Origin of the sequence: Anaerosacchariphilus hominis (genome assembly GCF_014290175.1) — a bacterium.
GTDB lineage: Bacteria > Bacillota > Clostridia > Lachnospirales > Lachnospiraceae > Laedolimicola > Laedolimicola hominis.
Genome location: NZ_JACOOR010000001.1, coordinates 288,357 through 403,699, shown reverse-complemented (window position 1 = coordinate 403,699; position 115,343 = coordinate 288,357). Strand labels below are relative to the sequence as shown.

General features: G+C 51.0%; 104 protein-coding genes and 2 pseudogenes (2 of these 106 cut by a window edge). 83 read left to right on the top strand and 23 right to left on the bottom strand.

The window, feature by feature from the left end; all coding sequences use genetic code 11:
• Nucleotides 1-503: the 3' portion of an aldo/keto reductase gene (locus tag H8S44_RS01910; RefSeq protein WP_243167444.1), read on the top strand. Its footprint begins 460 nt before the window's first position; 503 of the gene's 963 nt are visible here — the last part of the coding sequence; the start codon falls outside the window, past its left edge; the stop codon is at nt 501-503.
• Nucleotides 504-740: 237 nt separating this feature from the next.
• Here H8S44_RS01910 and H8S44_RS01905 read toward each other — a convergent pair whose 3' ends face one another.
• Entirely contained in the window at nt 741-2,495 is a 1,755-nt protein-coding gene (locus H8S44_RS01905; protein WP_186872754.1) for an IS1634 family transposase, read from the bottom strand.
• Nucleotides 2,496-2,887: 392 nt separating this feature from the next.
• On the opposite strand from H8S44_RS01905, the gene H8S44_RS01900 reads away from it, so the two are divergent.
• The 21 genes from H8S44_RS01900 to H8S44_RS01800 all read left to right on the top strand — a co-directional run bounded on the left by H8S44_RS01900 (nt 2,888) and on the right by H8S44_RS01800 (nt 22,494).
• A complete protein-coding gene (locus H8S44_RS01900) occupies nt 2,888-3,241 on the top strand; it encodes an AEC family transporter (protein ID WP_186872755.1) in 354 nt (117 codons plus the stop codon).
• Nucleotides 3,242-3,282: 41 nt separating this feature from the next.
• On the top strand, nt 3,283-3,810 hold the full coding sequence (locus H8S44_RS01895; protein WP_186872756.1) for an AEC family transporter: 528 nt from the start codon (nt 3,283-3,285) through the stop codon (nt 3,808-3,810).
• Between the two features lie 477 nt (nt 3,811-4,287).
• Nucleotides 4,288-4,692, top strand: coding sequence for a PTS sugar transporter subunit IIA (locus H8S44_RS01890; RefSeq protein ID WP_186872757.1), 405 nt, complete (start codon nt 4,288-4,290; stop codon nt 4,690-4,692).
• Between the two features lie 13 nt (nt 4,693-4,705).
• Nucleotides 4,706-5,164: a PTS sugar transporter subunit IIB gene (locus tag H8S44_RS01885; protein ID WP_178039652.1), complete on the top strand. Its 459-nt coding sequence runs from the start codon at nt 4,706-4,708 to the stop codon at nt 5,162-5,164.
• 22 nt (nt 5,165-5,186) lie between these two features.
• Complete coding sequence (locus H8S44_RS01880; protein WP_186872758.1) at nt 5,187-5,957, top strand: PTS mannose/fructose/sorbose/N-acetylgalactosamine transporter subunit IIC; 771 nt, start codon at nt 5,187-5,189, stop codon at nt 5,955-5,957.
• Nucleotides 5,944-6,780: a PTS system mannose/fructose/sorbose family transporter subunit IID gene (locus H8S44_RS01875; protein ID WP_186872759.1), complete on the top strand. Its 837-nt coding sequence runs from the start codon at nt 5,944-5,946 to the stop codon at nt 6,778-6,780. The genes H8S44_RS01880 and H8S44_RS01875 overlap by 14 nt, the downstream gene beginning before the upstream one ends.
• 16 nt (nt 6,781-6,796) lie before the next feature.
• Nucleotides 6,797-7,348, top strand: a complete 552-nt coding sequence (locus tag H8S44_RS01870; RefSeq protein WP_186872760.1) for an SIS domain-containing protein — start codon at nt 6,797-6,799, stop codon at nt 7,346-7,348.
• Between the two features lie 15 nt (nt 7,349-7,363).
• A complete protein-coding gene (locus H8S44_RS01865; RefSeq protein ID WP_178039648.1) occupies nt 7,364-7,708 on the top strand; it encodes a hypothetical protein in 345 nt (114 codons plus the stop codon).
• A complete protein-coding gene (locus H8S44_RS01860) occupies nt 7,705-8,523 on the top strand; it encodes an HAD family hydrolase (protein ID WP_178039647.1) in 819 nt (272 codons plus the stop codon). Before H8S44_RS01865 ends, H8S44_RS01860 begins: the two co-directional genes overlap by 4 nt.
• 19 nt (nt 8,524-8,542) lie before the next feature.
• Nucleotides 8,543-9,544 (top strand): Gfo/Idh/MocA family protein, encoded by a 1,002-nt coding sequence (locus H8S44_RS01855; RefSeq protein WP_186872761.1) that lies wholly within the window; start codon nt 8,543-8,545, stop codon nt 9,542-9,544.
• Between the two features lie 83 nt (nt 9,545-9,627).
• The gene (locus H8S44_RS01850; RefSeq protein WP_186872762.1) at nt 9,628-12,360 is read left to right on the top strand and encodes a sigma 54-interacting transcriptional regulator; all 2,733 of its coding nucleotides are present in this window, start codon (nt 9,628-9,630) and stop codon (nt 12,358-12,360) included.
• A gap of 323 nt (nt 12,361-12,683) precedes the next feature.
• Nucleotides 12,684-13,925: an IS256 family transposase gene (locus H8S44_RS01845; protein ID WP_186872763.1), complete on the top strand. Its 1,242-nt coding sequence runs from the start codon at nt 12,684-12,686 to the stop codon at nt 13,923-13,925.
• A 343-nt stretch (nt 13,926-14,268) separates the two neighbouring features.
• Nucleotides 14,269-16,311 (top strand): BglG family transcription antiterminator, encoded by a 2,043-nt coding sequence (locus H8S44_RS01840; protein ID WP_186872764.1) that lies wholly within the window; start codon nt 14,269-14,271, stop codon nt 16,309-16,311.
• A gap of 178 nt (nt 16,312-16,489) precedes the next feature.
• Nucleotides 16,490-17,821: a PTS transporter subunit IIC gene (locus H8S44_RS01835; protein WP_186872765.1), complete on the top strand. Its 1,332-nt coding sequence runs from the start codon at nt 16,490-16,492 to the stop codon at nt 17,819-17,821.
• 15 nt (nt 17,822-17,836) lie between these two features.
• A complete protein-coding gene (locus H8S44_RS01830; protein WP_186872766.1) occupies nt 17,837-18,193 on the top strand; it encodes a hypothetical protein in 357 nt (118 codons plus the stop codon).
• 67 nt (nt 18,194-18,260) lie between these two features.
• Nucleotides 18,261-18,716, top strand: a complete 456-nt coding sequence (locus tag H8S44_RS01825) for a PTS sugar transporter subunit IIA (RefSeq protein ID WP_186872767.1) — start codon at nt 18,261-18,263, stop codon at nt 18,714-18,716.
• Between the two features lie 130 nt (nt 18,717-18,846).
• A complete protein-coding gene (locus H8S44_RS01820) occupies nt 18,847-19,458 on the top strand; it encodes a hypothetical protein (protein ID WP_186872768.1) in 612 nt (203 codons plus the stop codon).
• Nucleotides 19,459-19,483: 25 nt separating this feature from the next.
• The gene (locus H8S44_RS01815; RefSeq protein WP_186872769.1) at nt 19,484-19,756 is read left to right on the top strand and encodes an HPr family phosphocarrier protein; all 273 of its coding nucleotides are present in this window, start codon (nt 19,484-19,486) and stop codon (nt 19,754-19,756) included.
• A gap of 21 nt (nt 19,757-19,777) precedes the next feature.
• Nucleotides 19,778-20,770 (top strand): DUF7916 family protein, encoded by a 993-nt coding sequence (locus tag H8S44_RS01810; protein ID WP_186872770.1) that lies wholly within the window; start codon nt 19,778-19,780, stop codon nt 20,768-20,770.
• 14 nt (nt 20,771-20,784) lie between these two features.
• Complete coding sequence (locus H8S44_RS01805; protein ID WP_186872771.1) at nt 20,785-21,780, top strand: DUF7916 family protein; 996 nt, start codon at nt 20,785-20,787, stop codon at nt 21,778-21,780.
• Nucleotides 21,781-21,825: 45 nt separating this feature from the next.
• Entirely contained in the window at nt 21,826-22,494 is a 669-nt protein-coding gene (locus H8S44_RS01800; protein ID WP_330601878.1) for an alpha/beta fold hydrolase, read from the top strand.
• A 59-nt stretch (nt 22,495-22,553) separates the two neighbouring features.
• Here the strand turns inward: H8S44_RS01800 and H8S44_RS01795 are convergent.
• Together H8S44_RS01795 and pfkB are read right to left on the bottom strand one after the other, a co-directional pair.
• A pseudogene (locus H8S44_RS01795) lies at nt 22,554-23,982 on the bottom strand (ISLre2 family transposase).
• Nucleotides 23,983-24,325: 343 nt separating this feature from the next.
• Complete coding sequence (gene pfkB / locus H8S44_RS01790; RefSeq protein ID WP_186872772.1) at nt 24,326-25,258, bottom strand: 1-phosphofructokinase; 933 nt, start codon at nt 25,256-25,258, stop codon at nt 24,326-24,328.
• A 184-nt stretch (nt 25,259-25,442) separates the two neighbouring features.
• Between pfkB and H8S44_RS01785 the strand changes: the two genes are divergently transcribed.
• Genes H8S44_RS01785 through glgB form a run of 3 tightly spaced genes read left to right on the top strand, consistent with a single transcriptional unit; the run spans nt 25,443 to nt 29,423 of the window.
• Nucleotides 25,443-26,021 (top strand): TetR/AcrR family transcriptional regulator, encoded by a 579-nt coding sequence (locus tag H8S44_RS01785; protein WP_186872773.1) that lies wholly within the window; start codon nt 25,443-25,445, stop codon nt 26,019-26,021.
• A 47-nt stretch (nt 26,022-26,068) separates the two neighbouring features.
• A complete protein-coding gene (locus H8S44_RS01780) occupies nt 26,069-27,427 on the top strand; it encodes an alpha-amylase family glycosyl hydrolase (RefSeq protein WP_186872774.1) in 1,359 nt (452 codons plus the stop codon).
• 4 nt (nt 27,428-27,431) lie between these two features.
• Complete coding sequence (gene glgB, locus H8S44_RS01775) at nt 27,432-29,423, top strand: 1,4-alpha-glucan branching protein GlgB (RefSeq protein WP_186872775.1); 1,992 nt, start codon at nt 27,432-27,434, stop codon at nt 29,421-29,423.
• 35 nt (nt 29,424-29,458) lie between these two features.
• Here the strand turns inward: glgB and H8S44_RS01770 are convergent, their stop codons facing one another.
• Nucleotides 29,459-29,953, bottom strand: a complete 495-nt coding sequence (locus tag H8S44_RS01770) for an FMN-binding protein (protein WP_186872776.1) — start codon at nt 29,951-29,953, stop codon at nt 29,459-29,461.
• Nucleotides 29,954-30,017: 64 nt separating this feature from the next.
• The gene (locus H8S44_RS01765) at nt 30,018-30,893 is read right to left on the bottom strand and encodes a YitT family protein (RefSeq protein WP_186872777.1); all 876 of its coding nucleotides are present in this window, start codon (nt 30,891-30,893) and stop codon (nt 30,018-30,020) included.
• Nucleotides 30,894-31,239: 346 nt separating this feature from the next.
• On the opposite strand from H8S44_RS01765, the gene H8S44_RS01760 reads away from it, so the two are divergent.
• The 9 genes from H8S44_RS01760 to eno all read left to right on the top strand — a co-directional run bounded on the left by H8S44_RS01760 (nt 31,240) and on the right by eno (nt 40,062).
• Nucleotides 31,240-32,328: a PucR family transcriptional regulator gene (locus tag H8S44_RS01760; RefSeq protein ID WP_186872778.1), complete on the top strand. Its 1,089-nt coding sequence runs from the start codon at nt 31,240-31,242 to the stop codon at nt 32,326-32,328.
• Between the two features lie 23 nt (nt 32,329-32,351).
• Nucleotides 32,352-33,041, top strand: coding sequence for a cell division ATP-binding protein FtsE (ftsE, locus tag H8S44_RS01755; RefSeq protein WP_186872779.1), 690 nt, complete (start codon nt 32,352-32,354; stop codon nt 33,039-33,041).
• Nucleotides 33,031-33,939, top strand: a complete 909-nt coding sequence (gene ftsX, locus H8S44_RS01750; protein WP_186873011.1) for a permease-like cell division protein FtsX — start codon at nt 33,031-33,033, stop codon at nt 33,937-33,939. Before ftsE ends, ftsX begins: the two co-directional genes overlap by 11 nt.
• Nucleotides 33,940-33,998: 59 nt before the next feature.
• Nucleotides 33,999-35,207: a murein hydrolase activator EnvC family protein gene (locus tag H8S44_RS01745; protein WP_186872780.1), complete on the top strand. Its 1,209-nt coding sequence runs from the start codon at nt 33,999-34,001 to the stop codon at nt 35,205-35,207.
• 49 nt (nt 35,208-35,256) lie between these two features.
• Nucleotides 35,257-36,471, top strand: a complete 1,215-nt coding sequence (locus H8S44_RS01740; protein ID WP_186872781.1) for a S41 family peptidase — start codon at nt 35,257-35,259, stop codon at nt 36,469-36,471.
• Between the two features lie 31 nt (nt 36,472-36,502).
• Complete coding sequence (locus tag H8S44_RS01735) at nt 36,503-36,958, top strand: PTS sugar transporter subunit IIA (protein WP_186872782.1); 456 nt, start codon at nt 36,503-36,505, stop codon at nt 36,956-36,958.
• Between the two features lie 99 nt (nt 36,959-37,057).
• On the top strand, nt 37,058-37,351 hold the full coding sequence (locus H8S44_RS01730; RefSeq protein WP_279288104.1) for a PTS sugar transporter subunit IIB: 294 nt from the start codon (nt 37,058-37,060) through the stop codon (nt 37,349-37,351).
• Nucleotides 37,352-37,444: 93 nt separating this feature from the next.
• Nucleotides 37,445-38,494 carry a hypothetical protein gene (locus H8S44_RS01725; RefSeq protein ID WP_186872783.1) on the top strand — a complete coding sequence of 350 codons (1,050 nt, stop codon included), beginning with the start codon at nt 37,445-37,447 and terminating at the stop codon, nt 38,492-38,494.
• A 269-nt stretch (nt 38,495-38,763) separates the two neighbouring features.
• On the top strand, nt 38,764-40,062 hold the full coding sequence (gene eno / locus H8S44_RS01720) for a phosphopyruvate hydratase (RefSeq protein WP_186872784.1): 1,299 nt from the start codon (nt 38,764-38,766) through the stop codon (nt 40,060-40,062).
• A gap of 8 nt (nt 40,063-40,070) precedes the next feature.
• Here eno and H8S44_RS01715 read toward each other — a convergent pair whose 3' ends face one another.
• The 3 genes from H8S44_RS01715 to H8S44_RS01705 are packed head-to-tail and all read right to left on the bottom strand — an operon-like array spanning nt 40,071 to nt 41,779.
• Nucleotides 40,071-40,835, bottom strand: coding sequence for a lamin tail domain-containing protein (locus tag H8S44_RS01715; RefSeq protein ID WP_186872785.1), 765 nt, complete (start codon nt 40,833-40,835; stop codon nt 40,071-40,073).
• Nucleotides 40,750-41,451 carry a YigZ family protein gene (locus H8S44_RS01710; protein WP_186872786.1) on the bottom strand — a complete coding sequence of 234 codons (702 nt, stop codon included), beginning with the start codon at nt 41,449-41,451 and terminating at the stop codon, nt 40,750-40,752. The genes H8S44_RS01715 and H8S44_RS01710 overlap by 86 nt, the downstream gene beginning before the upstream one ends.
• A 16-nt stretch (nt 41,452-41,467) precedes the next feature.
• The gene (locus tag H8S44_RS01705) at nt 41,468-41,779 is read right to left on the bottom strand and encodes a DUF6514 family protein (protein ID WP_186872787.1); all 312 of its coding nucleotides are present in this window, start codon (nt 41,777-41,779) and stop codon (nt 41,468-41,470) included.
• Between the two features lie 218 nt (nt 41,780-41,997).
• Here H8S44_RS01705 and H8S44_RS01700 point away from each other — a divergent pair, with 218 nt between their 5' ends.
• The 19 genes and pseudogenes from H8S44_RS01700 (at nt 41,998) to H8S44_RS01610 (ending at nt 68,861) form a co-directional block, all read left to right on the top strand.
• Complete coding sequence (locus H8S44_RS01700) at nt 41,998-44,613, top strand: transglycosylase domain-containing protein (protein ID WP_186872788.1); 2,616 nt, start codon at nt 41,998-42,000, stop codon at nt 44,611-44,613.
• A gap of 45 nt (nt 44,614-44,658) precedes the next feature.
• On the top strand, nt 44,659-45,315 hold the full coding sequence (locus H8S44_RS01695; RefSeq protein ID WP_186872789.1) for an HAD family hydrolase: 657 nt from the start codon (nt 44,659-44,661) through the stop codon (nt 45,313-45,315).
• A 23-nt stretch (nt 45,316-45,338) separates the two neighbouring features.
• Complete coding sequence (locus H8S44_RS01690) at nt 45,339-46,538, top strand: M20 metallopeptidase family protein (RefSeq protein WP_186872790.1); 1,200 nt, start codon at nt 45,339-45,341, stop codon at nt 46,536-46,538.
• Between the two features lie 186 nt (nt 46,539-46,724).
• Nucleotides 46,725-47,750, top strand: coding sequence for a helix-turn-helix domain-containing protein (locus H8S44_RS01685; protein ID WP_186872791.1), 1,026 nt, complete (start codon nt 46,725-46,727; stop codon nt 47,748-47,750).
• Between the two features lie 72 nt (nt 47,751-47,822).
• The gene (locus H8S44_RS01680) at nt 47,823-49,559 is read left to right on the top strand and encodes an RNA polymerase sigma factor (RefSeq protein WP_186872792.1); all 1,737 of its coding nucleotides are present in this window, start codon (nt 47,823-47,825) and stop codon (nt 49,557-49,559) included.
• A gap of 33 nt (nt 49,560-49,592) precedes the next feature.
• Nucleotides 49,593-49,784: a hypothetical protein gene (locus H8S44_RS01675; protein ID WP_186872793.1), complete on the top strand. Its 192-nt coding sequence runs from the start codon at nt 49,593-49,595 to the stop codon at nt 49,782-49,784.
• Between the two features lie 154 nt (nt 49,785-49,938).
• The gene (gene uvrB / locus H8S44_RS01670; RefSeq protein ID WP_186872794.1) at nt 49,939-51,984 is read left to right on the top strand and encodes an excinuclease ABC subunit UvrB; all 2,046 of its coding nucleotides are present in this window, start codon (nt 49,939-49,941) and stop codon (nt 51,982-51,984) included.
• 28 nt (nt 51,985-52,012) lie between these two features.
• On the top strand, nt 52,013-54,835 hold the full coding sequence (gene uvrA / locus H8S44_RS01665; protein ID WP_330593517.1) for an excinuclease ABC subunit UvrA: 2,823 nt from the start codon (nt 52,013-52,015) through the stop codon (nt 54,833-54,835).
• Nucleotides 54,836-54,965: 130 nt separating this feature from the next.
• A complete protein-coding gene (murB, locus tag H8S44_RS01660; RefSeq protein ID WP_186872796.1) occupies nt 54,966-55,883 on the top strand; it encodes a UDP-N-acetylmuramate dehydrogenase in 918 nt (305 codons plus the stop codon).
• A 17-nt stretch (nt 55,884-55,900) separates the two neighbouring features.
• On the top strand, nt 55,901-56,779 hold the full coding sequence (gene rapZ / locus H8S44_RS01655; protein WP_186872797.1) for an RNase adapter RapZ: 879 nt from the start codon (nt 55,901-55,903) through the stop codon (nt 56,777-56,779).
• A gap of 17 nt (nt 56,780-56,796) precedes the next feature.
• Nucleotides 56,797-57,753, top strand: coding sequence for a DNA-binding protein WhiA (gene whiA, locus H8S44_RS01650; RefSeq protein ID WP_186872798.1), 957 nt, complete (start codon nt 56,797-56,799; stop codon nt 57,751-57,753).
• Nucleotides 57,710-57,964: an HPr family phosphocarrier protein gene (locus H8S44_RS01645; protein ID WP_186872799.1), complete on the top strand. Its 255-nt coding sequence runs from the start codon at nt 57,710-57,712 to the stop codon at nt 57,962-57,964. The genes whiA and H8S44_RS01645 overlap by 44 nt, the downstream gene beginning before the upstream one ends.
• A gap of 131 nt (nt 57,965-58,095) precedes the next feature.
• A pseudogene (locus tag H8S44_RS16795) lies at nt 58,096-58,842 on the top strand (class I SAM-dependent DNA methyltransferase).
• A gap of 37 nt (nt 58,843-58,879) precedes the next feature.
• Nucleotides 58,880-59,761 carry an Hsp33 family molecular chaperone HslO gene (gene hslO, locus H8S44_RS01635; protein WP_186872800.1) on the top strand — a complete coding sequence of 294 codons (882 nt, stop codon included), beginning with the start codon at nt 58,880-58,882 and terminating at the stop codon, nt 59,759-59,761.
• 16 nt (nt 59,762-59,777) lie between these two features.
• On the top strand, nt 59,778-61,706 hold the full coding sequence (locus tag H8S44_RS01630; RefSeq protein WP_186872801.1) for an NAD(+) synthase: 1,929 nt from the start codon (nt 59,778-59,780) through the stop codon (nt 61,704-61,706).
• Nucleotides 61,707-61,782: 76 nt separating this feature from the next.
• Nucleotides 61,783-62,667 (top strand): DegV family protein, encoded by an 885-nt coding sequence (locus tag H8S44_RS01625; RefSeq protein ID WP_186872802.1) that lies wholly within the window; start codon nt 61,783-61,785, stop codon nt 62,665-62,667.
• Nucleotides 62,668-63,011: 344 nt separating this feature from the next.
• Nucleotides 63,012-63,716, top strand: coding sequence for a response regulator transcription factor (locus H8S44_RS01620; RefSeq protein WP_186872803.1), 705 nt, complete (start codon nt 63,012-63,014; stop codon nt 63,714-63,716).
• On the top strand, nt 63,717-66,344 hold the full coding sequence (locus tag H8S44_RS01615) for a sensor histidine kinase (protein ID WP_186997523.1): 2,628 nt from the start codon (nt 63,717-63,719) through the stop codon (nt 66,342-66,344).
• Nucleotides 66,345-66,575: 231 nt separating this feature from the next.
• Nucleotides 66,576-68,861, top strand: a complete 2,286-nt coding sequence (locus tag H8S44_RS01610; protein WP_186997522.1) for a hydratase — start codon at nt 66,576-66,578, stop codon at nt 68,859-68,861.
• Between the two features lie 75 nt (nt 68,862-68,936).
• On the opposite strand, the gene H8S44_RS01605 is transcribed toward H8S44_RS01610, so the two are convergent.
• Genes H8S44_RS01605 through H8S44_RS01595 form a run of 3 tightly spaced genes read right to left on the bottom strand, consistent with a single transcriptional unit; the run spans nt 68,937 to nt 73,467 of the window.
• A complete protein-coding gene (locus H8S44_RS01605) occupies nt 68,937-70,367 on the bottom strand; it encodes a HAMP domain-containing sensor histidine kinase (RefSeq protein ID WP_186872805.1) in 1,431 nt (476 codons plus the stop codon).
• A gap of 6 nt (nt 70,368-70,373) precedes the next feature.
• A complete protein-coding gene (locus H8S44_RS01600) occupies nt 70,374-71,075 on the bottom strand; it encodes a response regulator transcription factor (protein WP_186872806.1) in 702 nt (233 codons plus the stop codon).
• Nucleotides 71,076-71,082: 7 nt separating this feature from the next.
• A complete protein-coding gene (locus H8S44_RS01595; RefSeq protein ID WP_186872807.1) occupies nt 71,083-73,467 on the bottom strand; it encodes an endonuclease MutS2 in 2,385 nt (794 codons plus the stop codon).
• 120 nt (nt 73,468-73,587) lie between these two features.
• Between H8S44_RS01595 and H8S44_RS01590 the strand changes: the two genes are divergently transcribed.
• Genes H8S44_RS01590 through H8S44_RS01570 form a run of 5 tightly spaced genes read left to right on the top strand, consistent with a single transcriptional unit; the run spans nt 73,588 to nt 78,414 of the window.
• Entirely contained in the window at nt 73,588-74,868 is a 1,281-nt protein-coding gene (locus H8S44_RS01590; RefSeq protein WP_186872808.1) for a S1C family serine protease, read from the top strand.
• A 60-nt stretch (nt 74,869-74,928) separates the two neighbouring features.
• Entirely contained in the window at nt 74,929-75,873 is a 945-nt protein-coding gene (locus H8S44_RS01585; protein ID WP_186872809.1) for a 3'-5' exoribonuclease YhaM family protein, read from the top strand.
• Between the two features lies 1 nt (nt 75,874).
• Nucleotides 75,875-77,233 carry a 23S rRNA (uracil(1939)-C(5))-methyltransferase RlmD gene (gene rlmD, locus H8S44_RS01580; protein WP_243167441.1) on the top strand — a complete coding sequence of 453 codons (1,359 nt, stop codon included), beginning with the start codon at nt 75,875-75,877 and terminating at the stop codon, nt 77,231-77,233.
• A gap of 10 nt (nt 77,234-77,243) precedes the next feature.
• The gene (locus H8S44_RS01575; protein ID WP_186872810.1) at nt 77,244-77,639 is read left to right on the top strand and encodes a DUF3783 domain-containing protein; all 396 of its coding nucleotides are present in this window, start codon (nt 77,244-77,246) and stop codon (nt 77,637-77,639) included.
• A gap of 4 nt (nt 77,640-77,643) precedes the next feature.
• Entirely contained in the window at nt 77,644-78,414 is a 771-nt protein-coding gene (locus H8S44_RS01570; RefSeq protein ID WP_186872811.1) for a sigma-70 domain-containing protein, read from the top strand.
• 98 nt (nt 78,415-78,512) lie between these two features.
• On the opposite strand, the gene H8S44_RS01565 is transcribed toward H8S44_RS01570, so the two are convergent.
• Both H8S44_RS01565 and H8S44_RS01560 read right to left on the bottom strand, forming a co-directional pair.
• Nucleotides 78,513-78,719 (bottom strand): cold-shock protein, encoded by a 207-nt coding sequence (locus tag H8S44_RS01565; RefSeq protein WP_178039330.1) that lies wholly within the window; start codon nt 78,717-78,719, stop codon nt 78,513-78,515.
• Between the two features lie 204 nt (nt 78,720-78,923).
• Entirely contained in the window at nt 78,924-81,263 is a 2,340-nt protein-coding gene (locus H8S44_RS01560) for a transcriptional regulator (RefSeq protein WP_186872812.1), read from the bottom strand.
• Between the two features lie 283 nt (nt 81,264-81,546).
• Between H8S44_RS01560 and H8S44_RS01555 the strand changes: the two genes are divergently transcribed.
• The 10 genes from H8S44_RS01555 (at nt 81,547) to H8S44_RS01510 (ending at nt 88,924) form a co-directional block, all read left to right on the top strand.
• Nucleotides 81,547-82,467, top strand: coding sequence for a phosphoglycerate dehydrogenase (locus H8S44_RS01555; RefSeq protein ID WP_186872813.1), 921 nt, complete (start codon nt 81,547-81,549; stop codon nt 82,465-82,467).
• 59 nt (nt 82,468-82,526) lie between these two features.
• Nucleotides 82,527-83,186: a bifunctional 4-hydroxy-2-oxoglutarate aldolase/2-dehydro-3-deoxy-phosphogluconate aldolase gene (locus H8S44_RS01550; RefSeq protein WP_207724125.1), complete on the top strand. Its 660-nt coding sequence runs from the start codon at nt 82,527-82,529 to the stop codon at nt 83,184-83,186.
• 40 nt (nt 83,187-83,226) lie between these two features.
• Nucleotides 83,227-83,712, top strand: coding sequence for a PTS sugar transporter subunit IIB (locus tag H8S44_RS01545; RefSeq protein ID WP_186872814.1), 486 nt, complete (start codon nt 83,227-83,229; stop codon nt 83,710-83,712).
• An 84-nt stretch (nt 83,713-83,796) separates the two neighbouring features.
• Nucleotides 83,797-84,546 carry a PTS mannose/fructose/sorbose/N-acetylgalactosamine transporter subunit IIC gene (locus tag H8S44_RS01540; protein WP_186872815.1) on the top strand — a complete coding sequence of 250 codons (750 nt, stop codon included), beginning with the start codon at nt 83,797-83,799 and terminating at the stop codon, nt 84,544-84,546.
• Between the two features lie 2 nt (nt 84,547-84,548).
• Nucleotides 84,549-85,373, top strand: coding sequence for a PTS system mannose/fructose/sorbose family transporter subunit IID (locus H8S44_RS01535; RefSeq protein WP_186872816.1), 825 nt, complete (start codon nt 84,549-84,551; stop codon nt 85,371-85,373).
• Nucleotides 85,374-85,479: 106 nt separating this feature from the next.
• Nucleotides 85,480-85,893 (top strand): PTS sugar transporter subunit IIA, encoded by a 414-nt coding sequence (locus tag H8S44_RS01530; RefSeq protein WP_186872817.1) that lies wholly within the window; start codon nt 85,480-85,482, stop codon nt 85,891-85,893.
• A gap of 13 nt (nt 85,894-85,906) precedes the next feature.
• Nucleotides 85,907-86,404 carry a hypothetical protein gene (locus H8S44_RS01525; RefSeq protein ID WP_186872818.1) on the top strand — a complete coding sequence of 166 codons (498 nt, stop codon included), beginning with the start codon at nt 85,907-85,909 and terminating at the stop codon, nt 86,402-86,404.
• 100 nt (nt 86,405-86,504) lie between these two features.
• Nucleotides 86,505-87,140, top strand: coding sequence for a beta/alpha barrel domain-containing protein (locus H8S44_RS01520; protein WP_186872819.1), 636 nt, complete (start codon nt 86,505-86,507; stop codon nt 87,138-87,140).
• A gap of 3 nt (nt 87,141-87,143) precedes the next feature.
• The gene (locus H8S44_RS01515) at nt 87,144-88,091 is read left to right on the top strand and encodes a phosphoglycerate dehydrogenase (RefSeq protein ID WP_186872820.1); all 948 of its coding nucleotides are present in this window, start codon (nt 87,144-87,146) and stop codon (nt 88,089-88,091) included.
• An 89-nt stretch (nt 88,092-88,180) separates the two neighbouring features.
• A complete protein-coding gene (locus tag H8S44_RS01510; RefSeq protein ID WP_186872821.1) occupies nt 88,181-88,924 on the top strand; it encodes a hypothetical protein in 744 nt (247 codons plus the stop codon).
• A gap of 29 nt (nt 88,925-88,953) precedes the next feature.
• On the opposite strand, the gene H8S44_RS01505 is transcribed toward H8S44_RS01510, so the two are convergent.
• Genes H8S44_RS01505 through malQ form a run of 4 tightly spaced genes read right to left on the bottom strand, consistent with a single transcriptional unit; the run spans nt 88,954 to nt 93,689 of the window.
• Nucleotides 88,954-90,330, bottom strand: a complete 1,377-nt coding sequence (locus tag H8S44_RS01505; protein WP_186872822.1) for a UDP-N-acetylmuramoyl-tripeptide--D-alanyl-D-alanine ligase — start codon at nt 90,328-90,330, stop codon at nt 88,954-88,956.
• 3 nt (nt 90,331-90,333) lie between these two features.
• Complete coding sequence (locus H8S44_RS01500) at nt 90,334-91,380, bottom strand: D-alanine--D-alanine ligase family protein (protein ID WP_186872823.1); 1,047 nt, start codon at nt 91,378-91,380, stop codon at nt 90,334-90,336.
• Between the two features lie 44 nt (nt 91,381-91,424).
• Nucleotides 91,425-92,156: a lysophospholipid acyltransferase family protein gene (locus tag H8S44_RS01495; RefSeq protein WP_186872824.1), complete on the bottom strand. Its 732-nt coding sequence runs from the start codon at nt 92,154-92,156 to the stop codon at nt 91,425-91,427.
• Between the two features lie 9 nt (nt 92,157-92,165).
• Nucleotides 92,166-93,689, bottom strand: coding sequence for a 4-alpha-glucanotransferase (gene malQ / locus H8S44_RS01490; RefSeq protein ID WP_186872825.1), 1,524 nt, complete (start codon nt 93,687-93,689; stop codon nt 92,166-92,168).
• Between the two features lie 108 nt (nt 93,690-93,797).
• Between malQ and H8S44_RS01485 the strand changes: the two genes are divergently transcribed.
• The 7 genes from H8S44_RS01485 (at nt 93,798) to H8S44_RS01455 (ending at nt 99,115) form a co-directional block, all read left to right on the top strand.
• On the top strand, nt 93,798-94,211 hold the full coding sequence (locus H8S44_RS01485) for a protease complex subunit PrcB family protein (RefSeq protein WP_330593520.1): 414 nt from the start codon (nt 93,798-93,800) through the stop codon (nt 94,209-94,211).
• Nucleotides 94,212-94,257: 46 nt separating this feature from the next.
• Complete coding sequence (locus tag H8S44_RS01480) at nt 94,258-95,820, top strand: DUF3794 and LysM peptidoglycan-binding domain-containing protein (protein ID WP_186872826.1); 1,563 nt, start codon at nt 94,258-94,260, stop codon at nt 95,818-95,820.
• Between the two features lie 77 nt (nt 95,821-95,897).
• On the top strand, nt 95,898-96,791 hold the full coding sequence (gene ispE, locus H8S44_RS01475) for a 4-(cytidine 5'-diphospho)-2-C-methyl-D-erythritol kinase (RefSeq protein ID WP_186872827.1): 894 nt from the start codon (nt 95,898-95,900) through the stop codon (nt 96,789-96,791).
• Nucleotides 96,791-97,480, top strand: a complete 690-nt coding sequence (locus tag H8S44_RS01470; protein ID WP_186872828.1) for a GntR family transcriptional regulator — start codon at nt 96,791-96,793, stop codon at nt 97,478-97,480. The genes ispE and H8S44_RS01470 overlap by 1 nt, the downstream gene beginning before the upstream one ends.
• Nucleotides 97,481-97,545: 65 nt before the next feature.
• Nucleotides 97,546-97,809: a hypothetical protein gene (locus tag H8S44_RS01465; RefSeq protein ID WP_186872829.1), complete on the top strand. Its 264-nt coding sequence runs from the start codon at nt 97,546-97,548 to the stop codon at nt 97,807-97,809.
• Nucleotides 97,810-97,837: 28 nt separating this feature from the next.
• Nucleotides 97,838-98,662, top strand: coding sequence for a glutamate racemase (murI, locus tag H8S44_RS01460; protein WP_186872830.1), 825 nt, complete (start codon nt 97,838-97,840; stop codon nt 98,660-98,662).
• A 3-nt stretch (nt 98,663-98,665) separates the two neighbouring features.
• Nucleotides 98,666-99,115, top strand: a complete 450-nt coding sequence (locus H8S44_RS01455; RefSeq protein ID WP_186872831.1) for a DUF1934 domain-containing protein — start codon at nt 98,666-98,668, stop codon at nt 99,113-99,115.
• A 113-nt stretch (nt 99,116-99,228) separates the two neighbouring features.
• Here the strand turns inward: H8S44_RS01455 and H8S44_RS01450 are convergent, their stop codons facing one another.
• The gene (locus tag H8S44_RS01450) at nt 99,229-99,669 is read right to left on the bottom strand and encodes a hypothetical protein (RefSeq protein WP_186872832.1); all 441 of its coding nucleotides are present in this window, start codon (nt 99,667-99,669) and stop codon (nt 99,229-99,231) included.
• Nucleotides 99,670-99,855: 186 nt separating this feature from the next.
• On the opposite strand from H8S44_RS01450, the gene tig reads away from it, so the two are divergent.
• From tig to feoB, 3 genes are all read left to right on the top strand, one after another.
• Nucleotides 99,856-100,914 (top strand): trigger factor, encoded by a 1,059-nt coding sequence (gene tig, locus H8S44_RS01445; protein ID WP_186872833.1) that lies wholly within the window; start codon nt 99,856-99,858, stop codon nt 100,912-100,914.
• Nucleotides 100,915-101,601 (top strand): YjjG family noncanonical pyrimidine nucleotidase, encoded by a 687-nt coding sequence (locus H8S44_RS01440; RefSeq protein WP_186872834.1) that lies wholly within the window; start codon nt 100,915-100,917, stop codon nt 101,599-101,601.
• Between the two features lie 214 nt (nt 101,602-101,815).
• Nucleotides 101,816-104,155: a ferrous iron transport protein B gene (gene feoB / locus H8S44_RS01435; protein ID WP_186872835.1), complete on the top strand. Its 2,340-nt coding sequence runs from the start codon at nt 101,816-101,818 to the stop codon at nt 104,153-104,155.
• A gap of 34 nt (nt 104,156-104,189) precedes the next feature.
• Here feoB and H8S44_RS01430 read toward each other — a convergent pair whose 3' ends face one another.
• The gene (locus H8S44_RS01430; RefSeq protein WP_186872836.1) at nt 104,190-104,828 is read right to left on the bottom strand and encodes a DNA-3-methyladenine glycosylase family protein; all 639 of its coding nucleotides are present in this window, start codon (nt 104,826-104,828) and stop codon (nt 104,190-104,192) included.
• Nucleotides 104,829-105,080: 252 nt separating this feature from the next.
• On the opposite strand from H8S44_RS01430, the gene spoIIID reads away from it, so the two are divergent.
• Both spoIIID and H8S44_RS01420 read left to right on the top strand, forming a co-directional pair.
• Nucleotides 105,081-105,341: a sporulation transcriptional regulator SpoIIID gene (gene spoIIID, locus H8S44_RS01425; RefSeq protein ID WP_186872837.1), complete on the top strand. Its 261-nt coding sequence runs from the start codon at nt 105,081-105,083 to the stop codon at nt 105,339-105,341.
• Between the two features lie 92 nt (nt 105,342-105,433).
• Nucleotides 105,434-107,125 (top strand): phospho-sugar mutase, encoded by a 1,692-nt coding sequence (locus tag H8S44_RS01420; RefSeq protein WP_186872838.1) that lies wholly within the window; start codon nt 105,434-105,436, stop codon nt 107,123-107,125.
• Between the two features lie 28 nt (nt 107,126-107,153).
• Here H8S44_RS01420 and H8S44_RS01415 read toward each other — a convergent pair whose 3' ends face one another.
• Nucleotides 107,154-108,365 (bottom strand): metallophosphoesterase, encoded by a 1,212-nt coding sequence (locus H8S44_RS01415; protein ID WP_186872839.1) that lies wholly within the window; start codon nt 108,363-108,365, stop codon nt 107,154-107,156.
• A 23-nt stretch (nt 108,366-108,388) separates the two neighbouring features.
• Complete coding sequence (locus H8S44_RS01410; protein WP_186872840.1) at nt 108,389-110,092, bottom strand: ABC-ATPase domain-containing protein; 1,704 nt, start codon at nt 110,090-110,092, stop codon at nt 108,389-108,391.
• A gap of 173 nt (nt 110,093-110,265) precedes the next feature.
• Between H8S44_RS01410 and H8S44_RS01405 the strand changes: the two genes are divergently transcribed.
• Nucleotides 110,266-111,075 (top strand): C39 family peptidase, encoded by an 810-nt coding sequence (locus tag H8S44_RS01405; protein WP_243167440.1) that lies wholly within the window; start codon nt 110,266-110,268, stop codon nt 111,073-111,075.
• Nucleotides 111,076-111,091: 16 nt separating this feature from the next.
• Nucleotides 111,092-112,264 (top strand): hypothetical protein, encoded by a 1,173-nt coding sequence (locus H8S44_RS01400; RefSeq protein ID WP_186872841.1) that lies wholly within the window; start codon nt 111,092-111,094, stop codon nt 112,262-112,264.
• A 143-nt stretch (nt 112,265-112,407) separates the two neighbouring features.
• Here H8S44_RS01400 and H8S44_RS01395 read toward each other — a convergent pair whose 3' ends face one another.
• Both H8S44_RS01395 and nagA read right to left on the bottom strand, forming a co-directional pair.
• Nucleotides 112,408-113,703, bottom strand: a complete 1,296-nt coding sequence (locus H8S44_RS01395) for a class II D-tagatose-bisphosphate aldolase, non-catalytic subunit (protein WP_186872842.1) — start codon at nt 113,701-113,703, stop codon at nt 112,408-112,410.
• 54 nt (nt 113,704-113,757) lie between these two features.
• Nucleotides 113,758-114,897 carry an N-acetylglucosamine-6-phosphate deacetylase gene (gene nagA / locus H8S44_RS01390; RefSeq protein WP_186872843.1) on the bottom strand — a complete coding sequence of 380 codons (1,140 nt, stop codon included), beginning with the start codon at nt 114,895-114,897 and terminating at the stop codon, nt 113,758-113,760.
• Nucleotides 114,898-115,116: 219 nt separating this feature from the next.
• Here nagA and H8S44_RS01385 point away from each other — a divergent pair, with 219 nt between their 5' ends.
• A protein-coding gene (locus H8S44_RS01385) for an SIS domain-containing protein (RefSeq protein WP_186872844.1) crosses the window boundary here: on the top strand, nt 115,117-115,343 show its beginning. 952 nt of this gene lie beyond the right edge of the window; 227 of the gene's 1,179 nt are visible here — the first part of the coding sequence; the start codon lies at nt 115,117-115,119; the stop codon falls past the right edge of the window.

Genomic DNA, 115,343 nt, shown 5'->3' with positions numbered 1-115,343 from the left:
CCCCGAATCAATATGATTGCTGGGAAGCATTGAACAGAGAAACCTGGGAAGCACTGACAGATCTGTATAAATCAGGGAAGATAAAGGCAATTGGAGTGTCTAATTTCCGAAGACGCCATCTGATTCCACTTTTGGAGGAAGAAGTGATTCCTATGGTAAACCAGTTGGAACTTCACCCGGGAATGGTTCAGGCAGATATCGTTTCCCTGTGCTCGGAGTATCAAATATTACCGGAGGCCTACAGTCCTCTTGGAAATGGAAAATTATTGAAATCAAAGGAACTATCTGAGATGGCAGAACGCTATGGAAAAACGTCGGCGCAAATCTGTATTAAATGGAATCTGCAGCATGGTTTTTTGCCGCTGTCAAAATCAGTAAATGAAGATAGAATGCGAACAAATCTGGAAGTTCATGATTTTAAAATTACAGAAGAAGATATGAGGACGCTTGATGGATTAGAAGGTTTTGCTGATGGGAACGATCCGGATCAGGTTCTGTTTTAAAAGAAGTGTTGAAAAAGTGTCGAAAAAGAGAAAGTAAAGCGATGTATTTGCAGATTAGTGTGCAAAGGCCTGAACAGTGACGAAACGTGCGGAAAGGGATTTACAGAGACGGAAAAATAAATTATAGTATGGCTACAGAGAAAAAATCTCGTCTTTGACACTTTGAAGAAGAATAAACAGCCATAAAGCCTGTATTTTTAGGCTTTATGGCTGTTTTGGTATTTGCACCGATATGTACTATATTTTCTCTTTGGAGTGGGTTGCCTTTTTTGTGTTTGATATGATGCTTCGCATGGAACTTTTGGTTATGAATTCAAAGTCTATTCTAAATTTAAATGTATTGTGAAGAGCATCTGTCAGTTTTGTCCGTTTATAAGCCGGGATATACCCGCTATCCTTGCTCAACAGTGTCACATTCATTTTACGTAGAGTTTCCAGGATCTGATTGCAGGTAAATTCCTCTCCAAGCTTCTTCTCCAGTAATCTATATACTAAAAGGCTGATGTAGCAGGTTAGAAAATGTGCTTTGATACGATCATCTCTCTGCACATAAACAGGTCTGGCTTCAAAATCTGATTTCATGATCCGAAAATTCTCTTCAATCTCCCAGCGTCGTTTGTTGATTTTGATGATCTCAGAAGGATCATCTTCCAGGTTGGTTACGACAGCATAGAACCCGTCATACATGGCTTCTTCCCGGATGCGTTCTTCATCCAGGGCATACAACGCTTGATCGGCAATCTCGCCATCGGGTGTGACAGAAGTTTTATGGATGAATCGTGCCGGATCGTTCTGGTTCTTCCCACGTCTGCATTTTCCGGGTCCCTGTATCATCTTCATTGCGCGCTCTACCTGGCGTCCCCGAATCTTCTGCTGATAGGCCTTGTATTTCGGTGAATATGTTACGATGATCGTCTCATTCATACTTCCGGTCACAAGAGGGACTTCCTTGTAATAGATGGTATGAAATACTTCAGGGTCTGTTTCATCCAGTGTCCTGAGATCGATCATCTTGTTGGAACCGGGGAGCCTGAATTGAGTAGGGTTCAGAGCAATCTCACGATCTTCCTGTTTCATTTTCTTCAGGGAGTACGTGATCACATAAGAACGGTTGCCAAAGCTGTTAAGAAAACGATTCTTTACACTGCCCAAACCGGCATCAGAGCAGAAGATGAATTCGCTGCAATCGAAATCCTTTATTACCTTTGTTTCTAATAGCTTCAGTGTGAGTTGTTCATTCTGATTGCCGGGGAAGATATCAAAAGCAAGAGGAATACCGTCGGCATCCATAAAAAGCCCCATAGTGACGATGGAATTGGGCCGGTGTTCTTTGTTTTTACCATACTTTTTATCTCCGCTTTCTTCCTCAATCTCGAAATAATAATTCGTACAGTCGTAATACAAGATTTTTGTGTTACGGTGATGCACAAAGTTAGAATTCCGATAAAGTTCTTCCTGAATGTAATCTGACTCTTCTGCCATAACAGAAAGAGCGCGGTAAACATTCTGCAATGAATACTTAGGTGGCTCCAAAAGAGAATGACAGAATGAATAACTGCTCATCTTGCTGGAAGGGGCAAGTATTCGTGCATAGATCAGATCGGTGAGGATTGCATGAATGTCATACGTGAACCTATGACGGTTGCGAATGTTTCTGCAGATGTTGTCAAAACGCAGTTCAGAGCACAGCTGCTGCAAAAAAAGATATCCGACATTAAATAAGCGTTCCTCCTCCAAAGGGATACGGGCTACTTGAGAGAACGTAACCGATATCTGTTCTTTTTGCTGGTTGTAGAGAGTGGTTTCCTTTGCAGCTTCAGTTCTTGCCCACTCCATCATTTTTTCTTCATTGCCGGAGAACTTTTGTAAAAGTTCATTATATTTCCCCAGTTTCTTATAGATACGGGAAGAGGGTTTGCCGTTTGCCTTCCTGAAAGATTGGTAAATATAAACATCTTTATTGTTTTTACTACCGGTGATGTTTACGTACATAATGCATGCCTCCTTCTCCTTATTATAACACACGATTACGGACAAGTACAGATAGAATCATAAGATTTGACAAAAAAATAAGCCACAAATGGCTTAAACAAAGGGTTTTTTAAAGATGAATAAAAAAACAAGTGTCAAAGACCCGTTTTTTGAGGGAATTACGCTCGCCAAGCTGGCGGGGAAGGAGGGATGGAAGAAAAGCCAGAAGAAAAGCAGGGAACTTTTACGGTAAGGAGGAGGTACCGCATCATGGATCAAAAATGGGGTAGCAGCCGAATCGTTTGACTTTTCAGCGGCACAATGTTATACATAGAGTATACGTAAAATATGCAAATGCAGATGTGCGAATAGATGCGGCGCGCTGAGGGAAAGATTGAGCGGGGGAGAGCGGAATGGATTCTTTTCTTATTATTTCGGAACAGTTGATTTCCTTTTTTCTTATGATGCTTGCGGGTTATCTGGCGGCCCGTCTTGGGATCGTGTCCAAAGAAGTTTTGGCTGGCCTGGCTTCCCTTGTGGTGAAACTTTTGCTCCCAGTCATGCTCTTTGCGAACATGATGAGAGGGACGAGCCGCGAGCAGTTTATATCCGATTTTCCGGTATTTCTTCTGGCTCTGCTGATGTATCTGCTGCTGATACTGGTGTTTGCACTCCTTGCCGGACTGATGCGTCTGCCTAAAGAAAGGGGACAGATTTTTCAGGCGGTGTTTATCTGCGGAAATGTGGCTTTATCGGAACCCCGTTGATTTTGGCTCTGAGTCCTGAACATGGGGTGATTTATCTTGCCTTGACGAACATTGTGGATCAGGCGGTGCTCTGGACTTACGGCCTGTATCTGACTACTCCCACAGGAGGCGGACGTTCCTTCTCCGCAAAGAATTTTGTGAATCCCGGACTTGCTTCAATCCTGCTGGCCGTTCTTCTGATTGTTCTGGGGCTCAGACTTCCAAACAGCATTGAGAACGGGCTGTTAACGCTGGGCAATTCAGCGACCTCCGTTTCATTAATTTACATCGGAGGGCTTTTGTATTTCAGCAAATGGAAGGGAGCCCTGCGTCAAAAGGAACTGTATGTGGGTATTGTGATGAAGATGCTCCTTCTCCCTGTCGTGTACTATGCGCTGGCCTCTCAGCTGGTTCAGAACAGGGATATGGCGCAGGTAATGTCTGTTGTGACAGGCCTGCCTCCGGCGACTTCTATCGCGATGTTCGCTCAGTCGCATCACAAAGAGGGGGAGTACGCTTTGGGGATGATTCTGGTGGCTACGGTTGCCAGTCTTCTGACCTTAAGTCTGACAGCCTTTTTCATCTTCTGAGAATTCTCCGCTGCTGATGAAAGGACGATGAGCTGGAGAGCTTTGCTGTACCTGAAATTTTAGCGTCCAACTTGGTGCCTTCGGTAGCCTGCCCTTCGTCTCTGAGAGTCTGGTGAATATTACGGAAAGCATACCTATAATTGACAAGGGTATATTCGTCTCCAGCGGCCTGATTTCGATCTTTTCCGCGTCATCGTCAATCGGCGTACCGGTTTGATACGGTGATGACGGAGAATGCGTAAGTAAAATAAAAAAGATTTTGCCTTTGGACAGAATCTTTTTTTGTGCAAAGAATTGTGAATATTGTCGCTGGAATGTCGACAGATGCTATATCTAATCCTTAAAAAACATTTCCAATGTCTTAATTGAATTGACAGTGGCGAATTGTTTAAAAGGCTATTTTAAAACGAAAAAAAATAGGTATACTTGGATTCATAAAACACCAGATGAAAGGAGGGGAGTAAAATTAAGCAGTTTTTGTTAGCATCGCACGGGAAATTTGCAGAAGGAATTTTAGGTTCATTTCAAATGATTTTGGGGGACGCTCCTAATATTACTGTCTTATGTGCATATACAAAAGAAAACGAAGAGACCCTGGAGCATACAGTTAAAAAAATTATTTGCGAGCGGAACAGGAAAGAGGATTTGATCGTTGTCACAGATGTATTCGGCGGAAGTGTAAATAATGAATTTATGAAATATTTGAATGAACCGGGAGTTTATCTGGTGACCGGAATGAATTTACCGCTGCTTCTGGAGCTTTATTCTAATCAGAATATGGAAAGCAGAGATATGATTCGTCTGGCAATAGCGTCCGCGCAGAATAATTTGAAGTTTTGTACGGATTTATTACAGGTAAAGGGAGAAGAGGAAGAATTTTAAAGAGGTGTAGCAGATGATTAAATTATTTCGAGTGGATTTCAGGCTTCTTCATGGACAGATTGCATTTGGCTGGGCCAATATGGTGGGAGCAGATTGTATTCTGCTGGCCAGCGATTCTCTGATTCGGGATGAGGTGAGAAAGAGCGTTGTAAAGTTAAGCAAACCCACAGGAGTAAAACTTGTTATTAAGAGTTTAAATGATTCTGTCGAGGCTTTAAACAGCGGCGTTACAGATAAGTACAAACTTATGGTAATTGTGGAAACCGTAAAAGATGCGGCTTATCTTGCAGAAAAGTGTGAATGTTTTAAAAGCTTGAATATCGGAAATACTCCGCCGATTCCAAATTCGGAAACAATAGGGTATGCAGTTCGCTTAACAAAAGACGATAAGCTTCTAATTGAAAATATGAAGAAAAAGGGATTAGAAGTTGAGGTTAGACACAATTCAAGTGATAAAAAAATTGTGTTATAAAAAATAAAGGGAGGTAGTAAAAATGACAGCGCTATTATTAGCAATCGCAACTTTTTTTTCTGATGTAACACATATGTTTACATCATATCTGGATCGTCCCATTATTATGGGGCCGATAGTGGGGCTTATTATGGGGGATTTGCAGACCGGGTGTATCATTGGTGCGTCCCTGGAACTGTTTTATGCAGGCTCTGTTCCTGTTGGAGCATACTGTCCTCCGGATTCGCTGGTTGGCGGCGTGCTGGGAACAGCATTTGCAATTAGTCTTGCATCTACAAGTGAAATGGCCCTTACTTTTTCGCTTCCCATTGCTCTGTTTTCTCAGATGGTTGTCAATGCCTTGCTTTCAGCTGTAAGCTTAGTAGTTCGGTTGGCTGATAAATTTGCATTGGAGGGAAATGGAAGAGGAGTATCCTCAGTTCTGTTTATCTGCGGCGGGCTGCGAAGTCTTTTAAAGGCTGTCATTGTATATTTTGCATTTGCCTTGGGAAGCGATAGGGCTATGCTGCTGTTGGACAAGATTCCAGAGGTTATAACTCAGGGAATGACAGTTGCCGGCGGTCTTCTTCCTGCACTTGGTATTGCAATGCTGATTAAAATTATGATGAATGAAAAGGTTGTTCCCTATTATTTTCTTGGGTATTTACTGGCGGCATATTTGGGAGTGCCCGTTTTAGGTATTGCACTCTTAGGAATTATTCTTATTATTACAAAATTTGATTTTAAAACTCTTTTCTCAGAAAAAGGAACAACACAGTTTGCGGTAGAGGAGGTAGCAGATGATGACTTCTAAAGAAGAAAATAAAACAAAGGGTATGTTGACAAAAAAGGATTTGGACCGCATGGCTTGGAGATCCATGACCTATGATTACTGTTGGCATTACGAGCGCGCCGGTAATATGGGATACAGCACAATGATAGGAGGCGTCCTGAAAAAAATATACAAGGGACAACCGGAAAAATATAAGGAAGCGCTGAAAAGAAATCTGGAATTTTTCAATATTACGGCTATGTTCGCACCTTTTGTAGGCGGCGTTGCAGCCTCTATGGAAGAGCAGAATGCAAAAACGGAAGGTTTTGATACAGGAGCAATCAGTGCAATTAAAACAGCCTTAATGGGACCATTATCAGGAATTGGCGATTCTATTTTTCTGGGAACGCTCCGTGTTATTGCAATCGGAATCGGTGTCAGTCTGCTTTCCCAGGGAAATGTTGTAGGAGCGTTTCTATATGCCCTGATTTTTAATATTCCGAATGTATTAAGCCGTTTTTTATCAGCAAGACTGGGATACCGTCTGGGCGTGGACTTTTTAACCAAGATTCAGAGCTCTGGAATCATGGAAATCGTCATGACGGCAACAGGAATTTTAGGAATGATGGCAATCGGAGGAATGAATTATTCTATGGTTTATACATCGCTGATTCTTCCGATTGGAACAGGTGAGAGCGCAACAACCTTACAGGCTATTACAGACGGAATTATGCCGGGCTTAGCCCCGTTAGGATTTACATGGCTCTGTTATTGGCTGATGAAAAAGGGGATTAATATTGTCGTTTTATTGGTTCTTATTATTTTGTTATGTATTGCATGTGTGGCGCTTGGGATTATGGGTTAAAAAGGAGGAAGTAAAAATGAATAGCAGAGAACTTAGGACAGCAGCGCTTCAGGCAGCTGTCCGCGGGGCGGAAAGTATTGATGAGACGCAAATTCAAAAGGCGATTGATGCAATCATAGCGTCAAAACGGGTATTTGTAGCAGGAGCTGGCAGGACATTGTTGTTTTTAAAGGCGCTTGGTATGAATCTGATGCAGATTGGAAAGCTGTCTTATGCTGTAGGTGAAATTGCTACACCAAGTATCCGGAAGGGCGATGTTTTGATTTGCGCATCCTGGAGCGGGACTACACGAGTTACCAATATTTTTGTGCAGCAGGCGAAAAAAGAAGACGCTACCATTATAGCCTTTACTGCTCATAAGGACTCTCCGCTGGGTGAAGCTGCGGATATTTTGATTGAAATTACTGCAGAAATGGATCCGGAGGTTGTTAAAGAGCATGAAATGTATAATGGCTATACATTTGATCATATTGTAGTGCCTCTATATGATTGCCTGGTGGCATCTATCCGCCAGCAGGCCGGAATTCCAGGAGATATCATGCACTATAATCATGCAAATATGGAGTAAGCGGGGAGAAGAAAAATGCCATTGATTACAATTCATACAGCACAGAGGCTGACAAATGCTCAGAAGGAAAATCTGAAATGCGGGCTGGGGAGGATTATTACAATAATTCCGGAGAAAGAAGAACGAATGCTAATGGTGGATATCGGGGATCAGCATGATATTTATTTCAGAGGGAAAAAATGTGAATCTGCAGCTTTTGTTGAGGTGCGTGTAAAGGGACGGATTGATTTACAGATAAAGTCTGAGGTTACAGAAGCAGTCTTTGAACTTTTAAAACAACAGGCCGGAATTGAAAACGATGAAGCATACCTTTGCTTCCTGGAATTTGAAAACTGGGGATCCAGAGGAATATTAAAGTGATACGTTTAATTGCAGCAGATTTGGACGGGACCCTATTGTTTCCTGATTCCAGCCTGTACAGCGGGATATTTTCAATGATTCGGGACTGCCGCAGGAGAAACATAGCATTTGTTATAGCCAGCGGCAGAGACCCGAAAGATTTATGCAGAATTTTTTCTGAAGTACTGGAAGAAATTTTTTTTGTGGCACAGAATGGAACCTGTTATTTTATGAATGGCTGCTGGAATCAGGTGTCTTCGGTGCCGGAGGCCATCAGCTTGGAAACCCTGGAATTACTGAAAGAATGTCAGAAGGTATATCCTGTTGTAGATACCTTGGACTGCAGCTATGTAGATGCAAGGGGAATAGAATTTTTTGACTGGCCTCCTGCAAGCCTTTACGTGCATATAGAGGATGATTTGAGCGAGGTTGTGAAAAGGGAGCAGATACTCAGGTTCCGAATATACGGGAAAGAGCATACATATCCTTTTGAAATCGAGCAGATAAAAAAGCATATAAAGGGTCGTGCAGCTGCAATTAAACCCTCGCCAGACTGTATGGATATTCTGAAAACGGGAACAAGCAAAGGAGCCGGGCTTTCTAAAATCCAAAGCTTATGCGGTATTACCGCAGAAGAAACAATGGTATTTGGAGATTATTATAATGACATTGAAATGATGAGAGCTGCAGAATACAGCTTTGCGATGAAAAACGGTGTGGAAGAAGTGAAAAGAGTATCTCATTATTTGGCGGGAAGCAACGCGGAAAATTCCGTTTATCATATTATACAAAGCTTTTTACAGGGTGATAAACTGGAACGCTGGTTAAAGAAATGAGGAAAAGGAGAATTTATAAATGGTAAAATTTGCGACGGTAGGCGCAGGTTGGATTGTAGACAATTTTATTGAAGCAGCCAGGGCCTGGATGCCGGATTTGGCGCATGAGGCAGTATATTCCTTTCGGAAGGAGGAAGCTGAAAGCTTTGCCGCAAAGCATCAGGTGAAAAAAATTTATACAGATTTGGACGAACTGGGAAGGTCGGATGTGGATTTTGTATATATTGCAAATCCCAATGCTCTGCATTATCCTACTTCGAAAAAGCTCTTGGAATATGGGAAGCATGTCTTATGTGAAAAAACCTCAGTTGTTACTTCGGAACAGCTTGAAAGACTTTATCAAATTGCAGATGAGAACCATGTTGTTTTTCTGGAAGCAATGAAGACGTTATATATGCCGCAAATGCAGCAGATTTGCGATGCAATAAAAAAGCTTGGAAACATTCATATGGCGAAATTTGATTTCTGCAGGTTCTCTTCAAAGTATCCGGCATTCTTACAGGGAGAAAAGCCTAACATTTTTAATCCTGCACTGGCAGCCGGGGGCTTGATGGATATGGGAATCTATAGTGTATATCCTGCTATATATTTATTCGGCGTTCCGCAAAAGATTGATGCGCAGGCAGCGTTTATGTCAACAGGTGCAGATTTGGCTGGAACAGCGTTATTTGATTATAAAGATTGCCATATAAATATTTGCTGGTCTAAGGGAAGTACTTCTGGTCATGACACCACGATTCACGGAAGTGAAGGCGTACTGCATATCGAAAATATGGAGCATATAGGAAACGTATATATTCTTTATTCAGACGGACGCCGGGAGGATATTGTATGCTGGGATGATTCAGAGCTTGCTATGAAGTATGAGGCAAAGAAAATGTTGGATTTAATTACAGATTTTGATTCAGGGAAAGAGTTTTATCAAAGCTTTCGAGAGTGTACCAGAAAAGTGATTGCGGTCATGGAACAAATACGTGAAAAAGCAGGCATTTGTTTCCCTGAGGAATGTTACCAGATATAAATGGGGAGATAGCATCAAAGCGGAAAAGGATTTCTTATTTTCTGCTTTGATGCTATACTGTGTTTTAAGAAGAGGGATGTGGCATGTATGTTCAAACGAAAAAAGAATTGTTAGATTATATCGAGCAGTGCACTATGGACTTTCAGACGGAGGCGCTTCATAGATATTCGGCCAATTATATCAGCAGGGAGAAAAATATAAGCCGTAATTTAGTGAGTCAATATTTGAATGAACTGGTAAAGGAAGGGATCTTGATTAAAATTAATTCAAGACCTGTCTATTTTATGCACAGAAAAAGCCTGGAGCGTTTATATGATGTTAAAGTTACAAAAAGTCTCTTTTATTCTATAGATGAATTAATGGAGATGCTGCTGCGTTCAGATTACTGTCAGAAGGATTTTGGCAAAGCAATAGGAAATCAGCTGAGTTTAAGCTATAGTGTGGAACAATGTAAAGCGGCTGTAAGGTATCCGCCCTTTGGACTTCCAATTCTGATTGTTGGTTCTACAGGGACAGGAAAGTCTTATTTCGCACGGCTGACCTATGAATATGCTGTGAACAACAAGTTGATTGATGCAGCTAGTAATTTTTATGTAATAAACTGTTCGGAATTTAAGAATGATTCAGATAAGCTTGGCAGGCTCGTATTCGGAGAAAACCAAGACGGCGAGGAAAGAAAAGGAATGCTTGAGATGGCAGACGGCAGTATTCTTTTTTTTGATGAAGTGCATAATCTGGCTCCTGATTTTCAGGAACGTCTGTTTATCTACATGGATAATGGAAGATTTCAGCGTATTGGCGAGAAGGATCGGTGGAGAGCTTCTTCTGCCAGGCTGATTTTTGCAACCACCAAAAAGCCAGAGGAAGCGCTTTTAAAGACCTTGCTGCGCAGAATTCCATTCGTAACTCAGATGCCGGATTTGGAGGAACGCTCTTTAAATGAAAAAGAAGAACTGATCATTTTTTTCCTGAAAAAAGAAGCAAAACGAATAGGAAGAGAAGTTTATTTCAGCAGGCAGGTGCTGAATATTCTTTTAAATTACGTTTATAAGGAAAATGTTGGCGAATTGGAAAATGTTATCCGTATGTCCTGTGCGGCAGCATATCTGAACAGCACAGACGACGTAAAGCTTCAGATCATGTCCTATCACCTGCCGGCTACTCTTTTGTCTGATATAAAAGCAAGCGTGGAAGTGGAGGATGGCAAGGAACCTTTGATTTACCTGGCGGATTTTCAAAGAGATGTATCTATGGATCGAATGACTTCTTTATTTGATGATCTGCTTAATACATTTTTGAAATATGCAGAAAACGAAATCAGTTTTGAGAAGTTTTTGGAAGCAGGTATGGAACATATTTATGCCTACTATGACTATATTGTTTTTGAGCGGTGTTACAGTGATGTGAAAGTCAAAGCAATTATAAAAGTACTGTCTTCTGTTTTTGAGGAAATAACGGACAAATATGCAGTGGTGATACCTGCAAACTGCGGTTTTGTTCTTTCCAGAAGCATCTATACGATTACACAGTTTTACGCGTCTCTTGAACTGTGGGAAAAAAGACGGCTTGAGGATTTAAATCACTGTCTGGAATGGCTGCACAGTAAATTGCCTCAGGAGACAGCAGTGGCTGCTGAAGTTTCGAGTGCAATAAAAGGAAATCTTGATTTACAGTTAAATCAAATCAGCGAAATTTTTTTAATTCTGAATATTAAAGCATATAATCGCAAGCTGGAGCTGAATGATACTCTGGGAATTATTATCAGTCACGGATATTCTACGGCCGGCAGCATTGCAGATACATGTAATCAGCTGCTTCACTTTAATATATTTAATGCAATTGATATGCCTTTAGATACAAAGGTGTCGGAAATTGCTTTGAAATTAAAGAAGTATATTTTAGGACATGCAGGATACAGAAATATTTTACTTTTGGTAGATATGGGTTCGCTGGAAGAAATCGGGAAAGAACTGGAGGATATTCCTAACATTAAAATAGGAATTATCAATCATATTTCCACGCAGCTTGTTCTTGAGGTGGGAAGTAGAATTTTGCAGCGCCAGCCTATGGATAAATATTTGGAGGAGGTTTGCAAAGAAGTACATTCTTCTTGTAAAATTATCAGCACCGAGAGAAAGATTCCTACTATTTTATTTACAAGCGAGCTGGGAAATGAAGCTGCAGAACGTATTATGAAGCTGTTTCAGCATGGCTTTTCCGAAAAACGGCATATAAATTTAGTCTTGTATGATTACTATGAACTGTTGAAAAATCAGGAAATCGCTCAGGTGTTTTCTAAATATCATATAGTGTGTGTGGTTGGTACGCTGGATCCAGGCTTTAAAGATGTTCCATTTATATCCCTGGACGATCTGGTTACTAATAAAGGGACGGCTTATCTGGAAAAAATATTTGTCCCTTATTTAACAAAGAAAGAAATTGATTTTTTGGAAGAAAAAATTGTAGAGAATTTTTCGCTTCAAAATGTTGTAGAAAGTCTTACTATTTTAAATGCAGACACACTCCTGAGTTTTGTCGTTAATGCAGTAAAAAGATTGCAGGCATTGCTGAAATGTGATCTGAACAATAAAACCATCATAGGCCTATATGTGCATATTTGCTGTCTGGTAGAACGTTTAGTGACCAAGGCAGTTATTGAAGCCCGGCCAGGTGAAAAGGAATTTATACGAAAAGAAAAACAGTTTGTGTCTTATGTAAACAGTGCTTTTCGTGAAATTCAGCAGCATTATAAAATTCAATTGCCTGATGGAGAAATTGTATTTTTGTATGAATACATAAGTCATAATGAAGAATAGGTTTGTTGACAGCCCTTATTTCAGGAGTATCTCAAAGTTTATGTAAACGTTCAAACTGATGTATTTTAAACTTATCAGTGCGGAAGGAGATTTGGACATGGTTCTCTCATATAGTTTAACCCTTCAAGATTGATAGGCAGAGAAGCTGAATAGGTAAAGTCTGTTTTTTTGTGGTAAAATTACACAAAAAACAGTCGATTTTGTGTGGATTTGAAGGCAAAATTAGTCAAAACATAAAAAGAGCCTGTGAGATTTTTTCTGTAAAATAACCATCACAAGGTCCTTCTATGATAAAATAAATATCATTAGGAGGGCCTTTTATTATGGCAAGACAAAAGAAACCTGTACACAGAGTACAAATGACCGATGGAAAAAGAAATATCATTCGTCAGCTTCTCGAAGAATACGATATTGAGACTGCTGAAGATATCCAGGATGCTCTTAAAGATCTCCTTGGTGGCACCATCAAGGAAATGATGGAGGCAGAAATGGATGACCATCTCGGATATGAGAAATCCGAGCGTTCTGACAACGACGATTATCGAAACGGCTATAAACGCAAGCAGGTAAACAGTCGGTATGGTTCTATGGAAATCGAAGTACCACAAGATCGAAAGTCCACCTTTGAACCACAGGTTGTCAAAAAGCGTCAGAAGGATATTTCTGACATTGACCAGAAGATTATCTCCATGTATGCCAAAGGAATGACTACACGCCAAATTTCGGAAACGATTGAAGATATCTATGGCTTTGAAACATCTGAGAGTTTTATTTCTGATGTAACAGATAAGATACTTCCGCAGATTGAAGACTGGCAGAATCGACCACTAGACGACGTGTATCCGATTCTTTACATTGATGCTATCCACTATTCTGTGCGGGACAATGGAGTGATTCGTAAACTTGCAGCCTATGTAATTCTGGGCATTAACACAGAGGGCAAAAAGGAAGTATTGACCATTACGATTGGTGACAATGAAAGTGCGAAATACTGGCTTTCTGTCTTAAATGAACTAAAAAATCGAGGGGTTAAAGATATCCTGATTATCTGTGCAGACGGCCTTACAGGCATTAAGGAAGCGATTTCGGCGGCATTTCCAAAGACAGAATATCAGAGGTGTATTGTTCATCAGGTAAGAAATACGCTGAAATACGTGCCGGATAAAGACAGGAAGGCTTTCGCTACGGATTTAAAAACCATCTATCAGGCTGCTGATGAGCAGAAGGCTCTGGCTACTTTAGACCGTGTGACAGAAAAATGGAGTCCGAAATACCCGAATTCCATGAAACGCTGGAAGGACAACTGGGATGCTGTTTCCCCAATTTTTAAGTTTTCAACCACTGTCCGAAAGGTCATTTATACAACAAATGCGATAGAGTCACTGAACTCCACATACCGGAAACTGAATCGCCAGAGAAGCGTATTTCCAAGTGATACAGCGCTGTTAAAAGCCTTATATCTGGCCACTTTCGAGGCTACTAAGAAATGGACAACTACCATCCGGGACTGGGGCCAGGTCTACGGGGAGTTGAGTATCATGTACGAAGGACGACTTCCAGAATAAGTAAAAACATAGTCTAAGACAGGCGGCCAGCCGCCTGCTCTTGACATGCCTGACAGTAACTGTTATATATAAAACAAGGGTGAAAAGCCTGATTTGTAAGCTTCTCACCCTTTATTATCATAGAAGAATCTAATTTACAGAGATTTTCTCATAGTCTCCGGAAAGAAAGTTGCCAACGATTACTTGACAGTAACATCACTTCTGCTGACGATTACTTCCATTCCATTTTCCTCTCAAGTGTAATTTTTCCAATTAGATCATGAAATAATAGTACTGTAAAAACTTTGCCCGGCAAATCAGGAGTTTATATAATTAATTTAAAGAATTCTGCGAGGTGAGCTTATTGAAGATAAAGGATTTGGATTCCCGCTGCAATGCTATCCTGACACTGCTGTATAACAGCTCCGAGTATATTCAGATCGACTATATCGCTGTCTATATCAATATGTCCGGCCGCAGCGTATACACACATTTAAAGTATATCAACAGTTGGCTCAAAGCCAACGGCATCCCTCCGCTCTGTCTGAAAAGAGGCCATGGAATTATGCTGTCCGGCGCCCAGAAATCTTTCCTGGAGCAGTTCAGCAGGCAGGAAGATTTTGTGTCCTATTTCTTCTCCTCACAGGAACGGCTTTCTGTGATCATCTGTGTTCTTCTCTATCCCCGAAAGCAGATATATATCGAACAACTGGAGGAATACCTCCAGGTCAGCCGTAACACCATCTTTTCTGATCTGAAAAAGGTGAAAACAGAATTAGGCATATATAAGTGTTCCCTGAGCTATACATCTGCTGAAGGATACCAGATCCTGGGGAACGAACTGAAAAAGAGGACTCTGTTTATTTACTACTATCAGAAGATCCTGACTCTGCTTGAGAGCAATAAAATAGATCTCAAAAAAGACTATCCGTTTCTGCCCGGCAGGGACAGCGACCTGGCAAAGATAAAATTGAAGGCTGTCGCGGATAAAACGCAGATCCCTCTTCCTGAAAATATGTTGAAGACCCTGTCCGTCCAGATGTGCCTGACCGCGTCTGCCCCCGCGCCCCTGCAGTTTGATTTTAAAACCGGGCTGAATGTAAAAGACACTTCTGTTTACCGACTTTTCAAGACCGGATTCCCGGATATGAACGAAGAAGAAATTTTGTACTACTGTTTTCATTTTATAAGTTACCATCATGAACTGGTCGATATGACTTATGACCATGACGACTTAATGCTCATCAATAAAACAGCCAAAGAAATGGTCGACTGTTTTCTCGCGCTGAGCGCTGTTAAGATCGAAGAACGGGAACAACTGATCAGCAGGCTCGCCAGCCATTTAAAAGTCTCGCTTTACCGGTACCAGATCGGCATTGATATTGGAAATCCCCTGATCGAAGAAATCCGAAAGCAGTACGGAGATATCTATGAAATCACCGAACAGGTCTGCGACATCCTCAAACAAAACGCCCATGTGCCTGTAAATGAAAATGAGATTGGATATATTACGCTGTATTTTGCCTGTTATACAAGGAAAAACCGGTTTGTGGACAACCGGATCAACCTTATTGTCGTCTGTCCCAGCGGCCTTGCCACTGCGTCCATGCTGAAAACAGAGCTGGAAAACCTGAGTTCCCGGATCTGTGTCACCGGCATCCTGTCAGCCCAGGACCTCCAGTTCTGCGCCCGTGACTATGACTATATCATAAGCACTGTCGACCTTCCGGGCGACATGCCTTATATCCGTGTAAGCCCCATCATTACAGAACAGGACAAAAAAAATATTAAAAATATTATATTAAAGAAGCAGGATGAGAGTTCGCGCCTCTCTGTCACCCGGATCATGGATATCATCACTCCCTATATTTCCCCGAATAACTATGCAAATGTGGAAAAGGAGCTGAACGCCATTATAAACCGGAACCGCGGCGGTGACTCCGGCTGCGGTCCGGAGATCGCCCAGCTGTTGGATTTCTTTTCCCCGGGATCTATCCGGATCGCCCCCTGTGTCTCAGGCTGGGAAGAGGCAATAAGGGCTGCTTCTGCGCCTCTTGTCGAACAGGGTTATATCCTCGAGACATATGTGGACGCCATGCTCTCTCTGGTGAGCAAATATGGCCCTTACATTGTAGTCAATGACCATATTGCCCTGGCTCATGCCCATCCGGAAAACGGAGTCCTGCAGATCGGCCTTTCCCTTCTGATCCTGAAAAAGCCTGTCGATATCATAGACAAAAAAGTAGATCTTATTTTTGTGATCGCTCCCGTTGATAATCAGAAACATCTCTTCATAATAAATCTTTTAATGAAGCTCATCAGCAACCCCGGCGCGTGCGCGTCTCTCCTCCAGGCAGAGGATCCTGCTCTCGTATTTGAGACCATCCGGAATCTGACAGAAAAATAAATACAATTTTGCAAATTTATGCATGAAAACTTTGTCCTTCATTTTGAATGTCAAATACTATACACTTGATTCAAGGTCGATGTCAGAAAATTTATATCCGGGAGGAGGAGATGCCTATGCGCCTGTAAAGACCCGTCATACAGCAGGTTATCGATAAAAACGGGAGGTTAGAGAGAAAATGGAAATTATACAAAACATATTCAACTGGATCATCAACAATCTGCTCCAGCAGACTGCCGTTATCATAGGCGGCATGGTCATCCTGGGTAAAATCGCAGACAGAAAAAGATTTACAGAAATCCTGCAGGGCTTTATAAAAGCCGTGATCGGCTACACGATCTTCTCACTGGGAATAAATTCCTTTATCGGGGTAATGGGCGATCTGGGGACTATGATCTCCAATGTCCTCAATGTGCCGGACATGAAATTATCTGCCACCTACCTGACAGACTATGGAATGTACTATGGCCCGATCATCGGCTTTGGGTTCCTGCTCCATCTGCTCATTGAACGTTTTCTTATTCCCAGGAAATACCGCTTTGTGTACATGGGCGGCGGTCATTTCCTCCTCCGTGAAGCAGTCGCGACCTCTGCTATCGCGATCTGCATCTACGGAGTGACCAATATATGGGCCATCATAATCTTCGGCAGCGTAATGTCCGCTATCTGGTACAGCCTGCAGCCCATCTATGTACACAAGTTTGTCAGCGCCCTGCGTGGAGACAACCTGTGCGGATACGGACATCAGTCGTCGATCGCCGTATTTATAACTTGTCACCTGTGTAATCTCTTAAAGCTTAAAAAGAGAGAAGAGGACAGCACAGAAAACATCATCTTTCCCAAGGGCATCGCTTTCATGCGTGATATGGGATGCGCCATTACGATCATAGTCGGGCTCCTTCTTCTCGGTTTCGGCATCGCCTGCGGCGGATCCACCGTCCAGGAAATCGCGGGCATCACGACGGATCCCTGGGTATGGATCATCCTTCAGGCCTGTACTTTTGCCGGAGGTTTCCTTACATTTACCTTTGGTCTTCGTACTATGATGGCAGAACTGATCCCGTCGTTCAACGGTATCTCTGAAAAGATCATCCCCGGCGCGCGTCCGGCCCTGGATGTCCCCACTGTATTTCCGTTCGGCACCAATGCCGTATTTATCGGATCTACAGTATCTATCGCAGTATTTTTAGTCCTGATGGTCATTTCCTCAGTCGCCGGATGGGGATTCTTGTTCCCGGCCGTTCAATGCCTGTTTATGTCAGGCGCCGGCGTTGCCGTATTCGGTAATAAGTTCGGAGGAAAGAAAGGCGCGGTCCTTGGCGGAGTCGTGACCGCAGTGCTGATGGCAGGCGGCCTTCTGCTGCTCCAGTTCCTGTTGGGACAGGACGTATACAATCTGGCAAACTATGCGACCATAATGGGAGAAGTGGACGATCTTTGGATCTGTATCCCGATCTACCTGCTTGCAGGAAGGATCTTCGGGGAACGGATCGTTCCCTTCGGCGCATGATAAGGAGACGGTATTATGGATAAAAAATATATTGTGGATCCTCCGTTTTCCAGGAGGCCTGTCACGATCAATACGCTGTGCGTAGTAGGCGTATGTACCTGCATTTTAATAAAAATAGCAGTAGAAAAGACTTTTAAAGCTCTGGGATTCACAGACATCGACGTAGCTCCGTCCGTTGAGGACAATCCCAGGGGCAGCAGATCGACGGATCCGGATATCTGCTTCCTCGAAGGCCTTCGCCTGGAAGAGATCCAGGGCCGGATGCCCAATACGCTTCTGGTCGAAATAAAAGACCTGGGAAATCACGAATCGATCATGGAAGAGACCATAAAAGTCCTGTCCGAGGCCGGATGGCTGAAAGAAGTGGACTAGATGCCGGTTTCCCGCTTATTCCGGATTCAGCCCGGAAAGAATTAAAAACAGACACAGGAGGTGCAATATGAGCGATATATTGCCGATGGACGCAATCGAACTCGGAGCTGAGGCAGACAGCTGGAGCATGGCTGTTGCCCGCGCGGGCGAACTTCTGGTAAAAGCCGGAATCGCCGAGGAGCGCTACATATCCGCCATGATAGATATGATAAACAAACATGGGTCTTATATGGTAGTGGCGCCCGGAGTCGCAATGCCCCATTCCCATTCCGATAAAGGAGTCATAAGAAGCGGTGTCAGCTTCCTTCGGCTGACAAAGCCTGTATACTTTCCCGGAAAGGAAGACCAGCCCATTTATCTTCTGATCGCCGTCGCGGCCAGGGATAACACGGCTCATCTGGATCTGATGGGAAATGTGGCCGCCATGATATCCGACGACAGCTCGCTGGCAAAAGTCATGTCCTGCAGCAGTGTTGAGGAAATATACACTATGATGAATAAAGCGGAGGATACGGATGGATGAGTTTTACCGTCATGACTCTATGTTCAGGAAGAGTTATGCAAAATATAAAACAGCGGCTGTTTTGATCCCCCCTCTTATTGCACTTTTATGTTTCGGACTGAGCAGAAGAACCGAGGTCAGCAGTATTGTTTTGAATCTGATCTGCCTGCTTGCCGCGTCAGGCCTTGCGGCAGAGCTGCTGACCCGGTCCATACCCGCGGACATTGCCTTTACGGACGGCGGGATAATGGTCAAGTCAGGAGCCCGTCCCGGGCAGAAGATCCCCTACAGTGAACTGGAGGATATCAACTGTTTTTATATGACTGAAAAACTGTGGGGGATCCTCCCGGTCTGGAAAGACTGGGTCCTCCTGATAGACAGAGGAAAGAAACACTCAAAAAAATGGTTTGTACGGAGCAGCTGCGCCGAAAATTTCGACTATCTGCTGGAACGTCTGGAAAAAGAATACCTGGCATACTGTAAAAACACATACGGTTCTTTCGATCCGTACAATGACAAAATGTACTTTGGAAACCGGCTCACGATCCAGAATGGGAAGCTGAGCCTTGGTATCTCTTATTCCGTGCCGCTCAGGATCCTGCGGGCATTCTGCACAGAAGATACGGGAGAAACGCAGATCAACTGCCGCATGGACGACGGGCAGGAACGGAAATGGATCACTCTGGGTCCGATGCATTTTGAACGGCTTTTCCTTCTCAGGTTCCTGCTCAACAAATTTTCAAAGATCAGCACAGAGCGCTGAGTCTTCAAAGGAGTCTTCATTAAAAATGGCGGTTAAAAAAACAATAACAATCAAAAATATGACAGGCTTGCATGCCCGGCCGGCAGGTATGTTCTGCCAGCTGGCTCAGAAATTCCGGTCCGATGTATCCATTATCCGGGACGACGACCCTTCTGTCCGCATCAACGGCAAAAGGATCCTCAGCGTCCTGACCGGAAAGCTCTTATGCGGCACCGGCATCACCATCATATGCGACGGTGAGGACGAACAGGAAGCCGCGCAGAGCCTGTATTCATTTATCGAAAATCTCAGAGAATAAAAAAGAAAGGAGAATATAAAAATGATCAAAAGACTATTGAACTACAGCCCGAAAGAGATGCTGGCCCTGACGCCGGACGAACTGTTCCTGGCGATCAAAATGTCAGAGGGCCGGGTCGTCGAAGCCATGGCCAGGAGCAGGGGGCCGAACCTGCTTCAGTATGTGTCCAATGTGGAAGTATGCGCCGCTTTCGGCTGCGACATCGTACACTTGAACTGCCTGAATCCGGCCGCCCCGATCTTCCCCGGGCTTCCGTCCAAGGATCCGAAGGATGATGAACCCTTCCGGGAGATCCAGGTTCCCATAGGAAAAGGCTGGACTGTTCGCGAGATCCGAGAACTGATCGGGCGTCCGGTTTCCACCGCTCTGATCGTAGAGCCGGAATACGGAGCGCACCACATCGATACCGGATATGCCAATGAACTTGCCAGAACCGCGGCCGGGCTTACTTTCGCGACGGAAGAAAATATCGACCTGATGATCGAACTCGGCCCGGATATTGTAGGTCTGCACGGCTGGGCGACGCGGGACAACTTCTTAAGACAGCTCGATGTCCTCTGTAAAAAAGCAAAAGGCAAAGCTCTCATTGAGGCCGGTATCCCTCACGGGCCCGGACTCCTTTACGCCCGCGAAGTGCCGTACAATCTCCGCGAACTGATCACTCCTGAGTTTGCGGCCGATATGGTCCGCTGCGGCGCAAACATCGTTCAGATCCCGGCAGCCGGCAGCCTGCCCGGATTTACGAAGAAATACGTCGCCGAGATCATCGATGCCATCCACGCGGAAGGCGGTCTTGCCTCTACCGGCGTCCACAATTCTCAGGAAGGGACCGATGTGGGCACGATCCGGCGTATCGCCATCGACAACAAACAGCTCGGCGCCGATATTCAGGTGCTTGGCGACGCCGGCCTGAACGAAAATATGGGGCTTCCGGAAGTCATCCAGGCGATGGCTATCGCTCTGAAGGGCCGCCGCCATACATACCGTCGTCTTACTGAGTCCGTATTGCGATAAAAGGAGGAACGATCATGATTAAAAGATTATTAAACTGCTCCCCGAAAGAAATGCTGGCACTGAAGCCGGCTGAATTGAAAGACGCGATAAGGATGTCAGAGGGGCGGGCCGTTTCCGCCCTGGCCAGGACCCGTGGGAACAACTACATCCAGTATGTCACCAACGCTGAAGTGTGCGCCGGATTCGGCGCGGACATCGTGATCATGGACACCTACAATCCCAAAGCGCCCCTGTTTCCGGGCCTTCCCTCAAAGAATCCTGAGGATGACGAGCCCTTCAGGGAAATCCAGATCCAGATCGGAAAAGGCTGGACCGCCCGCGAGATCCGCAATATGATCGGACGCCCTCTCGGCACCACACTGATCTTAAACAGTCCGGCGTACGGCGGGCAGTCGGTGGACACCGGATTCGCTGATTCCAAAAAAGGCTATGTGGCCGGGAATCCACTCCATGACTGGGATGATCTGGAAATTTGTATCGAACAGGGATTTGATATTGTTATGATCGGCGGTTGGTGTGGTGAAAAGCAACTTGTGGAAACCACAAGGGAAGCCGTTAAACGCGCCAAAGGGAGGGTTCTTATTCTCTCAGGCGTTCCGCACGGCCCCGGCCTGATCTATGCCCAGAATTCCCCGTACGATCTCCGGGAACTGATGACGCCGCATTTTGCCGCGGCCCTGGCTGACGCAGGCGCGGATATCATCGATATGCCTGCCGCCGGCAGCTTGCCCGGATTTACCATGGACTATGTCGGCAAGATCGTTGATGCCGCCCATGCCGGCGGAGCGCTCATCAACGCGGGCATCCATAATTCTCAGGAGGGCACGGATGAGGAAACCATCCGCAGACTGGCCATCGACAACAAGACCATGGGAGTTGATATGTATATGCTCGGCGATGCGGGAGTAAACGAAAACATGGGACTTCCCGAAGTTATCAACGCTCTGTGCATTGCTGTCAAAGGACACCGGCACACATACCGCCGTATGGCGGAGTCTCCTCTCCGCTGATCCGGCAGTTGCTTTCAGGAGGATGCTCCGCCTGGGCGTCCTCCATTGTCTGCGCTGACAACAAAAGGTTCCCATAGTATAAAGTGCTGTCGCTCTAAATACTTATTGCGGCAGCACTTCTTAAAATGTCTTCAGCCTGCGGTAGCCCGGATCTCCATATCTGGCCATTCCCGGATCTGTATATTTTCTGAATCTGTAAAAGGGCAAGAGGCGAGTTATGAAAATCTGTATTCTGCATTTGTAAAATATTGTAACGAAATTGATGGGCAAATTCATTTATGCGGTCTTTCATTAGGTGGTATTTTGACATTAAATTATACTCTTGATTTTCCGCAGAAAGTAAAAACATTGGTTCTAATTGGAACACCATATAAAGTCCCGAAGCTGGCATTTAGCTTTCAAAATATAATCTTCAGATTTTTGCCAAAATCTATTTTTGAAACAATGGCCTTTGATAAAAAGAATACATTTGCTTTAGGAAATACTATGAAGAACTTAGATTTCAGCAATAGAGTTAAAAGTATTGAATGTCCCACTTTAGTCCTATGTGGAAAGAAAGACAGTGCAAACATAAAATCAGCACATTTTTTGGCACAAAATATCAAAAGTGCAGAATTGGAAATTATTGAGGATACAGGTCATGTTGTAAATGAGGAAAATCCAGAAGTTTTAGCTCAAATTTTAACTGAGTTTTATTCAAAAAATGATTTTTAAGAATACTTCATCAATGTTTCCGATTTATCTTTTTACTCAAACAGTCCTTTTTCTGGCTTCTAATTTCCAGCCATGTACAGCAGACGTTTTCTCTCTCCTTGTATCTTTCCTTCCAATCCAACCACATGCCCTATTGCCGGATATTGATATCCCTTTCCGTCTTTTTTTGGCGCCTTCGCTGACATCAGGATCTCCCCGTATAATTCTTCTACTTTTTCTTCTTCAAATACCGGTTTCCTCAGACGTTCTGTCACTTCATACAGCTTTCCGCTGCATTTTTTTGCCAGTATCTTTGCCAGATGGTTCCCGCCTCGCCGGCTCCAGCTTCTGTGCCCATGCTTCATCCGTTTCGCAATCATACTCCACACATGGTTTTCCATTGTCCCCATGTTCCGGTATTCCAGCCCCTCCGGCGGATCTGGCAGCTCCAGATCCTGGGACTGATAGGGCAGGAGCCCTTCCCGGTTGTTTTCATAGTATCGGATCAAGTCTTCTACATCTTCAATCTCATCCTCTTCGCTCAGACTGTTTCGGTAGATCTCCAGATACCGGAATAATTCTTCGATCTCTTCTTCTCTCAGGAGTTCCAAGATCGCTTCCCGTGCAGCCTCTTCATGGATCTTTTCTTTCACAGCTTTATTGCGGTGAAATGGGTCTAACTGAAAACAGGTACTTTTATCTTTTACTTTCTTGATCCACGACGCCCCGTCTGCATTTAAGATCCTCTGCCTTACCTCATCCAGATCAAACTCCTGCGCGATTGCCGCTTCCCGGTATTCCTGAAACTCTTTTGCTTTGGAAAATCCCGCAGCTACCACTTTATTTTCCAGTGCATAACAATCCGGACCGGTTTTCCTCCACCCGTCATAAGCAATTCCGATCTTGAGCTCTGATTTATCCTGTTTTTCCTTTTTTCTGTCTTTCCCCTGCAGCTTGATATAAACTCAGTCTGCTTCTTCAAACAGAACAGGAACCTCTCTTTTCCCTTTCACTTGGCCTTTCTTATATGCTTCTGTTAACTCAGCTTCGTCCTCACAGACCTTTTCCCCTAACACCTGGATGACGTTCCACACGCCCATCGCACTGATGGTCTGTCCGGTCATCTCACTGACCTGCCGGGCGCATTCTCTGTAAGAGAGTTCCGTGATCCCTTTTACTAACAGTTCCGCCAAGTTCGTTGAGATCAGACCGACATGGTCCAGATCCAGTGTTTCATCCAGCAGATATACAAAGTGTCTGGTCCCGTCTTCCTCGGTCACTTCATAGACAGTCCTCTGATAGGTTACTTCCCCATACACGGTTTTTACAGTTGTCTGTATGGGCACCCTTATTCCGGTACTTCTTTTTGTCCCTGTCCTCCATCAGTATCCGGTCATACCGCTCCAGGAATTCTTTTGTGAACTCTCTTCCGATCTGACAGATCCATGCATAAATATTTTGCTCTAATTCCTTGAATGTTACGCCGTTTTCCTTTATCATTGAATTCATCATACAGACTCCTTATGTTTTTTCTGGCAATTAAACAATAAGACAAATCTGTATGATTGGGAAGAGGTTTCGATCTCTTCCCTTTATTTTTGCCAATGATAATTATACTCTAAACAGATTTTGAGAAAACGCATTCTGACTTTGTACAAAAAACCAGAAATGCGTTCCAGGAGATTGAAAGGCATTATAGAATTGTTCTGCCTGTAAGTGAAATTGAATTTTTATATGACTATATAGAAAACGAAGAAAAAAGAAGTAAAAAACAGCCATAAATGTTGACAGGAGCGGAGGCGCGCAGAGTGCCGAGGCTCCTGTCCTTTTTATCAGTGTTAATCAGTCATTGCTATGTAATGATCTCTACTTCCACCAGAGAAAGCAGTTCATCTACATCTGCCGCCTGGGCCAGCTGGGTGCCCTCCCGGCGGACGGAACCGGCCGCGCAGGCCATGGCATAGCGGAGCATTTCTTCGGAGTCCAGGCGCTTGCGCAGGGCATAGCACATGCCCGCCACCATGGAATCCCCGGCTCCGGCCAGACCCTTGGCTTCCACAGGGATCGCCTTTGCCCGGTAGGCGTGTTCTTTGTCAAAGAGGAGCGCGCCGTCGGCTCCCATGGAAATGCACAGATAGGGGATACCGCTGTCCACCACCTGACGGGCCACCTCAAGAGGCCCTTTGCCGGACTTCAGCTCCTGCCGGAAGGCCTGTTCAAACTCCTTGCTGTTGGGCTTGATCAGGAAAGGCTTTTCCTGCAGCCCCAGAAGCAGAGGCTCTCCGGCGGTATCCAGTACCACCTTTACGTCTTTTTTATGGGCCAGGCGGATGAGCCGCTGGTAGATATTCGTGGGTACACCGGGCGGAACGCTGCCGCTTAAGACCAGAATGTGGGTGTGATCCAGACGGACATCGATCTCATCCACCAGTTTTTCCACGGAAGAGAAGCTTACGGCGGGGCCGGCCTCGTTGATCTCGGTAACGATCTGACAGGACTGGTCAAAAAGCAGGGTATTGGTCCGGATGGAGCCGCCGGAGCTGACGAAGTAGTGGTTCAGTCCCCGGGCGCGCATGGTCTGTTCCAGGATACTTCCGTTGTCCCGGAAGTTGAAGCCCATGCAGAAGGTATCCTCCTTCAGATTGTTCAGAACTGTGCTGACATTGAGGCCCTTGCCGGACAGATCGATGCGTGTATTTTTCACTCGGTTGTAGGCGCCTGTTTCCAGACTGTCCAGATAGATGGTCTTGTCGATACAGGGATTCAGGGTTACGGATAATACCATCGATAGTTCCTTTCTGTCTGTGAATATATTGGGTAAATCGCACAAAATTTACAGTATTATTATAGAAAAATACAAGAGAATTGTCAAACAAAACCAGGGGAAAGGCTTGACACATTATACCGCTCGGTATAGAATGAAAACAGGAACACATCAGACAGCGGAAGACAGAAACAGAGGGCAGAATATGGACAACAGGGAAGTGATTCTGGAGACTGCTCTGGAGCTTTTCTACACCAGAGGATACGACGCAGTGGGAGTACAGGAGATAGCCGAGCGCTCGGGCGTGACGAAGCCCACCCTGTACTATTATTTTAAAAGTAAATACGGTCTTCTGGAGCAGCTTCTGGACAGCAGAAGTAAGCCCTTTGCGGAAGAGATGCGGCAGGCCTGTCGGTATGAGGGAGACTTGAAGGGCACCCTGTGTCGGGCGGCCGGTACGGCAGCTGCCTTTGTGGAGCGGGAGCCTGCTTTCTCCGCACTTTTTGTGGCTTTGTACCATTCCGCAAAAGGAAATGAGGCATATCGGGCGGTACGGCCGCTGGTGATCCGTCTGCAGCGGCAGATCGAGCAGATCTTTGAAGCGGCTTCGGGCGATCTGGGGAATATGCACGGAAGACAGCGGCAGTTTTCCCTGGGGTTTATCGGACTGGTGTTGTATTACATTGTGATGAAGCAGGAGATCAGTTCAGACGCGGCAGTGAAGATTTCCCGGGAGGAAATTGAAGCGCTGGTTCATCAGTTTATGCACGGGATCTATTCCTAGGTATTCCCGGGTATAAGAAAAAAACGGATATGCAGGGAGGAAATCACATGGGAAAATGGTATGACGAAGCCATTTTTTATCATATTTACCCGCTGGGGCTTCTGGGAGCGCCGAAGACCCACACAGAGGAGGGGGTGACCCACCGCCTCCGGGAGTTGGACGGCTGGGTGGATCACATGAAGGAATGCGGGTTCACGGCAGTCTACATCGGGCCGCTGTTTGAATCCACCAGCCACGGCTACGATACGAAGGATTATAAGCAGATAGACAGCCGCCTGGGGGACAATGAAGACTTCCGGCATTTCGTAAAGCTCTGCCATGAGAACGGTATCCGGGTGGTGGTGGACGGCGTCTTTAACCACACCGGACGGGAGTTTTTCGCCTTTCAGGATATTCAGAAAAACCGGGAACAGTCCCCTTATCGTTACTGGTATCAGGATGTGAGCTTCGAAGGCAACACCCATTACAACGACGGCTTTTACTACAAAGCCTGGCACAACTGCTTTGAGCTGGCGAACCTGAACCTCTGGGATCGGGGTGTGAAGGATTATCTTCTGGACGTGGTGCGGTTCTGGATTGACGAGTTCGATATCGACGGCATCCGTCTGGACTGCGCAGACTGCCTGCAGTTTGATTTCATGAAGGAGCTGCGTTGGGTGACCGGTCAGAAAAAAGAGGATTTCTGGCTCATGGGCGAGGTGATTCACGGGGATTACGCCCGGTGGGTGAACGACGAGACCCTGCATTCGGTAACCAACTACGAGCTGTGGAAGGGGCTCTATTCTGGTCACAATGACCACAATTATTTCGAGATCGCCCACACCATAAGGCGGCAGTTTGACGCGAACGGCGGCATCTACAGGGGATGCAGGCTGTACACCTTTGTGGAGAATCATGACGTGGACCGTATCGTAAATAAATTAAATGAAAAGGGATTTTTACAGTCGGTATACACCTTGCTGTATACGCTGCCCGGGATTCCTTCCGTGTATTACGGCGGCGAGTGGGGCGTGGAGGGCCGGAAGGAAGGAGCCTGCGACGACGGCCTGCGGCCCAGACTGATTCTGGAGGAGCAGGAAGCGGAACCTCCGGTTCCTGAGCTTGAGGGACTGATTCGGAAACTGGGAGCGCTTCGGAGACAGGAACCGGCATTGACCGATGGAACCTACCGGGAGCTGCTGCTGACGAACCGGCAGTATGCCTTTGGAAGAATCCTGGATGGAACAGCCGTGGTCACGGCAGTGAACAACGACAGCTCTCCGGCGCATTTTGAGATTCAGTGCCCGGTGGGAGCTTCAGAGGCCGCCGAAGCGCTGACGGGAGAAAAGGCAGCGCTTCGGGACGGAAAGATTATGTGGGAAATGCCCGCGTACGGCAGCGCGGTATTTACAGTAAAACAGGGGTGAGAGTATGAAGGGAAAGAGAGCAAGATCAGCGGCTAAGAGAAAGGAAACAGAGCAGAAGCTGGAACGGCGGCAGAAGATACAGGAGACGGGGAATCAGCTTCCGGCCTGCTTCGTGACAGATTTTGATCAGTATCTGATTGGACAGGGAAATCACTATGATATCTTTCGGAAGCTGGGAGCCCATTCCACCGTATTCCGGGGAGAACAGGGTGTTTACTTCGCGGTATGGGCGCCCCATGCGCTTGCAGTCCATGTGATCGGAGAGTTTAACGGCTGGAATGAGACCAGCCACCCCATGAAGCGGCTGGAGCCTCTGGGAATCTGGGAACTGTTTGTGCCGGGCGTACAGCCGGGCTGTCTGTACAAGTACCTCATCGAGGCAAGGGATCACCGGTTTCTCTATAAGGCTGACCCTTACGCTTCCTCAGCGGAAATGCGGCCGGGAACGGCGTCCAAGGTGGCAGATATCACCGGTTTTGCCTGGTCTGACGAGAGCTGGATCGAGAAGCGGAAGCAGAAGAAGCCCGATGAGGAACCCATGGCCATCTACGAGGTGCATCCGGGATCCTGGAAGAAGCATCCACACGGTCCGGATGAGGACGGCTTTTATAACTATCGGGAGCTGGCCCACGCCCTGGCGGACTATGTCCATGAGATGGGTTACACCCATGTGGAGCTCATGGGCATCGCGGAGCATCCCTTTGACGGTTCCTGGGGTTATCAGGTGACAGGTTATTACGCGCCCACCTCCCGCTATGGAACACCCCAGGATTTCATGTATCTGGTGAATTATCTGCATAAGAAAAAGATCGGCGTTATTCTGGACTGGGTACCGGCTCATTTTCCAAAGGATGCCCACGGGCTGGCCGACTTTGACGGAGAACCCCTGTATGAGTACGCGGATCCGCGCAAGGGCGAGCATCCGGACTGGGGCACCAAGATCTTTAACTATGAGATGAATGAGGTGAAGAACTTCCTTATCGCCAACGCCCTCTACTGGGTGGAGGAGTTCCATGTGGACGGCCTTCGCGTGGACGCGGTGGCTTCCATGCTCTATCTGGACTACGGGAAAGAGTCCGGACAGTGGGTGCCGAACAAGTACGGCGGCAATAAGAACCTGGAGGCCATCGAGTTCTTCAAGCATTTGAACTCCGTGCTGCTGGGACGGAACCCGGGAGCGGTGACCATCGCCGAGGAGTCCACCGCATGGCCCATGGTGACCGGCAGGCCCGAGGATGACGGCCTGGGCTTTTCCTTCAAGTGGAATATGGGCTGGATGAACGACTTTCTGGAGTATATGAAGCAGGATCCCTATTTCCGGAAGGGAGCCCATAATCTCATGACCTTTGCCATGACCTACGCTTACAGCGAGAAGTATATTCTGGTGCTGTCCCACGACGAGGTGGTACATCTGAAGTGCTCCATGATCAATAAGATGCCCGGTCTCTACGACGACAAGTTCGCGAATCTGAAAGCGGCCTATGCCTTTATGCTGGGGCATCCGGGCAAGAAACTTCTGTTCATGGGACAGGATTTCGCCCAGCTTCAGGAGTGGAGCGAGGCCAGGGAACTGGACTGGTATCTGCTGGGAGAAGGAAAACACCTGCAAATGCAGAACTTCGTGAAGGCATTGCTGCACCTGTATCAGAAGATGCCGGCCCTGTATCAGCTGGACACGGATCCCGCAGGCTTCCGGTGGATCAATGCCAACGACGGCTACCGCAGTATCTTTTCCTTCATGCGCTTTGACCGGGAGAAAAAGAAGAATCTGCTCTTCGTATGCAGCTTTACGCCGGTGGAGCGGCCCGATTACCGGGTGGGCGTTCCGAAAAAGAAGCAGTATAAGCTGATTCTGGACAGTGACGAAGCCATCTACGGCGGCAGCGGAAAAGAAAAGCCGAAGACTTATAAAGCGGAAACAGGAGAGTGCGACGGACAGCCTTATTCTATCGCTTACCCGCTTCCGGCGTACGGCGTGGCTGTGTTTGAGTTTTAAATAAAAAACAGAAAAACAGAGGGAGGGATGCCTGTTCAGGGCATCTCTCCCTCGTTGCTTTCAGCGCTTTGATTTTTTGGATTACTTTGCGTACTCTGGGAGATCTGCGCTTTCTCCAATGCCTTGCTTACGGCGTCCAGAAGCACCTGGGAGGTGTAGCGGCTGTCGTCGGAGAAGGTCAGTCCCTCCAGGGACTGGGTTTCACAGATCTGCTCCGCCAGATGTTCCAGGGCGGGCTTCATCAGCGGATACATGGTTTCCACGGTCTCGCTGAGATTCTGAAGGGCGATGGATTCGATACGGTCGGCGCTGACGGTCACGGATATGTCCACAGCGTCGCCGCCCAGGGTGATGGACGAGGTGTAAACGCCGGGCGTATAGACAGCGTCGGCAGAACCGGAGGCTCCGTTCCCCTTCGGCGCGAACATGTAGACCAGCAGCAGAATCAGAAGGATGCCCAGAGCCACAAAGATTCCCGTGTATACCAGTTCCTTCATGCGGAGCACCACAATTTTTGTTTTGGAACTCAAGGAAAGACCTCCTGCAGGTTTCGATTGCTACAGAATATGAGGGGGCAGAGAAAAATATACCAGGTTATCGCTCGATAAAGCCTTCCCCCAGCACCTCGCGCACATCGGTTACGATGACGAAGGCGCCCGGATCACACTCTTTGGCCAGCTCTTTTAACTGGACGATCTGCTTGCGGGCCACCACGCAGAGCAGCATGTTTTTAGCCTCCCGGGAATACATACCCATGGCGGAGATCCCGGTGACGCCCCGGTCCAGCTCCTGCATCAGGGTGGCCGAGAGCTCGTCGGGCTTCCCGGTGATGATGAAGGCCGCCTTGGAGAACTTCAGGCCCTCGATGAGGCCGTCCGCCACATGGGAAGTCAGATAGATGGCAATAATAGCATAGAGGGTCATCTGGATACCGAAGAGGTAAGCGCCCAGCAGCACGATCAGCGTATCCAGAATCCACATGAGAGTGGAGATGCTGTAGCTGGGGAGAAAATGCTGAATCAGGGCCGCGATTAAGTCTGTGCCGCCGGTGGTGGACTGGGCCACAAAGACCAGACCGATGCCTGCGCCCATGAAGAGACCGCCATAGAGGGCGGACAGAAGAAGGTCTCCTTCCGCAATGGGGATCACGGGAAGCACCGACAGCCAGAAGGACAGGGCTACAGTGGCGAAGCCTGTCCGCAGCAGATAGCGGAAGCCCTTCAGCTTCACAGTCAGCAGCAGAAAGGGAATATTCAGGGCCAGGTTCGTCACGGACAGGGGGATACCGCCGGGCACAAGAGGCTCCGTCAGCTGGCGGACGATGATGGACAGACCGGAAAAACCGCCGGTGATCAGGCTGACAGGGTCAAAAACAGAGGCAATGGAGAAGGCCATCAGGGCCGTACCCACCACCATAAACAGATAATTTTTCAGGGTATTCCGGGTGATGTGTATTTTAAAACGGGACATAAAAGCTCCTTTCCGTATGAGTGTTTCATTTGAGATTAGCATAAGTCCGGGGAGAAAGCAAGGAGGTGCGGGAAATCCATTTTTTGCCGAGTGAAGTTGGAAAAATTGGTTTTGTGAAGAATGTATAGGGAAAATCTGGATAAAAAATCAAATAATATTGAGGAAGTGCATAAAAAATATCGGATTTCCTCTTTCCTTTTCTGTAGTTTTGCATTAATATATAGATTAGGTATTTAACGGATACTTGAAGATTGGGGTAGAACTATTGTCAATATTGCCAGAGGAGAGCCCTGGGGAGGGTCTGGCGATATGCACAAAACTATATGATTAAAGGAGTGTAGAGGTTATGATTTCAAATCAGATTTTACAGAATACCATCGACGGACTGAAGGGCATTACCCGCATCGATCTGTGCATCATTGATACCGAGGGAAAGGTGCTTGCATCCACTTTCCCGGAGGCAGATGCCTATACGGGCTCTGTGCTGGCCTTTATCGATTCTCCGGCGGACAGCCAGGTGATCCAGGGCTTCCAGTTTTTCAAAATTTTCGATGAAAATCAGCTGGAGTATATTCTGCTGATCAACGGCGGCAGCGAGGACGCTTACATGGTCGGTAAGCTGGTGGTATTCCAGATCCAGAATTTACTGGTTGCATATAAGGAGCGTTTCGATAAAGATAATTTTATCAAGAATCTGCTTCTGGACAATCTTCTTTTGGTGGACATTTATAACCGGGCCAAGAAGCTGCACATCCAGACGGAGGTGCGCCGGGCGGTATTTGTCATCGAGACCGGACGTGAAAAAGACACGGCCTCTCTGGAAAATGTGCGGACTCTCTTCGGAGCCAAATCCCACGACTTCATTACGGCGGTGGACGAGAAGAATATTATCGTGGTGAAAGAGCTGGGCGAGAACGAAGGCTATGCGGAGCTGGAGAAGACAGCGAAGGTCATCCGGGATCTGTTGAACGGCGAGGGCGAAGAAAAGGTCCATATTGCCTACGGCACCATCGTGGGCGAGCTGAAGGAGGTATCCCGTTCCTACAAAGAGGCGCGGATGGCTCTGGATGTGGGAAAGATTTTCTTCGACGAGAAGGATATTGTGGCCTACAGCACCTTAGGTATCGGCCGTCTGATTTACCAGCTGCCGATTCCCCTGTGCAAGATGTTTATCCGGGAGATTTTCGACGGTAAATCGCCGGATGATTTCGACGAGGAGACCCTGACCACCATCAATAAGTTCTTCGAGAACAGCCTGAATGTATCAGAGACCTCCAGACAGCTGTATATCCACAGAAATACGCTGGTTTACCGTCTGGATAAGCTTCAGAAGAGCACAGGTCTCGACCTGCGGGTTTTTGAGGACGCCATCACCTTCAAGATTGCGCTGATGGTTGTAAAATATATGAAATATATGGAATCCATGGAGTACTAAACACGGGATTTGAGGAGAGAAAAATGATCGATTTGCAGAATGTGACAAAGTCCTACGCCACGGGCGTACAGGCATTGAACGGCATTACCCTGCATGTGGATAAGGGCGAGTTCGTCTTTATCGTGGGGGACAGCGGTTCCGGAAAGTCTACGCTGATCAAGCTCCTATTAAAGGAACTGGAGCCGACCTCCGGAAGCATCAAGGTAAACGGAATCAATCTGAATAAAATGAAGTCGAAGGCGATCCCCAAGTATCGTCGGAAGCTGGGGGTGGTGTTTCAGGATTTCCGCCTGTTAAAGGATCGGAACGTCTATGAGAATATCGCCTTTGCCCAGAGAGTTATCGCGACTCCCAGCAAGGACATCCGGAAGAATGTGCCGAAGATGCTGTCTCTGGTGGGGCTGGCGGAGAAATATAAGTCCTTCCCCAAGCAGCTGTCCGGAGGAGAGCAGCAGCGTGTGGCCCTGGCCCGCGCCCTGGTGAACCGGCCGAATATTCTGCTGGCCGACGAGCCCACCGGCAATCTGGACCCGAAGAACTCCAGAGAAATCATGAAGCTTTTAGAGACCATCAACGAGCGGGGAACCACCGTACTGGTGGTAACCCACAATCAGGAGATCGTAGATCAGATGAAAAAGCGTGTGGTTGTCATGCACAAAGGCGTCATCGTAAGTGACGAGCGTAAGGCTGGGTACAAACAGAATGCGGATTAGTTCTATCGGCTACTGCATTAAGCAGGGCCTGAAAAATATCTGGAGAAATAAAATGTTCTCTCTGGCCTCCGTGGCTACCATGTCGGCCTGTATTTTCCTCTTTGGAATCTTCTTCTGCGTGGTGGAGAATTTCCAGTATATGGTAAAAGAGGCGGAGAAGTCCGTGGCAGTTACCGTATTCTTTGATGAAGGAATTTCCCAGGAGGATATGGACGCCATCGGCGAGAAGATCCGGGGCCGGGACGAGGTATCCGATGTGGTATTCGTCTCCGCGGAGGAGTCCTGGGAGCAGTACAAGGAGATCTACTTCAAGGACAATCCCCAGCTGGCGGAGGGCTTCGCGGACGATAATCCTCTGGCCAATCAGGCCCACTATGAGATTTATCTGAAGGATGTGGCGGAGCAGGAGAATCTGGTGGACTGGCTGGGCTCTGTAAGCGGTATCCGGAAGATCAACCAGTCGGCCCAGGTGGCGGATATTCTGACGAACTTTAATATGCTGATTGGCTATATTTCCATCGCGGTCATCATTCTGTTGCTGTGCGTATCCGTATTCCTGATCAGTAATACGGTCACCATCGGTATCGCAGTCCGCAGGGAAGAGATCGGTATCATGAAGCTTATCGGAGCCACCAATGGCTTTGTGAAGGCGCCCTTTGTGGTGGAGGGTATTCTCATCGGTCTGGTGGGCGCTTCCGTTCCGCTGGCACTGCTGTATTATCTGTACACCAGACTCATTGGTTTTGTGGGAGACAAGTTTAACGCGCTGACCGGATTACTGCATTTCCTTCCGGTGGGGCAGATGTTCCGGATTCTGCTTCCGGTGGGTATGGCTCTGGGTGTGGGAATCGGTTTCTTCGGAAGCTTCTTCACCATCCGGAAGCATCTGAAGGTATAAATCGGACGGCTGTTGACAGGTTTCAGGATTTTGAAAAGGAAAAGAAGATGAAAAACAGGATGAAAACAAGGAGAGTGCTGTGCGCGTTTCTGATTCTGGCGCTTACGGCGACCTGTATTTTCACAAAGGATATACTGCGGGCAGAGGCTTCCCAGGTGGATACCAGCGATCTGGAGGATAAGCGTCAGGATACCCTGGACAAGATCAAAGATATCAAGGCGGATCTGAACGACGCGAAAAAGAAGATCTCAGAGCTGGAAAACAGTAAGAGCAGCCTGAAAAGCTATATCGGCAAGCTGGATAAGGAGGCCAATGAGCTGGCAGCCCAGATTCAGAAGCTGAATGAGGATATCGAGGCCAAGAAGGAAGAAATCAGTCAGGCTGAGGACGACCTGGCCCAGGCGGAAGCCACAGCGGAAAAGCAGTACGCGGATATGAAGAAGCGGATTCAGTACCTGTATGAAAATGGGAATCCTTCGTATCTGGAGCTGTTTCTCACCTCTGACAGCATGGCGGACTTTCTGAACAAGTCCAGCTATGCGGCCCAGATGACCAGGTATGATCGGAATATGCTGGAGGAGTATGTGGCTCAGAAGGAAGCGGTAGCTGAGAAAAAGGCGGAATTGGAGCAGGAGAAAGAGGATCTGGATCTGATGGCGGAGACGGCGGCGGAACAGAAGAAGACGGTGGACGCGCTGATTCAGTCCAAGACGGCCCAGATTCAGACCTATCAGAGCCAGATCGACAGCGAGAACAGCAATGCGGCAGGCTACAGGGACGACCTGACGGAGCAGGAAAAGCTTTTGGAACAGATCGAGCAGCAGATCGCGGCGGCCGCAGCGGCCAACGGCCAGGACAGCGACGGAGACGGCGGCGCTTCCGGATTTATCTGGCCCTGTCCCAGCAGCAGGAGAATCACCAGCGGATTCGGACCGAGAAAGCAGCCCACGCCGGGAGCATCTACTTATCATAAGGGCATCGATATTGGCGCTTCCTACGGCGCAGCCATTCTGGCGGCGGCAGGCGGCCGTGTGACTACGGCGGCATACAGCAGCTCGGCGGGCAACTATATCGTTATTTCCCATGGAAACGGTTTGTCCACCGTGTATATGCACTGCTCGGCCCTCTATGTGTCCGCAGGCCAGACCGTGAGTCAGGGACAGACCATCGCCGCAGTGGGCTCCACAGGATATTCCACGGGAAATCATCTGCACTTTGGCGTGATTAAGAATGGAAGTTATGTAAATCCGACGGGTTATGTGGGATAGTTCCGGAAATACCGGAATGGGACAAAAGAAAAGGACGTATATTTATCGTATGGAGAATAAGAAACAGTTTATCAAAGGCATTCTGGCAGGCTTCCTGCTGACTGTGCTCCTGGGGGGCGTGGCCTTCGGCGGCTATCGGATGCTGACACAGGCTTCAGATGAGAAAAAGGCAGAGAGCGGGGAGCTGAATCTGACCGGAACAGAGGTACAGGGAAAACTGGCGGAGATCCAGAATCTCATAGAGCAGTATTATCTGGACGAGGTGGATGCGGAGCAGGTGGAGAACTATCTGTATAAGGGCGCGGTCGTGGGACTGGGAGACGCCTACGCGGCTTACTATACCAGGGACGAATATCAGAGTCTGCAGGATTCCACCAATGGAAGCTACTGCGGAATCGGCGTACAGGTGACCCAGAATATGAGTACCGGTATCATTACTGCCACAAAGATCTTTGAGGGATCTCCGGCCGAGGAAGCGGGGATGCTTCCCGGCGATGTGCTGTATCAGGTGGACAGCCAGGAAGTGACCGGTGAGGATTTGACCCAGGTGGTATCACGAATCAAGGGAGAAGAGCATACCACGGTGATGATTTCTATTGTCCGTGAGGGCCAGTCAGATCCCATGGATCTGGAGGTGGAGCGCAGAACCATAGAGGTCTCCACGGTGGAGCACCGGATGCTGGACGGCAGCATCGGTTATATCGCAGTATCCAGCTTTGATGACGTGACCGTGAACCAGTTCCTGGACGCATTGAACGATCTGGAAGCCCAGGGCGAGGAAAGCCTGATCATCGATCTGCGGAACAATGGAGGCGGATTGGTGTCCAGCGTGTGCCAGATGCTGGATCGGTTGCTTCCGGAAGGACTGATTGTATACACAGAAGATAAATACGGTCACCGGGAAGAGGAATATTCCGACGCCGAGAATCATTTTGATAAGCCGCTGGCCGTGCTGGTAAATGGAAACAGCGCCAGCGCTTCGGAGATCTTTGCGGGAGCCATCAAGGACTACGGCATCGGAACCCTGGTGGGCACCCAGACCTTCGGGAAGGGTATCGTACAGAAGGTCTATCCCTTAAGCGACGGAACAGCGGTGAAGCTGACCGTATCCAAGTATTACACGCCCAAGGGCAACAATATCCACGGCATCGGAATCGCGCCGGACGTGGAGGTGGAGCTTGACACGGATGTGGCCAATGAGGTGACCATACCGGAGGAAAAAGATAATCAGCTGCAGAAGGCCATAGAAGTTCTGACAGAATAGGATTGCAGCGCAGGCTGAGAGGAATACCGATATGTTAAGAGAATTCGTGGAGAAAAAGCACTATTTATTCGCGGAAGAAGCTGCAGACTGGGAGGAAGCGGTGGCCATGAGCTGCCGCTCCCTGGAGGCGGACGGAACCGTGGACGCCGGATACGCCGGGGAAATCATTGCCTGTGTCCGGAAGTACGGCCCCTATATCGTCATCATGCCAAATATCGCCATGCCCCATTCCCAGGAGGGAGCGGCCGGTGTGCGGAAGACGGCGGTGGCTTTTATGAAGTTGGAAAAACCGGTGAGCTTCGACCCGGCGGATCCGGAAAAGGACGCCCGACTGTTCTTTACCCTGGCCTCCTGCGATCCGGAACAGCACCTGAATAATATGAAGCGCCTTTCGGAAATACTGATGAATGAGGAACTGGTGGCAGAGCTGGATCAGGCAGTCTGTCCGGAGGATTTGCTGAGACTTCAGGAAAAATATCTGGACTAGAGAAACCGGGATTCCCGGAAAAGCCCGGAACCCTTTGACAACTGGGCGGCTGCGGTGTATCCTAAAGAAAAAGAACCAAATTGCAGGAGGAATGAAAAAATGCTGAATATTTTAGTTTGCTGCGCCAACGGCGCCGGAACAAGCCTTATGATGAAAATGACTACCGAAAAGGCTACCAAGGCTCTGGGAATCGAGGTAGGAAGACTGCATCACAGCTCCCTGTCCGAGGGAAAGAATACAGCCACCGAGTATGATGTGGTATTCTGCCCGCTGAACTTCATTTCCATGTTCAAGGACGCAGAAGCCAAGGGTGTGCGCGTTATCGGACTGAAGAATGTCATGTCCCAGACAGAGATCGAGGAGAAGCTCAAAGCAGCCGGACTTGCTGAATAATCCGGACGGACAGGTCCTGAAGCCGGACTGCGTCCAAAGCAGAGCGACATAGATGTAAAGAACAGAGAACAGACAGATAAAGAGGGGCAGAAGATGAAAGCAAATAAGATCAAGACCCACGAACTGGAAAAATGCTATTCCATCTGCCCGCTGACCTACAAGGGGGCGGAGCATATTCTGGTAGCGGCCGAGAAGGTAAACAAGTGCCTGATGTTTGACCTGGACGGAAATCTGGAGGATACCATCTGGGACGAGCCGGGCGGAACCATGAGCATGGTACAGATCCCGGGAACTGACGGAGAGTTTCTGGCTACACACAAGTTTTATTCCCCGAATGATTCCAAGGAAGCAAAGATCGTACATGTATCCCCAAAGGGAGACCATGAGTGGGAGATCAAGACAGCTGTAGAGCTGCCCTTCGTACATCGTTTCGATATCCTGAGCAGCAACGGCGTAAACTATCTGGTAGGCTGCACCATCAAGTCCGCCCATGAGTACAAAGAGGACTGGAGAACCCCGGGCAAGATCTGGGTCGGCGTCCTGCCGGAGGATATGAGCGGCGTGGATAAGGAGCATCCCATCGAAATGACCGTACTGAAGGACGGCCTCATGCGGAATCACGGATACTGCCGCGTGGAGAAAGACGGTAGAATGTGGGCCGCAGTGGGAACTGATAATGGCATCTTCAAGATCGTACCGCCGGAAGAGAAGGGCGGAGAGTGGACCATCGAGACCCTCACCGAGGACGCGGCCAGCGACATGACCTTCGCAGACTTCGACGGAGACGGCGAGGACGAGATGCTGGTCATGACTCCCTTCCACGGCGAGATTATCAAGATCTACAAGAAAGCAGACGGAAAGTATACCTGCGTCAAGACCTTTGACAAGCCCTACGAGTTCGCCCACGGGATCTGGGCAGCCGACATCTTCGGCAAAGGCACAGCCATCGTAGGCCACCGCAAAGGCGAGCGCGACCTGATGGCTTGCACCTGGAACGGCACCGACTACGTCATGGAGCTTCTGGATCACAACGTGGGCCCCGCCAACGTCCGCATCTACGACAAACCCGGCAACAAAGTAGGTCTTATCTCCACCAACCGCGAGATCAACGAGATCGCTTTCTACGAATTGGAGAACGAGTAAGCCACTACACATAGAAAAACCTCCGGAATTTAAAATTCCGGAGGTTTTTCGTCCGTATGAATACTCCTCCCCGTATACTTTGATAAACTTTGTCAATACTACCCGTAAAAGCCACTTTCTAATTGACAACCAACCTCTCAGTTTGCTATGCTACATGCAGTTAGGCTTATCTAACTATATGTGAATAAATCAGGCAGACTCCAAAAAGAATGGGAAAGATCGGCTTATCTTTCCCGGATCTGCCCGAAAAATGGAAGGAGATAATCAAGATGGACTATTTACAGATTGAAAAAGTAATCGGCCGTGAGATCCTTGATTCCAGAGGAAATCCCACCGTAGAAGCAGAAGTAACTCTGGCAGACGGCACGGTAGGCCGTGGAACTGCTCCCAGCGGTGCTTCCACAGGGGAGTTTGAAGCCCTGGAGCTTCGCGACGGCGACAAGAGCAGATACCTGGGAAAAGGCGTAACCAAAGCCGTAGAGAATATTAACACTATCATCAACGGCGCAGTCACCGGCCTGGACGCCTCCGATATCTACGCCGTAGATAAGGCCATGATCGAAGCAGACGGCACCAGGGACAAGTCCAGGCTGGGCGCTAACGCCATCCTGGCCGTATCCATCGCCGCAGCCCGCGCCGCATCCAACGCGTTGGACATCCCCCTGTACCGTTTTCTGGGCGGTATCTCCGGCAACCGTCTCCCGGTTCCCATGATGAACATTGTAAACGGTGGCTGTCATGCCCTGTCATCCGGACTGGATGTACAGGAGTTTATGATCATGCCCGTGGGCGCGCCGTCCTTTAAGGAATGCCTCAGATGGTGCGCGGAAGTATTCCATGCACTGGCGGCGATTCTGAAGGAACGGGGACTGGCTACCTCTGTAGGAGACGAGGGAGGATTCGCTCCGGCTCTGAAGTCTGATGTGGAGGCCATTGAAACGATTCTGGAAGCAGTAAAGAAAGCCGGATACGAGCCGGGCAGAGACTTTCAGATCGCCATGGACGCGGCGTCCTCCGAGTGGAAGAGCGAAAAGGGAAAGGGCTATTACAAGCTGCCCAAGGCCGGAACCGAGTATACGGCAGAAGAGCTCATCGAGCACTGGGCAGGTCTCTGCGAGAAGTACCCGATTATCTCTATCGAAGACGGTCTGGACGAAGAGGACTGGGAAGGATGGAAGAAGCTGACCGAGCGCCTGGGCGACAGGGTACAGCTGGTAGGCGACGACCTGTTTGTAACAAACACCGAGCGTCTCTCCAAGGGTATCGAACAGGGCTGCGGAAACTCCATCCTGATCAAGTTGAATCAGATTGGTTCTGTATCCGAGACCCTGGAAGCCATCAAAATGGCACATGAAGCCGGCTACACCGCTATCGCTTCCCACAGATCCGGCGAAACTGCAGACACCACTATCGCAGATCTGGCCGTAGCACTGAATACCTGCCAGATCAAAACGGGAGCCCCCAGCCGAAGCGAGAGAGTGGCAAAATATAACCAGCTTCTGCGCATCGAGGAAGAACTGGGAGCTGCAGCCGTATATCCGGGTATGAAAGCATTCCATGTAAAATAATTCTTGAATCAATCGTTGTTTTCTTCAAAAACAGCGCGAATCTCTGTATCTGTCTCCAGACGCACCTGAATCTGTGCGTCGGAGGCGGAACCGGAGACGGTTTCTCCGCCTTCGATTTCCCAACCCACAAACGAATATCCCTCCGGAGCTTCCGCGGTCAGAGTCACCGGGTAGTCGGTATAGTACCGCCCGGACCAGTTCTGTCCGGAGAGATTCGGCGAAATGGAATTCAGGGTTACCGTACCTTCCCCTTCCTGGTTGGAGCTGCCGGGGGAAGGGCGCATTTCAGAAAAGGTATCTGCGCCGTCCTCCATGCGGGCATAGACTGTATCAGCGGTCTGCTGGGAGGGCAGGGTAACCGTGTCCACTGTGACCGGGCGGGTGACGCCGCTTTCGGACATGGCCAGAGTGGTCAAGGTCACCGTCTCGCCGGAAGTCAGCGCAAAGGGGACAGAAGGAACGCCCTCGGGCATGGAGCCGTCCTTTCCCACCGCGTAGACGCAGTAATAGCCTCCGGCGGTGATCTCCACATCCGGGAGCGGGCCGGCCAGAGGCTTTTTCGTATCGTCGGAGAGATAAAAATCCTTCAGGGAAACGGCAGAATCCGTAGGATTATAAAGCTCGATGTAGTCCTCGTAGGTGGTGGTCTTCTCATCCAGGGCCGTGCCGGGGTTCACCGGGCAGACCTCATTGATGACGAGAGCCGGAATCTCCCGGGGATGAATCTCCTGCCGGTGCTTCCAGAAGAAGAACCTGTCCATCCAGAAGGGCATAGGGGCAGACATCGCCCCGGATGAGTTCCGTCTTTCCGGCGGTGGCTTCCGTTACAGCGTCACAGAAGGCGGCAACATCCTCCGTAGGAACCAAAGCCTCCAGCGTCACAGAATCTGTATAGGAAGAAGACAGAGTCGGGATCTGCCGTTGGCCCATCAGATACTGAATCTTTCCGATATCCGTGTAATCGGAGTGAAGCTCCAGCTTCAGGCCGTCTTTCCGTTCCAGAATGGTACACTGGCGGAGTCCCTCCTGGACAGCACCGGAATAGGCCCGGACCAGGCCGCCGGTTCCCAGCAGGGTTCCGCCGAAATAGCGGGTCACCACGATAGCTGCATTGTGAATATCTTCTTTTAACAGAACATCCAGCATGGGACGGCCCGCGGTTCCGGCCGGTTCCCCGTCATCGCTGCAGCGGGTGAGCTGATGGCGGCTGCCGATGGTGAATGCAGTACAGTTATGTCTGGCATCCCAGTATTTTTTCTTGGTCTGTTCGATAAAGGCCAGAGCCTCATCCTCGGTAGAGACCGGAACCACCGTGGCGATAAAGCGGGACTTCTTTTCGACGATCTCTCCGGAACCGCCACGGTAAACAAAACGATATGCTTCGGACATGGATTTCCCTTTCTGTTCAGGAAATCTGCCCCTCCGCACAAGTCAGCATATCGTCCACGATCTCCAGAAGGCAGACAGGTGTTACCGCATTGCGGATCAGTCTGCAGAGCATCCGGCGGGCACAGCTCTCCGAAGAAGAAACCGGAGGCGTACTTTCGCTTTCCTGGATATCCGGGTTCCCGGCCGGGGACTTCCGGATACAGAGCCGATACAGGGGAGCGCCGGACTGGGGCGGTTCCTCCTCGATCAGATAATATCTGAGATTCAGCAGATTTCCCTTTTCATCTGCGACAGAACGCGTTTCAATTAAATATTCCCTTTGCATCATACTCTCCCTTTCTCTGTTGATTTGATGGTATTATACCGGGAAATGGGTGCAAAGACTGTCGAAAGCTGTCGCAGAATTAAAAAAATGTAAGTGATATCTGACGATATTATACTATAAAGAATCCTTAAGGAAAATAGAAGAATCCGTGAATTTTCAAAATTCCCTTTATAACTATAGAAGTTTTTGTTATAATGATCGAATGTAGAGGAGGATATTACATGAATTACGGAAAACGCGGAACTTCAAAAAAACAGAAGTCCATGAACTCCAAAACGGCAAAAGTAGGAAAAAAGGCAAGTGTCATATTTATAAAAGCCTTTCTGATCTGCCTGCTTGCAGTCGGCGTAGTCGGTCTGTGCGGCGGAATCGGAATTGTAAAGGGAGTGATCGATAATGCGCCGGATATCACCAGCGCCAGCGTCATTCCCAGAGGCTACAAGTCTGTGATGAAGGATGCAGAGGGGAATAAGACGGCGGAGCTGGTTACAGCGGGCTCTAACCGTGTCTGGGTGGATATCGACCAGATCCCCGAGCATGTGCAGAAGGCTTTTGTAGACATTGAGGACGAGCGGTTCTATGAGCATAATGGCGTAGACCTGAAGGGTATCATCCGTGCAGGCATACGCGGAGTGACCAGTGGATTCAAGCGTACGGAGGGTGCCAGCACCATTACCCAGCAGCTTCTGAAGAATAATGTGTTTGATTTTATGAGCGAGGATACTCTTGCGGAGAAGATCGAGCGAAAGCTCCAGGAGCAGTATCTGGCGATTCAGCTGGAAAAAGAGATGACAAAGGATGAGATTCTGGAGGCATATCTGAATACCATTAACCTGGGCCAGAACACCCTGGGCATCCAGGCGGCGTCCAACCGGTATTTCAATAAAGATGTCAGCGAACTGACCATTTCCGAGGCCGCGGTGATCGCAGGTATCACCAAGAGCCCGAATAAATATAACCCGGTAACATCTCCCGAGGACAATGCAGCCAGACGGGAGCTGGTGCTGGAGGCCATGAAGAAGAACGGCCATATCAGCCAGGCAGAGTATGACGAAGCCATGGCAGACGATGTGTACGATCGGATTCAGACCACCAATAAGGCCAAGAGCACCGCGGAGGTGTACTCTTACTATGTGGACGCCACCATTGAGCAGGTCATCAATGATCTGCAGGAGGTGAAGGGTTATACCTCCCAGCAGGCTTACAATCTGGTTTATAACGGAGGCCTGACCATTGAGACAGCCCAGGATCCCAAGATCCAGGCTATTATGGATGAGGAGACTTCGAACACGGACAACTATCCGGCCAATGTGAAGATCGGTCTGGAATACGCGCTGACCGTGGAAAAGCCGGACGGTACCCAGACCAACTACAGCAAGGAGATGATGGAGAAGTACTTTAAAGAGAATGAGTCCTCCAGTTTCGAGCTGCTGTTTGATACGGAGGAAGACGCCCAGGCGCACATCGACGCCTATAAGGCGGCCGTATCCGAGGATGGCGACAAGATCTACGAGAATATCAATATGACAATACAGCCCCAGGTGTCCATGGTCATCATAGATCAGTCCACGGGCTATGTAAAGGGCATTGTGGGAGGCCGCGGCGAGAAGACCACCAGCCTTTCCCTGAACCGCGCGGTAGATACCACCCGTCAGCCCGGTTCTACCTTCAAGCCGGTATCCACCTATGCGCCGGCTCTGGATTCCGCCGGAAAGACCCTGGCGTCTACCCAGTACGATGCGCCCTATAACTATGACAGCGGAAAGGGACGGGCAGTCCGGAACTGGAACGGAGAGAACTATCAGGGATGGAGCTCTATCCGGCAGGGTATCGCCCAGTCCATGAATATCGTGGCGGTCAAGACCCTGACAGACATAACCCCGGCTCTGGGTATTACCTATCTGGAGAACATGGGTATCACCACCCTGCAGACCGAGACCACGGCGGACGGACTGAACGATTATACCCAAACCATGGCTCTGGGTGGTCTGACCAGAGGCGTGACGAATCTGGAGCTGACCGGAGCCTATGCCACCATCGCAAACGGCGGCGTATACTGCAAGCCGGTTTTCTACACCAGAATTCTGGATCATGATGGAAATGTCCTGATCGACAATACAGAGGCTGTGACCAGAACCGTCCTGAAGGACAGTACAGCCTGGCTGCTGACCAGCGCCATGCAGGACGTAGTGACGGTGGGTACAGGTAAAGCCGTGAACTTCAGCGGTATGAGCGTGGCCGGAAAGACCGGTACCACATCCAAAAATAACGATGTATGGTTTGTGGGCTATACCCCGTATTATACGGCAGGTATCTGGGCAGGCTATGATAATAACCACAAACTGAACAGCAAGAGTGGCGAGACCAATTACCACAAGAAGATCTGGAAAGCAGTTATGTCCCGGATTCATGAAGGACTGAGTGATCCGGGCTTCCCGAAGCCGGCGTCTGTCACCAGCGCTACAGTCTGCGCTGCGTCCGGAAAGCTTCCGATACCGGGCGTCTGCGACGGCATGGTGAAAACCGAGTATTTTGCGGAGGGTACAGTGCCCACCGAGTACTGTGATGTTCACGTGACAGGAGAAGCTTGTGTGGAAAGCGGCGCTCTGGCCACCGATGCGTGTCCGGTTCATGAGTTCCGCGTCATCACCCTGGTCCCGGAGAATAACAGCGTATCCGGATCTCCGCTGGTAGCAAAGCCCTGCAGTCTCCATCCGGGCAATGTCATCGGTTCGGTGGTACAGCCTACAGGAAACGGAAGCGAGGTTCCGATTAGCACGGAGGGTCAGGATGCTTCGGATTCCCATGATGATTCAGAGGAGGATACTGACGAGTAAACAAATAGTAAGTATCTAATAAAATGTAAACAGAAAGGAACGGAAATGTATCAGATTGTATTTTTTGATTTGGATGGTACACTGACAGATTCCGGCCTGGGTATTACGAATTCCGTAGCATACGCATTGAGCAAATGGAATATTCATGTGGAAGATCGCGCTTCCCTGAATAAGTTTGTGGGGCCGCCTTTAGAGGCGGCCTTTTCCGAACACTACGGATTCACCCGGGAGGAGAGCCATCAGGCGTTGCTGTACTATCGGGAGTATTTCTGCGAGAAGGGCATGTTTGAAAACCGGGTTTATGAGGGAATCACAGAGCTGCTGGCCCACCTGAAGGCCACCGGCCGGACCGTGATTCTGGCCACCTCCAAGCCGGAGGAATACGCAGTGCAGATCCTGGAGCATTTCGGACTGCTGTCTTACTTTGATCAGGTGGCGGGAGCCAGCATGGACGAGGTACGGGTGAAAAAAAGCGATGTGATCGCCTATGCCCTGGAGCGGGCCGACATCACGGATCTGTCCCGGGCAGTCATGGTGGGTGACCGGGACAATGATATGCGTGGAGCTGCGGACAACGGTCTTGCCTCCATCGGTGTTCTGTATGGCTATGGAAGCCGGGAGGAGCTGGAAGAGGCGGGAGCGGATCAGCTGGCGGAGACTGTGGAGGACCTGAAGCAGCGTCTGGACGGCGGGAGCAGATAAATTTATGAAAATGGAGGCACGGCATGAGTTATTATGACAGAGCACTGGAACTGAAAGAGGAACTGACAGAGAACCGGAGATATCTTCACCGCCATGCGGAGGTGGGTTTTGAGCTTCCGGAAACGAGAGCCTACGTGACGGAAAAGCTGAAGGAATACGGCATTGAGCCCCATCCCTGCGGAGAAGGGATCACGGCTCTCATCGGAAAGGGAGCAGAGGGCGGAGAGGCCGGAAAGGTATTGCTTCTGCGGGCGGATATGGACGCGCTGGCCATGCCGGAGGAGAGCGGACTTCCCTTCGCCTCGGAGAACCCGAAGGCTGCCCACTGCTGCGGCCACGATATGCACGCGGCCATGCTGCTGACGGCGGCAAAGATGCTGAAAGAACAGGAAAATCGCCTTGCAGGAACCGTGAAGCTCATGTTCCAGCCCAGCGAGGAGACCCTGACCGGCAGCCGGAATATGCTGGAGCACGGAATTCTGGAGCAGCCAAAGGTGGATGCCGCCCTTGCTTACCATGTGGGCCCGGGCCAGCTTCCCATCGGTCTGTTCATGTACAATGCAGGCTCCACCATGATGTTTTCCAATAACGATCTGCATATTCGGGTCAAAGGCCGGGGCGGCCACGGAGCCATGCCCCAGAACTGCGTGGATCCCATCAGCGTGGGAGCCCATATCGTGGTGGCTTTACAGGAAATTATTTCCCGGGAAATGAATCCGAAGGCGTCCTGTGTTATTACCATCGGCAGCTTCCATGCAGGAACGACTCTGAATGTGATTCCTGAGGAAGCTATTCTGGACGGTACGCTCCGGGCAGATACGAAAGAAGCCCAGAAGCAGCTGGTAAAGCGGGTGCGGGAGGTGGCGGAGGCCACAGCCCGGGTCTACGGCGCGGAGGCAGAGGTGGAGATTACCGACGGCGCGCCGCCCCTGATCTGTGACAAAGAGACCACAGAGGAATTCGTGGGCTATATGCGGGAACTGGCCATCCCGGGGACCATGGAGCAGCCGGATGTGGCAGCCAGCGCCTCCGAGGATTTTGCCTGCATCGCCGAACAGGTGCCCTCCGCATTTATGTATGTGTCTGCCGGATTCCCCGACGGGCGGGGCGTTGCCTCCGCTCATAATCCGAAGGTGCAGTTCAATGAAGAAGTACTGCCCCGGGGAGCTGCCTATCTGGCCCACTGCGCCCAGCGATGGCTGGAAGAGCATTGCGATAAATAGGGCCTGATGAAGAAAGCAGCGGAAATCCGCGCTTTGCAACCATCAGTTGACAAATTTGACAGTCAGCTTTCTGTTGCGCAACCGCCTGTTATGCTATATTTTGCATAGCCTGTAGGGAGAGTTTTGACAGCTTCCTGCAGAAGGACTGGAAAACAGGCGCAGGGCGCAGAAAGTGAGGAAATAAAGATGATTTTAGCAGATAAAATTATCCGGCTTCGGAAAAAGGCGGGGTGGTCCCAGGAGGAGCTGGCGGAGCGGCTGGGCGTGACCAGGCAGTCCGTGTCCAAATGGGAGGGAGCCCAGTCGGTGCCGGACATCGAGAAGATTCTGCAGATGAGCCGGATTTTCGGCGTGACGACGGATTATCTGTTGAAGGACGAACTGGACGAGGAGGAAACGTTGACTCCGTTGGCTTCCATGGCTTTGATGGAAGAAGCTGCGACAGATACGCCCCTTCGCCGGATTACACTGGAAGAAGCCTCCGAATATCTGAAGCTCCGGAAGCGGGCCGCCCCGAAAATGGCGCTGGCCACCGCATTGTGCGTCCTTTCACCGGTGGTGTTAATTGCCCTCAGCAGCCTCAGCGAATACAGCAGACTGGGTATCGGTGAAAATATGGCTGCCGGAATCGGACTTTGCGTGCTAATTATCCTGGTGGCTGCCGGGGTAGGACTTTTCCTGTCCTGCGGCTTTCAGGTCAAGGCCTACGAATATCTGGACACAGAGCCCTTCGAGCGGGCAGACGGCGTGGAGCGTATGGTCCGCGAAGAACAGGCGGCTCATCAGCCGTTCTACGCAAAATGCAATATCTTCGGAACGCTGCTCTGCATTCTGGCTGTCCTGCCCTTTTTCGTGGCCCTGACTTTGAATATCCGGACCCAGTGGTCGGTGCCGGTCTGCATTCTGCTGGTATTGGTGGCGGTAGCCTGCTATGCCTTCGTATACGGCGGAACCTACCAGAACGCCATGAAACGGCTCCTGGAGGAGGGCGATTACACCCGTGCTAGCAAGGCCCGGAGCAAACTGCTCGGCACTGTCAGCGGCTGCTACTGGCTGGTGGTGACAGCCATCTTCCTGTTTTATACCTTCGGCCCAAACGGCAATGGCCAGCCCCAGTACAGTTGGTTTATCTGGGCCGTAGCAGGCGTACTGTTCGGCGCGGTGGTTATGGCAGTGAAGGTCCTGTGGAAAGGGCCGGAAAATAATTTCTGAAAAATGTCCCCAAAACATCGATTTCCTGCAACTATAAATAAAAGGAAATACCGTATGAGAGGAGGAACCGCCATGACCGACAAAAAACTTCTGCATCTGCTGGAACAAAATCCGGAGGAGGGCATGGGTATTCTGATGGAACACTATATGGGCCTGCTGTGGAGCGCCTGCCGTCTGTATCTGACGAATCCGGAGGATATCCGGGAGTGCGTGCAGGAGACCTTTGCGGATTTTTACGGAAACCGGGAGAGGTTCCGGGTGGAGAAGGGAACGGTCAAGGCGTACCTCTATGTGATTGTCAAACGGAAGGCCATCCGGATGGCAGCCCGGAATGGGAAGCAGAGCGCGGTTCCCATGGAAATGCTGGAGGAAGCCATAGCGGACAGCGGCGAGGATGCCATCTTGAACCGGGAGGCGCTGGAACAGGCCCTCTCGCAGCTGAAGGAGCAGGACAGTCGGATGATCCGGATGCAGTATTACGACGGAATGACCTGTCGGGAGATCGCCGAGGCCATGGAACTGCCCCTGGAGACTGTGAAAAAGCGGCAGCAGAGGAGCCTGAAGAAGCTTCGGCTGGCGCTCATTGCCCTGGTGCTGCTGGGTCTTCTGGGAGCCTGCGCGGCGGCCGTATATCGGTTCCGTTTCAATCCGGTGACGGGCATCCGGGATTCGTCTGAGGAGATTTACATGGGGACGGGACTTCCGCTGGAAGTAGAGACGGAATACGGAAAAATCACGGTGGAGTACGCCATCTGGCAGGAGAAAAGACTGTATGTGAAAATGACAGTCGTTCATCCGGAGGAGGATCACTGGAGCAGCGTGGTCCATGAGAACATCTGGGTGGAAAGTGAGGAGGGTACCCGACTGGACGGCTCCGGCAGCAGCGGCCAGGATCCGGAAAAGGGAATGCTGCTTCTGGACTGGGATTTCACTTTCTACAAACCTCAGGAGCAATTTCTTCTTCATCTGTTTGATCAGACCGTAACGTTACAGATGACAGCGCTTACGGAATACGACAGTCTGGATGCCATCGGCCAGCCGGTGACCCATAAGGGCCGTACCCTGGTAGTGAACGGCAACTGGAAGGATGAGAACACCTTGCAGCTGAACGCCTGGAGCTATGGGAAGGAACTCTGGAAGATCTGCGGTCTGGGGCATTATCCTATATTGCCGGAGGAACGGGAAAAAGAGGATTATGTACTTTGGCTGCGCGACGGCCTGGATGGCAGCGGCAGCTTCACAGCGGAGGTAAGCGCGCAGCAGGGCAGGCCCTATCAGCTGAGGATTCCGGCTGTTTCCCTGAAAGCGGAACTGGGAACGGAGGGCCCGCTTTTTGAAGTGCCCATTCCGGCGGAAAATGGCCCGGAAGCAGTGGAGATTCCCTTTGAAGTGGGAGAGGATCGGTATCATATCGTAAAAGTAGAGCGAAAGGCCACGGAAGTAGAGATGGAGGATGGTTCCATCAGGTACGGTACGCAGGTGCTTCTGTATGTGGAACCGGTTGCTCTGGAAAAGAATACAAAATTATTTTCCATCTCCGCCAGCTGGGGACGGATGAATACAGGGACATCCTATTCCCTGAACCGGGAAAGCGGCGAGCTGGAAGCAGACGGAGAAACTGCGCCGGTTTTTTCGGCTGAGGGAAGCACCTGGCCTCCGGCCATGTATTACGAGGGCGAGTACGCGGAATATCGGCAGGAGCTGATGCTGTACTACGGGCCGGATGAAACGATCCCGGAAAAGACCTGGGTCCGCGTCGACAGAATAATAAAAAACTGGGAGCAGGAATATCGCTGCACTATCCGATAGGCGTTCCCGGGGGCGGAAATGGAGATAATATTTATGAAAAGAATTAAACAGATCTTTGACGGTGACTACGGCTGTGAAGAACGCGCCGCAAATGAAAAAGCGAGAGTGCTGGTCATCCTGGAGGACGAAGAGTGCCGGGAAACCACCCTGTCCGTGGAAGACGCCTGGCTCCTGGAGCAGGGGCTGGACGAAGGAGACGGGTGGCCGGAGGAACCGCGGATATAGATTGTAAGGCGGCGTTGCATGCGGCGTGGGAAGAAAAAGTATAGGGGAAAAAGAACAAATGTTCCGATTTCTCTATACTTTTTTCGTGATCCATGTTATAATTTCGGATAACATGAAGTATGCTAAATCCATCGGGAAAAGGAAATCACACGATATGAAAGAACAAGGACATTCGCAATCCGCTTCGCTGCTTGCTCATGAAAGCAGCCCCAAAGGCGGTGCTGCTTTCAAATTACACAGCGAATACCAGCCCACCGGCGACCAGCCCCAGGCCATAGAAAAGCTGGTGGAGGGCTTCAAGGAAGGCAACCAGGCCCAGACTTTACTGGGTGTTACGGGATCGGGCAAGACCTTTACCATGGCCAATGTGATACAGGCCCTGAACAAGCCGACCCTGATTATCGCCCACAATAAGACCCTGGCGGCCCAGCTCTACGGCGAGTTTAAAGAGTTTTTCCCCGAGAACGCGGTGGAATACTTTGTTTCCTACTACGATTATTACCAGCCGGAGGCCTACGTGCCTTCGACGGATACCTATATTGCCAAGGATTCTTCCATCAACGACGAGATTGATAAGCTGCGGCTGTCGGCCACGGCCGCCCTGATTGAACGGCGGGACGTGATTATCGTGTCCAGTGTGTCTTGTATCTATGGTCTGGGCGAGCCGGAGAATTTTGAGAAGATGATGGTTTCCCTGCGACCCGGCATGGAGAAGGATCGGGACGAAGTGCTGCGGCAGCTGGTAGATATCCAGTATGACCGCAATGATATGGATTTTAAGCGCGGTACCTTCCGGGTGCGGGGAGATGTGGTGGAGATTATCCCGGCCAATGAGTCCGAGCTTGCGGTGCGGGTGGAGTTCTTCGGAGATGAGATTGACCGGATTACCCAGATTGATGTGCTGACCGGGGAGATCAAAGGAGAGCTGGAGCACATCGCGATCTTTCCGGCCTCCCATTATGTGGTGCCCATGGAGCAGATTAAGCGGGCAGCGGCGGATATCGAAAAGGAACTGGAGGAGCGGGTACGCTGGTTCAAGAGCGAGGACAAGCTTCTGGAGGCCCAGCGGATCGCGGAGCGGACCAATTTTGATATTGAAATGCTGAAGGAGACCGGATTTTGCTCCGGCATTGAGAATTATACGAGACACCTGACCGGGGCGGCTCCGGGTATGCCGCCGAATACATTGATGGATTATTTCCCGGATGATTTTCTGATTATCATAGACGAGTCCCATAAGACCGTGCCCCAGATCCGGGGTATGTATGCGGGTGATCGGTCCCGGAAGACCACGCTGGTGGATTACGGCTTCCGGCTGCCGTCGGCGCTGGATAACCGTCCTCTGAATTTTGAGGAGTTTGAGAGCAAGATTGATCAGATCATGTTCGTTTCGGCGACACCGGGCGAATACGAGGCTGACCACGAGATGCTCCGGGCGGAGCAGATCATCCGGCCCACAGGGCTTCTCGATCCGAAGGTGGAGATCCGACCTGTGGAGGGCCAGATCGACGATCTGGTGGGCGAGGTCAATAAGGAGGTGGCGGCAGGCCACAAGATCCTGATTACCACTCTGACCAAGCGTATGGCCGAGGACCTGACCGATTACATGCGGGAGCTGGGCATCCGGGTGAAATACCTGCATTCGGATATCGATACTCTGGAGCGGACCCAGATCATCCGGGATATGCGTCTGGATGTCTTTGATGTATTGGTCGGCATCAACCTGCTCCGGGAGGGCCTGGATATACCGGAGATTACCCTGGTGGCCATTCTGGACGCGGACAAAGAGGGCTTCCTGCGTTCGGAGGTCTCCCTGATTCAGACCATTGGCCGGGCGGCGCGGAATGCCGAGGGCCATGTCATCATGTACGCGGATACCATTACGGATTCCATGCGCCTGGCTATCGGTGAGACGGAACGCCGCCGCGCCCTGCAGGAGGCTTATAATAAGGAACATGGCATCACGCCCAAGACCATACAGAAGTCCGTCCGGGATCTCATCAGTATTTCCAAAGAGATCGCGAGGGAGGAGCTGCAGTTTGAGAAGGATCCGGAATCCATGAGCAAGAAGGAGCTGGAAAAGCTCATCGCGGACATCGACAAGAAGATGAAGAAGGCTGCTGCGGATCTGAACTTCGAGCTGGCGGCAGAGCTGCGTGATAAGATGATAGAGCTGAAAAAACAGCAGCAGGATATGTGATTACATGTCAATTACGAGGAGAAAAAGAATGGATAAGTTTATCAGAATCCGGGGAGCCAACGAGCACAACCTGAAGGATTTGAGCATCGACATCCCCAGAGACAAATTTGTGGTGCTGACGGGTCTCAGCGGTTCGGGAAAGTCTTCCCTGGCCTTCGATACCATTTACGCGGAGGGACAGCGCCGGTATATGGAGTCCCTGTCTTCCTATGCCCGCCAGTTCCTGGGTCAGATGGAGAAGCCCAATGTGGAGAGCATCGAGGGTCTGTCCCCGGCTATTTCCATCGATCAGAAGTCCACGAACCGGAACCCCCGTTCCACCGTGGGAACCGTGACGGAGATTTATGATTATTTCCGACTGCTCTATGCCCGCATCGGTATCCCCCATTGTCCCAAATGCGGCAAGGAGATCAAAAAGCAGAGTGTGGATCAGATGGTGGATCAGATCATGGCCCTGCCCGGACGGACGAAGATCCAGTTGCTGGCCCCGGTGGTGAAGGGCCGCAAGGGCGAGCATGTGAAGGTGCTGGAGCAGGCAAAAAAGAGCGGTTTTGTCCGGGTCCGTATTGACGGGAATCTTTATGAGCTGTCCGAAGAAATCAAGCTGGAAAAGAATATCAAGCATACCATTGAGATCATGGTGGATCGTCTGGTGGTCAAAGAGGGCATTGAGCGCCGTCTGGCGGATTCCATTGAGACCGTCCTGAACCTGTCCGATGGCCTGCTGGTGGTGGACGTCATCGGCGGAGAGCCTCTGACCTTAAGCTCCAGCTATGCCTGCCCGGACTGCGGCATCAGCATGGAGGAGATCGAACCCCGGAGCTTTTCTTTTAATAATCCTTTCGGAGCCTGCCCCGAGTGCTTTGGCCTCGGTTACAAGATGGAATTTGACGAGGAGCTGATGATCCCGGACAAGTCCTTAAGCATCGCCGAGGGCGCAATTACCGTCATGGGCTGGCAGTCCTGTACGGATCCGTCCAGCTTCACCTATGCTCTTTTAAAAGCTCTTTCCAAGGAGTATCAATTCGACCTGACCACCCCTTATGAGCAGCTGTCCGAAGAGACACGCCGCATGTTAATTCACGGCACCAATGGCCGTAAGGTGAAGGTCTACTATAAGGGGCAGCGGGGCGAGGGCGTCTATGATGTGGCCTTTGAGGGCCTGATCAAAAATGTGGAGCGTCGTTACCGGGAGACCGGTTCCGAGGTCATGCGCCAGGAATACGAGACCTTCATGCGGATCACCCCTTGTAAGGCCTGTGGCGGCCAGCGCCTGAAAAAGACCTCTCTGGCGGTAACCGTGGGAGATAAGAATATCGCGGAAGTGACGGAGATGTCCGTGCTGAAACTGTATGATTTTCTGAAGGAACTGCAGCTGACAGACCAGCAGCAGTTGATCGGCGAGCAGATCCTGAAGGAGATCAAGGCCCGTATCGGCTTCCTGATTGACGTGGGACTGGACTACCTGACCCTTGCCCGGGCCACCGGAACCCTGTCCGGCGGCGAGGCCCAGCGGATCCGTCTGGCCACCCAGATTGGTTCTGGCCTGGTGGGCGTGGCCTATATTCTGGACGAACCCAGTATCGGTCTGCACCAGCGGGATAACGACAAGCTGCTGGCTACGTTAAAACGTCTGCGGGATCTGGGCAATACCCTGATCGTGGTGGAACACGACGAGGACACCATGTTCGCGGCGGACTATATTGTGGATATCGGACCCGGTGCGGGCGAGCATGGTGGAAAAGTCGTGGCGGCCGGCACAGCGGAGGAGATTATGGCCTGCCCGGATTCCATCACCGGAGCGTATTTGAGTGGCAAATTAAAGATTCCGGTGCCGGAGACCCGCAGAAAGCCCGCAGGCTGGCTGACGGTCAAGGGTGCTTCCGAGAACAATCTGAAGAATATCCAGGTGGATTTTCCCCTGGGCGTCATGACCTGTGTTACCGGCGTCTCCGGTTCGGGAAAGAGCTCTCTGGTCAATGAGATTCTCTATAAGACCCTGGCACGGAAGCTGAACCGGGCCAGAACCATTCCGGGCAGATATAAGGAAATCATGGGAACGGAGCAGCTGGACAAGGTCATCGCCATCGACCAGTCGCCTATCGGGCGGACGCCCCGTTCCAATCCGGCCACCTATACGGGCGTCTTTGATCAGATCCGTGATCTGTTCGCGTCCACCGCGGACGCCAAGAGCAAGGGATATAAGAAGGGCCGCTTCAGCTTCAATGTGAAGGGCGGCCGCTGCGAGGCCTGCTCCGGCGACGGCATCATCAAGATCGAGATGCATTTCCTGCCGGATGTGTATGTGCCCTGTGAGGTCTGCCAGGGTAAGCGTTATAATCGCGAGACCCTGGATGTGAAATACAAGGGCAAGAGTATCTTCGATGTGCTGGATATGACTGTGGAGGAGGCCATGACCTTTTTTGAAAATGTGCCTTCTATCCGCAGAAAGATCGAGACACTGAATGACGTGGGACTTTCCTACATCAAGCTGGGACAGCCCTCCACCACCCTGTCCGGCGGTGAGGCCCAGCGGATCAAGCTGGCCACCGAACTGTCTAAACGGAGCACCGGACGGACCATCTATATCCTGGACGAGCCCACCACCGGCCTTCATTTTGCCGACGTCCACAAGCTGACGGAGATCCTTCAGCGACTGGCCGAGGGCGGCAATACGGTGGTGGTCATCGAGCATAATCTGGATGTGATTAAGACCGCGGACTATATCATTGACATGGGTCCCGAGGGCGGCGACCGGGGAGGCACGGTTATCGCCAGTGGTACGCCGGAGGAGGTGGCCGGGCAGGAGATCTCCTACACCGGCCAGTATCTGAAAAAATATCTGAAGTAAGTATTTCTGCACAAAACAGCCCATGGAAACGGGGGTACATTTCCCTGTTTCTATGGGTTGTACTTTTATCATTTTTCGCATATACTTAAACAGAGTATAGAAACAACCAAATCCAAACGGAGTACACATAATGATTCAAAAGTTATACGAAACACTTTGTAATATAAATGGAACGGAACAGGTTCTGCGGGACGAGCCCATGAGCCGCCATACTACCTTTCGCATCGGCGGCCCGGCGGCCCTTTTCTGTATCCCCCGGAGCGTACCGGCCCTGGCGGCGACTGTGAAGGCCTGTATCGAGGCAGATATTCCCTACTATATACTGGGAAATGGCAGTAACGTGCTGGTCAGCGATGCAGGCTACCAGGGCGTGGTGATTCAGCTGTTCCGCAATATGGACGGGATTCGGATCAGAGGCACAGAGATGGAAGTGGAAGCCGGAGCCCTGTTGGTAAAGATCGCCCACACGGCGGCAAAGGAGAGCCTGACCGGACTGGAGTTTGCGTCTGGGATCCCGGGTACATTGGGCGGAGGCCTGACCATGAACGCCGGAGCTTACGGCGGAGAAATGAAGGACGTGGTGAAGGAAGCCGTGGTGATGAAGCCCGATGGCGAGATCCTGCGCCTGACAAAGGAAGAGCTGGAGCTGGGATACCGGACCAGCGTCATTGCCCGGAAGGGCTATCTGGTCATAAGCGCTCTTCTGAAGCTAAAGGAGGGAGAGGCGGAGGTCATCCGGGCACGGATGCAGGAGCTGAAGGAAGCACGTATCTCCAAGCAGCCCCTGGAATATGCCAGTGCCGGAAGCACCTTTAAGCGGCCGGAGGGTTATTTCGCGGGGAAGCTCATCATGGATGCGGGACTGCGTGGTTTTACCGTGGGCGGTGCCCAGGTGTCGGAAAAGCACTGCGGCTTTGTGATAAATCGGGGCGGGGCCACGGCACAGAATGTCATGGATCTGGTCCGGCAGGTGCAGAATGAGGTTAAAAAGCAGTTTGGCGTGGACCTGGAGCTGGAAGTGAAGCTGCTGGGATTTGCAGACAGATAAGACAGGAGAAGATACAGATGAGATTTGTAATCGTTACAGGTATGTCGGGTGCAGGACGCAGTACCGCTCTTCGGATTCTGGAGGACGCCGGATATTTCTGCGTGGATAATCTTCCGATTTCCCTGATCGGGAAGTTTTCAGAGTTGATTTATTCCGGTACAAGCGAGATTTCCAAGGTGGCTTTGGGCATCGATATTCGAAGCGGAAGAACCCTGGACGAGCTGACGGCGGCTCTGGAGGAGCTGACTGTGGCGGGACGCAGCTATGAGATCCTGTTCCTGGACGCCTCTGACGAGGTGCTGGTGAAGCGCTATAAGGAGACGAGACGGAGCCATCCCCTGGCCCAGGAGGGCCGCGTGGCCGAGGGCATCACGGAAGAGAGAGGCCGTCTGGAATTCCTGAAAAAGCAGGCAGACTATATCATAGATACCAGCAGTCTGCTGACCAGAGAGCTGAAGCAGGAGCTGGATAAGATTTTTGTACAGAATAAGGACTTTAAGAATCTGGTCATTACCGTGCTGTCTTTCGGATTCAAATACGGAATCCCCACGGATTCGGATCTGGTATTTGATGTGCGCTTCCTTCCGAATCCCTATTATAATGAGGACCTGCGGAAGCTGACGGGCAACGACCGGGCGGTGCAGGATTTCGTCATGGGCTTTGAGGTATCCCACCGGTTCTTGGACAAGCTCATTGATATGATACAGTTCCTGATCCCCAACTATGTGCTGGAGGGGAAGAACCAGCTGGTGATTTCCATCGGCTGCACCGGAGGAAAGCACCGCTCCGTGACCCTGGCAAATATGCTCTACGAGCGGCTGCGGGAGAATACGGACTACGCGGTTCGGATGGAACACAGAGATATCGCGAAGGATAACGTGGTGAAAGCCCATTAATCAGTATGAGGTGGAAGATGTCATTTTCCAGTGAAATAAAAGAAGAGCTTTCTCATCAGATACCGGCAGCCAGACATTGCCGTCTGGCGGAGATCGCGGCGATCCTGAATTTTTGCAGCCATGTGGAGCAGGAGAAAGAGCCCAACCGGGGAAATGGCCTGAAAATGCACACGGAAAACCTGGCGGTTGCAAGAAAATACTTTACATTATTGAGAAAAACATATAATATAAAAATGAGTGTTTCTGTTCGTCAGAGCAAAAGCCAGAATAAAAGCTTTCAGGGAACCAGAATCTATGAGGTATGTTCTCATGGTGATATGGCTGCTGTGGAGCATATTCTGATTCAGAATCAGTGCTGTAAAAGGGCCTATATCCGAGGAGCTTTCCTGGCATCCGGTTCTGTCAGCGATCCGGAAAAGGGATATCATTTTGAGATCGTGTGCAGCAGAGCTGACAAGGCGGAGCAGCTACGGGAGATGCTGCTGGGCTTTGGAGTGGACGCGCGGATCACCACCAGAAAGAAAAGCTATATCCTGTATGTAAAAGAAGGTTCCCAGATCGTGGATATTCTGAATATCATGGAGGCCCATGTGGCACTGATGAAGTTTGAGAATGTCCGGATTCTGAAAGAAATGCGAAATTCTGTGAACCGTCAGGTGAACTGTGAGACGGCGAATCTGAATAAAACCGTTTCTGCTGCGGTAAAGCAGATTGAGGATATACAGTATATTCAGAAGACCATCGGTTTTGATGAGCTTCCTGAGAATCTGGCTGAGATAGCCCAGCTTCGGCTGGAACAGCCGGAGACGACCCTGAAGGAGCTGGGGCAGATGCTGACTCCGGCGGTGGGAAAGTCAGGAGTGAATCACAGGCTGAGGAAGCTGAGTATGATAGCAGAACAGCTAAGGGATCACAAGGAGGAGAATTATTATGATGAAACAGGAAATCACCATTCAGATTCCGGACGGGCTTGAGGCCAGACCGGTAGCGCTGCTGGTGCAGGTGGCCAGCCAGTACGGCAGCGAGATCTATGTGGAGAGCGATAATAAAAAAGTAAATGCCAAGAGTATTATGGGCATGATGACACTTGGTCTTTTCGCAGGCGAGAAGGTAACTGTCTCCGCGGACGGCGAGGACGAGGAAGAAGCCATGGCGAATATCGAGAAGTTTTTAAGCAGCAAATAGAAAGAAGATCCGGGAGGACTGATGTCGGAAACACAGTACATACCTTGTGTTTTGGCAGCAGTCCTTGTTTTTTTGCCTGAAATTTGCTATGATGAGACCAGAAGACTGCTTGAAGAAAACAGGAGTGGCAGATGGACGCGTATACAGGATTTGCGGAAGTGTATGATCTGTTTATGGATCAGGTTCCCTATGGGGAATGGAGTGAACGGATCGTTCAGATATTAAAGGAATACGGAATCCGGGAGGGACTGGTACTGGATCTGGGTTGTGGAACCGGCAGTATGACGGAGCTTCTGGCGGAGGCAGGCTATGACATGATCGGTGTGGACGCTTCCGAGGAAATGCTGGAGCTGGCCTATGAAAAACGAGCCGAGTCGGGACACGATATTCTGTATCTCTTACAGGATATGCGGGAGTTTGAGCTCTATGGTACGGTGCGGGCCATCGTCAGCGTCTGTGATTCCCTGAATTATATTACAGAAGAGGAAGAACTGCTGCATGTGTTCCGGCTGGTGTAGAATTATCTGGATCCGGATGGAGTGTTCTTTTTCGATATGAACGCCATTTACAAATACAGCGAGATGCTGGGCGAGACCACTATCGCGGAGAACCGGGAGGAGGGCAGCTTTATCTGGGAGAATTATTACGACCCGGCGGAGCAGCTGAATCAGTACGATCTGACCCTCTATGTGCGGGATGAGGACGACCGGTATGTGCGGTTTGAGGAGACCCATATCCAGAAGGCCTATGCGCTTGAGCGGGTGCTGGAGCTATTGGAAATGGCAGGACTGAAAGCGGAGCGGATCTTCGATTCCGATACCGGTAAAGAGGTTACAGATACCACAGGAAAGTTCTGTATCGCGGCGCGGAAGGCGTGAGATACGGAATATTCAGATAAGAAAGAGGAGTAAAATTATGGGAGATTATATCGTAAGAGCGACGGCTGCGGATCACCAGATTCGCGCCTTTGCCATCACATCAAAGGAAATGGTGGAGCAGGCACGCTCCATTCACAATACCAGCCCGGTAGCCACCGCGGCCTTGGGCCGCCTTTTGACGGCCGGAGCCATGATGGGCTCCATGATGAAGGGAGACGCGGATCTGCTGACTTTGCAGATCAAGGGAGCAGGAGCCATCGGCGGCATCACCGTGACAGCGGATTCCAAGGCCCGGGTCAAGGGCTATGTGGATGAGCCCATGGTACTGCTTCCGCCGAACGCAAAAGGCAAGCTGGACGTATCCGGCGCCATTGGACCGGGTACCTTACGGGTTATCAAGGATCTGGGCCTGAAGGAGCCCTATGTGGGGACTGTAGAGCTGCAGACCGGCGAGATTGCGGAGGATCTGACCTATTATTTTGCCACCTCCGAGCAGGTACCCTCCTCCGTAGGACTGGGCGTTCTGTTAAATAAGGACAATACCATCCGGCAGGCAGGCGGTTTCATCATTCAGCTGATGCCCTTTACCGATGATAAGGTCATCGACCAGCTGGAGGAGAAGCTGAAGGGCATGGATTCCGTGACAAAGCTTCTGGATCAGGGCATGAGCCCGGAGCAGCTTCTGGAGTATCTGCTGGGCGATTTCGGCCTGGAGATGAACGATACGGTTCCGGCGTCCTGGTACTGTAACTGCAGCCGGGAGCGGGTAGCCAAGGCTATCGTCAGCATCGGAAGTAAGGACATCCGGGAGATGATTCAGGACAATAAGCCCATTGAGGTGAAATGCCATTTCTGCAATCATGCCTATAATTTTGATATCGAGGATCTGAAAGAGATTCTGAAAGCAGCGAAAAGGTGAATAAAGAGGTAACTATATGAGACACGGGTTTATCAGAACGGCGGCGGTGACGCCGAAGATTCAGGTGGCGGACACGAAGGGGAACGGCGCAGAGACCATAAGACTTGCCCGGGAGGCAGCGGCCAACGGCGCGAAGATTATCGTATTTCCGGAGCTTGGTATTACCGGTTATACCTGTTCGGATTTGTTTTTACAGGAGCTTCTGTTGAAAAGCGCCAGAAAGGAGCTGTTCCATATTGCCCGGGAGACGGCGGATCTGGATGCATTGATCTTCGTGGGACTTCCCTGGGAGAAGGACGGCAAGCTCTACAATGTGGCGGCGGCTCTTAGCGGCGGACATCTGCTTGGTTTGGTGCCGAAGGTGCATATCCCCAACTACGGAGAGTTCTACGAGCTGCGTCATTTCACACCGGGAAACGCGGAAGCAGAGGATGTATGGGTGCCCGAGGAAGGCGAGGACGGCGATTATATCAATTTCGGAACGAATCTGCTGTTCACCTGCGAGGAGCTTCCCGGACTGGCCGTGGCGGCAGAGATCTGCGAGGATGTGTGGGTTCCGAACCCGCCCAGCATCGGCCATGCCCTGGCTGGCGCGACGGTCATCGTGAACTGTTCGGCCAGCGACGAGACCACGGGCAAGAATCTGTACCGGGAGTCTCTCATAGGTGGACAGTCTGCCCGTCTGGTATGCGGATATATCTATGCCAATGCCGGGGAGGGTGAGTCCAGCCAGGACCTGGTATTCGGCGGTCACAATATCATCGCGGAGAACGGTACGGTTCTGGCGGAGTCGGCCCGTTTTACCAGCGAGACCATTTACGCAGAGCTGGATATCGCGCGGTTGGTGGGTGAGCGTAGAAGAATGACCACCTTTCAGACGAATGTGTCCAGCCCCTATATGGAGGTGGGCTTCCATTTGAAGAAGGAAGAGACAGAGATGTCCCGCTACGTGGACCCGGCGCCCTTTGTTCCCAGCAGCGACAGTGACAGACAGCGCCGATGTGAGGAAATTTTTTCCATTCAGTATATGGGTCTGAAGAAGCGTCTGGAGCATACCCACTGCAAGACTGCGGTGGTCGGGATCTCCGGCGGCCTGGATTCTACTCTGGCGTTGTTGGTTACGGTGAAGGCCTTTGACAGTCTGGGATTGCCACGGTCCGGTATTATGGGCGTGACCATGCCCTGCTTCGGAACCACAGACCGGACCTACCGCAATGCCTGCGATATGGTGCAGAAGCTGGGAGCCACGCTGAAGGAGGTGGATATCCGCGAGGCCGTGACCATTCATTTCCGGGATATCGGACACGACCCGGAGGTCCACGATGTGACTTACGAGAATTCCCAGGCCCGGGAGCGCACCCAGGTGTTGATGAATCTGGCCAACCAGGCGGGCGGCATGGTCATCGGTACCGGTGATATGTCAGAGCTGGCCCTGGGCTGGGCCACCTACAATGGCGATCACATGTCCATGTATGGCGTCAATGCGGGCGTTCCGAAGACGCTGGTGCGCCATCTGGTACGCTATTACGCGGATACCTGCGGGGACGCGGAGCTTTCAGGGGTGCTGCTGGACGTGCTGGATACGCCGGTGAGCCCGGAGCTGCTGCCGCCCAAGGACGGGGAGATCGCCCAGAAGACAGAGGATCTGGTGGGACCCTACGAGCTGCATGATTTTTATCTGTATTACATCTTACGTTTCGGTTTTGAGCCGGCGAAGATTTACCGGCTGGCACAGAAAGCATTTGCGGGCGTCTATGATAGGGAAACCATGCTCAAATGGCTGAAGGTATTTTACCGAAGATATTTTGCCCAGCAGTTTAAACGTTCCTGTCTGCCGGACGGCCCGAAAGTGGGTTCCGTGGCGGTATCGCCCCGGGGAGATCTGCGGATGCCCAGCGACGCCTGCTCTGGGTTATGGCTGGCGCAGCTTGAGACACTGAAATAGAGAATAAATTTGTATTATGTAAACCGAAAGACGGCCCGGTGTGACTGGCTGCAAATTAAATTCAGGGGAGAAGAACATGGCATTTAAGATTATTACGGATTCCGCGACGGATCTGCCCAAGGAGATTATCGAGAAATATCAGCTTCATGTGATTCCGACGCCGGTGACCATCGATGGAACCGACTATTTTGACGGCAAGACCATTTTCCCGGAGGATTTCTACCGGATTCAGGCGCAAGGGACTGACATTAAAACCTATCATATCAACCAGTATATGTTCCGGGAGAATTTCGAGCCCTACGCCAAGGCCGGGGACGAGGTGCTGTATCTGTGCTTCTCCACGGGTATCGCGGGCACCTTCAATGCGGCGAATCTGGCCAGAGAGGAGCTTTTGGAGGAGTATCCGGATTTTAAGATCACCATCATTGATACCAAGTGCGCTTCTCTGGGCTTTGGTCTGGTAGTGGAGAAAACCTTACGGATGCAGGCAAATGGCGCGCCGAAGGAGCTGATCATCGAGGCGGCGCAGTATTTCTGCGATCACATGGAGCATATCGTAACCGTGGAGACCCTGGAATATCTGTACAAGGGCGGACGTTTAAGCCGTACTTCGGCAGTACTGGGCGGTGTGCTGGATCTGAAGCCGATCATCGAGGTCAATGACGACGGAGCGCTGGTGGCCATTGAGAAGGTGCGCGGACGGCATAAATCCCTGAAGCGTTGCGTGGAGCTGGTGGGCGAGCGCGGCGTGGAGATGGATAAGCAGATCATTGGCGTAGTTCATGGAAACGATCCGGAGACCTGCGATAAGGTGAGCGAGATGCTGATGGAGAAGTATCATTGCCGCGGTATCATTAAGTCCTGGGTAGGCTGCGCCATCGGAGCGCATACGGGCCCCGGAATTATCGGTATCGTGTTCCTGAGCGCAAGTGAAGAGAAGTATGCAGATTACCTGAAATAAGATGAATGAAACGAGAAAATGTCCCCCTCTTCGGGCGTTAGCTTATTTTTCGCAGCTTCTGACTGCGCCAGGCAGCACCTGAAGGAGCCACTGTCTGAGACCCGCAGGGTCGAGTTTGGCGATCAGGTGCGAATAAGCCGCGTGGTCAGAAGCCGGAAAATACAGCGTGCCCGGAGAGGGGGACATTTTCTCGTTTTTGTTAATGTTATAATGTCAAGAAAATCTTAAGAAATATCAGACAGAGAACTTAAAAAAGCCTTGTTATAACTATGGATAGACAGTAGAATGTAAGAGTGTCATTTTACTGTCTATCTACGTTTTGAGAACGATATGAGGGTGAGAACATGAACAAAAAGAAAAACACGATTTTAGTCTGCGACGATGACAGGGAGATTGTGGATGCCATAGAGATTTACCTGTCCCAGGAGGGATACCGGATTCTGAAGGCTTACGACGGGCTGCAGGCGGTGGAGATGCTGGAGCATGAGGATGTGCAGCTTTTGCTCATCGACATTATGATGCCGAAGCTGGACGGCCTTCGGGCTACTTTGAAGATTCGGGAAAAGAGCAGTATCCCGATCATCATTCTGTCGGCCAAGTCGGAGGATGCGGACAAGATTCTGGGCTTAAATATCGGGGCGGACGATTATGTGACGAAGCCCTTTAACCCGCTGGAGCTTGTGGCCCGGGTGAAGTCCCAGCTGCGCCGTTATACGAAGCTGGGTAATGCGGCGGACGAGAGTCAGAAGATCTATCAGACCGGCGGCCTGATTATGAATGATGACCTGAAAGAGGTGACGGTGGACGGGGAGCCCGTGAAGCTGACGCCCATCGAGTACAATATTCTGCTGCTGCTGGTGAAGAATCAGGGCAAAGTGTTCTCCATTAATCAGATTTACGAGAGCATCTGGAATGAGGACGCCATCGGCGCGGATAACACAGTGGCGGTCCATATCCGTCACATCCGGGAAAAGATCGAGATTAACGCGAAGGAGCCCCGCTATCTGAAGGTGGTCTGGGGCATTGGTTATAAGGTGGAGAAGCTGTAAATGAGGCGATGGGAATACGCAAAGCCGTGGAAGCTCACGGCACTGTTATTGAATCAGATTTGCGCGGTGGTGCTGGTGCTGTCCGTGGTCGTGTGTACGGTCTACGTGGGCGGCAGCGGCTTTGGCTTCGTGGGAAAGGATCAGAGCTTTGAGAGCACCGGCTACTATCAGAACGAGGTGCTGGAGCAGATCTATCGCTGCGTACGTGCGGCCAGCCGGGAGAGCAAGTTTGAGAAGAATGGCGTCTATGACGGCAAGATTCTGGTGGATATCGAAAAATACGCGGCGGATAACACCATTGGCAGTGGCGATGGAAAGGACGGCGGCCTCTGTTATGAGCTGACGGATCTGCTGAACTGGTCTCTGGATGGTATGGAGACCGGTACATTGATGAAGATTACCTATGAGGATGGTACGGTGGGGTATCTGTCCAAGGGCTTTACCAATTATACGGAGCAGTCGCTGTACAATGGGGATGGTACAGAGGTGGCTTCTATCTCTACCACGAATACGGGAAGCAGCTCGACTATCTATAGTTCTGCCGGTGAGACGGCGGAGGACAGGGCTGAGAATACCGAAATCGCGCAGAAGCAGGAATCAGACAGCGATGCGGGCTATGTGGAGGAGTTCATCACGGACGGCGACACGCCCTTCGATATGATGCAGAGCACAGTCCGCAATGTGGAGCAGCTGGAGGCTGTGGAGGAACGCTATGCCCCGGCGGGCTACGGGAGTATCACGGCTTACGCAGAGGAAAAGAAGCTGACGACGGCTCAGCTGCAGGAACTCTATCAGGATCTGGAGAGCACGCTTCCGGTTATCTATAACGACTATTTTGCCTATACGGAGAACCTGGAACTGTTCAGCCCCAGCATGACCAATATGCGTTATTTCGTAATTCCCAAGTCTGTGACGGAGGTTTCTCCGGAGAATTTCAGTAAGAAGATATGTACGAATATGAAGAGTTTCGGAAAGGAAAAGTTTTCCAGCCAGGACGGACTGCTGGACTACATTCGGACCTCTTATAAGGATTATCTGATTTATGACAGCTCGGATATGAATTATGAAGCCAATGGTATGCCGATCTCCTTAAGCGAGCTGAGCAGCTATGTGAAGAGCTATTCGCCTTCCGTGGAAGGGGATTATATTCTGGTGGTAGCTGTGGATTCCGGGTATAAGGCGAGTGATAAGTTGGCCCAGTATAAGAAGCAGTATGAGGAAATCGCGCCGGTGAGCAGGGTGGCAGTCTACGGAGTGATGCTGGGAGCTATCCTGTATCTGCTGACCATGGTGTATCTGACCCTGGCAGCAGGACGCAGCACCGACGAGGATGGCGAGATTATGTTGAACCGCTTTGACCGGGTACGGTCGGAACTGGCGGCGTTGATTCTGATTGTGCCGGCCTGGATTATCCTGTTCCTGGTGTCCATCGGCGTGTCGGTACGAAATCTGGAGATGCCGGAATTTTCCATGGTGGGCGGAGGCGTGACCTTTGTATTGAATCTGATGTTTCTCATCGGCTACATCAGTCTTGTGCGCAGAATCAAGGCCCATACCCTGTGGAAAAACAGTATTCTGTATCAGATCTGCTGTGCCTTTGGGGAAGTGATGAAGAACCGGAAAACCACCACGAAGGCCATGGTTTCCTATGTGGGATTCTGGCTGGTTAATATTGTGCTCTGGTCTCTGCGCGAATTTGGAATATTTCTGATGGTGCTCTTTGATATTGGCGTGGGCATCTTTATGCTGAAACAGGCGGCCCAGCGGCAGCGGATCCTGGACGGCATCAAGCGGATCTCCGCAGGGGAGCTGAACGCGCAGATTCCCATGGATCAGATCAGCGGCGATAACCGGGTTTTCGCGGAGGCGGTCAACCAGATGGGCAGCGGCCTGTCCGCGGCGGTGGAGAAAAGTGTCAGGGACGAGCGCCTGAAGTCTGATTTGATCACCAATGTATCCCATGACATCAAGACGCCTCTGACGTCGATTATCAATTATGTGGATCTTCTAAAGCGGGAGGATATCCAGAACGAGCGTGCCAGAAACTACATCGCAATTCTAGAGGATAAGGCGCTGAGACTGAAGCACCTGACCGATGACCTGGTGGAGGCGTCCAAGATCAGCTCCGGAAATGTGAAGCTGGAGCTGAACCGCCTTAATTTCCAGGAGCTGATTCAACAGACCAACGGGGAATTCAGCGAGAAGTTCGAGGCCAAGGGCCTGCAGCTGATCGTGGATATGCCCGAGGAACCGGTGGTCATCGTGGCCGACGGACGGAGACTATGGCGCGTGGTGGAGAATCTGTATAATAATACGGCCAAGTACGCCATGCCGAACACCCGGGTCTACGTGGAGCTGACCACGGTGGGCCATATGGTGCGGTTCAGCATCAAAAATATTTCCGAACAGCCCCTGAACATCAACGCTGACGAGCTGACCGAGCGCTTCATCCGTGGCGATGTGGCCCGCAGCACCGAAGGTAGCGGCTTAGGGCTATCCATTGCCCGGAACCTGACGGAGCTTCAGAAGGGAAGCTTCAATATCTATCTGGACGGCGACCTGTTTAAGGTAACCATCATTTTCCCGGAGGCAGATTCTGTACCGGGAAATGAGACTGGGCAGTCATAAGAATTGAGAAAGAGAGCTTGCAATTTCTGCAGGCTCTTTTTATAATGGAACGTAACAGGCCATAGGGCGGGTAAGTTTGGGAAAAGGTGTGATTCAAGCTTGCTTGGTATCACATCTTTTTTCAAACTTGCACATCGGAGGGCCCTCCGATGCTTCTGGAAACTGCGATAGCAGTTTCCAGAAGACCCGCCCGTCTGCCTACACAACATTCACAACCGCAGGAGGAAAAACATGGTTCAATTACTGGAAGGCGGAGCATATCTGCTGAACGGAACAGAGATCATCCCGGATACCAGGGACGCGCAAAGCGTGCTGGAGAGCCAGCTCGGCAGCGTGCCCTCCAAAGAGGAGGCCAGAAAGCAGACCATCGCCTATGGAATTCTGGAGTCACACAATACATCCGGCAATATGGACAGGCTGGAGATTAAATTCGATAAGCTGACGTCCCACGATATCACCTTTGTGGGAATCATCCAGACAGCCCGGGCTTCGGGACTGGAGAAGTTCCCGATTCCCTATGTGCTGACCAACTGTCACAACAGCCTTTGCGCCGTAGGTGGAACCATCAACGAGGATGATCACATGTTTGGCCTGACCTGCGCGAAAAAATACGGCGGCGTCTATGTACCGCCCCATCAGGCAGTCATCCACCAGTTTGCCCGGGAAATGCTGGCCGAGGGCGGCAAGATGATTCTGGGATCCGACAGCCACACCCGCTACGGCGCCCTGGGAACCATGGCCATGGGCGAGGGCGGACCGGAGCTGGTCAAGCAGCTGCTGAACAAGACCTATGATATCAATATGCCCGGTGTGGTAGGCGTGTACCTGACCGGAGAGACCCAGAAGGGCGTGGGCCCCCAGGACGTGGCCCTGGCCATCATTGGCGCAGTATTCGAGAAGGGCTATGTCAATAATAAGGTCATGGAGTTCGTGGGAGACGGCGTGGAGAACCTGAGCGCGGACTTCCGTATCGGCATCGACGTCATGACTACCGAGACCACCTGCCTGTCTTCTATCTGGAAGACCGATGATGTCATCAAAGAGTTTTATGAGATTCATGGCAGAGCCGGCGCCTACAAGGAACTGAAGCCCGGCCCGGTGGCATACTACGACGGCATGATTTATGTGGACTTGAGCGCTGTGAAGCCTATGATCGCCATGCCCTTCCATCCCAGCAATGTCTATACCATTGAGGAGGTAAAGGCAAATCTGGGCGATATCCTGCGGGACGTAGAGAAGAAGGCCCTGGTATCCCTGGGCGGCGCGGTGGATTATCATCTGACCGATAAGATCCGCGACGGGAAGCTTTACGTGGATCAGGGCATCATCGCGGGCTGTGCGGGTGGCGGCTTTGAAAATATCTGCGCGGCAGCGGACATCCTGAAGGGCGCCAGCATCGGCCCCGATGAATTTACCTTAAGCGTATACCCGGCAAGTATGCCGATTTACATGGAACTGGTGAAGAACGGCGCGGCAGCCGCTCTGATGGAGACCGGCGCTGTTCTGAAGACTGCTTTCTGCGGACCCTGCTTCGGCGCAGGTGATACCCCGTCCAACAACGGCTTCAGTATCCGCCATTCCACCCGGAACTTCCCGAACCGGGAGGGATCCAAGCTCCAGAGCGGCCAGATCGCGTCTGTGGCTCTGATGGACGCCCGTTCCATCGCTGCCACCGCAGCCAATAAGGGTTATCTGACCGCAGCCACCGAGATGGACGTGGACTTCAGCAATCCGCGATACTTCTTTGACAGTAAGATATACGAGAACCGCGTCTTTGACAGCAAGGGAGTGGCAGATCCGAGCGTAGAGATCAAGTTTGGCCCGAATATCAAGGACTGGCCCGCTATGCCGGCCCTGGCCGAGAACCTGATTCTGAAAGTGGTATCAGAGATTCACGATCCGGTAACCACTACGGATGAGCTGATTCCCTCCGGCGAGACCTCCTCTTACCGCTCTAACCCGTTGGGTCTGGCAGAGTTCACTCTGTCCCGGAAGGATCCGGCCTATGTGGGCCTGGCCAAGGAGATTCAGAAAGCCGAGAAGGCCATCGAGGCAGGCAGCTGTCCTGCAGAGGCTGTACCGGAGCTGAAGCCGATATTTCAAAATCTGAACGCATGGTATCCGACTGTGGACAAGACCAATGTGGGTGTGGGCAGCACCATTTTCGCTGTGAAGCCCGGTGACGGCTCCGCCAGAGAGCAGGCAGCCTCCTGCCAGAAGGTCCTGGGCGGCTGGGCCAATATCGCCAATTCCTACGCCACTAAGCGTTACCGCTCCAATCTGATCAACTGGGGTATGCTGCCCTTCCTGATTGACGGGGGCGAGCTTCCATTTGCAAAGGGAGACTTCCTCTTTATTCCGGAGATCCGCAAGGCAGTGGAGGAGAAACAGACCGAGATCCCGGTCTATGTGAACGGCGAACAGGATCGGAAGGTAACCTTGAAGCTGGGCGGCCTGACCGACGACGAGAGAGAGATCATCCTGAAGGGATGTCTGATTAACTACTACAGAGGTTAGAACAGAATAACTGTTCGAAAACGTAAAAAAAGTCCCGTATCATTGACGGCAGATGGTCAGTGATACGGGACTTTTTCAGCCTCTCTCCTGATGAACTCTCGGAAGAGTAAAGATAAATTCCGTTCCCACCCCTTCGGTGGAAATGGCATTAATATGCTCCCCATGGGAGGTAATGATTTCTTTCACGATGGCCAGCCCCAGGCCGGTGCCCTTTTTGTCCTTACCCCGGGAGGAATCGGTTTTGTAGAAACGCTCCCAGATTTTCTTCATGCTGTCTCTGGGGATGCCGATGCCCTGATCCTTCACAGAGATAAAGACCTTTTCATGGCGCAGGGTGGTCTCGATGGTAATCTGGGAATCGTCGGGACTGAACTTGATGGCATTGTCCAGAAGATTGTAGAGAACCTGCTGGATCTTTCCCATATCGGCCTCCACGAACTGCTGGCGGGCGTCAAAGAGCAGCTCAATGGAGATATGGCGGGCTGTACAGCGGCCCTCAAAGGAGGCCACCGTATTCTTGATGATGGCGTTGATATCGAAATCGGTGATATCCAGACGGTTTTTCTTGGTGTCGAAGGAGTTCAGGGTCAGAAGCCCGTTGGTAAGCTTTGTCAGGCGCTCGGTTTCCATGAGAACGATATTCAGGTACTTTTCCTGCAGCTCCGGAGGAATGGTCCCGTCCAGAATGGCTTCCAAGTAGCCCTTGATGGAGGTCAGGGGGGAACGGAAGTCATGGGAAATATTGGCCACGAACTTTTTCTGATACTCGTCGGTCTCCTTCAGCTCATGGGCCATATAGTTCAGAGTGGCGGCCAGCTGCCCGATTTCATCCTCTCCGGCCAGCTCCAGGGCGTAAGAAAAATTCCCTTCCGCATACTGCCGGGCAGCTGCAGTGATTTTCAGCAGAGGCCGGTATACGGTGAAGGTAAAGACGCCCAGCACCAGCAGGGAGAAAAGGAAGAGAAATAAAAGGGTCAGATAGATAATGTTCAGAAGAGAATCCCGTTCCGTGGTAAGGGCGGACATGGGCAGGTGAATCAGCACATAGCCCCGGGGCTTGAAGTTATAGGTCACAGGGGCGGCTACAGAGAGAGTATCCTCACGGAACATACCGTAGAAGTTGCCCACCAGATAATAGCGGTTTCCCATATCCGTGGGATCAAAGTTCTCGATGACCGTGGAGGACTGGCCGGAGTATCCGGTCTCGGAATTCACCAGCATCGTGCCATCCGTATTCAGAAGCCAGATGGAGGCCCCCAGATAGGTATCCAGAGCCTGAAAATGAGAATAAATCGTGCTCAGGGAGCGGGAATCTGCCGCGTCGGAATAATAATTCCGCACGAAATTGGAGGAGATATGGTTGGCCTCCCGGTACAGATCCTCCGCCTTTTTGTCCGTCAGATAGTTCAACGTCATCTGGGAACTGAAGGTGGCCACAGTAACAAAGCTCAGCAAGCCGAAAATCACGTAGGCCAGAATAAATTTCAGATACAGAGAATGCTTCATGCTTCCTTATCCTTTGACTTCAAACTTGTAACCGATGCCCCATACGGTGGAAAGGCTCCAGGAGGGATGATCCTTGATCTTTTCCCGGAGACGTTTGATATGCACGTCCACGGTCCGGGTATCGCCAATGTATTCGTAGCCCCAGATATGATCCAGCAGCTGCTCCCGGGTGAAGACCTGATTGGGAGAGGAAGCCAGGAAATACAGAAGCTCCAGCTCCTTGGGGGGCATATCCACAGGGTGACCCTGGTAGAGGACAGAATAATTAGTCTGGTTGATGATCAGATCCGGGTATTCTACGATCTTTGCGGAGGGGTTCGCAGTCTCGGCGCGGACGGGCTGATAGCGGCGCAGTACCGCTTTGACCCGGGCCACCAGCTCCTTGGAATCAAAGGGCTTGATAATGTAGTCGTCTGCGCCCAGCTCCAGGCCCAGCACCTTGTCAAAGACCTCGCCTTTGGCGGAGAGCATGATGATGGGCGTGGCGGATTTGGCCCGGATCTCCCGGCAGACCTGATAGCCGTCGATGCCCGGAAGCATCAGATCCAGCAGAATCAAGCCCGGCTGGAAGCTGTCAAAGACCCGCAGGGCCTCTTCCCCGTCATTTACAATCATGGTTTCATAACATTCTTTTGTCAGATACAGAGAGATAAGCTCTGCGATATTGGCGTCGTCATCGACGATCAGAATTTTCTGTTTGGCTGCCATGTCTGAATCACTCCTGTTTGAAAGTGGCGATGGTAACACCGGCGTCGCCCTCGCCGAATTCTCCCAGTCGGTAGGATTTCACATATTTGTTGCGCTTTAAGAGTCCCTGAACGGCCTTCCGGAGGGCTCCGGTACCCTTGCCGTGTACGATACGCACAGAGGGAAGGTGGGCCAGGTAGGCGTCGTCCAGGTATTTGTCCAGGTGGGCCAGAGCCTCGTCCACAGTCATGCCGATGAGATTGATCTCCGTGCTGACGCTGGCGGACTTACTCATCTTGATCTTTCCGGCGCTGGTACGCTGGAACTGCTTGGCGGTGATCACAGCCTCTTCCACCAGTTCCAGGTCGCTTAATTTCACCTGGGAGCGGAGAATACCCATCTGTACGAAAAGATTGCCCTTGGCGTCAGGCAGGGTGCTGACCGTGCCCTTCAGATTCAGGCTCAGTACCCGGACTGTATCTCCCAGATGGAGATCGGCGGCCTTCAATGCCTTTTTCGGCTTCTTCTGCGTATCCTGGTCGAGGGCTTTTTCCGTCTTTTTCATGCGTTCCCGTAGCTTCGTCCGCTCGGCCTCCATTTCACTGGCGGAGATATTCGCCTTTCCGAACTTATGGAAGTCCTTCATAGTCTGGTCGGCGTAGTCCTTGGCCTCCTGCAGGATCCGGCGGGCCTGCTCGTTGGCCTCCCGGAGGATCCGTTCCCGCTGTCCCTCCAGCTTCTCCTGTTTCTTTTCCAGGGCTTCCCGGAGAGAGCGGATCTCCTCTTTGTGCGCCCGGATCTCCTCCTGCTCCTGCTCAATGGTGCGGCGGCTGGTCTCCAGATCTGCCAGCAGATCCTCGAAGCTTTCATTCTGTTCACTCAGATGACCTCTGGCGTCCTCGATAAGGAAGTCCGGCAGGCCCAGCTTGGAGGAGATGGCAAAGGCGTTACTCTTGCCCGGGATGCCGATGAGGAGCCGGTAGGTAGGGCTTAAAGTCTCCACGCTGAACTCGCAGCAGGCATTCTCCACGCCCTCGGTGGAGAGGGCAAAGACCTTCAGCTCGCTGTAATGGGTGGTGGCCATGGTGCGGATCCCCATCTTATGGAGATGGGTGAGAATGGAGATGGCCAGGGCGGCTCCCTCGGTGGGATCCGTTCCGGCGCAGAGTTCGTCAAAGAGCACCAGGGAATTCAGCGAAGCCTCATTCAGAATCCGGATGATATTGGTCATATGGGAAGAAAAGGTACTTAAGGACTGCTCGATACTCTGCTCGTCACCGATGTCCGCGTACACGTCGTCAAAGACGGCCAGGCGGGAATGCTCCGCAGCCGGGATATGAAGTCCGGCCTGCCCCATAAGGGTCAGAAGTCCCGTGGTCTTCAGAGAGACGGTTTTACCTCCGGTATTGGGGCCGGTGACGATGAGCAGATCATAGTCCTCTCCCAGCCGGATGGTGACCGGAACCACCTTTTTCGGATCCAGCAGGGGATGACGGCCTTCCTTAATATAAATCTGCCGTTTTTCATTGAACTCGGGACAGGTGGCCTTCATTTCCCGGGCCAGCTTCGCCTTGGCGAAGATGAAGTCCAGAGTGGTAAGAAGCTCATAGTCCCGGGCCAGCTCCTCGGAGCATTCCGCAGTCTGGTTGCTCAGAAGCTCCAGAAGATGCTCGATCTCCTCCTGTTCCTTCAGATAGAGTTCTCTTAAATCATTATTCAGCTTCACCACGGCCATGGGTTCCACAAAGAGGGTGGAACCGGTGGAGGACTGATCGTGGATCATACCGGGCACCTGGCTGCGGTATTCGGCCTTCACCGGGATGCAGTAGCGGCCGTTTCTCTGGGTGATAACGGCGTCCTGCAGATAGGTGCGGGCGGAGCCGTTTACCATGCCTGTAAGGGTGGAATGAATCCGGTCGTTGGCGGCCAGAATGGAACGGCGCACATGACGCAGGGCCGGGGTGGCGTCGTCGCTGACCTCCTCCTCGGAGAGAATGCAGCGCCGAATCTCGGAAGAGAGATTTGAGCAGGGCTCCAGGGCTGAAAAAAGCGGCTCCAGGGAATCGCTGTCCTCCTCCCGTCCCTCATTCTGACGGGCGTACTGTTTCGCTCTTCCGGCGGTCTCCAGAAGAGAACAGACCTCCAGAAGCTCCGGGATATTTAAGGAGCTTCCGATCTCCAGACGCTTCAGGGAAGCGCGTACGTCCCTGGTGCCGGAGAAGGAGAGACCGCCTCTGCGATAAAGTCTGGTCAGGGCGTCGGAGGTTTCCTGCTGGGCGGCTGTGATCTCTGCGAGATTCTGCATGGGCTCCAGTTCCATACAGCGCTTCCTGCCTCCCGGACTTCCGGCTTCCGCCGTCAATTTTTCTATGATTTTCGTGTATTCCAGTGTGGTATAAGATTTTCTGTTCATAATACCACAAGTATAACCCAATTTTGCAGGAAAGAAAAGAGGTTTTTAATTGTGGACACCGCTGGGGAAATGTATTAAAATATGGATGTAGCACTTCCTTTGGACCTGGTGGAGGAATCTATGGCAAAAGAAAAATATCCGAAGCAAGAACATGAACAGGAAGAATTTTCCTTTGTGAAAGAGAAGATAAAGAAGCAGCCCTTTTATCAGAACAGGATGGTAAAGAAAGCCTGTTTCTGCGTGCTTCTGGCAGTGGTGAGCGGCATCATAGCCTGCTTTACCTTTGTGCAGGCGCGTCCCTTTATGGAGCGTACCTTCGGGGAGGACGAGACGAAGACCGTCACCATTCCCCGGGAGGAGGAGACGACAGCGGAGGAGGAGCCCTCGGGAACACCGGATACGGTGGTGATTACGGAGCCCCGGGAGCTGGAGCTGGAGGACTACGGGAAGCTTTATACGAAGCTACGCGCAGTGGCCCGGGACGCGGAAAAGAGTCTGGTGACCGTGACGGCGGCCAGCAGCGATACGGACTGGTTCAACGAGACCTACGAGAGCCGTCAGCAGCTGTCGGGACTTCTGGTGGGGAATAATGGAGTGGAGCTTCTGATTCTGACGCCCTACGGGCCGGTACAGAAGGCCAGCCATCTGCAGGTCTGCTTTACGGACGGAACGGCGCAGGACGCTGTTTTGAAGAACTACGACGCAGTGACGAATCTGGCAGTACTCAGCGTGAATCTGGCGGATGTGAAGGATACGACCCTGGAGCAGATTGGCATCGCGGATCTGGGAAGCTCCCGGAACCTGAAGGCCGGTGAGCCGGTGATTGCGGCGGGCAGTCCCGCAGGCTTTGCTTCCTCCCTGAAGTTTGGTAATTTGTTGGCGGGCAGCCATAAGGTAAGCCTGACGGATCGGGAATACGGGCTATTGATCACGGATATGGCGCGCTCGGAGAACGGTACAGGCGTACTGCTGAATCTGAGCGGACAGGTCATCGGCCTCATCGAGGATTCCTGCCTCCACACCAGCAATGAGCAGGCCCTGACCGCTTATGCCATTTCCGATATGAAGGATGTGATCGAGCATCTGATGAACAGCCAGGATCTGGTCTATATGGGAATTCACGGCACCCAGGTGACGGACGAGATCGCGGCGGCCCAGGGGATTCCCAAGGGCGTCTATGTGTCTAATGTGGAACCGGATTCCCCTGCCCTGAACGGCGGCATCCAGGCCGGAGACATCATTACGGAGATCAATGGAAAGACCGTCACCTCTGTGACGGAGATACAGGAGATGTTCCTGAAGTTCTCCAAGGAGCAGACCATTCAGGTGAAGGTCATGCGCCATGGCAGGGAAGAATATAAAGAGATCGTCTGCAGCGTTACCCTGGATGTCCTAAAGTAGCGCAGAAGCAGCCGAACAGGAAACAGAACAGTTGAAAACAGAAAGAACGAGGGAGAAACGATGAAATATATAGAAAGTATCCGGGAAGGCGAGCGCATTTCCGGCATCTATCTGTGCAAACAGCGTCAGTCTGCGGTGACGAAAAACGGAAAGTCCTATGAGAACCTGATTTTACAGGACAAGACCGGTGTGGTGGACGCGAAGATCTGGGATCCGAACTCTCAGGGGATCGATGACTTCGAAGCTCTGGACTATATCGACATTATGGCGGAGGCCACCAGCTTCCAGGGCGCTCTGCAGCTGAATGTGAAGCGGGTGCGGAAAGCCCGGGAAGGGGAGTACAATCCGGCGGACTATCTACCGGTCAGCGAGCGGGATATCGAGGAGATGTACCATGAGCTGATGGGCTATGCCAATCAGGTACAGGAGCCCCATCTTCGGGCCCTGTTAAAGAGTCTGTTTGTGGACGACGCAGAGTTTATCAAGGGTTTTAAGTTTCATTCTGCGGCAAAGACCGTACATCACAGCTTTGTGGGCGGCCTTCTGGAGCACACCCTGAATGTGACGAAGCTCTGTGAATACTATGTGCAGAATTATACCTATCTGAACCGGGATCTGCTGTATACAGCGGCCATGTGCCACGATATCGGCAAGGTTTATGAGCTTTCCGAGTTCCCGGAGAATGACTATACAGACGAAGGACAGCTTCTGGGCCATATCGCCATGGGCAGCGAGATGATAGCTGGGCGGGCGAGTCAGATACCGGGCTTCCCGAAGAAGCTGGAGAATGAGTTGAAGCACTGTATCCTGGCCCACCACGGGGAGCTGGAGTACGGTTCCCCCAAGAAACCGGCCCTGGCCGAGGCCATGGCATTGAACCTGGCGGACAATACAGACGCGAAGATGGAGACTCTGAAGGAGATCTTCAAGTCAGCAGGCACAAACATGGGCTGGCTGGGCTACAATCGCCTCTTCGAGTCCAATCTGCGTAAGACGGAGGTTTAAGTTGAAAAAGAACGATTTGATGGAAGTCACAATCGAATCCATGGGAAGCGCAGGAGAGGGGATAGGCAGAGTCGATGGCTATCCCCTCTTTGTGAAGGATACCTTTCCCGGAGACAGGGCCCGGGTCAGCCTGACCAAAGTAAAGAAGACCTACGCCTTTGCCCGTCTGGTGGAGCTTCTGGATCCCTCGCCGAACCGGGAGGAACCACGCTGCGCCCAGCACCGGCGCTGCGGCGGCTGTCAGATCCAGGGACTTTCCTATGAAAAACAGCTCTTATATAAAGAAGAAAAGGTACGGGAGGACCTGAAGCGCCTGGGCGGCTTCGCGGAGCCACCGGTGAATCCGGTACTTGGCATGGAGGATCCCTACCGCTACCGCAATAAGGCCCAGTTCCCCTTTGGAAAGGATAAGGAGGGGCGCATCGTGACCGGTTTCTATGCAGGCCGCACCCACAGTATCGTGCCGGAGACGGACTGCGCCCTGGGGATCGGGGAAAATCAGAACATTCTGCAAATGATTCTCGACTTTTTGAACGAGCATCATATTGAGCCTTACGATGAAACCACAGGTAAGGGGCTTCTGCGCCATGCGTTGATCCGCAAGGGGTTTGCCACCGGCCAGCTGATGGTCTGTCTGGTCATTAACGGCCGCAGGTTCCCGCAGGTCGAGAAGCTGGCAGAGCGTCTCTTTACGATTCCGGGCATGACCAGCCTGACCCTGAATGTGAATCAGAAGAACACCAATGTGATTCTGGGGGACGAGATCATTCCGGTGCGTGGACAGACCTATATCACTGATAAAATCGGCAATATCAGCTACCAGATTTCACCCCTTTCCTTCTATCAGGTGAACCCGGTGCAGACAGAGAAGCTCTATCGTACGGCGCTGGAATACGCAGGGCTGACCGGCCGGGAGACCGTCTGGGAGCTCTACTGCGGCATTGGAACCATTTCCCTGTTTCTGGCCCGGAGCGCGAAGGAAGTTTACGGCGTGGAGATCGTTCCCCAGGCTGTGGAGGATGCGAAGCATAATGCCGGGCTGAACAGCATTTCTAATGTGAAATTCTATCTGGGAAAGGCAGAGGAAGTTCTGCCTGAGAAGTATGAAAAAGAAGGCATCCACGCGGATGTTATCGTCATTGATCCGCCCAGAAAGGGCTGTGACAGTGCCTGTCTCGAAACCATGCTGGCCATGGCTCCGGAGCGCATTGTCTACGTGAGCTGCGATCCGGCTACCTTCGCCAGAGATTTGAAGATTCTCTGCGCAGATGGAAGCTATGAGCTTACGAAGGTGCAGCCGGTGGATATGTTCCCGCAGACGGCGGGGGTGGAGAATGTGGGGCTGCTGACCCGCAGATAAGGAGAAGATTATGGCTGTGAAAAAAGAGCTGGTGCTTTATTATACACCGGAGAAATCCGACGCAGATCGGCTGCTGAAAGGTGTGCTGGTACGCATGGGCATCCGGATTCGCAATATCGCACCGGAGCAGACGAGCGAAAAAGTGGGCGCGCTGGCCGGACTGCCCGGATATGAGGAGCAGAAGGAAGAAGGAGAGGCGCCGGTGATTCCGGAGAAAATGTTGGTGTTACATGGCTTTGGACAGCAGAAGCTGCAGGAATTGCTGGGCAGTCTCAGAAAAGCCAAGATTCCGCCGATTCCCATGAAGGCCATGGTGACAGAGCATAATGCGGGGTGGACCCTATATGAGCTTTATCAGGAAATACGCAAAGAGCATGAAATGATGACCGGGCAAAAAGGAGAGTAAATAAATGGAAAAAGAAGCGTTCCAGAAGCGCCTGGAGGATCTGGGCGAGCTGGCAAAAATCAATAATAACCGTCTCAGCACCGATGCGGTGAAGACATTTTTGAAGGATATGGATCTGACCGAAGAGCAGTACAACCTGGTATTTGCTTATCTGGCGTCCAAAATGATTACCGTGGAGGGTTATGTGTCTGTGGCCGGGGACGGAAAGAATGGTACTTTGGATTTGACGGAAGAGGAGCAGACCTTCTTGAACCAGTATGAGGAGGATTTAAGCTACCTGAAGATACTGGAAGAGGATGCTCTGCTGGAACTCTGCCGGGAAGTGGAGGAAAGCGGCGACGGCGATGCGAAAGCCCATCTGACGGAGCAGCTTTTGCCGGAGGTGGTGAAGACTGCGAAGCATTACGCAGGCAGGGGCCTGCCCATCGGAGATCTGATCCAGGAGGGCAATGTCGGCCTGATGCTGGCGCTGGAGACCCTGGGACTCCGCGGAGAGGACGTGGCAGCGCTGGATTATCTGAAACAGGAGATTGAGAAAGCAGTCAGCGAAGCGTTGGAGGATCAGCAGACGGAGAAGTCCGCAGGGGAACTGATCGCGGATCGCTTAAACGAGCTGAGTGACGGCATCAAAGAACTGTCCGGCGAGCTGGAGCGCCAGGTTTCCGTGGAAGAACTGTCCGCATTCATGGACATGCCCGTGGAGGAGATCGAAGATCTGCTGAAGCTGGCCGGTGAGGGAACCGGCGATGGCAATGACACGGAAGAACAGAAATAACACTCATGATACGCGTATGATGCGGCAAAAAGGGGTGCCCCATGTGGGACGCCCCTTTTTGCGCTCAAAGAGTGCTTTCTCTTTTGTATCGAAACAGCTTACGCTACAACTACAACGTTGGTAGCCTGCGGTCCGCGATTACCCTCGGTTACATCGAAAGTAACGGACTGGCCTTCCTCCAGAGTCTTGAAGCCATCAGCTACGATGCCGGTGAAATGTACGAATACATCCTCGCCAGTCTCAGAATTGGTGATGAAGCCATATCCCTTTGTTCCGTTGAACCACTTAACAGTACCCTTGTTCATAAAATGAAGCCTCCTATAAATATAGAAAATATAATTTGTGTCCGAGCATTTTCCTGAAAATAAAAAATCACATGTTTTTGTAAAGCATCAAAGTGAACGATGACTTACAAAAACATGTGAATCAATCCTCTTCGAAAATACATTTGAACAATATCAATATATCCTAAAAATGGGAAAAAGTCAAGCGCAAACAGTGTGTAATATTTACACACTGTCTGTGTAATCAATAAGCAGCTCGCAGAGCAGAAGTACCTCGGTTTCATCCAGATTCAGGGCCAAAAGCTCCCGGGACTGGTGGATTCGCTTATTCAGGATCTGGTAGATGGTGCCGCACTCGGATACGCGCTCTTCAAATTTGTCCACGCAGACGGTTTCGTTACGGGTACTTCGGTACAGAGCCGCGTTTCCGTGGAACAGGAATTCCAATACTAGACCGGTCTTCAGCTCACAGCCGAAGTAGTCGAATACATCTTTTAGGATATTGTAGAGGATCTTACAGGACAGAACCGTATTAATTCCGTCAAAGCAGCGTTCAAAGTGGTGGGCAATAAGCTTGCTGATGTATTCGTTGGGGAAGCCGGTGATTTTCTCGTTGTACTCCTTCATGGTTTCTTTTTTGCTGTAGAGGATTTTACGCACTGTGGGAAGGGCGTGCATGTTGTCCTCTTTCATGATGGTAAGAGTTCTCATCAGCATGGGCATAGTGATGGGGTACAGAGACAGGATGGTACGGTTCAGGGCAGCTACCAGGAGCGTCGCCAGGTTCGTGAGAGGCGGCTTGTCAGTGACCACGATGATCTCCTTGGAGTCGTTCAGGTTTGCGATGAGCTTCTGAGAACGCTTCACAAAGGCCGGATAGTGATGCTGATCCTCCGGCCCGAAGGGCAGCACATAGTAACTGCGGGTGCCGGATATATAGTTCAGGTAAGTGGCATAGTTCTCTGACAGTGTCTGATCGTAGGAAACAACGACATAGATGATATTGCTCTCATCCAGAGCCCGAAGGGCGTGATCCAGGAAGAGACGCAGGTAGTTGACAGAGCTTTTGGGCAAAGTCGCGTTAAAGGAGGACTCGATCTTGTCGATGAGAGTGGCGGACAGCTTGGAGGAAGTGCGGCTACACTGGGGCAGAGTCTCATCCTCCAGAAGACTTCCGGTGCTGAAGGTGCCGTGGATCATATCGGAGATCAGGGCGTAAAGCCGATTCAGCATGGGAATATCGTAACGGATGGGGGACTGCTGGAAGCAGAAGCCCAGCAGGAAATGAAGCCGTTCCTCCAGGATCTGATTGTCCAGGGTCACATCTGTGTGTAGCACATCATCCCATACGGTCTCGTCGAAGCTCTTTTTCCTGGGGGTGGTGAGGACGGAGCTCATATTGTCCGAGGAAAGGAGGGTCAGAATCGTACACTCCGTATCGGGATAGAGATCTATGAATTCCGGGATGGAATGCTCCACAAAATCTGTGATCTCATTCAGGTAATTCTGATTTTCCGTCTGGCTGCTGCGGACTCCGGCGGAAAGAGAGTTTGTAAGCAGGGTAGCAGTATTTCCCTGGGCGTAGTAAAGGGCCCCGGCCACTGCGTAATGGATCTCGCTTCGCAGCTGGGAAATATTGTATTTATACCGGGAAGAGAGCAGCCGTGTCAGAATATCCCGGTTCACGCGGATCTGGGTATGGTTGTAGTCTGCCGTCTCCTGCATGATGGTCAGAATGATCTTCAGCCGCTCCACGGTCCGGCGCTGGGCCAGATTCGGGAAGGAGACCACGCAGGGAGTCAGAGAGGAAAAAATATCCGCTTTGACTGTATCCCTGTCCACCAGGAAAATGATAACGGGTGGATGGCAGCCTTGGTTGGAGTAGAGATGGGAGATATCCGACTTCATGCGATAAATTTTGCGCTCGGTGATCTCATCTGCCACCTCGATGAGGATCATGGCGGTGGCCTCCGGAGTCAGTTCGTTCAGGAGATACTGGTTGTTTTCCGCGTCCGGCCGCCAAGAGACGGTCACATAAGTGCTTTGCTTGGGAAAGGTCTTCTTTTTCAGAGCATAGGAAAAGAGCTGGCGGCAGAAATACTTCCGGCCGCTGCCGGGCTCGCCCATGAGCACAAAGAGCAGCATGTCTGCCTGGGGATAGATGAAGCAGGGCAGAATGGTATCGATGACCTCATGAAGGGATTCACCGATATTGCTTCCAATGATTTGAAAATCGGGCAGAGAAGAAGCGGCCATAGGCTCATTGGTGGCCAGCTGCTCCTTCAGCTCTTCCCGGTTGGCAATGATCTGAGGGGCTTTGGAATAACGAAACTCATTTACGATGACCTCCCGGGACAGATAGGTGGTGGGGCGTCCGCTTATTTTAATAAGAAGATAGTCGTTAAAAAGCTGGTTCAGAATACGGGATACATTGCTTCGGTCGATTTTCAGCTCCACGGCGATGTCAAAGGCGTTGCAATGCTCAAATGAGAAGGAGTTGTCCAGGATGGATTCCCTGGTATATGTCACAATTTTCTCATAAATCATATCTTTTCTGCTGTTCATGGGTAATTTTTCTCCAAAAATGAGTGTTGTTTATCAGTGCAAATGAAACACACTCTGGTAAAAACGCAGGCGTTTTCCGTGTATAATTAACACTGATGGATAAATTATACACACACTAACCAGAAAAAACAAGGGATAATTGGAAAATTGGCAAAAATCAAGTCCCCTGAGCGCGGAAATGCGTGTTACACAAAACCAGAGAATTCGTGAATTTGACAAGAAAGAGAGGATATGCTAAAACGGATATAGTCGAAATGACGAAAAGGAAGGAGACGACTCAGAAATGAACTTGTTAATTACATCCAACTCATTCGGTTCGGCAGATAAGAGTGTTTTTGAGAAGCTTGAGAACGCAGGCTTCACAATCACTACCAATAAGTATAAAAGAATCATGACCGAAGAGGAACTGACAGAAGAGCTGAAAGGCAAGGACGCAGTGATTCTTGGCACAGAGGTATTAAGCGAGAAGGTTCTGGAACAGTGCCCGGATTTGAAAGTGGTTTCCCGTTACGGCGTAGGCTGTGACAACATTGATATGGAAGCTCTGAAGAAACGGAACATTCCATTGGAAATCACCCGGGGAGCCAACAGCGACGCAGTGGCTGACCATGCGGTAGCCCTGATGCTGAATGTGGCACATCATATTAATACGGCGGACGCCCACATGAAAGAAGGCATCTGGAAAAAAGAAACTTCTCTTGATTTAAATGAAAGTAAGGTCGGAATCATTGGCCTGGGCGCCATCGGAAAGGGCGTAGCAAAGCGCGTAAGCGGTTTCGGCTGTGAAATCTATGGCTTTGATGTTTACTATGACGAAGCATTCATGGAAGAGTATCACATCCGGAAAGCAGATGTTTCTACTATACTAAAGGAATGTGATTTCATTACACTGCATGTACCGGCCACACCGGAGTTCCATCAGTTCATGAATGAAGAGGCATTCAAGAGCTGCAAGAATACGGCTATCGTTATCAACACGGCCCGGGCGGATCTGGTAGACCATGACGCCCTGTACAAGGCTCTGGAGAACGGCTGGATCGCCGGATACGGCGCAGATGTTATGAAGGATGAGCCACAGGTAGATACGAAGCTTGCTTCTTATCCGAACACGGTGCTGACGCCTCACATGGGAGCGGTTACCACGGGAGCCATCAAGAAGGTGTCCGAGATGGCGGCGGAGAACGTATTAAAGTATTTTAAATAAGTAAGAAAATGAAACAGAAACTGTAAACATTGTGGAACATTGAGAGGAGACTTGAAAAAATGAGCAGAGAGAACACAATCAAAATCATCGAAGAGAACAAAATGATGGTCATCACCCGCGGTATCTACGGCGAGGATCTGATGAAGCTGGCTGAGGCCCTGTTTGAAGGCGGCATCCGTGCTTTCGAGATTACCTATGACCCGGCAGACCCGAATACCCTGGTAAAGACCAAGGAGACCATCCAGGCACTGGACGCCAAGTTCAAGGGCGAGCTGCTTCTGGGCGTGGGAACTGTTCTGACCGTAGAGCAGGTAAGAAACGCGAAGGACGCGGGAGCGAAGTTCATCGTATCACCGAACTTCAACGAGGCAGTAGTAAAAGAGACACTGGCACAGGGTCTGGTATCCATTCCGGGCTGTATGACACCCACCGAAATCTGCGCTGCAGACGAGGCAGGAGCAGACTTCATTAAACTGTTCCCGGCAGGAACTCTGGGAATCAAGTACTGCAAGGATATTTACGCGCCGATTCATCACGTAAAGTTCCTGGCAACCGTAGGCGTAACCGAGGAGACCTTCAAGCAGTATCTGGAGATCGGCTTCGCAGGCGCAGGCATAAGCAGTCAGCTGGTAGACAAGAAGCTGCGTGACGCAGGCAACTACGCTGAGTTAACAGAACGCGCAAAGAGATTTGTGGCCATCGCAAAGTCTTTTAGCTAAATAATCTCAAGGAAAGAATAAGAGAAAAGGGGTAAGTAATATGGATAACTTAAAACTGACAAGAATTGACTTCAGACTCATTCACGGACAGGTAATGACAAGATGGGCAAAGAAATATGACACCGAGGCAATCGTAGTAATCGACGACCGTTCCGCTTCCAGTGCACTGCTGAAGAAGATCCTTCTGGGCGCAGCTCCTGCAGGTATCGAAGTAACCGTAGAAAGCGTAGAGAGCGCAGCAGCAAAGTGGAAAGCCGGAGAGTTCCCGACCAAGAGCCTGATCATTCTGTTCAAGAACACTGACACAGCACTTCGCGCATGCAAGGCAGGTATCGCATATCCGTCCCTGCAGGTAGGCGGCATCGAGGGCGCTGGCGACAAGAAGAACGTTTACAAGAACGTTGTGATGTCCAAGCTCGAGGCTGAGCAGCTGAAGGAGATCAGCGACGCAGGAGTAAACGTATTCCTCCAGCCGATTCCGGAAGACGCAGAGTTCCCGCTTGAGGAGGCCCTGAAGAAGTTCTAAGGGGTTCCCACTTACTTTCGAAAACTGGCAACAGTTTAAATAAAAAGCGTACCAAAGGTTATGAAGACAAGGAGGGAAAAGATTATGGTACAAGCTTTATTAATGGCTCTGTTAGCACTTCTGAATGGTATTCAGGGACCGTGTCACTGGTACATGTTCCGTGAGCCGGTAATGGCAGGCTTCTGGGTAGGTCTGATTTACGGCGACCCGGTACAGGGTACTATCATTGGTGCAACAATCAACGTTTCTTATCTGGGATGGATCAGCGCAGGTGGCGCTAACGCATCCGACCTGTACTGGGCTGGTCTGCTTGGTACATTCGTAGCTATCAAGGGCGGTATGTCCCTGGATACAGCAGTAGCTTTCGCAGTACCTATCGGTCTGCTGGGCAACTATGTACACGTAGCATACATGACACTGGCTTCTATCTGGCCGACACGTATGGATGTTCTGGCCGCAAAGGGCGACTGGAAGGGTATCCGTACACTGCAGTTCCTGGGTGGACCTGCTCTGGTACTTCTGCTTCGTGCAGTTCCGGTATTCCTTATCGCACTGTACGGCGGCGACCTGATTCAGCAGTTCATCGACTTCCTGCCCACATGGGCTATGAATGGTCTTGCAGCCACAGGTAAACTGCTTCCTGCACTTGGTATGAGTATGCTGCTGAAATTCATGTACAAGAAAGAACTGCTTCCGTTCTTCATTCTTGGATTTGCTATCGCAGCTTACACAGGACTTACCGACCTGCTGATGTTTGCATGTGTAGGCGGCTGCCTTGCATTCATTCTTATTAAGCTTGGTTTCGGCAGAGATGCAGAGAAAGGAGTTGAATAATCATGGCTGAAGCAAAAGTGCTGACAAAAAAAGATGTACAGAAGGCAGCATTGACCTGGTTTGTATCCTCTCATATGACATATAACTATCAGAGACTGCAGGCCGGCGCTATGACTTCAATGCTCGGACCTGTTTTCCAGAAACTGTACGGAGACAATAAAGAAAAGATTATCGAGGGATGTCAGCGTCAGATGCTGTATTTCAATACAGAGCCCCGTTGGGGAGCTATTATTCCCGGTATGGTAGTCGCTCTGGAGGAAGCTTATGCAACCGATCCGGAAGGCGGCGTAGACGGCGGACTGATCACTGAGATCAAGACCGCTCTGATGGGACCTCTGGCTGGTATCGGTGATACCGTTTGGGCAGGTCTGATGAAACCGATTTTCCTGAGCATCACTCTTGCATGGGCTATGCAGGGTATGATCGCAGGCGCTTGGGCTTACTGGCTCCTTGCTTTCGGCTTTGACTTCGGTATTACATATTACATGTTCATGCGTGGTTACAAGCTGGGTGCTGATTCCGTTGACCGTTTCCTGGAAGGCGGCTTCGTAAAGACTGTAACAACTGCAATCGGTATTGTTGGTATGTTCTGTCTGGGCGCTATGATCGTAAAATACGTTGGTATTTCCGCAGTATTACAGATCGAAATGACCACAACGACTCTGGACTTCGGCGCAATCCTGAACAAGATCGTTCCGTCTTTCGTACCCCTTATGATGACACTGCTTGCTTACTGGATGCAGGTTAAGGGTAAGAAGGTTACCACAGTACTTCTTGTGCTGTTCTTAATCGGATTTATCGGTGGAGCTATCGGCTTCCTCGGTTAATTACACAGATATTTCTTCAGGGAAGAAGAGCAGGATAGGGGGAATGTTTCATTCCCCATCTTGCTCTAACCTGATGTTTGTTTTAGAGGATGAGGAGAAAAGATTTATGGTACACATTATGGTAGTAACACACGGTCCGCTGGCACAGGCTATGAAAGAGAGCTCTGCCATGTTTTTCGGATCCATGGCTGACAGCCTGACCACACTTGGATTATTTCCCACAGACAGCCCCGAGGGACTGAAGGATAAAATTGCAGATAAAGTAAAAGAGACAGATGACGGAGACGGTGTCCTGATTTTTGTAGACATCTTTGCAGGTTCTCCGTTTAATATGGCCGCTATGGCAATAGATGAACTGAAGGATGAGCACAAGATTCAGTGCTTTACCGGTGTCAACATGCCGGTTCTGATGGAGGCTCTGAGCAGCTGCGAGACCATGACTCTGGACGAGCTGGCTGAGGATATCGTATCTGTAGCAAAGGATTCCATCGTAGACGTAAGAAAATCTCTGGATATTTAAGGAGGAACGCAGTATGCTCTTCGGCAAGGATATTGATCTGGTGGAAGATACAAAGAAGCGCCGCCTGATGCAGGTGCGTAAGGATAATACCTTCTACCTTCTGGATAAAAAGCAGGAAAAGTATGTGACTTTCCTGAAAAATAATATTATTAACGCTGTGTCGATCGGAGTCATGCTGGGTTATCTTTTGAAGTTCCTGAACTGGCCCTGGGTAGTATGGGCGATCGTGGCGGTGGTATGGTATGTATCCTATGTGGTACTGTTCAATACCAAGGTTTTCCCGAAGTTCAAAAAGCTGAAGGAAAAGAAAGTTAAAGTCGTTCCGCCTTCTACGACCAAAGGCAAGACACTGGCGTTCGCACTGGCGTTTCTGTTTATCGGAATCGCGCTTCTGGCCTGCGTTCCACTGGGACAGACCACCAGTGAGACAGAGAGCGTCGTGGTAATCGGATGCGGATTTTTCTCTATCGTTATGGGACTGAAGTTTCTGGGCGACTACAGAAAAGCATAAAAGCATCAAAGTTGTAAAGCTGGTAACTGTCTCTGCATCAGAAGGATCTGTACGCGGAGACCTAAAATAAAAGCTTAGCATGAAAGAGGAGGAAAAAATCATGAACAAAGCGGAAACAGTATGCAGAATGAAAGAAACAGGAATCATGGCAGTGGTTCGTGTAGAGACCATCGAGAGAGGACTTGAAATCGCACAGGGTTGCGTGGACGGTGGCGTAGATGTAATGGAGATCAGCTATACCAACGCAAATGCAGGCGAGGTAATCAAGGCTATCAAAGAGAAATTCGGCGACAAGATCTGCGTAGGCGCAGGTACTGTTCTGGATGCAACCACAGCACGTCTGGCTATCATGAACGGCGCAGAGTTCTTCGTAGCTCCGAACTTCGACAAGGACGTTCAGACCATGGCGAACCTGTATCAGATTCCTTACGGACCTGGCTGCTCTACCTACACAGAGATGCTGGAGGCACTGAAGGCCGGCGCATCCTACATCAAGGCATTCCCGATCTCCAACTACTACGGACCGGACCTTGCAAAGGTCTTCAAGGTACCGTGCCCGCAGATCCCGATCCTTGCAAGCGGCGGAGTAAGCGTAGACAACGTTGCAACATGGGTAAAGAACGGCGCAGAGGTTCTTGGAGTAGGCGGACTTCTGACCAAGGGAAGCGCTGCAGATATTACAGCAAACGCAAAGAAGCTGCGTGAGGCTCTGGTAGCAGCAAGAAAGGACAAATAAGTCATGAAGAAGATTTTAGTTACACCGAGAGGATATGCAAAATATGGCCAGGAAGCAAGAAAACGTCTGGAGGCTCTTGGCTATACCATGGACATCAACGACACCGGAAAGCCGGTTCCGAGAGATGTATTCGTAGAGAAGGCTAAGGAAGCTACCGGAATCATCGTAGGCGTAGATGAGCTGGATGCAGACCTTCTGAAGGAGTGCAAGAATCTGAAGGCTATCGTAAAGTTTGGCGTAGGCGTGGACAACATCGACCTGCCCACCTGCGAGTCCATGGGCATCAAGGTAGGCCGTTGCCTGGGAACCAACTCCAACGCAGTAGCTGAGCTGACTGTAGGTATGATGTTCGCTTGCGCAAGACATCTGGTACCGACCGCCATCGACGTAAAGAACGGCGGCTGGGGAAAACCGACCGGCTTCGAGCTGAAGGGCAAGAAGGTCGGAATCATCGGCTTTGGTAACATCGGAAAGAACGTTGCAAGAATGGCATACGGTATCGGTATGGAAGTATACGCATTCGACGTATTTGATATTCCGGCAGACGTACTTGCAAAGTATGACGCTAAGAAAGCTTCCGTAGATGAGATCCTGACAGATTGTGATTTCATCACCGTTCATGTACCGCTTACAGACGAGACCAAGGACATGATCAGCGCGCCGCAGTTCAAGCAGATGAAGTCCACTGCAGTTCTGATCAACGCTGCCCGCGGTGGTATCGTAAACGAGCATGACCTGTATGAGGCTCTGAAGAATAAAGAGATCTACGCAAGTGCAGCAGACGTATACACCAGCGAGCCGCCCATGGCATCTGGTGAGCCCTGGGTAGAGGAGCTGCTGAAGCTGGATAACTTTGTACTGACCTCCCACATCGGTTCCCGTTCTCAGGAGTCTGAGATCAACACCGTTGAGGTGGCTACAGACAACATGATTAAGCTTTTAACAGAATAATTTGAAATCTGAATTGCATTCGCGGAAGTCCCGGAGTGTGCATTGCGCAAGCGGTGCATGCTTTGGGACATCCGCGTTCAGGAGGAATTATGTCAGGAAATAAAATATATCTGATTACTATGGGTGTGGGTACATGCCTATTGCTTTTACTTTATATTCTGAGAGCAGTATTGGGGAAGTTTTACCGCAATCAGCTCGTCTACTGTGTACAGCAGGGGGATCTGAATCTGTATAATGAAATTGCGGAGTCCAAGATGGCCAGAATGCTGGTTCCTCCTTACAATATTCATTACATGAGACTGAATCTGTACATGGCACAGGAGAATAAGAAGGGAATCAACGAGGAGTTTGATTTTCTTCTGAATCTGAAAATGGGAAAGCAGAAGCGCCGCGATATTGTTATCAAGGGCTTCAACTATTATGTAAAAGAAAAAGACAGCGCTCACTGCAAACCGCTTCTGGAGGAAATGCGTACCTTTATCGACGACAATGCCAGACGGCAGTATGAGATGCTTTATGATATCTATATCCTGAAAAAGAGCTGCTACATCGATGAGCTGGAGCAGGGAGTGGAAAGCGTTCAGCTTCCCCTGGCCCAGAAGGCCATCTATGAGTATCTGATCGCCCTCCAGTATGAGAATCGGAGTCAGCCCAAGCTTGCAAAGGAGCATGAGGAGCGCTCCACCGCATATCTGCAGGAAGCTGTGGAAAAGGCCCAGAAAGAGGCTGAGGTGGAAGAAGAGGATGAAGAGGATGAAGATTACGAGGAGTATGAGCAGGAGGACGAGGACAACGAAGAGTCCGAATCCGAAGAGTCCGGAACAGAAGAATAATCAGAGTAAAAAAGAGGGAAACCGTTGTATCAGCGGTTTCCCTCTTTTTCCAGAAAGCTTACGATCTCCGGAAACTCCATAAAGTGAGAAGCCTTCACCAGAATGGAATCTCCTTTCAGAAGCAGCAGCGGAAGGGCCTCCAGCAGCTCTTCCTTTGTATCAAAATGCTTACAGATAAGGGCAGGATTCTTGGCCTGCACGCCCTTTACCAGCTCTCTGGACAGCTCACCCACGGCGAAGACCGCGTCGATCTGATCGTCCGCCGCATGGCAGCCCACATTGTAGTGGAGCAGCTTTTCGTTCTCTCCCAGCTCGCCCATATCGCCCAAGATAGCTACTTTACGGCCAAGGGCATTGGTCAGCACATCCAGGGATGCGGCCATGGATACCGGATTGGCATTGTAACAGTCGTCCAGGACATCCCACTTGTTTGTATGAATCAGATGATTCCGGCCGCTGACCGGCTCCAGAGCTTCGATACCGGCTTTGATTTCATCAAGGGTAAGACCTAAGGCCAGACCCACAGCAGTACCTGCAAGAGCGTTGTAGACCATGTGGTGGCCGGGAATGGGAATCTGAGCGTTGAAGCGTCCGGCCTTTGTGACAAAGTCACAGCGGGTTCCGGAGAGCCCCAGGTTTTCGATATGTTCTGCGTATAGGTCCCGGGAGGGTTCCAGACCGAAGAAAACAGGCCGCGGAGTGCGATCCTTCAGGGTGAGGAGCTTGTCGTCGTCGCCATTTACGATGACAGCGGCTCCGGGCATGGCCTCAGCGAACATCTCCGTTTTGGCTTTCAGAATGCCGTCACGGGTCTTCAGATTCTCCAGATGGCAGAGCCCGATGTTGGTGAGGACGCAGACCGTAGGCTTCGCCATCCGGGCCAGACGGGTCATTTCCCCGAAGTCGCTGATTCCCATTTCCAGCACGGCGGCTTCATGCTCTTCCCGAATCCGGAAAATGGTCAGAGGCAGACCGATTTCGTTGTTAAAATTTCCCTCAGTCTTCAGAACCCGGTAATGCTGGCCCAGGATCGAGGCGATCATTTCCTTGGTGCTGGTCTTTCCCACACTGCCGGAGATACCTACTACAGGAATAGTCAGAGTGCTGCGGTAGTATTCCGCGATTTTTTTCAGAGCCTCCAGAGTGGAGTCCACCAGAATACAGGGACCCGCCGGATGCTCCGGAAGTTCCTCGCAGAGTACGCAGGCAGCGCCCTTGGCAAAGACAGAAGGAATAAAGGTGTGTCCGTCCACACGCTCACCCTTTACGGCTCCGAAGAGGAAGCCCGGCTCCACCTTCCGGCTGTCAATGACTGCGCCGGAGATCTCCGTAGAGAGAAGATCCTCGTCCCCCACGTAGGTTCCGCCGCAGACCTTAGTGATATTTTCGAAAGAAAGATGTCTCATTCCTTATACCTCTTTTTTCAGAGAGACCTCAATGAGCTTCTCACAGAGATCCTCAAAGGACATGCCAAGGGCGGCCGCCTCCTGGGGAAGCAGACTGGTGGGAGTCATGCCGGGCAGAGTGTTCGCCTCCAGACAGTACATATCCAGGGTATCTGTATCCAGCATAAAGTCCATGCGGGCATAGGAGCGCATTCCCAGGGCCTGAAATACCATTTCCGCGTAATGCTGCATCTTCTGGGTCAGATCCTTTGGCAGGTCAGCGGGACAGGTCTCGATGGTGCTGCCGGGCTGGTATTTATTCTTATAATCATAAAAGCCCTCCAGGGGCGCGATCTCGATGATGGGGTAGGCAGTTCCGTCCACTACGCCCACGGAGAACTCCCGGCCGGATACAAATTGTTCGATGATGACGTCGTCGCCGAAAGTATAGGCGTCCTCCAAAGCGGCAGCCAGATCCTCAGATTTCTCTACCCGGTAGGTTCCTACGCTGGAACCGCCGCAGGTGGTCTTTACCATGCAGGGATAGGTGACGGACTTCGGATCGATCTGCTGGCCGTTTTTCGCGGTGATGCCGGCGGGGGTGGGAATACCGGCCGCCCGGAACATCTGCTTGGACAGGCTCTTGTCCATGGCGATGGCGCTGCTTAAATACCCGGTGCCTGTATAGGGAATGCCCATCAGATCAAAGGCGGCCTGGATGCGGCCGTCCTCGCCGTTGGCTCCGTGGAGACCCAGGAACACGATATCGGCCATATTACAGAGCTCCAGTACATGGGGGCCGAACATACTCTTGCCGCCGTCCCGGCGAAGATCCTTTAAGTGGGACAGATCCGGCTTCTCTGCGGAGATGGCCCGGATGTCCCTGGCCCAATCGATGTCGGCGTCGAAAAGGGACTGGGAGACAGGCTCCGTTGTGTCGTAGCCCAGGTATACGTCCAGCAGAATGGCCTGATGGCCGCGGGACTTCAGGGCTTTGTAGATATTGCTTCCGGAAATCAGAGACACATCACGCTCGGTGCTGGTTCCTCCGGCTAAAACTACGATTTTCATAATATCCTCCTATAAGATAGGAAAGCTGTCCCAGGGGAAAGCTTTCACAGTAATGCTTTATTCTTATCCAGCATTTCCTGGATCTTCTGCTGGGTATAAGCACCCAGGAACTTCTTTTCTTCCCTGGAGAGCTCGGAAACCAGGATAGGCTCTCCGTACTCCAGAATCACATGGCAGCGGTGGATAAACGGAATGTGATTCTCGAAAATTTCCGCGGAATTCGTAATGGCCATGGGAATGATGGGGCAGCCCGTCTTCTCGGCCATCTTCATGCTGCCCTCCTTAAAGGGCAGAAGTTCGTCGTGGTGGTTCCGGGTTCCCTCCGGGAAAATGCAGATGGAGATCCCGTTTTTAATATATTCGATTCCCTTGAGAATAGTTTTCAGTCCGGCTTTGATATCCTCCCGGTCCAGGAAGAGGCAGTAGAGATTCTTCATCCAGTCCCGGAGCAGGGGATAGCGCAGCATCTCCACCTTGGCCACATAGCCGGTGAGGCGGGGGCAGCGGGTGTAGGTCATAACTACGTCGAAATAGCTGCGGTGATTGCCCACATAGAGGACGGCCCGATCCTTCGGGACATGCTCCTCGCCGATGACTGTCAGCTTCACGCCGGTCATGAACATGATGAGCTTAAAGGCTCCCTGCACCAGGCGGAGGGAGCTGTAGTCCTTAGCCTGCCGGCTGAACTTTCCGATGATCCACTCGATGAGCAGAACCGGGATGCCCAGAATCAGAAAACCGAATAACACGATGGCTACAAGTATTAAACGAATCATGGTGTCCTCCTATCGTCCGAAGAGCTCGGTCATCTGGCGGAGTCCCCGGGCCATGCCGGAATTCAGCTCTCCCTGGCGGAAACGCCATTCCCAGTTGCGCTCAGCGGTTCCCGGGGTATTCATGCGGGCTTCACTTCCCACCTTCAGGAGATCCTGAACCGGGAAGATGGCATAGCGGGCGATGCTGCCCAGACAGATCCGGATAAAGTCCCAGCTGATGCTGGAGGCATCCGTATTCATATAACGGCGGACCTTGTCCCGGGCGTAGTCGGAGGTATGCTGATACCAGCCTGCCGAGGTGTCATTGTCATGGGTTCCGGTGTAACAGATGCAGTTCCGGGTATTGAACTGATGGGGCAGGAAGGAGCTTTCGCCACCCTCAAAGGCGAACTGCAGAACCCGCATACCCGGGAAGTTGAACTGATCCCGGAGCGCTTCTACTTCCGGCGTGATAATGCCCAGATCTTCAGCGAAGATGGGAAGATCCTCTCCCAGCTCCTTCTGAATGGCCAGGAACAGGTCTGCGCCCGGTCCCTTTTTCCATTCGCCCGTAATGGCATTCTCCGCGTCTACGGGAACCTCCCAGTAAGCTTCAAAGCCCCGGAAATGATCGATGCGGACATAGTCTACCTGATCCAGCTGACGGCGTACCCGTTCGATCCACCAGCGATAGCCCTCTTTCTTATGTTCCTTCCAGTTGTACAGGGGATTGCCCCACTTTTGGCCGGTGGCACTGAAATAATCGGGGGGAACGCCTGCCACTGCAGAGGGATACCCCTTGGTGTCCACCTGGAACAGCTTTCGGTTCGCCCACACATCAGCTCCGTCCGGGGAAACAAAGATAGGAATATCGCCGATGACAGCGATGCCCCTGTCATTGGCGTACTTTTTCAGGGCGTGCCACTGAGTATAGAAGATGAACTGCAGAAAAGTCTGATAGGAAATACTTTCATGAAGCTCTTTCTCCCAGAAGAGACGGTTTTCCCGGCTCAGGTTCCGCAGGGTATCGGGCCACTCGGTCCAGGGAAGGCCGTCCTGCTCCTCCTTGAGAGCCATATACAGGCAGTAGTCGGAGAGCCAGTCCTCATTATCCTTCCGGAAGTCCTCACAGGCCTTTTTCAGCTCCGGCCGGGCGGAACCTGTGAACGTCTCATAGGCTTTCCGATACAGGGGATCTTTATACTCCCGTACCCGGTTATAGTCAGTACGGCCGGGATCAAAGTCGGGAATGTTCTGCAGATCTTCCAAGGTCAGAAGTCCTTCCTTCTGCAGATACTCCGGGCTGATCAGCAGAGGCTCCCCCGCAAATACGGAATACCCCTGGTAGGGAGAGTTTCCGCAGGAGGTGATGGGAACCATGGGAAGAATCTGCCACAGATGCTGTCCGGCTTCCGCCAGAAAATCTATAAATTCATATGCCCCTTTTCCGAAATCTCCGATCCCGTAGGGTGACGGGAAGGAAGTCGGGTGCGCCAGAACGCCGCTGTAACGGTAATTTACAGGGTCGTCGGCAGTCGTCACTTTTAAACGCATAGTTTCCTCCTTCAGTGGAATTCTATCTGTCGATATTATAATAAAGATAGCGGCAAAAAACAAGGTTTAAAAGGGTGGGAATCCTCATAGATTAAGAAAAAACGCAGGGTGAGAGAGATTCCGGGTAAAAAATATCGGATTTTTAAAGCAGCGCTGCTTCTGGGGCTGGCAGGCTGCGGCTTTCAGACAGATCAGAGGGAGAAACTGCAGGATTTGGACTACGTCATCACGGAGGAGAAAGAGCTCCCTGGGGAACTGAGAGAGATTCTGGAGGAAAAGAAAGTGGAAAGCTTCCGGCTGACCTATGAGGACGGGGGATGGCTCTATCTGTGCGTGGGCTACGGAGGACAGGAGTCCGGCGGCTATAGCATTTCGGTAAATCAGCTGTATCTGTCGGAGAACGCAATTTACTTTGATACCAGCCTGATTGGGCCGAAGGCCCCGGAGGCAGTGGGCGGAGAAAGCTTTCCCTGGCTGGCGGTACGGACGGCGTATGTGGATAAACCGGTTGTATTTCAGTAGGGACGCGCATAAAGTGATAGAAAGGAAAAAGAAAGAAGGGCGCGCTTTGGAACTGGTACGCAAAACCATCTATATGAGCAGACAGAAGGGAAAGGCCGTTAATCAGGTGACCCTGGACGATGATTACAATATTCCGGAGGCCATGCCAGACGCCGGGTTTCTGATTCAGGAGCAGGGAAAGCTGGAAATCACGGAGGTGAAGGCGGAAAACGGAAGAGTGCTGGTGCAGGGAAGCCTGCGGTTCGGAGTGCTGTACAGTGAGGACGGAGAGGATGGAAGCCTGCACAGCGTACAGGGGGCGATTCCCATGGAGGAAAGCCTGAATCTGGAGCAGGTCGCGGAGGGAGACAGCCTGACCCTGGACTGGATGCTGGAGGATGTGTCGGCAGCCCTGATCAATTCCAGAAAGCTGGGAATCCGGGCGGTGGCCACCCTAACGCTGACGGCGGAGGAACTGTTTGAGGAGGAGATTTCCGTAGATATCAGCGGGGAGGGCGAGGAGCTGCGAAAGAAAACCTGCGGTTTGTCCGCGGTGTCCCTGGCAGTGCGGAAGAAGGATACCTGCCGGGTGAAGGACGAGATGATTCTTCCGGCCAGCAAGCCTAATATCCGCACACTGATCTGGCAGGATGTGCGGCTGGCTAATACGGAGCTCCGGCCCGGGGATGGGGAAATCGGAGTCCGGGGCGAGCTGGTGGTCTTTGTTCTCTACGAGAGCGAGGAGGGTGAGGGAAAAACAGGCTGGGTGGAGCAAAATCTTCCCTTTACAGCCCGGATAGAGGCGGCCGGATGCCGGGAAGGCATGGCCGGCAGCGTGAAGTTGGGACTAAGCCAGGCAGATCTGGAGGTAAAACCCGATTATGACGGGGAGCTGCGGGTCCTGAATCTGGACGTGGTGCTGGAACTGGATATGCGGGCATACCGGGAGGAGGAGTTGGAGTTGCTTTGCGACGCCTACAGCCTGAAAAAGGAACTGACGCCGGAAAAGAAAGCGACGGTCTGCCAACGGCTCCTGATGAACAACAGTTCCCGGTTCCGGGCAGGCAGCCGGGTGGACGTGGGAAAAGAGGATGGCCAGATTCTGCAGATCTGCCACTGCAGCGGCGAGGCTCTGCTGGATGAGTGTACGGTGACAGAGCGGGGCCTTCAGCTGGAGGGCGTCATCCAGGTGCAGATCCTGTATGTGACAGCGGACGACAGTCATCCGGTACTCTGCCGGAAGGAACAGATCCCCTTTGCTCAGGAGGTGGAAGTGCCGGGAATCGGGGCGGACAGCGTCTGGCAGGCGCAGCTTTCCCTGGAGCAAGTGGCGGCTGAGATGGCCGGGGGAAGCGAGCTGGAGATCCGGGCAGTGGCCGCAGTGCAGGTACTGGTTCTGGAACAGATCCGGGTGGAGTATATCACAGAGATTCAGGAGAGCCCTCTGGACTGGGAAAAGATCCGGGAACTGCCGGCCTTTGTGATCTGCACGATGCAGCTCTCCGACAGCCTCTGGAGCATGGCCAAGGCCTACCGGACCACACCGGAGCGGATCTGTGAGCTGAACGGCCTGACAGAGGATGAAATACGGCCCGGACAGAAGCTCTTATTGATGAAGGAAGTGCAATAATCTGTCACCGGAAATCTTGCATTTGAAAGCCAACTCTGCTATACTGTGTATACAAAAAACACAGGAAGTACAATACTATGGATAAGATACAGTTAAAGGCACTGGCGAAGATCAATCTGGGACTGGATGTGCTCCGGAGACGGGAAGACGGATATCATGATGTACGGATGATCATGCAGACAGTGCGTATTTTTGACCGGATCCAGCTGGTAAAGCAGGAACGGGAGGGAATTCGGGTCAGAACGAATCTTTACTATCTGCCCGCAAATGAAAATAATCTGGTATACAAGGCTGCGAATCTGCTGTTTGAGGAATTTGACCTGCGGGGAGGGATTTCCATTGATTTGAGAAAATATATTCCCGTAGCGGCAGGAATGGCCGGAGGAAGTTCCGATGCGGCCGCGGTACTCTACGGGCTGAACCGTATGTATGGTCTGGGATTGTCCTTAGAGCAGCTGATGGAGCGGGGCGTGAAGATCGGAGCGGATGTACCCTACTGCCTTATGCGGGGAACTGCGCTGGCGGAGGGTATTGGGGAGAAGCTGACGCCTCTTCCTGCCATGCCGCCCTGTAATATTCTGGTGGCGAAGCCGGGCATCAGCGTCTCTACAAAGTTTGTATATGAGAATCTGCATGCCAATGATCTGAAGCCGGAGCAGCATCCGGACATTGATGCGATTCTGGAGGGACTGCGCCATCAGGATATCAGGGAGATGGCAGAGGGGCTGAAGAACGGCAATGTGCTGGAGACGGTCACGGTTCCGGCTTATCCGGTCATTCAGCAGATCAAAGATACGATGGAAGAACAGGGGGCGGCGGTGGCGCTGATGAGCGGCAGCGGCCCGACGGTATTCGGCATTTATGAGGATCGGATGCAGGCCCGCAGAGCCATGTCTGCTATCCGCAAAAGCCGTCTGGCGAAACAGCTGTTTTTGACTACCCCCTATAATAACAACAGGAGGAACAGCTGATGAGTCAGGAGATTAATGCAACTATGAATGAATATCTTCCGCTGCGGGACGTGGTATTTCAGACCCTGCGGCAGGCGATTCTGCGGGGAGAGCTGGAGCCCGGCGAGCGGCTGATGGAGATCCACCTGGCAGACCGCCTGGGCGTCAGCCGGACTCCCATACGGGAAGCTATCCGGAAACTGGAGCTGGAGGGTCTGGTGGTAATGATTCCCCGCCGGGGCGCCATCGTGGCCAGTATTACGGAGAAGGATCTGAAGGATGTGCTGGAGGTACGCCGGACTCTGGAAATGATGGCGGCGGAGATCGCCTGCCAGCGGATTACGCCGGAACTTCTGCAGGAACTGTCGGATGCGGGAGAGGAGTTTCAGAAGCTTCAGAATTCCGACGATTATACCAGTCTGGCGGCGGCGGATGTGAAGTTTCACGACATCATCTACGCGGCTACAGACAATCAGCGTCTGATCAGTATTCTGAACAATCTCCGGGAGCAGATGTATCGCTATCGGCTGGAGTACCTGAAGGACGCGGACAGCCATGAGAAGCTGAACACCGAGCACAAGGCCATTTACGAAGGCATCCAAAACGGGGAGCAGGAGTTCGTGCGGACCATGGTAGGTCAGCATATTGATAACCAGAGGGACGCCATCCTGGCAGCTATCCGGGAAAATGAGAAAAAGAAAGCAGAATAAAGTCAGGATAAAAGGGGAATCCTCCGGACAGACACCTGAAAAGGGTGCAGTCAGGAGGAAAAATCATGAAATATTCAGCACATAGAGAATCCGAAAAAGGACTCCGCAGCCGTGTGGAAGTCCTGCTTCTGGTCCTGTCACTGTCACTGGGCCTTATGGGAACCTGCCTTTATGGAAGGTACGCAAAGGAACCGGAGCCGGTGCGTGTGGAGCAGGCAGCCTGGTGGTGCGGCCTGTACCCGGAGCTGTATCAGCCGGCGGAAGACCAGGGAAGCCCTCGGATTCAATTTAAATATCTGACATTTTTAAATGGACGGCTGGACAGATAATAGGCTGACAGCCTATCAGGAGGAACAGATGAGTAACTTGAGAGAGGCCCCCATCGGAGTCTTTGATTCCGGTATCGGCGGTCTGACAGTGGTGAGGGAGATCATGCGCCAGATTCCACAGGAGCGGATAGTATATTTCGGAGATACAGCGCGGGTTCCCTACGGAAGCAAAAGCGGCAATACCATTATCCGGTATTCCTGCCAGGACGCCCGCTTTTTAAAGACCCGGGGCGTGAAGGCTATCGTGGTGGCCTGCAATACAGCCAGCGCTTATGCGCTGGATGCCTTGCAGAAGGAGATGGATGTACCGGTGATCGGCGTGGTGAAACCGGGAGCACGGGTGGCTGCCCGGGAGAGTACCGGCGGCAATATCGGTGTGATTTGTACGGCGGCCACAGCAGGAAGCCATATCTACCGGAAGTACATACAGAGCCTGCGGCCGGAGGCCAAGGTCTTTGAAAAGGCCTGTCCCCTGTTCGTGCCTCTGGTGGAAGAGGGATGGCGAAAGGATCCGGTGACCCGGATTGTGGCGGAGCGTTACCTGCAGGAGATGAAGGACCGGAGGGTGGACACCCTGATCCTGGGTTGTACCCATTATCCGCTGCTGCGTTCTACTGTGGGAGAGATCATGGGAGATCATGTGACTCTGGTGAATCCGGCCTATGAGACGGCCATCGAATTAAAAGAGCTTTTAAAACGGGAAAATCTGGAAAATCAGGGAGACAGTAAAATCGACGAGAATCCCTATGAATTTTTTGTAAGCGACGAGGCAGAGCGGTTCCGGGCTTTTGCGGACTCTATTCTGCCGGTGGATATCACCACGGCGCGCCGGATTCCCATAGAGGAGTATTAGGCTATGACAAAAGAGATTCTGCTGAGCATCTCCGGCCTGCATATGCTGGAGGAAGAGGATGGAAATGTGGAGGTAGTCACGGCAGGGGACTATTATAATCGGAACGGAAAACATTACATCCTTTATGACGAGGTGGTGGAGGGGCTCAGCGGCCACATTAGCAACCGGATCAAGATCAGCGGCGATTCTGTGGAGGTCACAAAAAAGGGTCTGACCAACACCCAGCTGATTTTTGAAAAGGGAAAGAAGCATATGACCCGGTATCAGACCCCCTACGGGATTCTGAATCTGGGCGTTTTGACCAGAGACGTTCAGGTGCGGGAGGAGGATGCCCTCATCGGGGTAAAAGTGGAATATATTTTGGAGGTCAATGAACAGCATCTGGCGGAATGTACCATCGAGATGCAGGTGAAGCCCCGGGCGGCGGGGAATCTGAGCCTGCAGGAGACATAAAACCGGCTTACTCTTATGCCGGAATCAAAAAGACGGGTAATGAAAAGGACAGGTGCTCCGGTTTGGATACCTGTCCTTTAAATTCATGTTCCAAAAGCTCTGAAAACCGGCCTTTACTTGCCGAAATGACGCTTGAAGAATCCCTGCTTCTTCACCGGAACTTCCAGGCCGCCCCGGGCACTCTTGATCTCGGTGATGTAGATACCGCTGACTACGACCTTTACCTCCTTCTTTACGGGAAGAAGTTCAAATACCTGAGCGTCGCATGCCAGAGTCATAATCCTGGGACCAACCTTGGCCTTCACGATGGGAAGCTTATTTCTGCGAAGAAGCTTCGGGGTCTGCTCGATGACCTGTACAGGAAGGCCGGATTCGGAAAGTTTCATCTTCTTTTTATCGATGATCAACATGCTGACAGTCTGTGCTACCGCATCCATCTGCTCCTTCTGAACAGCCTGGCGGCGCTGCGCCTTTCTGCCAACGAAGTACAGGACTACCAGTGCCGCAGCCAGTACCACTAAAATTACAATTAAGACGATTGTAAGCTTTGACATAATACTTTGTTCCTCCTAGGTTTCACGTAAATCACATTATAACAGTTTTTACCGTAAAGTGCAAGGAGAAAAGGCTGCTTGCCCTGCATCTGAAAATATGCTATGGTAGGGAAAGCAGTATCCGTATTCAGAATACGCGGAGGGGAGTATGACTTCGGATTCTGACGACTGTAAAGGAGAAAAAATATGAAAAAGAGATGGATGACGGCTGCGCTGGTGTGCGTACTGGCACTGACAGGCGGCTGCGGAAAGAGTAAAAGCACAGATACAGCAAAAACAGAGACAGAGACAGGAATCGCGTCTCTCTACCCGGACAGCAAGATTACAAAGCTGGGGAACTATAAGGGCGTGGAGGTCGCGAAGGCAGATCTGGAGGTAACTGACGATGAGATTCAGACAGAGATCGATAATCTTCTGGCTTCCAATCCCACCTACACCAAGCTGGATAAGACTGTAGTAGAGGATGGCGACTGGGTCAATATCGACTATGTGGGCAAGCTGGACGGAGAGGCCTTTGAGGGTGGTACTTCTCCGGAGGGCGGTTACGATCTGCTCATTGGTTCCGGTTCCTTTATCGACGGCTTTGAGGATGGCCTTATTGGCAAGGAAGTAGGTACAAGCTTTGAACTGCCGCTGACCTTCCCGGAGACTTATACGCCGAATCCGGATCTGGCCGGACAGGACGTGGTATTTGAGGTAACGGTCAATGCCATCGAGGAGGAGACCACGCCGGAGTGGAACGACGAGTTTGTACAGGCAAATACAGAGTATGATTCCGTGGATGCGTATATGGAGGGGACCAGAACAAGCCTTCAGGAGCAGAAGGATTCCCAGAAGGAATATTATGTGATGCAGGCCATCGTGGATGATTCTGAGTTTGCATGTGCGGATTCCGATATCCAGTCTCTGGTAGACACGAAAACCAAGCAATATGAATCTTACGCGTCCATGTACGGCATGGAGCTGGCGGATTTCCTGAGCGCCGTAGGCGTAAGCGAGGACTCTTTGAAGGAGGACGCACAGTTCCAGGTACAGTGCGCCCTGGTCATCGACGCCATTGCGAAAGCAGAGAATATGACCATCAGCGATGAGGAATATCAGACAGGTCTGGAGGATCTGGCTAAGCAGTACAGCGCGGATTCCACGGAGGGCTTTGAGGAGCAGTACGGAAAAGACGAGGTAGTCAACAGCCTTCTCTACGACAAAGTGCTGGATTATGTGGCAGAACAGGCAGTGGTAAAATAAATGATAGATACAATACTCTGGGATTTGGATAATACAATCTTTGATTTCAGCAGGGCGGAGCGCATCGCACTCCGTAAAACTCTGGTGGAGCTGGGTGTGGAGCCTGTGGAGACGACCCTGAACCGGTACAGCGAACTGAACGACGCCCAGTGGAAGCTTCTGGAGCTGGGAAAGCTCACCAGGCAGCAGGTGAAAGTACGCCGGTATCAGCTTCTTTTCGAGGAGCTGGGTGTGGATGCTTCCGCGGAGCAGGCGGCGAAGCTGTACGAGGGTTATCTTGCCTTGGGCCATTATTATATGGATGGAGCAGAAGAGGTTCTGGAGACGCTCCGGGGTCAATACCGGATGTATCTGGTAACCAACGGAACGGCCAGTGTCCAGCATGGACGGGTGAACAGCTCCAATCTCATGAATTATATGGAGGATATGTTCATTTCGGAGGAAGTGGGCTACGATAAACCCAGCAATGCGTACTTCGATGCCTGCTTTGCCCGGATTCCTGATTTTCATAAGGAGCATGCAGTTATCGTGGGCGACAGCCTGACTTCGGATATCCGAGGGGGAATCAATGCGGGAGTCCGTACTATCTGGTTCAATCCCAGAGGGATAGAACCTTCTGCAGAGCTGAGTCCGGACAGGGAGATCCGGAAGCTGTCAGAGCTGCCGGAACTGCTTTCTGAGCTGTAGGGCTTGAGCACGGAATAGACAAAAACAGATAAAAATAGATTCAGATACAGACAGAAAAGACAGGGCGCTGCCGGAGAAATCCGCGCAGCGCTTTTTACCGTAAAAATAGCTTGACAAATGACGCTATCTGTCATACCTTTACGGAAGAGATAAATGATAATATTTCTCAATAAGAGAATACGATTAAGAAGAAAAGGGACGGAAGAGGAGCGGCATGACATTAAGAGAATTACCTATCGGAAAAACAGCCACCATTGTATCTGTAGGCGGTGAGGGAGAGTTGCGACAGCATTTTCTGGACATGGGCCTGATCCCCCAGGGCGAGGTCACTATGGTAAAATACGCGCCCATGGGCGATCCCATGGAGCTGCGGATTCACAGCTACGAGCTGACCTTGCGGCTGGCAGATGCGGAAAAGATAGAGATCGAGAACATGCGGGACGCAAAAGAGGAAAAGCCCAGGATACGGCGGGAGCGGACAGATCATCCGGGTCTGGGCGAGGGAGGAAAGTACCATTTTAAGGAGACGGAGCATCCGCTTCCGGAGAGCGAGCTTCTGACCTTTGCCCTGGCGGGCAATCAGAACTGCGGAAAGACCACCCTGTTTAATCAGCTGACCGGTTCCAACCAGCATGTGGGCAACTTCCCCGGCGTTACCGTGGATCGTAAAGACGGCGCTATCCGCGGAAAAGAAAATACCCTGGTGACTGATTTGCCGGGTATCTATTCCATGTCTCCCTATTCCAGCGAGGAGATTGTAACCCGGAATTTTGTGCTGAACGAACACCCGAAGGGAATCATCAATATCGTGGACGCCACGAATATTGAGCGGAATCTGTATCTGACTATGCAGCTCATGGAGCTGGATATCCCCATGGTACTGGCGTTAAATATGATGGATGAGGTCCGGGAGAATGGCGGTTCCATTCTCATTAACCGGATGGAGGAAATGCTGGGTATCCCGGTGGTTCCTATTTCCGCCGCGAAAAATGAGGGCATCGACGAACTGGTATCTCATGCGCTTCATGTAGCCAAATATCAGGAGAGTCCCCAGGAAATCGACTACTGTGACGCCAACGAGGACGGCGGTGCCGTACACCGCTGTCTGCACGCCATTATGCATCTGATCGAGGATCATGCAAAGGAAGCACAGATTCCGGTGCGGTTCGCGGCGTCCAAGCTGGCTGAGGGTGACAAGCTGATTCTGGAGGCACTGAATCTGGATCAGAATGAAAAAGAGATGCTGGAGCATATCGTAACCCAGATGGAGACCGAGCGTGGTCTGGATCGGGCGGCAGCCATTGCTCATATGCGGTTTGACTTTATTGAGAGCGTCTGCGATGAGACGGTGGTAAAGCCTCACGAGAGCAAGGAGCATCTGCGCAGTGTCAAAATCGACCGGATTCTGACGGGCAAGTATACAGCTATTCCCTGTTTTGTGGGAATCATGGGACTGGTCTTTTACCTGACCTTCGGCGTTATCGGCGCAGTTTTATCCGATCTGCTGGATCAGGGTATCACTGGGCTGGGCGTTGCCGTGGACCGCTGGCTGACCATGGGCGGGGCCAGCGATGTCATTCATTCCCTGGTGATTGATGGTATCTTTAACGGCGTGGGCAGTGTGTTGAGCTTCCTGCCGATCATTGTCACTCTGTTTTTCTTCCTGTCTCTGCTGGAGGACAGCGGCTATATGGCCCGTGTAGCCTTCGTCATGGACAAGCTGCTGCGGAAAATCGGTCTGTCCGGACGAAGCATTGTGCCTATGCTGGTAGGCTTTGGCTGTACGGTGCCGGGTGTCATGGCAAGCCGTACCCTGCCTTCCGAGCGTGACCGGAAAATGACGATTCTGTTGACGCCCTTTATGAGTTGCTCTGCGAAGCTTCCGATTTATGGATTCTTTGCGGCGGCATTTTTCCCGGGCAAGGCGGCGCTGGTGATGATAGCTTTGTATTTCGGCGGCATCGCCATGGGTATTCTGATGGCGCTGCTACTGCGCCATACCATGTTCAGCGGCGAGGCGGTTCCCTTTGTTATGGAGCTGCCGAATTACCGTCTGCCGGGCGCAAAGAACGTGGGACATCTTTTGTGGGACAAGGCAAAGGATTTTCTGCAGCGCGCATTTACCGTTATTTTCCTGGCAACGCTGGTGATCTGGTTCCTGCAGACCTTCGATCTGCATCTGACCCAGGTAACGGATTCCCAGAACAGTATTCTGGCACATGTAGCCGGCGTGATCGCGCCGATCTTCAAGCCCATGGGCTTTGGTGACTGGCGGATTTCCACGGCGTTGATTACCGGTTTCCTGGCCAAGGAGAGCGTAGTATCTACCCTGTCCATTCTGTTTGGCGGAACCGGAACGTTATTGAATGTCCTGACGCCGCTGGCGGCGGTAAGTCTTCTGTCCTTCTGCCTGCTCTATACGCCTTGCGTGGCGGCTATTGCTTCCATTAAGCGGGAGCTTGGCGGAAAATGGGCGGTGGGAGTCGTGATTACCCAGTGCGTCATCGCCTGGATCGCGGCATTTGCGGTACATTTGATCGGAACGATATTTTAAGGCAGATAATGCGATACCGGTAATAATAGGGAATTTATTTTACCTTGAGCGCATAATCTTTCATTCCGGGAATGGCCCCGCCTGCCACAGCCCATAGATACAGACTTGCGACGCTGCAGTAGGGATGGAATCTGCGACGGTATTTTTGAAATAGCTTCCGGTCTATTTTGCGATGATGGTAAACCATCCGAAGTCCCCGCTGGATGGCCAGGTCGTCATAACTGAAGATATCCGGCCGTTGGAGGCAGAAAAGAAGAATCATTTCTGCCGTCCATATGCCGATTCCCTTTAAAGAGGACAACGCTTTTACAGCTTCCTCATCACCCATTTCAGAGACAGCCTGCAGATCAAACTTGCCGCAGTGTACCTTGTCTGCGAAATCCCGGATATACCCGGCCTTCCGAAAGGTCATGCCGAGAGACTGCAGGTCCGTAATATCTGTTTCCAGAATGGTTTCCGCATTTATGACACCCAGACGATCCCGCATCCGCTGCCAGATGGTGGCCTGTGCTTTGGTGGAAATCTGCTGACCAATGATGTGGTGAACGACGGAAGAAAATAGATCCGGATCGGTCTCTCTTTCTATGAGCCCGATCTGATCCATCACGCTGCCAAGTCTTTGATCTTTATTCTTCAGATATAAAATTTCTGTTTCTCCGTATGTAAAATACATGACGTATCCTTCCTGTCCGGTAATCTCCGGTGTTTTTCTCCTTATGATTATACCGCAATTTTCCTCCAGGTGGTATGGATTTATTGCCTGATACCATCAGAATATTCTTCGGGCGATTGTACAAAAACAGGAAAACTGATATACTGAAACTGAGCGGAAAACCTTCAGGACAGCGGCTTTATGCAGAGCGCAGGCGCATAACTGGGGCCCCCTTCTCATAGGATGTAAAAAACGTTCTTATGGGGGAAAACCTTGAAGGATTATATCGAAGAACGCGCGGTAAACATTGCGAATTATATCATAGAAAACAATGCGACAGTGCGTCAGACGGCAAAGAAGTTCGGAATCAGTAAGAGTACGGTACATAAGGATGTGGCAGAACGTCTCCTGCACATCAATCCAAGTCTTGCAAAGCAGGCCCGGAGGGTTCTGGACGTGAATAAATCAGAGCGGCATATCCGGGGAGGGCTGGCCACAAGAGAAAAATATCTGCACCAGCATGGCAGAGCATAGAGGGGCGGGTAAGGCCCCTTTATACTCCGCAACGGAGAGAGATGCAAAGCAGAGTTCTGTTCCATTTACAGTGAGAGGAAAGGAGAAGGACAATGAATGCGAGAGAAAACTATGAGGTATGGTGTAATAGACTTGAAAAAGAGGATCCGCTTTACCGGGAGCTGGAGGAGATTGCCGGAAATGAGGCCGAGATCACCGATCGTTTCTATCAGGAAATCGTATTTGGCACGGCAGGTCTCAGAGGAATCTGTGGAGCAGGGACCAACCGGATGAACACCAGGACGGTGGGACGGGCTACCCAGGGAATTGCCAACTATATTCTGCAATCCGGTGAGGATCCGAAGCGGGGTGTGGCAATCGCCTATGACTGCCGGTATCATTCCCGGGAGTTCTCGGAGTTGGCGGCAGAGATACTGGCCGGAAACGGAATCCATGTATATCTGTTTCCTTCTTTGCGCCCCACGCCGGAGCTGTCCTATGTGATCCGGCTTTTGGGGACGGTATCCGGCATTAATATGACGGCAAGCCACAATCCAAAGGAGTACAACGGATATAAGGTATACTGGGAGGACGGTGCACAGATTTCCGGTGCGGTTTCAGACGGAATGATGGCCGAGATTCAGAAGCTGGACATGTTTGGAAGATTTCAGCGGATCACGCTAGACCAGGCAGTGGAACAGGGACTGGTGACCATGCTGGGTGAGGAGACGGACCGGAAATACCTGAATTATGTGCTTTCACTGTCCCAGAGAAAGACAGAAGAACTGGATCTGGCAGTGCCTGTGGTTTATACGCCTTTAAACGGAGCAGGAAGTATTCCCATGCAGCAGGTGGCACAGGAGCGGGGATTCCGAAATTTTGTTATGGTGCCGGAACAGAAAGATCCGGACCCGGAATTTACGACGGTTCCATTTCCGAATCCGGAGAATCCAAAGGCTTTTGCACTGGCGGAAAAGCTGGGAAAAGAGCGGGAAGCGGAGCTTTTGATTGCCACGGATCCGGACAGTGACCGGATGGCGGTGGAGATCGCCGACGGTCGGGGAGGCTACGTTCCGCTGAACGGAAATCAGACAGGGGCTATGCTGATCGCATATATGGCAGAAGCAAAAAAGGAGCATGGCGGGCTTCTGAAAAAGAGCGCCATGATTAAATCCATCGTAACGGGCGAGTTCGGACGGGCAATTTGTGAGGCCTATGGGATTCAGGTTTTTGAGACACTGACAGGCTTTAAAAATATCTGCGGTAAGATTCCGGAGCTTCAGAAGCAGGGATATACTTATTTCTTTGGATATGAGGAGAGCATTGGCTGCGCTCCGGGTGAAGAGGTCCGTGATAAGGATGGTATTGCTGCGGGAATGCTGATGATGGAGATGGCTGCTTACTATCGGAAAAAGGGACAAAGTCTCCGGGAGGTCCTGGAGGGGCTATATGAACGATATGGATATTTTGCGGAAAAGCAGGTATCGATGGTGCTGCAGGGGAAAGAGGGACAGGAGCGAATCGGACGGATTATGGACGCTTTCCGGAAGGAAAAGCCGGTGGGATTCGGAACATTCCGAATAGAGCAGACGATTGATTTCGCTCATGGATGGAAGGATATTCCGGCTCAGAACGCGTTAAAATTCCGAATGACGGATGGCAGCTGGTTCGCTATGCGGCCATCCGGAACAGAACCAAAGCTGAAATTTTACTATTATACACGGATGGCAGGGCGAGCCGAAGCAATGGAGCGGGCGGAAGCTCTGGCAGAGGCGGTGGCGGAGCAGATCGGGAAGATCGAATAAGAGATATCCCGGTGGATTTAAATGAATCTCAATATTGAGTCGTCTCATCTCCTTCAAACTTCACTGTCACCACACAAATCTCCCCATCTGTCCCCACGCGCATGGCTGGTCCCCAGACACCGACGCCGGAGGTGACGATGCTGTGGAGACGGCCTTTTTGGAGATAGCCGCAGGGATTTTCCCAGAAGAGCTTTACAGTCAGATTCCCGGGGAAGAGCTGGCCATCATGGGTATGACCGCAGAGCTGCAGGTCAGCACCGGCTTTTTCCAGTTCTTTTAGCTGGCGGGGTTGGTGTTCCAGGACGAAGACGGGACGGGAGTGATCAAGGCCGGAGAGCAGTTCCTCAGGGGACTTTCGATTTCGTGTCCCGTCCCCGGGTTTTTGTGCATCCTTTCGGCCCACCAGATAGAAGGCATCATCAATAGAACAGACCTGATCATCCAGAAGCTGGATTCCGGCTTTTTCAAGGAAATTTTCAAATCTGGGATCCCGGAGATTATGGGTTCCGGAGCCTACAGAAAAACCACCAAGAAGGCGTTCGCTCACATCGTGATTGCCAAATACGGCCCAGGAACCGTAGGTGCTGCGGATTTCAGACAGCAGCTGAGCAAGCTTCTCCGGATTTTGGACGGCTTCATATTCATTGTCAAAGATATCCCCGGCAAAGAGAACCAAATCTGCATCCTGTTCGTTGACAGCGTCTACCATTTGACGGATTTGTTTTTCACCGACATTGTATCCGAGGTGCAGATCTGCTGCGAGAACAATCTTCAGCTGTTTGTGACCGGGACAACTTTTGTCAAGAGTGATTTCGTAGGGAGTGACATATAAATGGTTTGAATGGATGATTCCATAAAAGCTGACGGCCATTACGACGAGCGTCAGAAGCATGCCGGCCAAAATATAACCGGTTCTGCAAAAAAAGAAAGCGTGCAGAATTCCATGGGTATGCTTCAAAATCAGGCGGAGCAAATCTGCAATACCGATGCAGAGCAGGATATACAGAAAGGTGCCAAGCCAGTAATTACTAAGGCGTTTGATAAGCGCCTGCGGCCTGGATGCAGGCAGTAAGAAGGCAAAGAGCAGAGAAAACGCCAGCAGAGAATAAATAGTAATATAAGGAACGATAAACCAGCGGGAATGGAATAGGGCGGAACAGGCCGTTAACCATTTATGTACCCGATGGAGGATATACAGGTTCAGAATAAGGTAAACCGGAATAATGAGAAGTAACAGCATATGCAAGTCCTCGATTTCATGCGTTATTTTGTAAAAATCAAGTTGCGGTAGCGGTTGACGCAGGCCAGAATCTCCTGACGACGGGGGCGGGCCAGGGAAGCGCGCACATCTCCATGTTCAAAGAGACTTTCCAACCCATGGGTATCAAGCTGCGTTTCCAGAAGATCAGCCAGTTCTTCCATGGGTCTGCGACCGTCCATTACAGAAAGTTCCAACTTTTTCAAAATATAAGCCAGGGCCAGAGTCTGTTCACTATCCCGCAGCTGCTCCAGATAGCGTAGTTCCACGGAATTGTATCCAAGGGAAAGTTCACTGGTGCCGAGAGCCTTGAGCTTCAGCCGGTCATTCTTTTTCAAAGCAGTATCGGGTTTGGGGCAGCGCTTTTTGTCGGGTAGCACAAAGGCAGAGGTTTCCGCGGAAAATACGGGAAATTCAGCGGCTGCATTTCTGGCTTTTTCTGTAATGTCCAGAGGGATATATTCTTTCATCTGAATAATATGATCTGCCACGTAGAAATAAGAGCCTGAGCTTCCGGCCACCAGGATAGAGGAGATCCCCAGATCCTCATAAAGGCTGCGAACCCGTTCAATAAAGGGAATGATCGGCTCCTCCTCGGGGGATACGACTGCCTGCATCAGGCGATCCCGGATCATAAAGTTTGTGGCGGAGGTATCCTCATCGATGAGAAGAAGACGGCTACTGCTTTCGATACTTTCCATGAGGTTGGCAGCCTGGGAAGTACTTCCGCTGGCATCCTCTGTGGAAAAGTCCGCAGTATTTCTGCGTCCGGGCAGCCGACGGATAAAGGGAGAGATATCCACGTTGGTAACGCTGCGGCCATCTTCAGAACGGAGTTTCCAGGCACTGGCATCTGTAATAACCAGTTCCCGGCCGTCTCCCGGAATATGGTTATAGACGCCGTTCTGCAAGGCTTGAAGAACCGTGGATTTTCCGTGATAGCCTCCGCCCACAAAGAGCGTAACACCCTTTGGGATCCCCATGCCGGCGATGGTTCCACGGTGAGGCAGCACGAAAGTTACTTCCATAGAAGCAGGAGATACAAAGGGAACGGCCTGGTTCATGGGTTTGTCGGAAATACCGCTCTGGCGGGGCAAAATAGAGCCATTGGCGATAAAGGCACAGAGCCCCAGTTTGTCCAGCTGCTTTCGGACATACTGCTGATCTTCACAGAGATAGATGGCTTCCCGAAGCTGCTCCTGCCGGATATTTCGAAAATAGAGGCTGTTCCGGACGCAGACCGGAAGAATGTCAAAAAGCATTTTTTCCAGGCCCCGGGCGTCGATAGTCCGTCCATAAGCGGGAAAACCGGCCTCAAACCGGAGTGTGACAGCTCCATTTTCCACACGGCAGGCCGTCCGCTCCAGCACCTCCTGACCGCAGCGGGACACGGTTAAAAGACCGCTTTTGCCGGATCCTCCTGCCTGCTTGCTGCCCCGGACGATCTGCGCACCGAAGATACGGGTCAGATGATCCTGCAGAGTAATGCGCTTTTCCGGTGTATCATAGAACTCTGCCGGAAATGCCGCCCTTTTTGCGGGAACGATGACGGAAAGCCGGGAAGGAGCGGCAAAGGGATCTCCCTGGACATGGTCGATGGAGAGTACATAGTCTCCGAAGTCATAGCGCTCTTTTAAGTCCTTATAGGCCGGATAGCTCCGATGATCGATGGAGCGCAGCCGGTTTCTTAATTCTTCTGATGATTTCATAGAAAACTCCTTTTTATAACAATGTAAATATGATTTCTGCGGATATTGATGCTATTATAACACCCGAAATGCGTTTGGAAAATAAAAATAAGAGAAACGTAAGAAATTCTAAAGGAAAGCTTCTCCTTCCTCTGATATAACAGAAATATACGATGGGCAAAAGAGGAACAGCTATGAATAAAATGGAAAAGCAATACCAGATAGAAAAACGAAGGAGAAGAAACCGCCGCAGACGCCGTCGGGCCAGATTCCGGTTTTTGGCTGCCATGATGGGAACGTTGCTGGGGGCGGCTTTATTGATTCTAGTGGCTTACGGGGCGGTGAATCTCCTGTCCGGCTTCGGAAAAGTGAATACAGAAAAGTTAAGTGAAAAGGGATACCCGGAAAGCCTGGTTCAGCTGGTAGAGCGGAATCCGGAGACCGAGGATTTTGTGTTGGATTATCCTAAATACAAGGGACTGAAAGACATTGATGTGTCCAAAGAAGTGACAAAAGGCGAGATCCCGCATTTTATCCAGTGGGACGAGCGCTGGGGCTACGAGACCTACGGCAATGATTTCCTTGCTGTGACAGGCTGCGGTCCCACCAGTCTGTCTATGGTGTACTGCGGATTGACCGGAGATACGGAGTGGAATCCCTATCGGGTGGCGAAAATGGCCGAGGAGAACGGCTACTATGTGGAAGGCTCCGGCTCTTCCTGGGAGCTTATGACCTCCGGCGCGGAGAAACTGGGTCTGACTGTATCGGATGTGAGCTTTGACAGGGAGCACATTCTTGCTGCACTGAAGGACGGACATCCTATTATCTGTGTGGTGGGACCGGGAGACTTCACCGATGCCGGGCACTTTCTGGTATTGACTGGAGCAGATACGGACGGTAAAATTAAAATAAAGGATCCGAACAGCGTAATTCGGACCAATGAGACCTGGGAGCTGGAGACCCTGATGGCGCAGATTAAGAACCTTTGGAGTTACAGCTACTGAGTGTAAGGGAGGCCGCATGAAGAGGAAAAGCTATAGATATATGGCAGGGCTGTGTCTGGCGTTGATACTGGCCGGATGCGGATCCGGAGAAAGGAAAACAGAGGAAGCCGGAGGAAAGACAGAGGTTCCGGCGACCGTGGATACAGCAGAGGAAAAGGCGGGCTCAGAAGAAACGACAGCAGAGACATCAGAAGCAAGAGATCTGACTACCGAGGAGCTTCGGAGCTTCACGGACTGGATTCAGAGAGCAGAAAACTATGGTTTCCTTTTATCGGAATACCGGGATCCGAAGGACGCAGATCTGGGAGAAATTTTTTACTCGGGAGCAGGAATCGCCACAGAGCCGCTGACCGATGCGGAACGGCAGGAATATCTGGAGGTATCCGGTCGGGAAGATATAGATACGGACTGTGTCCGGCTTACCACGGAACAGATCAACCGTGTCCTGATCAAAAGACTGGGCTATACGTTGGACGAGATGAGTCAGGAGCTGCCGTGGTTTTATCTGGAGAAAGCAAAGGTCTGGGTCACGGAGCATGGAGATACGAATTATGTAAACTTCACCTGTGTCAGCGGACGGGAGCTGTCGGCGGGGGTCTATGAGCTGGAGTGCGTCCCGGGAGACGCTTCCTACCGGCCATATGTGCATTCCTGTCACCTGACTTTGCAGGAGAAGGGAGAGGATTACCGGATTCTTTCCAATGTGTTCGACGACAGTCTGACCTATTCCAGATCCATTTACCGGATTGATAACCAGAGCTTTAAGGTAGATTTGGGCGGAAGCTGGGGCGAGGTGATTTTTACCTCCTATGCGCCGGGACAGACCATGTACGGCAATCAGGACGTGAGCTTTTCCCTGGTACAGGATAATGCGGAGATCTACGATTTCCCCAGCGTCACTGCAGACAACTACCGGGATCCCGCCTGCTTCCGGGAAGTTCTGGCAGTCAGCTTCCAGGACTGCAACGGAGACGGCTGGAAAGACGTCATCACCATTTGTGACTACGAAAATATCTACGGGGAAGCAGCCGGCGAACACTTCAAAGAAGTCCGCCTCTACCAGAACATGGGCTACAGCTTCCGTCTGGATACCGATAAAATGGACTACCTGAACGCCAACGGCTTCAACAACACCATCGACGAAGTCATGCAGCACATCCCCGAAGCCCGGGAAGCTTCCGGCAAATAAGCGTCAGGTGGAGCCTGAAGGGCTCCTGCCCAGCGTCCTCCGGGTGCGCCGCAAAGCAGCCACGTCGTAGAGGTTTTCAGAACAGAAGTCAGAAAAAGCAGGGGGATCCCCTGCTTTTTCGTCCGTCTTATATAACAGCTGCCTTACAGCGTCACTGCATACTCATAATCCATCATAAAGTTGGTTACGCCGTCCATAGCCAGCTCTCTCGGGTCGAGCTCCAGCTCACCGTCACGAACCTTATTGTAGGAAACCGGCATATACTGATGCAGCATATTCATCGGAATCTGATACTTTCTGAGGTTCTCAAACAACTTGTCCATAGCCTCGGTAACCTCCGGCTGGCCGATATAATAACGTGCCCGGTCAGAGAAGCTGTACTTTCGCGCCAGAGCCAGCTGTTTGTCATCGCCGTGATAATGCTTCTGCCAGTTGGCCGGATTCTTCATCATGACCTCATCCAGGGTCTCGATGAAGTGAGCCTGTTCAGCCTCAGGAACCAGTTCCTTCTCCATGAAGCTCAGAGCGAACAGTGCCTCGCGCAGACCATAAGTGAGAGCCGGTCCTACCTTCAGGATTGCGATGCCGTCCTGACACATATTGCGAAGGCTCTCCGGGCTCTGATAGTCGGCGGAATGACCCTCGAAGCAAACCTCAGGGTAATCCTTCAGAGCTGCGCACAGGTCAAAGGCAGCGTCATGGTCATACAGGAAGACCTGATCATCACCGAATTCCACGCCGGGCTGAACAACTACAGCGATCACATCGTTCATACCTTCCTCGATGCCCTCTTCCTTGAAGACACGGCGGTAAGTAGCTACCGTATCGCGGAAAGCGTCCGGGCTGGTAACAGCCAGAGTATCCTCAGCCTCCTGAGCGCCGCCCGGGATGGGAACCTCGGAACCGATGACGAATACGGGGCGCAGTACGTCCGGCTTCTCCGCCTTCAGCTCTTCATAGCCCTTCATAGCCGCTTTATAAAGAATTGCGCCGCGGCGGGCGATGGTCTCAGTGGAAAGAAGACCCTCCGGATCGTCAGCTACCTTCATGCTGGTGTCCAGATGAATCTTAGTGAAGCCTGCACGGGCATATTCATATACCAGCTCGATGGACTTGTCCATAGCTTCTTTCTCCGGAAGATTCTGCCAGGTCAGCGGTCCCAGGTGGTCTCCGGCCAGAATCATCTGATGCTCCGGAACGCCGATCTTTTCAGCCATTTCCAGAACCATCTTGTAGAAATCCTTGGGGACCATTCCGGTGTATCCGCCATACTGGTTTACCTGATTGGCGGTAGCCTCGATCAGAACCGGTCGGTTCAGCAGCTTCGCGCGGCGCAGCGCCATCTCAAGAACCAGCGGGTTAGCGGTACAATAGGAAGGAATACCGGCTTTGATACCGTTTCTGCGGTCTTCCATCATTTTCTGAAGCGGGTGTTTCATTTTTATATCCTCCTTAAAATCCAACAGATAAATGGTTTACATAACATAGTTATTCTACAGCTGAGCTTCGCCTCTGCAGTAGGTCTGAGCTACGGAGTAATCCTTCTCCAGAACCACCATATCAGCATCGTAGCCCACGCCGATGGCTCCCTTATGATCATCCAGACCGAGGCAGCGGGCCGGGTTGATGGTGCAGGCGTTAATCGCGTAATTGAACGGAATCATCGCTTCCTCTACCAGAATACGCAGTCCCTGATTCAGACGCAGGGTGGAGCCTGCCAGACCGCCGGTGGAAGTCAGATGGGCGCTGCCGTCCTCATAAATGATAATTTCATTTCCGCCAAAGATGTATTTGCTTCCTGCAGGTGAGCCCTTTGCCATGAGCGCGTCGGAAACCATGATGCCGTAATCCGGTCCCTTGGACATAAAGTAGTTGTTCAGGGCAGCGGGGGTGGAGTGATTGCCATCGCAGATGATCTCTCCGTACATGGTACGCAGACGGTATGCGGCGCCTACCAGGCCATTGTCACGATGCTTGAAGGGCGTCATGCCATTGTATACATGGGTCATGGAACGTGCGCCGTGGGCGTAAGCCATTACGGCCTGATCGTAAGTAGCTGCGGAATGTCCGATGCTGACTACTACGCCGTTCTCTGTCAGATACCGGGTCAGAGCGAAGTCTTCGTCGGTCTCGGTGGCCATGGTGATGTATTTAATATGACCCTTGGCAGCCTCCTGGTAATGCTTGAACTGCTCAATGGTGGGTTTTACGATATACTGCTCCGGCTGGGCTCCCTTGTAGACCATATCCAGATACGGTCCCTCAAAATGGATGCCGAGAATCTCAGCGCCTTCATAGCCGTTCTCCATGACCTTGGCCACATTGGCAACAGCGCCTGTCAGAACTTCCACACTCTGGGTAATGGTGGTTGCCAGAAATGAGGTCACGCCCTCGGTGACAATATTCTTGGTCCAGTTGCGAAGACCCTCTTCGTTGGCGTCGTTGGTGTCGAAGCCGAAAGCGCCGTGGCAATGGATATCCATAAAGCCCGGAACGATACGGAGATCGCCATAGTCCTTGTCGGCCGGTTTACTTCCATAAGGAAGAATCTCTGTGATTTTGCCGTCGTTGATTTCGATCTGAGCGGCAATAAACTGATCTGCGATCCATACTTTCTTACTTTGAATCAGCATGTGTATTCCCTCCTGTTTTAAATAAGACAACATTGTTTATCCTTATTATAGCATCGGTTCCGGAAAAGAATTTGCATTTTTTAAGCCAAAGATTATGAGTTTTAGTAGGCATATTGTTTTTTGAAAATGCTGTGCTATATAATGTGTGCAGACAGGGGAACACGGAATCCGTGCGCCCCGGAAACATAAAAGGGTAAGAAATAAAAGGAGGAACATAACATGAGTATTTTTAATGTAACCGATGAGAAGATGAAAGAGACTTCTTCCGTATTTACACTGACAGAGATTCATCAGCAGCCGTCTACCTGGAGAAAGACCTGCGCACAGCTGAAGGCATGCAAGGATGAGCTTCAGAAGTTCATCGATCAGGTAGTAACCCAGGATGATTTCGATATCGTACTGACAGGCGCAGGAACCAGTGAGTTCGTAGGAAACTCCCTGTATCA

Bases quoted from the DNA above. Each gene is read 5' to 3' on its own strand.
- H8S44_RS01905 (WP_186872754.1), bottom strand. From the start codon at position 2,495: ATGTACGTAAACATCACCGGTAGTAAAAACAATAAAGATGTTTATATT.
- H8S44_RS01900 (WP_186872755.1), top strand. From the start codon at position 2,888: ATGGATTCTTTTCTTATTATTTCGGAACAGTTGATTTCCTTTTTTCTT.
- H8S44_RS01885 (WP_178039652.1), top strand. From the start codon at position 4,706: ATGATTAAATTATTTCGAGTGGATTTCAGGCTTCTTCATGGACAGATT.
- H8S44_RS01880 (WP_186872758.1), top strand. From the start codon at position 5,187: ATGACAGCGCTATTATTAGCAATCGCAACTTTTTTTTCTGATGTAACA.
- H8S44_RS01875 (WP_186872759.1), top strand. From the start codon at position 5,944: ATGATGACTTCTAAAGAAGAAAATAAAACAAAGGGTATGTTGACAAAA.
- H8S44_RS01870 (WP_186872760.1), top strand. From the start codon at position 6,797: ATGAATAGCAGAGAACTTAGGACAGCAGCGCTTCAGGCAGCTGTCCGC.
- H8S44_RS01865 (WP_178039648.1), top strand. From the start codon at position 7,364: ATGCCATTGATTACAATTCATACAGCACAGAGGCTGACAAATGCTCAG.
- H8S44_RS01855 (WP_186872761.1), top strand. From the start codon at position 8,543: ATGGTAAAATTTGCGACGGTAGGCGCAGGTTGGATTGTAGACAATTTT.
- H8S44_RS01850 (WP_186872762.1), top strand. From the start codon at position 9,628: ATGTATGTTCAAACGAAAAAAGAATTGTTAGATTATATCGAGCAGTGC.
- H8S44_RS01845 (WP_186872763.1), top strand. From the start codon at position 12,684: ATGGCAAGACAAAAGAAACCTGTACACAGAGTACAAATGACCGATGGA.
- H8S44_RS01835 (WP_186872765.1), top strand. From the start codon at position 16,490: ATGGAAATTATACAAAACATATTCAACTGGATCATCAACAATCTGCTC.
- H8S44_RS01830 (WP_186872766.1), top strand. From the start codon at position 17,837: ATGGATAAAAAATATATTGTGGATCCTCCGTTTTCCAGGAGGCCTGTC.
- H8S44_RS01825 (WP_186872767.1), top strand. From the start codon at position 18,261: ATGAGCGATATATTGCCGATGGACGCAATCGAACTCGGAGCTGAGGCA.
- H8S44_RS01815 (WP_186872769.1), top strand. From the start codon at position 19,484: ATGGCGGTTAAAAAAACAATAACAATCAAAAATATGACAGGCTTGCAT.
- H8S44_RS01810 (WP_186872770.1), top strand. From the start codon at position 19,778: ATGATCAAAAGACTATTGAACTACAGCCCGAAAGAGATGCTGGCCCTG.
- H8S44_RS01805 (WP_186872771.1), top strand. From the start codon at position 20,785: ATGATTAAAAGATTATTAAACTGCTCCCCGAAAGAAATGCTGGCACTG.
- pfkB (WP_186872772.1), bottom strand. From the start codon at position 25,258: ATGGTATTATCCGTAACCCTGAATCCCTGTATCGACAAGACCATCTAT.
- H8S44_RS01785 (WP_186872773.1), top strand. From the start codon at position 25,443: ATGGACAACAGGGAAGTGATTCTGGAGACTGCTCTGGAGCTTTTCTAC.
- H8S44_RS01780 (WP_186872774.1), top strand. From the start codon at position 26,069: ATGGGAAAATGGTATGACGAAGCCATTTTTTATCATATTTACCCGCTG.
- glgB (WP_186872775.1), top strand. From the start codon at position 27,432: ATGAAGGGAAAGAGAGCAAGATCAGCGGCTAAGAGAAAGGAAACAGAG.
- H8S44_RS01765 (WP_186872777.1), bottom strand. From the start codon at position 30,893: ATGTCCCGTTTTAAAATACACATCACCCGGAATACCCTGAAAAATTAT.
- H8S44_RS01760 (WP_186872778.1), top strand. From the start codon at position 31,240: ATGATTTCAAATCAGATTTTACAGAATACCATCGACGGACTGAAGGGC.
- ftsE (WP_186872779.1), top strand. From the start codon at position 32,352: ATGATCGATTTGCAGAATGTGACAAAGTCCTACGCCACGGGCGTACAG.
- ftsX (WP_186873011.1), top strand. From the start codon at position 33,031: ATGCGGATTAGTTCTATCGGCTACTGCATTAAGCAGGGCCTGAAAAAT.
- H8S44_RS01745 (WP_186872780.1), top strand. From the start codon at position 33,999: ATGAAAACAAGGAGAGTGCTGTGCGCGTTTCTGATTCTGGCGCTTACG.
- H8S44_RS01740 (WP_186872781.1), top strand. From the start codon at position 35,257: ATGGAGAATAAGAAACAGTTTATCAAAGGCATTCTGGCAGGCTTCCTG.
- H8S44_RS01735 (WP_186872782.1), top strand. From the start codon at position 36,503: ATGTTAAGAGAATTCGTGGAGAAAAAGCACTATTTATTCGCGGAAGAA.
- H8S44_RS01730 (WP_279288104.1), top strand. From the start codon at position 37,058: ATGCTGAATATTTTAGTTTGCTGCGCCAACGGCGCCGGAACAAGCCTT.
- H8S44_RS01725 (WP_186872783.1), top strand. From the start codon at position 37,445: ATGAAAGCAAATAAGATCAAGACCCACGAACTGGAAAAATGCTATTCC.
- eno (WP_186872784.1), top strand. From the start codon at position 38,764: ATGGACTATTTACAGATTGAAAAAGTAATCGGCCGTGAGATCCTTGAT.
- H8S44_RS01715 (WP_186872785.1), bottom strand. From the start codon at position 40,835: ATGCCCTTCTGGATGGACAGGTTCTTCTTCTGGAAGCACCGGCAGGAG.
- H8S44_RS01710 (WP_186872786.1), bottom strand. From the start codon at position 41,451: ATGTCCGAAGCATATCGTTTTGTTTACCGTGGCGGTTCCGGAGAGATC.
- H8S44_RS01705 (WP_186872787.1), bottom strand. From the start codon at position 41,779: ATGATGCAAAGGGAATATTTAATTGAAACGCGTTCTGTCGCAGATGAA.
- H8S44_RS01700 (WP_186872788.1), top strand. From the start codon at position 41,998: ATGAATTACGGAAAACGCGGAACTTCAAAAAAACAGAAGTCCATGAAC.
- H8S44_RS01695 (WP_186872789.1), top strand. From the start codon at position 44,659: ATGTATCAGATTGTATTTTTTGATTTGGATGGTACACTGACAGATTCC.
- H8S44_RS01690 (WP_186872790.1), top strand. From the start codon at position 45,339: ATGAGTTATTATGACAGAGCACTGGAACTGAAAGAGGAACTGACAGAG.
- H8S44_RS01685 (WP_186872791.1), top strand. From the start codon at position 46,725: ATGATTTTAGCAGATAAAATTATCCGGCTTCGGAAAAAGGCGGGGTGG.
- H8S44_RS01680 (WP_186872792.1), top strand. From the start codon at position 47,823: ATGACCGACAAAAAACTTCTGCATCTGCTGGAACAAAATCCGGAGGAG.
- H8S44_RS01675 (WP_186872793.1), top strand. From the start codon at position 49,593: ATGAAAAGAATTAAACAGATCTTTGACGGTGACTACGGCTGTGAAGAA.
- uvrB (WP_186872794.1), top strand. From the start codon at position 49,939: ATGAAAGAACAAGGACATTCGCAATCCGCTTCGCTGCTTGCTCATGAA.
- uvrA (WP_330593517.1), top strand. From the start codon at position 52,013: ATGGATAAGTTTATCAGAATCCGGGGAGCCAACGAGCACAACCTGAAG.
- murB (WP_186872796.1), top strand. From the start codon at position 54,966: ATGATTCAAAAGTTATACGAAACACTTTGTAATATAAATGGAACGGAA.
- rapZ (WP_186872797.1), top strand. From the start codon at position 55,901: ATGAGATTTGTAATCGTTACAGGTATGTCGGGTGCAGGACGCAGTACC.
- whiA (WP_186872798.1), top strand. From the start codon at position 56,797: ATGTCATTTTCCAGTGAAATAAAAGAAGAGCTTTCTCATCAGATACCG.
- H8S44_RS01645 (WP_186872799.1), top strand. From the start codon at position 57,710: ATGATGAAACAGGAAATCACCATTCAGATTCCGGACGGGCTTGAGGCC.
- hslO (WP_186872800.1), top strand. From the start codon at position 58,880: ATGGGAGATTATATCGTAAGAGCGACGGCTGCGGATCACCAGATTCGC.
- H8S44_RS01630 (WP_186872801.1), top strand. From the start codon at position 59,778: ATGAGACACGGGTTTATCAGAACGGCGGCGGTGACGCCGAAGATTCAG.
- H8S44_RS01625 (WP_186872802.1), top strand. From the start codon at position 61,783: ATGGCATTTAAGATTATTACGGATTCCGCGACGGATCTGCCCAAGGAG.
- H8S44_RS01620 (WP_186872803.1), top strand. From the start codon at position 63,012: ATGAACAAAAAGAAAAACACGATTTTAGTCTGCGACGATGACAGGGAG.
- H8S44_RS01615 (WP_186997523.1), top strand. From the start codon at position 63,717: ATGAGGCGATGGGAATACGCAAAGCCGTGGAAGCTCACGGCACTGTTA.
- H8S44_RS01610 (WP_186997522.1), top strand. From the start codon at position 66,576: ATGGTTCAATTACTGGAAGGCGGAGCATATCTGCTGAACGGAACAGAG.
- H8S44_RS01605 (WP_186872805.1), bottom strand. From the start codon at position 70,367: ATGAAGCATTCTCTGTATCTGAAATTTATTCTGGCCTACGTGATTTTC.
- H8S44_RS01600 (WP_186872806.1), bottom strand. From the start codon at position 71,075: ATGGCAGCCAAACAGAAAATTCTGATCGTCGATGACGACGCCAATATC.
- H8S44_RS01595 (WP_186872807.1), bottom strand. From the start codon at position 73,467: ATGAACAGAAAATCTTATACCACACTGGAATACACGAAAATCATAGAA.
- H8S44_RS01590 (WP_186872808.1), top strand. From the start codon at position 73,588: ATGGCAAAAGAAAAATATCCGAAGCAAGAACATGAACAGGAAGAATTT.
- H8S44_RS01585 (WP_186872809.1), top strand. From the start codon at position 74,929: ATGAAATATATAGAAAGTATCCGGGAAGGCGAGCGCATTTCCGGCATC.
- H8S44_RS01575 (WP_186872810.1), top strand. From the start codon at position 77,244: ATGGCTGTGAAAAAAGAGCTGGTGCTTTATTATACACCGGAGAAATCC.
- H8S44_RS01570 (WP_186872811.1), top strand. From the start codon at position 77,644: ATGGAAAAAGAAGCGTTCCAGAAGCGCCTGGAGGATCTGGGCGAGCTG.
- H8S44_RS01565 (WP_178039330.1), bottom strand. From the start codon at position 78,719: ATGAACAAGGGTACTGTTAAGTGGTTCAACGGAACAAAGGGATATGGC.
- H8S44_RS01560 (WP_186872812.1), bottom strand. From the start codon at position 81,263: ATGAACAGCAGAAAAGATATGATTTATGAGAAAATTGTGACATATACC.
- H8S44_RS01555 (WP_186872813.1), top strand. From the start codon at position 81,547: ATGAACTTGTTAATTACATCCAACTCATTCGGTTCGGCAGATAAGAGT.
- H8S44_RS01550 (WP_207724125.1), top strand. From the start codon at position 82,527: ATGAGCAGAGAGAACACAATCAAAATCATCGAAGAGAACAAAATGATG.
- H8S44_RS01545 (WP_186872814.1), top strand. From the start codon at position 83,227: ATGGATAACTTAAAACTGACAAGAATTGACTTCAGACTCATTCACGGA.
- H8S44_RS01540 (WP_186872815.1), top strand. From the start codon at position 83,797: ATGGTACAAGCTTTATTAATGGCTCTGTTAGCACTTCTGAATGGTATT.
- H8S44_RS01535 (WP_186872816.1), top strand. From the start codon at position 84,549: ATGGCTGAAGCAAAAGTGCTGACAAAAAAAGATGTACAGAAGGCAGCA.
- H8S44_RS01530 (WP_186872817.1), top strand. From the start codon at position 85,480: ATGGTACACATTATGGTAGTAACACACGGTCCGCTGGCACAGGCTATG.
- H8S44_RS01525 (WP_186872818.1), top strand. From the start codon at position 85,907: ATGCTCTTCGGCAAGGATATTGATCTGGTGGAAGATACAAAGAAGCGC.
- H8S44_RS01520 (WP_186872819.1), top strand. From the start codon at position 86,505: ATGAACAAAGCGGAAACAGTATGCAGAATGAAAGAAACAGGAATCATG.
- H8S44_RS01515 (WP_186872820.1), top strand. From the start codon at position 87,144: ATGAAGAAGATTTTAGTTACACCGAGAGGATATGCAAAATATGGCCAG.
- H8S44_RS01510 (WP_186872821.1), top strand. From the start codon at position 88,181: ATGTCAGGAAATAAAATATATCTGATTACTATGGGTGTGGGTACATGC.
- H8S44_RS01505 (WP_186872822.1), bottom strand. From the start codon at position 90,330: ATGAGACATCTTTCTTTCGAAAATATCACTAAGGTCTGCGGCGGAACC.
- H8S44_RS01500 (WP_186872823.1), bottom strand. From the start codon at position 91,380: ATGAAAATCGTAGTTTTAGCCGGAGGAACCAGCACCGAGCGTGATGTG.
- H8S44_RS01495 (WP_186872824.1), bottom strand. From the start codon at position 92,156: ATGATTCGTTTAATACTTGTAGCCATCGTGTTATTCGGTTTTCTGATT.
- malQ (WP_186872825.1), bottom strand. From the start codon at position 93,689: ATGCGTTTAAAAGTGACGACTGCCGACGACCCTGTAAATTACCGTTAC.
- ispE (WP_186872827.1), top strand. From the start codon at position 95,898: ATGGATAAGATACAGTTAAAGGCACTGGCGAAGATCAATCTGGGACTG.
- H8S44_RS01470 (WP_186872828.1), top strand. From the start codon at position 96,791: ATGAGTCAGGAGATTAATGCAACTATGAATGAATATCTTCCGCTGCGG.
- H8S44_RS01465 (WP_186872829.1), top strand. From the start codon at position 97,546: ATGAAATATTCAGCACATAGAGAATCCGAAAAAGGACTCCGCAGCCGT.
- murI (WP_186872830.1), top strand. From the start codon at position 97,838: ATGAGTAACTTGAGAGAGGCCCCCATCGGAGTCTTTGATTCCGGTATC.
- H8S44_RS01455 (WP_186872831.1), top strand. From the start codon at position 98,666: ATGACAAAAGAGATTCTGCTGAGCATCTCCGGCCTGCATATGCTGGAG.
- H8S44_RS01450 (WP_186872832.1), bottom strand. From the start codon at position 99,669: ATGTCAAAGCTTACAATCGTCTTAATTGTAATTTTAGTGGTACTGGCT.
- tig (WP_186872833.1), top strand. From the start codon at position 99,856: ATGAAAAAGAGATGGATGACGGCTGCGCTGGTGTGCGTACTGGCACTG.
- H8S44_RS01440 (WP_186872834.1), top strand. From the start codon at position 100,915: ATGATAGATACAATACTCTGGGATTTGGATAATACAATCTTTGATTTC.
- feoB (WP_186872835.1), top strand. From the start codon at position 101,816: ATGACATTAAGAGAATTACCTATCGGAAAAACAGCCACCATTGTATCT.
- H8S44_RS01430 (WP_186872836.1), bottom strand. From the start codon at position 104,828: ATGTATTTTACATACGGAGAAACAGAAATTTTATATCTGAAGAATAAA.
- H8S44_RS01420 (WP_186872838.1), top strand. From the start codon at position 105,434: ATGAATGCGAGAGAAAACTATGAGGTATGGTGTAATAGACTTGAAAAA.
- H8S44_RS01415 (WP_186872839.1), bottom strand. From the start codon at position 108,365: ATGCTGTTACTTCTCATTATTCCGGTTTACCTTATTCTGAACCTGTAT.
- H8S44_RS01410 (WP_186872840.1), bottom strand. From the start codon at position 110,092: ATGAAATCATCAGAAGAATTAAGAAACCGGCTGCGCTCCATCGATCAT.
- H8S44_RS01405 (WP_243167440.1), top strand. From the start codon at position 110,266: ATGAATAAAATGGAAAAGCAATACCAGATAGAAAAACGAAGGAGAAGA.
- H8S44_RS01400 (WP_186872841.1), top strand. From the start codon at position 111,092: ATGAAGAGGAAAAGCTATAGATATATGGCAGGGCTGTGTCTGGCGTTG.
- H8S44_RS01395 (WP_186872842.1), bottom strand. From the start codon at position 113,703: ATGAAACACCCGCTTCAGAAAATGATGGAAGACCGCAGAAACGGTATC.
- nagA (WP_186872843.1), bottom strand. From the start codon at position 114,897: ATGCTGATTCAAAGTAAGAAAGTATGGATCGCAGATCAGTTTATTGCC.